This window comes from Nocardia sp. bgisy134 (assembly GCF_965341865.1).
Taxonomy (GTDB): Bacteria; Actinomycetota; Actinomycetes; order Mycobacteriales; family Mycobacteriaceae; genus Nocardia.
Map to the genome: position 1 here is coordinate 685,419 of NZ_CBDQZP010000001.1, position 115,343 is coordinate 800,761.

A 115,343-nucleotide genomic window follows, 5' to 3' on the forward strand; every position below is an offset into this window, starting at 1 on the left:
GATCGACGTGCGGTATCCGGTCAGCGGAAGGCCCTGCACGGGCCGGATGGCAACCCGGCCGTCGCGCACGCCCTCCCACAGGGCCGCGACGCCCGTTCCCTGTGCGGTCACCGCACCAACGGCCGTGATGACAACGCGTCGCGTCGCGGTGGTAACTTCGTTCATTTCGTCTGTCCTCCTGAGGTTTTCAGCCGTCTTCGCGTCAGTCGGCTTTACGCAGCGCGATGGCGACGGCCTGGCCGTGCAGCCCACGCGCGAGAGCGAGCGCGGTCTCGGGTCTCGATTCCCGTGCCGAGCCCGGTATCCAGTCCAAATCGCATCCGGCGGCGGGGGTTTCGAGATTCGGCGTCGCCGGAACTACGCCGGAATTCAGCGCCAAGGCGGCGACAGCGACGTTCAGCGCCCCGGCGCCGCCCACCAAGTGACCGGTCTGTGGTTTGACGCTGCTGATCTGCGCGCGGTATGCGGCGGCGCCGAGCGCGTCATGGAGCGCGCGGGTTTCGCTGATGTCGCCCTTCGGTGTGGCGCATCCGTGGGCGGCGATGTAGTCGGGCGCACCCTGGCCTGACGCGTCCGTGAGAGCGCGGCCGATCGCCCGAGTCAGACCCCTGCCGCGCGGGTGGGGCGCCGCGAGACGTGCGCCGTCGTTCCCGGAACCCATGCCGGTGACCTCGGCGTAGCACCGCGCCCCCCGCCGCAACGCATGCTCGCGTTCCTCGAGGACGAGCACCGCCCCGCCCTCGCCGAGCACCGAACCGCTGTGCTCGCGGTCGAAGGGCCGAAATGCGCGTTCGCGCAGGTCGTTCCGTGGGCTCAGCACCCCGAGCCCGTCCATCTTGGACATCGACCACCAGGTGACCGCGTCGTCGTAGCCGCCCGCAACCACCCGGTCGGCTTCACCACGACGTATCGCGCGCATCCCGCGGCCGATGCCGGTGATCCCGGACTCCGCCGTGCCCGCGAAGAATGCGTTGGGCCCGCGCATGCCGAACTTCTGCGAGATGTGAAAGACCGCGGCCGGTTGGAGCGCTTCGACATACACGAGCGGTGAGACGAATTCCGATACGCCCTCGCCGATGCGGCGCAGCGATACGTTGCCCTCCGTGTCGCGCAACCCGGCAATCTGGGTGAGCGGCTCCAGCCGCGCCATTTCCTTGTTTCCGCCCAGGAACAGGCCCGTGCGGTAGCCGAGTTCCGCGTCGTCGAGACCGGCGTCCTCGAGTGCGAGTGTCGCGGCGGCGATGGCGAATTGGTCGCCGCGGTTGGCCATGCGCAGCGATCGGCGCGAGACGAAACGGGCCGGGTCGAAGCCGATGATCTCGGCGCCGATCCTGGTCCGCAGCGGCGCGGGGTCGTAGCCGCGCAGCGGACCGATCGCCGTCCGTCCGTCGACGATCGCCTCCCACGTCCTGGCCCAGCCCTCGCCCAGCGCCGTGATCAACCCGATTCCGGTCACTACTACGCGGCGCTCGTTCACCGGTTCACCTCCAGTTCGCACCGGTCCATCTCCAGCGAGCGCGCCGCGGCGACCAGTCGCCCGTCGACCCGGGATTCCGCCTTCCATCGACTCGTGTCCCCCGTATGGGCGAGCAGGTCGACGGTGATGGTGACCTGGTCGCCGGGCACCACGAACTGCCGGAATCGCAGACCGCGGACCGAGCGCAGCCGCCACGAGCCGCCCGCGGTCACCGCCGCGAGCGCGGCCATGCTCTCGAGCATCAGCACGCCCGGCAGGATCGGATAGCGCGGAAAGTGTGTGCTGAACAGCGGCAGGGTCGCGGGGACGTTGCACAGCGCGACGCCGCGCCTTCCCGGCTGTAGTTCGAGGATGCGGTCGAGGTCGGCACTGAGATCCGACTCGGCGAATGTGGTGGTCATTGCTGCTCCTTTGGTCATCGGCCTCGGCTCGGCGCGCCGACGACGAGACTGGTGTTGGTTCCGCCGAAGGCGAAGGCGTTGACGAGAGCCGCGGCGACTTCGGTGTGCCTGGCTCGATGCGGGACGTAGTCGAGGTCGAGGCCGCGGTCGGGCCGGTCGAGGTTGACCGTCGGCGGTATCAGCGAATCGCGCATGGCGCCGATCGCGACGAGGACGTTGAGCGCCGCGGCCGCTCCGGTCAGATGGCCCGCCATGGACTTGGGCGAGCTGACCACGAGACGGTAGGCGTCATCGCCGAAGACCGTCTTGATCGCGGTGGTTTCCGACGCGTCGTTGCTCGCGGTTCCCGTGCCGTGGGCGACGATGTAGTCGATTCCGGCGATGCCGAGGCCGGACTCGGCGATCGCCGCCTCCATCGCCTGGATGGCGCCCGACCCGTCCGGCGGGGAATCGGTGATTCGCCACGCGTTCATCGTCGAGCCGTAACCGAGGACTTCGGCGTGTATCCGGGCGCCCCGGGCGCGCGCCGACTCCAACTCCTCCAGGACGAAGACGACCGCGCCCTCGCCGATGACGAAACCGGAGCGGTCCGCGTCGAACGGACGCGAGGCCGACCGGGGATCGTCGTTGTGCCGGTCGGTCATGGCCCCCAGCAGGCTGAAGCCGAGGATGTCGATCCAGCTGGTGAGCGAGTCGTAGCCGCCCGCGACCATCAACTCCGCGTCACCCTCTTGAATAAGGCGGAAGGCCTCGCCGATGGCGTGTCCCGAGCCGGCGCAGGCGGTGCTGATGCCGACCATCGGCCCCGTCGCGCCCGCCATTCGCGCCATGGCATCGAGCGGGGTGTTCTGATCGCTGGCGTAGACCGATTTCGGCGGTTGCACCAGGAACGCGTCCGGCTTGGTTTCCCGCAGGCGCCCGATGTCGATCAAGTACTGCAGATCGGGACGTCCCATGGTGGCGCCCATCGCGACACCCATCCGGTCCGAGTCGTAGGTGTCGCGGTCGGCACGGGCGTCGAGCAGGGCCTCGGCCACTGCCGCGAGACCGAAAGTCCCCGCGCGGGAATAGATCCGGTGGTCGACATCCCCGGGTAACGCGGCCTTCGGGTCGAAGTCGTCCGGAACCTGGCCTGCGATGCGGACCGGGAAGCCGTCGGTGTCGAAGGTCGTCAGCGGGCCGATTCCGCTGACGCCCGCCGCCAGATTTCGCCAGGTGGTTGCGGCGTCCGTGCCGAGCGGCGTCACCGCACCGACGCCGGTGATCACGACGCGCCTCATCCGATCGGACCTTCCCCCAGCAGCTGCCGCGCCATGCGCCCGGTGTCGGCCGGGTCGTCGAGGCGTTCGGCATCGATCAACGCGCACATGATGTTTCGTGCGTCGAGGACAGGCCGACCGGCCACCTCCACGCGGCCGTCGACGATCGCCGCATTGCCTTGGATGGAGACGACCTCGGCATGCAGCCGCAACGTGTCGCCCGGCGTGATGTCGCGATGCATGGTGACTTCACCGACCGTCAGCAAGGCCGCGCGCAGGCGGTGATCGGAGCTCAGCAGCACCAGCCACGCCCCCGCCTGGCACAGGGATTCCAATGCCATCCCGAACGGCATCGCCGGTCCGTGCTCACCGTGCTGCCAGAAGGACTCGCGCGCGGAGGTCACCTTCCTGGCCGTGATCCGCCGCATCGGCTCCCAGGATTCGATCCTGTCGATCAGGTGAAATCGCATGGCCTGCTCGACTCTCGGAGAAAGGACAGGGCGGTCGCACCGGCGAAGAACGCCACCTGCGCGCCCATCCCGCCGTCGACGTGGACGAGTTCGCCGGTCATATACTCGGCGTCCGGGCCCGCAAGGAATGCCGCGACGGAGGCGAGTTGTTCGGCCGTTCCGTACTGGCGCATCGGAATCTGTACCGCCGCCTTGCCGTTGTCGTGCGCCAGGAGGCCGCTGATCAGGTCGGTCGGGACAACCCCGCCGAGTACGGCATTGACACGGACGCCGAAGCGCGCCAGTTCGGTTGCCGACGCGCGGGTGAAGGAGTTCAACGCACCCTTCGAGGCCGAATACGCCGACAGGCCGGGGCGCGCCGAGACCCCCATGACCGAGGAGATGTTCACGATGGATCCGCTGCGCTGGGCCATGAGATGCGGTGCGGCGGCGCGCGTGCAGTTGACGGTACCGCCGAGGTTGACTCGCAACACCTCCCACCAGGCGTCGTCTGCCATCTTCCAGAGCAGGCCGTCGTTGGTGATTCCCGCGTTGTTGACCAGCACGTCCAGGCCGCCGAACGTGTTCATGGTGCCGGCGACCAGATCCTCCGCCGCCGCGGGATCGGAGACGTCCGCGCGGAGGGCGACGGCGCACCCGCCGAGCTCCTCGATCTCACGCACGACCTCCATGGCCTCCGCTTCGCGCGTGCGGTAGTTGACGGCCACTGCCGCGCCACGCCGCGCCAGGGTGGAGGCGATTGCTCGCCCGATCCCGCGGGAAGCGCCGGTGACCAGCGCGACCTTTCCTTCGAAGGGCTGCATCTGTTCTCCTTGCTCTCTCTGGGTGATCGACCGCCGTCAGGCGGCCGCCGCTCGGGCGCGGTCGAGGACCAGATCCACGAGGTTCTGGACCGTGAACAGCCCGACCACCTGATCGGCGGTGAGCGGGCCCGACAGTTGAGTGCGGTCGAATTGGGGTAGCGCCCGTTCCAATTGCGCGAGCCCGGCTTCGGTGACGACCTCGTCCTCGTCGAACAGGTCGGCGCCTTCGGGGCCTCGCATCAGCGCCTCGATATCCGATACGGCGACCTTGATTCCCGACTCGCGCTGGATGCGGAACAAGATGTCGAGCATGTCGATCGATTCCGCGCCGAGATCCCCGATCAGGCTCGCCTCTGGGACTACCTCCGCCTCGTCGACGCCCAGTGCATCCGCGACGGCGAACTGGACGATCGGGAGCAGGTCCTGGTGGGTGTGCTGTGTCATGTGAATTTCCTTTCTTTGGAGGGTTTTTGGATCAGCAAGCTTGCAAAAGAGCTGCCACTCGGCGTTTGTCGTTGGTGCTGCGCACCGAGGCGCCGCTGATCATTCGATTGGCAAAACCGCTGAGGACCCGTCCCGGCCCGATCTCGACGTAGTCGGTGATGCCGTGTCGCTGTGCGGCGGTGAGCACATCGACCCACCGCACCGGTCCGGCCAGCTGGCATCGCAACAGCCACTTGGCCTGGTCCGCGGTGGTCACCGGCGCACCGGTGACCGAGCTGAGAACCGGAAGCCGCGGGTGCGCGAAGTGATACCGGTCCAGCTCGGCCGCGAACTCGTCTTCGATCTCGTCCATCAGCGAGCAGTGGAACGGCGCGCTCACGTCGAGCAGGAGAACCCGTTCCGCGCCGTACCGGAGGGCGATCCGCGCTGCCTGGGCCACGGCGTCGCGGGTACCGGAGATGACCGTCTGCCCGGGCTCGTTGTGGTTGGCGACCTCGGCGACTCCGTCGGCGCGGAGGCCGGCGCAGATCACTTCGATCACTTCCACTGCCAACCCGAAGATCGCCATCATCGCTCCGGGGACCTGGTCGGACACCCGTGCCATCAGCTCACCGCGGCGGCGGACCAGGCGGAATGCGTCCCGCGGCGTCAGCGCCTGAGCCGCGACCAGCGCGGTGTATTCACCGAGGCTGTGTCCGGTCACCAGCGAGGGGCGAAAGCCCTTCTCGCTCAGTACTTCGAGAACCGCCAGACTCGTCGCGACGATCGCGGGCTGCGCGATCTCGGTGCAGGCGAGTCCGATGGCCGAACCCGAAACACACCATTCGGTGAGCGAGAATCCGAGCGTCCTGTCGGCGAGGGCGAATACTCGGCCAGCGGTTTCCGGATATTCGGAGAGCAGAAACTCCGCCATACCGACGCGTTGTGAGCCTTGGCCCGGAAACATCGCGAGCGCTTTCGGTGTGCTGTTCAACGCAGTTTCTCCTTCCCGCTTCGCCGTGCTGCGAACAACTTCAAGCTTGTTCTGCGGAAGCGTGGGAAACATCGACCGCGGGTACGGTGCGGACCGGCAGTGGGGGTGGCTCTCTTCCCCCCGAGGGGTGAGGCCGCGGCCCGGTCCCCTCCACAACACTCGATATGTCGTATTCCGCTGGACGATCCAAGGGGTTGATGTTGTGTCCGACCGCTTTCGAACGAACTCGAGCACCGCTCTATCGACACATGCCGGTGTCGAGTACAGATTCGGGCAAGTGTTGCCGCGGCATGCCCGGCTGACGCTGGCAGTCGTGTGCATGAGCATCTTCATGCTCTTGTTGGACGTCACGATCGTGGCGACCGCACTGGCGGAGCTTCAGGTGTCCTTCGATGCCTCGCTCGATGATCTGCAATGGGTGATCGACGGGTACACACTGCCGATCGCGGGGTTACTGCTGATCGCTGCCACGATTGGTGACCGGATCGGCAGGCGCCGACTCTTCCTGATCGGATCGGTTCTCTTCACGGCATCGTCCGCCGGTTGCGCGATGGCGCCGAACATTCTCGCGCTGAACGTGATTCGCGGTGCGCAAGGTGCCGGCGCCGCGGTGTTGTTCGGGGTGGCGCTACCGATCATCGGGGCGACATTCCCGGAAGGGCGGCGCCGGGCGGTGGCGGTCGCCGTCTACGGTGCTGTCGTCGCGGGGGCCGCCGCCATGGGGCCGCTCATCGGGGGCGCTTTGGTCACGAGCGCCGGATGGCGATCGATCTTCCTGGTCAATCTGCCCGTAGGTGTGCTCGCCATCGCGCTGACCTGCCGGTATATGGAGGAGTCGCGTGATCGTGAACCTCGCTCGACCGACTGGGTTGGCGCAGGCGCGATCAGCACCGCACTGTTGGCCGGCGTGTTCGGACTGATCGAAGGAAGCCGGTTCGGCTGGACATCCCCGATGATTCTCTGGTCCGGCGCGCTCTCGCTGGTCGCCCTCGGCGGTTTCGTCTGGTGGGAACGGCGCGTCGCCGAACCGATGCTGGACATGCGACTGCTCGCCAAGCCGGACTTCGCCGCCTTGGCGCTGGTCGGAGTCGCTGTCGGCGGTACCGTTTTCGCCGGTATCAACTACCTGGCGCTCTACTTCGTGAACACGCTGATGTTCAGCCCCTTCGAAGCGGGCGTGCGCGCCCTGCCCCTGACATTGGCGGCATTCGCGGCCGCGCCACCAACCGCGATGTTTCAGCATCGAATTCCGCTCCGATGGTCGCTGCCGATCGCGCTCGCCCTGGTCTCGTTGGGCTTGTTCCTCTGTACGGGCGTCGACGTGAACACCGAATGGACTCACTTCGCACCCGGCTCGGCTGTCGCGGGACTCGGGCTCGGCGCGGCAACGGTCATCGTCTCGCAGCGATCGCTCACGCATGCTCGCGGCGGTCGGTACGGCATGGCGACGGGAACTGTCTTCACCGCCAGGCAAGTCGGCACCGCCATCGGCGTAGCCGGGGCCGGTGCGGTCTTCTCGCATGTCGCGACAGAAAGTGTGGAGTCTTCGCTGTCCGGCCTGCGGACGTCAGGCGTGACAATTCCGGCCGGCCGAACCGCGGAGTTGACCGAGGCGCTGAGTTCCGGAATCGGGCAGAGGGTCGTCGACTATTTACCCGAGCAATTCGAATTCTTCGCGGGCACAATCGGAAAGATCGCCGTGGCGGCTTCGGCTTCCGGTATCGACAAGGTCATGTGGTCCGGTGGCTTCGCCGCCGCACTATTCGCGGCAGCGACCTTCGTCCTGTGCCGATTGCCTGCAACGGAGAGCGCGGCCGAAAAGGAGAGACAGCAGTAGCCTCTTCCGCGGACCCGGTCTCGAGCCTCCGGGCTGGCGAGCGGGGCCGGCGGCTGGTCGAGCAGCGCCGGCAGTGCCTGCGCCACTCGACCGGTCTCATCCGTGCCGGATCAGAAGCTGTGCTCCGGGCCGGGGAAGACACCGCGGCGCACCTCGTCGGCGTACGTCGCTGCCGCCGTGCGCAAGTGGTCGCCGACCTCGGCGAACCGCTTGACGAACTTGGCGGTCTTGCCGCTGGTGTAGCCCGCCATGTCCTGCCAGACCAGCACCTGGGCGTCGCAGTCGGCGCCCGCGCCGATGCCGACGGTCGGGATGGTCAGCTTGCGGGTGACCTGCCCGGCCAGCTCGGCGGGAACCATCTCCATCACCACCGAGAAGGCGCCGGCCTCCTGCACCGCGATGGCGTCGGCGATCAGCTGCTCGGCGCCGTCGCCGCGGCCCTGCACCCGGAAGCCGCCGAGGGTGTTGACACTCTGCGGGGTGAAGCCGATGTGCGCCATCACCGGGATACCGGCCGCGGTGATCACCGCGATCTGCTCGGCGACCCGCTCGCCGCCCTCCAGCTTCACCGCGTGCGCGCCGCCCTCCTTCATGAACCGCGTCGCCGTCGCCAGCGCCTGCTGCGGGGAGGACTCGTAGGTGCCGAACGGCAGGTCGGCCACCACCAGCGCGTGCGGCGCGCCGCGCACCACGCCGCGCACCAGCGGGATCAACTCGTCGACGGTGATCGGCACCGTGGTGTCGTACCCGTACACCACGTTGGCGGCCGAGTCGCCGACCAACAGCACCGGAATGCCCGCCTCTTCGAACAGGCGGGCGGAGGAATAGTCGTAGGCGGTGAGCATCGCCCAGCGCTCACCGTCGGCCTTCATCTGCTGAAGGTGGGGGACCCGCGTCTTGCGCCGTGCCTTCTTGGTCTCGGCCTGCGCCGCGCCGTAGGCAGGGGTTTCCGCATCGGATACGGACATCATCGTCCCTTTCGGAGTTGTCGCCTCGAGGCCCTGGCGGGTCCCCGGGTTGCCTGACGCCTCCAGTGTGCCACCCGTCTCGACGGTCGCTTAAGAGCGCTGGACGGTGCGATTGGTCACAGGTGCGGGCCGGATCGCGACATCCGGACATGCCGCCGCACCTGGGCCCGTCGCGGCGTCCGCCCGACGACCGTCTTCGCGTAGTGCCGGACCGAAGTTCGGGTAGTCGGACACGCTAGCCCGGTTACGCGGACCGCCGGACGATCGGTGCGTGGCGGATCCGGAGACGTCACGTCACGAGTAGCCCCCGAAGGAAGGCAGTGCAGTGACCGGATACTCCTTGCATATCGGATTGAATCAGGTCGATCCCGCCGAGTACGACGGCTGGGACGGCGCCCTCGCGGGCTGTGTGAACGATGCCAACTCCATGGCCGCGATCGCCGCGGCGGAGGGATTCGCGACGACGAAGAAACTGCTCGACAGCGACGCGACCTCGTACGCGATCATCGGGGAGATCGGCAGCCTGGCCAACGCCGCGCGGCCGGGTGATCTGGTTCTCATCACCTATTCGGGGCATGGGAGCCAGGTGTGGGATGTCGACAGCGAAGAGGACGACGACAGGGACGAGACCTGGGTGGCTTACGACCGCCAGATAGTCGACGACGAGCTCTATCGGATGTGGGCGCAATTCGCTCCCGGCGTCCGGATCGTCGTGTGCTCCGACAGCTGTCACAGCGGCACGGTGGTGCGCGAGATGCTGAGCCGCGGCACTCGCGATGCCATCGTTGAGAGAGCCGCCGCCCTGCACAGTTCCGGTGAACACGGCGCCGTGCGGATCGTCCAGGGCGCCGTGAAGGCGATGCCGCGTGAGGTCGAGCTCCAGGACAACAAGCGACGGCGCCAGCTGTACTCGTTCGTGCAGCGTCTGAGCGGGCCGCAGACCCGAGCGAACATCCAGGCGGGCGTGATCCTGCTGTCCGGCTGCCAGGATTCGCAGGAGTCCTACGACGGCGCTGTGAACGGGCAGTTCACCGCGGCGCTGCTCGACATCTGGGCGAACGGATCGTTCGCTGGTGGGTATTCGCAATTCCACCGCAAGATCGCGAACCTCATGCCGCCCGACCAGACTCCGAATCTGTTCACTCTCAATGCGGGCGCCGACTTCACGGCCCAGCGTCCGTTCACGCCGTAGGCGGACCGGGAGGGGCATCGCCTATCCGACGCCCCTCCCCGGCCATTCGGTCTCCAGAGCACTCCGTCAGGCGTGCCATTCGGCGGGCAACACGATCGTGCCGACGAAGACGTTGCGTTGGGTGAGCTCGGGGGGCAGTTGCGGATCGCTTGGGCCGGAGAGGTTTTCGGTCTCCCGCAGCCGCAGGCGCAGGCGTCCCGTAGCCGCGACGGGCAGCGGTAGCGGCGGTATGGATCCGTCTTGGGCCCGCAGGACCGCATGCCCCGGCACGGGCCGCCAGGCAGGCAGCGCCGGTTCCAGGTTCGGGTCGTCGATGACGATGTCGACCTGTTCCGGCACCGCCGTGGCCGGGCAGGTCTCCAGGACGACCTCCAGGCGATTGAGCGGGGTGGGCGCGGTACCTGTCACCGCGATCTGCAGGTGCGATCCGTTTCGGTCGACGGTCACCCGGCGGTCGGGCAGCAGCGGGACACTTTCGGTGACGACCACAGGGGACAGGTGGAGCCCCTCGATGCTGTCGCGCTGATACCGTGCCACGGCCAGCCGGACGAACGGGTTGTAGGACTGACGGTTGCCAGGGACCGCGAGTTCCACATCGGCGAACCAGTGGTCTCCGCTCGGGGTGACCTGATACGGCACGACGGTGACTTGCTCGCCCAGTTCGGGCAGGTCCGCGAGGGCAGGCGGCGACGCCGAACGGAAGAACGACGACGGTGGGAACGGTTCGGTGGCCGGTGTCCCGAATACCGGGTCACGGCCCATGCGGCTGACCACACCACGCAATGCGTCTGCCGGGCCTCCGGCGGGGGCGACGACGACAGCGAGCTGTTCACCCTCGCCCGTCTCGTACCACGGGCGGGCCAGCTCCACCCGCAGGCGCTGCCCCGACCTCGTCAGTTCGATCCGGTTCACGCCGACCTGTTCCTGACGCCACCGGAACGCCGGAACCACGCCGAGCACCGTCGGCGCGGTCGGCCGCGCGGTGGACGGGATGTCGACCGGCGCCTGAGCGCGAGCGACCTCGAACGCGGACTCGGGTTCGCCGGCCTTGAAATACTGGCGGTACCGGCTGATCGCTTCGACCGTGTAGGTGACCGTGCGGTGTTTGGTGTCGCCGAACTCGTGCCGGAACCGCAACTGCGGTGCCGCGCCTGGCGGGATTGTCTGGCCGTGCACCCGAGCTACGGTGACCGGACGGGCACCCGGACCGGCCTGCGGCCCGACATCGGCGAATTCGGTCCACTCGGCCGCGATGTCGATCCGGCCCGTGCTGTCGGCGTCGAGCCCGGCAACCGGACCGGCCGACGCGAAGCTCGGTTCGAGCAGCGCGGTGGTGTCGTGGTGGTTCCGGATCACGGCCTCCGCCGGGAGATTCCACCGTGGTTCGAGCAGTGGACGTTTGACCGCGTGCACGACGAGGACGCGCCGCGGCGGCGTGACCACAGGGTTGCGGCCGCGTTTCGTGCTGTCGGGTGAGATCGCCGGTTCGCCCCCGGCGCCGCCCGCGAGAAAGTCGCTGATCGCCAGGTGGTTCGACAGCTCGCCGTCGAGCGTGGAGGTCAGCTCGATCGTCGCCTGCTTGCCCTTGGCCAGTGTCACTTTCAGTGTGTTGCCCGACCAGACCATCGTGATCGGCTTGACGCCGGGTTCCTCGTCGAGCCGAATCGTCTTCGGCGCGTGGTCCGGCCAGGACGACGACCAGCCGCTGACGTCGCTGATCGAGGTGGCCAGCCCGAGCTCGGTCTTCGCCACGAACGCGTGCACGCCGTCGGCCACCGGATCCGGGAGCCCCGCGCCGCTGCCGTCGGACTGCATGGCGCGCCGAGCGAGCGCGAACGATTCCTCGTCCGTCAGGTCGGGGTTGTCGAGCATGCGGTGTTGTTCGATCAGCGGAAAGGGCACCGTCGGCGGGCGCAGGACGCGCGATTCGGTGGCCGGGTAATCGGGGTCCGCGTCATGGATCTGCGCCACCGTCCTGTTGTGGTCGCTGCGGATCACGAGACGATCGATGGCCGCGCCCACCGCGAAGCTCGCGGTGCCGTGCAGCGTTGGCGGTAGGACGGGGTCGTGGCGCAGGTAACTGACGCTCACACTCGCGACCGTGGGGTCCTGCAATTCTTCGCGCGTCAGCCCGCCGCCTGCCATGTCGGCGATGCGCACGCGCATCTGATAGAGGTCGGCGAACCGCAGGGCAGGCAGGCTGCCCTGCGGTGTCTTGAACTCCCATTCGAAGTGGAAGGGCATGGGCTGGGCGGGATTGCGGACCGGTCCGGGGCTGTCGCCGGCCAAGTTCGGATGAGAGACAGCCAGGCTCCAGCCGTCCCAGCGCAGCACGACCTCGTCGGCGCGGAGCTGTCCGTCTGCGCCCCGCACCGCCGCGAACGGTTTGACATGCCCTTCTTCCTGGCCGCTGACGATCGGGATGTCGTTGACGCTGTAGGCGGCATCGCGTCCGCACACCGAAAGCCACTCCGCGCCCTCGCGGCGGACATCCACCCGGTAGCCGAGGACGAGATCGTCGGCCGAGAACACCGCGTCGCCGATCGAGGCGGCGCCGCGGCGACCCGCCGCGCCGCGCCGCTCGGCGAATTCCGCGCTCCGGCCGGGCCGGATCAAGGCGATGCCCGACGACCGGAACGGCGGCACAGTGGCCTGTTTCGGCGGGTTCAGCGCGAAATCGTGTGCGGCTTGGCGTAATCCGTCGGCCGCGCCGTCGACGTCGAAGGTCGCGATCGCCCAGTGACCCGGATCGTCCGGGGCGGTGGGGTCGGTGAGCGACACGGAGCTCGACAGGTCGAGGACGCCCGCGCGGATCAACGAGGCGGAGCCCGGGTCCGGTGCGGGCCGGAAGACGGTCTCGGTGAGTTCGTACCGCGTCCACGGTGCGGTCACGAGGTTGCGCAGGAAGGGTGGGTCGACACAGCGGACCGACAGCAGCCCGCTGCCCGGTTCCAGGTCGGCGACGTCGATGTCCAGCTCGAACACCAAGCCGAGCTCGAGCAGCACGGCGGGGTGCTCGCGCAGAGTGGCGACCGTGCGGTGGAAGTCGGTGATCACCGGCGGCGGCGGTTCGGCGCCGTCCGAGGCAGGCGGCGCGGTGGCGTCCGCCCACGCGGCGACCTCGGTCTTGATCGCGGCCTGGGTTTCCTCGCGCGTCTTCTCGGCCCCGGTTCGGACGAGTGTCCGCGCGGTGGTCGCGGCATTCCTTCCGACCTGGAATGTCTCCGACATCTCGGGCGCCGGAACCGTCTTCTGCTGCCATTCGTTGGCGAAACCCGCCTCACCGCCGAAGAATTCGGCCCACAGCTCCGATCTCGCCCGCGGTACCAGACGAACGTCGTGTTGCGCGATCCGTTCACCCGCCGGCGTGCGGAGACGCAGCTGGAACTCGGCCACATCGTTGAGAGTCGACGGCCAATCCCCGAGTCCGAGATCGGTGAGGGGGCCCTCCGCCAGCCGCGGAACGACGAGCACGCGCAGCGACGCTCGTTCCCCGTGCCTGCCGTCGGGGACGGCCACCCACAGCAATTCGCTCATTCTTCCCTCATCTCGTAGACGCGGGCGACGTTGTCGGCGCAGGCCGTGGCGAGCACGCTGCGATCGATTCCGGATGCCAAGTGGCTCACGGCTTTCGGATGGATGAGCCGCTCGATTTCGCGACCGGTGCCAGGATCGACGATCGCGACGACCTGATGCTCGGTCGCGATGGCGAGTTGCCCGTCCGCCCCGAACGCGAGGTCGTTGACGACGGCGCGGGTGGCGAGGCGGTGCAGCAGCACCGGTTGTGCGCCGTCGATACGCCAGAGATGACAGTCGTTTCCGGTCCCTGCGGTGGCGAGCAGCGCGGCATCGGGCGACACTTCCGCGGCAGTGACCTTGCCGGGATGTTCGAGCCGGAACCGGCGTTGCCCGGAGACGGCGTCGATGACCAGCGCGCTGCCGTCGTCGCTGGCGGTGACCAGGGTTGTGCCCGCGACCGCAAGGGCGCGGATCTTCCCGTCGTGCTCGAACGGGCTGTGCAGTTCGTCGCCGGTCGAGCCGGAGAGGATGCGGACCTTGCGGTCGAGGCAGGCGGTCGCGAGCCAGGCCGCCGCGGGCCCGAGCACGACATGGCTGACGCCCTGAGGATGCTGATGCGACCACAACGCCGTCTGATCGTCGGGGTTGGCGCCCGGTGTCCGGTCGAACAGTCGAGCGGTGCGGTCGGCACTCGCGGTCGCCACCCGCTTGCTGTCGTCGCTGAAGGCCACGGCGTTGACCGGTGCATTGTGTTTTCCGGTCCACCGGTCGCCGGTCAGCGTGTCGAAGTGCCTGCAGCGGCCGTCGCTGCTCGCGGTGACGACGCTGTGCCCGTCCGGACTGACCGCGACGTCGCCGATGGTTCCGGGATGGTCGCGCTCCAGCATCGCCTCGCCGGTCGCCGCCCGGAAGACGATGAGGTTGTTGTCTGCCGCCGCGGCGACGATCCCCGCCGCCGCGGCGCTCGTCGCCACCGCGGAGACAGGCGCTCGACAGTCGTGTCGTGAGCGTGCCGGGAGGCCGAGTTCGTAGACGAGCAGGGAGGTTTCGCCGACAGCGGCGAGGCGGGCGCCGTCGGCGCTCAGTGCCAGGTCGACGCACTCCAGACCGGGATCGGACCAGAGGGTCGCACCCGTTCGAGTATCGACGACGCTGATGCCTGCGCCCGACATATCGGGCGGCGCAGGTGGAACCGGGATGTTGAGGACCAGCTGCTTGTCGTTCGCGCGGAATGCGGCCGCGATGTTGATGGCGGGCCTGGTTTTCGGGAACCGATGCAGGACGCTGCCGTCGATCACGGAGATCAGGACCAGCTCCTGCTGACTCAGCTGCAGAATCATGCCATGGCCGGGACTGAAGGAGATCGCGCCGATCCATTGGTCGGCGCTGAAGAGCTCCGGCGCGTCGACGACCGACCGAACGACGGCGGAGCCGTCGGGGCCGGGTTCGAGCTGGAAGACGAAGATCGTCGCCTCGGGAGCGGTGGCGAAGAGGACGGCATCGTCGTCGTCGGTGAAGACCGCGGCGGACGCAACGTTCTCGTGATCACCCTCCGTCCACCGCAGCGTGCCCGTCGATGCCTCGACGAGCGAGGGACATCCTGTGCACATCAGCCGTGAATCGGCGGTGAACCCGGGAACGGCCATCGAAGAGCCCTGTTTGTGCAGCAGAGTGCCGCTGTCTGCCGCGAGCACGAAACTGTGTGGTGCTTCACCAGGTTCGGACACGCCGTCGACGCCGAGCAGCGTCGCATCCGGGCTGAACGCGAGGAACCCGGCTCCTGGGACCTCCCAGAGTTTCTCGCCGTTCGAGACCCGTAACAGCTGTATTCGCATGCCGTTGTTCTGGTCGAGCACGCTCACCGCGAGCCGCTGCGCGTCCGGTGTGAACGTCAGGTCGAGGCAGTTTTTCAGATCCGCTGTGGTCCAGACGATCTCGCCGGAGTTGCCATCGACGATGCTGAGGCCGCCCTCGTTCGCGCCGAAGAGTCGCCACCCTGCGCCGACGGCGAGCCAACGACCGTCAGGGCTGAAGGCGACTCGTTCCGCAAGGTGCGGCAGGTCGACGTGCAGTGGGATGTGGAAGTACTCGGATTCGTTCATCGCTCGTGACTTTCGGTCGTGACGGCAGCGAGCGGCGGCTGCTCGCGCCGCACGCCCGCGAAGGCGGATCGGTATTCGCGCCATTGCGCGAGGGCGGTGTCGGTGTCGCGAGCCATGAGGCGGCGACCAGGCGCTCCGGCGAGCACCCACTCGCCGCTGTCGAGTTCCACGCTGTCGGACCAGAGCGTCAGATCGATCTCGATCACCAGTGTCGCCCGTCCGACCAGCGCGTTGCGTTCGGACTGATAACTCAGCGAAAGGCACAGCTCGATCGACACGCTGATCAGACCGAGCACGTCGACACAGCCGCCGATGCGCAGGTATCCCGTCAGTGCCACGGCGCCGCTGGGCTCCAGCGTGTATCGCACGCCGCCCAGCGCGTGCACCTCGCCCGACGCGACGACGAAGTCGACGGCCACGAAGGCGCCGAATTCGAGCGACGCCTCGAGGCGTTTCAATCCGTCCCGGTCGAGTTGGATCTCGAGATAGCCACCGCCGCCGAACATCAGCACGCTGAGCTGGAAGGGATTGGCGCGGCTCGCGAAACCGAGCGCGACGCCGACCGGGTCACCGTTGAAGGGGATGTCGATGCCCGCGGTGAGAGCGATGTTGCGCATGACGAACGCGCCCGCGGCCACCGGCGGCAGCGGTAGCGAGTACCGCACCGCGACACCACGCGGGGACACGTCGAGCAGTTTGCCCGCCGAGCCGAGGTCGATCACGTCGCGCAACTTGTCCAGCAACTTCAGCTCGCCGAGGAACTCGGCGTCGACGCCGTCGACGGCGACGTCGGGCGCACCGCCGTCGCGCTGCGCGAAGGTCAGAGTCGCAAACGTCAGGCGCAGCACACGTTTCGGTCCCGGCGGCAACTCGAGCGTGAAATCTTTGACACTGCATACGGTTTCGTTGCGCTCGGCGCTCGCCGTGACGGAAAGGTCGAGTCGCGTGCTCGGTCGGGCGACGAAGGAACCCGCCGAGCGCAGCGTGATACCGCGCCACTGCATCCGGACCTCCGGCGGCGAACCCGCCTTCGGGATCGCGGTGATCTCCGGCGGTACCCGTAACTGGGTCAACAGCGATTTCAAGGGGAACCCGAGCAGCGCGGCCTGGTCGGAGGGAAACAGCGCCGCCGGATCGATCAAGCCGGTCGCCGGATGCGGCATGGCCTGGAGGTTGACCGGTCCCAACGTCCGCGAGATCGCGTTGGTGACGTACTTGGGGGCGACCAGCCCGCCCGACCTGTCGGCGCTCTTGGCGAAATCGATCTCCCTGCCCTGGTCCGGCAACATCTCCAGCAGGACGTCCTCGGATCCGTTGCGCAGGTACTTCTCCGTGAATCGCACCGACGAGAGCTGTGCGTCACCGCGCAGTACCCGCAGCGCGGGCAGCGCGATCTCCAACTGGGTGAGCGCCGGTCGGTATCCGCCGGTGAGATCGGCCTGCTGCGCGATGCCCGCGATGGTCACGCCGTGTACCTCGTGGACATCGCCGGGTCCGCGGGCGCGGGCGCCGACCAGGTCGACCGGTGTGGGCGCGAACCGGACCTGCGCGGTGCCATAGTCGGCGGCAAGCCGCTGAGCGAGTCCGGGATCGGTGAGCGAGGTCGACGTCGGGTTCATCGCGATCCGTGCCACGAAAAGCAGCGGCATGGTGAAGGTCGCGTTCGCGCCGCCGGTGGCGCACCGGATCGGAAACAAGACGGGTGCACCGGCGCTGGTCGTCGGACGGAAATGCGTGGCCTGCGTGCCGATTCCGGGCAGTGCGGTCATGCGCCACGCCGCGCCGGGAACGGTTGAATGGGGAGAGGCGATATCGGTGAAGGTCGTCTGGGTGATCTCGACCTCGCCGAGCGGGAATCGGCGGCGCATCGCCTCGGCGGCGGGCTCGCGCCGTATCGGCTCGACGATGGTGAGGATGCCGATTCGCCGGAGCACCGCGGCGCCGCCTGCCGTGGGGTGCGCGTCGAACTCGCGCGTCACCACCTCCAGGTATTCGGCCTCGTGGCCCAGCGGATACACGACACCTTCGAATCGGGCGCGAACCTTCATGTCGCGGCCGAGCGCCGTCTGCTGCTCCCATTCGAAGCCGGGCCACGCGCCGGCCGCGTACAGCGTCCCGCCGAGGGAACTGAGCTCGAGGCGAGTGGCGGTCGCCGGCCGGCTGTTCGTCTCCAAGGCGAGCCGGGTGCGCGCCGATCGAGGTAGCGCGAGCGTGTTGTTCGGCGCTTGCGGACCGAAGGCGGGATCCGCCGTATCGGCGAGCGCGGGATCGGCGACCCGCAGTGCGAGCCGCGCATCCGGCGCCGCACTCGTCGGCGACAGCGTGGCGTCGACCAGCCGGGTGCGCCACAGTCCGCTGACCTCTCCGTCCGAGACGGGCGCGCTCGGATGGCGGCACACCACAGCGCTGCCCGGCGTGTGTGTCGCGGGCGCGAGCAGTACCCGCCACGGCAACTCGATCGCGGTGTCGTTCGCCCCGGGGACACCGGAGGACACCACCAGCGGAACATTGCCGACGGCATCCAGAATGCCGCTCGCCGTCAAGGCGATCCGTCTGCCCTGGGGGACCTCGATCACGATACGGCTGGATCCGGAAAGGACCGCGCGCCAGCCGGGGACCGTCGTCCCCGCGGTTCCGGCCGGAAGCGACAGCGGCGCCGCCGAGGCAGGCGGCGAGCACTCCTCGCCCACGTGCTGCGGCGGAAACAACAGGCTCAGCCGCGCCTGGTTGCCTGCCGTCAGGACAGGTACGCCTGCCGGGCCCGCGCCGTCCGTCGTGAATCCAGACCAGCGGACACCGATCAGTAGATGGTCCGCGGGGCGAATCAGCAGTACCGACCCCATGGCGACGAACTCCCTTCGCCGCGCCTTGCCGACAGTGGCGCACGGCACCGGATTTCGATTACAAGCCTTGCCATTCTCTCGGCGAACGCAGCCGTGGGGACGCGTAGTGGACTACTCGAATCGAGGCGGCGGCGTCTCGAACGCCTGTGGGTTGCTCGATGTCGGCCACCCTGCTCATGGCTCCCTGGCCCGAAGTCGCGGCGTCGGATGCGCCGGTGAACGGGATTGCGGGCCCGCCTGTGCGGCATGGTCGCGGGGGCCGCGGGCACTCCCTGGCAGGATCGAGGCATGGAATGGCGTGGGCGTGGTGTGCTGGTAGCGGCGGTGCTGGCCATGGTTGCGGCCGGGTGCACCGTCGAGCGGGCGGAGCCGAAGGCACCGATGCCTGCGCCGGAGCAGGGGTTGGAGCGGTTCTACGAGCAGACGCCGGCGTGGGGGGAGTGCGCGGGGTTCGGGGATCCGAACGACCGGTTCCCGCCGAACGCGCAGTGCGCGAAGATCACGGTGCCGATCGATTACGCGAACCCCGACGGGCCGACAGCGCAGATCGCGTTGAGCAGGATCCCCGCCTCGGGGGCGAAGATCGGGTCGCTGCTGTTGAACCCGGGCGGGCCGGGGGTGTCGGGGCTGTCGATGTCGGGGATCGCCAATCGCACGCCGCTGTCGGAGCGCTTCGATCGGGTCGGGTTCGATCCGCGCGGTGTCGGCGCGTCGACGCCGTCGATCGCGTGCCTGACCCCGCAGGAGAACGACGCGGAGCGCGCCGAGCGCCCGGAGGAGAACACTCCCGAGGGGATCGCGGCCGCACAGGCCGAGAACAAGGAGTACGCCGACAAGTGCGTCGAGCGCAGCGGTGACGAACTGCTCGCGCACGTCGGCACCCGCGAGGTGGTGCGGGACATGGACGTGATCAGGGCGGTGCTCGGCGACCCGAAACTGACCTACCTCGGCTACTCGTACGGCACCAAGCTCGGCTCGCTGTACGCGGAGCAGTACCCGGACCGGGTGCGGGCGCTCGTGCTGGACGGCGCGGTCGATTCCTCGAAGGATCCGGTGCAGGAGTCGCTGCGCCAGGCGGCGGGTTTCCAGACCGCGTTCGACGCCTACGCCCGGCAGTGTGCCGAGGAACCGGACTGCCCGCTCGGCACCGATCCGGCCAAGGCCGTCGCGCGTTTCCGCGACCTGGTGAACCCGCTGTGGGACACGCCTGCCGCGACCACCGACCCGCGCGGCCTCAGCTACAGCGACGCCATGACCGGCGTCACCCAGACGCTCTACTCCGACGACCTGTGGCAGGTGCTCACCCTCGGCCTGGACGAACTGCGCGACGGCCGCGGCGACACCCTCCTGCAATTGGCCGACATGTACGACGGCCGCCGCGACGACGGCACCTACAACAACACCCAGGACGCCTTCAACGCCATCCGCTGCGTCGACGACCCTCGGGTCACCGATCCCGCGGTGGCGGGACGCCAGGACGCCGAGTACCGCAAGGCCGCGCCGTTCCTGGACGACGGCCGCGGCACCGGCCAGGCCCCGCTGGAGGTGTGCGCGAGCTGGCCGGTGCCGAACAGCGGCAACCCGCACCGGATCTCCGTGAACGGTCTGACGAAGGTCGTGGTGGTGTCCACGACCGACGATCCGGCGACGCCGTATCAGGCGGGCGTCGACCTGGCCGCCCAGCTGGACGCCGCGCTGATCACTTTCAACGGCAACCGCCACACCGCCGCGCTGGTGGCGGGCGATCAGTGCCTGGACGACGCGGTGACCGCCTATCTGGTCGATCTGGAGGCCCCCGAGCCGGGATTGACCTGCTGACGGCTCGCCGAAAGTGCTCACCGTCACACCGCCGCGGCGGTGAGCTTCGTCCCGAATAGTCCCTCGCGCACCCGAAACGCAATCCCGAGCACGGATGTAACACGGATTTAACGCCGGATGCTTACGCTCGCGGACATGGATCGCCAGAAGGAATTCGTGCTGCGGACGCTCGAAGAGCGGGACATTCGCTTCGTGCGGCTCTGGTTCACCGACGTCTTGGGCTACCTGAAATCCGTCGCCATCGCCCCCGCCGAGCTCGAGGGCGCCTTCGAAGAGGGCATCGGCTTCGACGGCTCGGCCATCGAGGGCTTCGCCCGGGTGTCGGAGGCCGATATGGTCGCCCGTCCCGATCCTTCCACTTTCCAGGTGCTGCCCTGGGCCACCAGCAAGGGGCATCAGCACTCCGCGCGCATGTTCTGCGACATCACCATGCCCGACGGTTCGCCGTCCTGGGCCGACCCGCGCCACGTGCTGCGGCGGCAGCTGAACAAGGCGGGCGATGTCGGGTTCAGCTGCTACGTGCACCCGGAGATCGAGTTCTTCCTGCTGAAGAACGGCCCGCAGGACGGCACCCCGCCGCACCCGGCCGACACCGGCGGCTTCTTCGACCAGGCGGTACACGACTCGGCCCCGAACTTCCGGCGCCACGCGATCGACGCGCTCGAGTCGATGGGCATCTCGGTGGAGTTCAGCCACCACGAGGGCGCGCCCGGCCAGCAGGAGATCGACCTGCGCTACGCCGACGCGCTGTCCATGGCCGACAACGTGATGACCTTCCGCTACCTGATCAAGGAAGTGGCCATCGACGAGGGCGTGCGCGCCACCTTCATGCCCAAGCCGTTCGCCCAGTACCCCGGCTCGGCGATGCACACGCACATGAGCCTGTTCGAGGGCGAGAACAACGCGTTCGCCGACCCCGACGACCCGATCAACCTCTCCGAGACCGCCCGCGCGTTCATCGCGGGCATCCTGGAGCACGCGCCGGAGATCAGCGCGATCACCAACCAGTGGGTGAACTCCTACAAGCGGCTCATCCACGGCGGCGAGGCCCCGACCGCGGCGTCGTGGGGCCGGTCCAACCGCTCCGCGCTGGTGCGCGTGCCGATGTACACGCCGAACAAGGCGTCCTCGCGTCGCGTCGAGATCCGCAGCCCAGATTCCGCCTGCAACCCCTACCTGGCGTTCGCGGTGCTGCTCGCGGCCGGCATGCGCGGCATCGAGAAGGGCTACACGCTGCCGCCGGAGGCCGAGGACGACGTGTGGTCGCTGACCTCCGCCGAGCGGCGCGCGATGGGCTTCCGCGAGCTGCCAGGCACGCTCGACGAGGCGTTGCAGGCGATGGAGCGCTCGGAGCTGGTCGCCGAGACCCTCGGTGAGCACGTCTTCGACTTCTTCTTGCGCAACAAGCGCCGGGAGTGGGCCGACTACCGCAGCCAGGTGACTCCGTTCGAGCTCAAGGAGTACCTCGGACTGTGACCTGGGCGCGCGAGCCGGGCATGTAGTTTTAAGACTATGGTCCGGCCACCGTCTGCGCGCTCCGCTGTCCCCGGTGTCGGTCGGCTCGGATTGCTCGAGCCGACGGCCGCAGCTTCGCTGCGCGAATTGGGCTGGGACAACGTCGAAAGCATTCCGGTCCTCTGGGCGCTGTCCAGGGCGCCCGACGCCGACCTGGCGCTGAGCACCCTGATGCGCCTTCGCGAGGGACTCGGAAGCGACTGGGCCGCAGTGGATTCCGCGCTGCGCACCGACAAGTCCTTGCGCGGCAGGCTTTTCGCGCTGGTCGGCTCGTCGAGCGCCTTCGGCGACCACCTGGTGGCCGAGCCCGCTTCGTGGCAGCTGCTGCGCCGCGCCGAGCTGCCGACGCGCGAGGACGTGCTCGCCGACCTGCTCGACGTCGTCGACGCGGTGCCGGAAGAGGGGTCGCACACATCGAACGCAGCGACGCATCGCGACTCGATGGGCCGGGGGACAGGCGGGCTGCTGTTCCGCGCCGGCATCGCGGGGCCCGAAGCGGTGCCGCTGCTGCGCAGGCGCTATCGCGACCAGCTGATGGTGCTCGCCGCGCTGGATCTGGCGGCCACCGTCGAGAACGAGCCGGTGCTGCCGTACCAGGTGGTCGGCATGCATCTCACCGATCTGGCCGACGCCGCGCTCACCGCGGCGCTCGCGGTCGCGGTCGCGCGGGTCTGCAAGGACGGCCAGGTCCCCGTCCGGCTCGCGGTGATCGCGATGGGCAAAAGCGGTGCGTGCGAACTGAATTACGTCAGCGACGTGGACGTGGTGTTCGTCGCCGAACCCGCCGACGCGATCGCGACCCGGCTGGCGGCCGAGACGATGAGCGTCGGCAGCCTGGCCTTCTTCGAAGTCGACGCGGCGCTGCGCCCGGAGGGCAAACAGGGAGCCCTGGTGCGCACCCTGGAGTCGCACCTCGCCTACTACAAGCGGTGGGCGCGCACCTGGGAGTTCCAGGCGCTGCTGAAGAACCGTCCGATGACGGGCGATCTCGAACTCGGGCGCCAGTACCGCGACGCGGTGATGCCGATGGTCTGGACCGCCTCGGAGCGCCCCGATTTCGTCGCCGACGTGCAGGCGATGCGCCGTCGCGTGGAAGACCTGGTGCCCGCCGATCTGCGCGAACGCGAACTGAAACTCGGCCACGGCAGCCTGCGCGATGTCGAATTCGCCGTGCAGCTCCTGCAATTGGTGCACGGCAGGGTGGACGAGTCGCTGCACGTGCAGGGCACCGTCGAGGCGTTGACGGCGCTCGCCACGGGCGGTTACGTCGGCAGGGACGACGCCGCGAATCTCACCGCCTCCTACGAATTCCTGCGGCTGCTCGAACATCGGTTGCAGCTGCAACGGCTCAAGCGCACCCACACGCTGCCCGCCACCGACGACGAGGAGGGCATGCGCTGGCTGGCCCGCGCCGCCCACATTCGTCCCGACGGCAGGCAGGACGCGGTCGGCGTGCTCGGCTCCGAGATCCGCCGGAACGCGGTGCGGGTGCGGCGATTGCACGCGAAGCTGTTCTACCGGCCGCTGCTGGACGCGGTGGCCCGGATGGACTCCGACGCGCTGCGGCTGAGCCCGGACGCCGCCGTCCGGCAGCTGGCCGCCCTCGGCTACGCGGCGCCGGAGAACGCCCTCGGCCACCTCAAGGCGCTCACCGGCGGGGTCTCTCGCAAGGGTCGCATCCAGGCGCTGCTGCTGCCCACCTTGCTCGAATGGCTCGGTGACACACCGAATCCCGACGCGGGCCTGCTCGCCTACCGCCGGGTGTCGGAGGGACTGGACGACCAGATCTGGTTCCTGCGCGAGCTGCGCGACGAAGGCGCGATCGCGCAGCGGCTGATGATCGTGCTCGGCTCCTCGGAATACCTGCCCGATCTGCTGATCAACGCGCCGGAAACGATCCGCATGTACGCCGACGGTCCCGGCGGCTCGCTGCTGCTCGTCCCGCAACCCGAGGACGTCGCGCGCGGCATCCTCATGGCATCGGCCCGCTACGAGGACCCGAAACGGGCTGTGGCGGCGGCCCGTTCGCTACGCAGGCACGAACTCGCCAGGGTGGCCTCGGCCGACCTGCTCGGCATGCTCGAGGTGCCAGAGGTGTGCCGGGCGCTGTCGTCGGTGTGGGTGGCGGTGCTGGAGGCCGCGCTCTCGGCGGTGATCCGGGCGACCGAAGCGGAGACGGGAGCGTCCGCGCCCGCCGACTTCGCGGTGATCGGCATGGGCAGGCTCGGCGGGATGGAGCTCGGCTACGGCTCCGACGCCGATGTGCTGTTCGTCTGCGATCCGCGCCCCGGCGAGGACGAGACCAAGGCCGTGAAATGGGCCATCGGCGTCGCCGAGAAGGTGCAGCGGATGCTCGGCGCGCCGAGCACCGATCCGCCGCTGCACGTCGACGCGGGCTTGCGGCCGGAGGGACGCAACGGCGCGCTGGTGCGCACCCTCGCGGCCTACCGCGCCTACTACGAACAGTGGGCGCAGCCGTGGGAGGTGCAGGCACTGCTGCGCGCGCACCAGATCGCGGGCGATCAGGGGCTCGGGCTGCGCTTCCTGCACGTCATCGACAAGGTGCGCTACCCGGTGGGCGGTGTCTCGGCGGAGGCGGTGCGCGAGATCCGCCGCATCAAGGCCAGGGTGGACGCCGAACGCCTGCCCCGCGGCGCGAACCCCGCGACGCACACCAAGCTCGGCCGCGGCGGCCTGGCCGACGTCGAATGGACCGTGCAGCTCATGCAGCTGCGCCACGCTCACGAGGTGCCCGCGCTGCACAACACCTCCACCCTGGAATCGCTCGACGTCATCGAGGAGACGAAACTCCTGGACGCCGAGGACGTCGCGCTGCTGCGCGACGCCTGGCTCACCGCGACCAAGGCGCGCAACGCCTTGGTCCTGGTGCGCGGCAAGGCCACCGACCAGCTGCCCGGCCCCGGCCGCCTGCTCTCGGCGGTCGCGCGGGTGGCGGGGTGGCGCAACGACGACGGCAGCGAATTCCTCGACAACTACATGCGCATCACGCGGCGCGCGAAAGCGGTGGTGGAGCGCGTCTTCGGGGCGTGAAGCAGGCATGCCGCGCTGGAGAGCGGGCAGGGTCCCGCGAGCACGGCGCGGTGAGCGCGGCGGCCAGTGGGAGGCATTCCACGATGCGTGCGTCGACGCCGCGCCGGGAGATTCGTTCCGCGCGATGCGGCCTCAGCGGCGATGCAGTCTGTCGACGAACGCGCGCAACGCGAGCCGATCCTCCTCGGGTCCGCGACGGCCGCCTGTCACCGTCACCGTCACGGGGCTGCCCGCTGTCATCGGCAGCACGTCCCACGCCACCGGCAAGACCAGCGCGTGCACGTCGCGTCCGCCGCAGCTGACGGTGACGCGTGAGGTGTAGCGGCCCGCGAGCATCGCGAGTTCCTCAGCGTCGTCGGCCGATAGCGGTCCAGCGGCCGTGAACTCTTCGATATACATCGTGGATACCCTCGTGTCCGCGCGGCATCGGCGCCGCTCTCGCCAGTGTAGGAATTGTGCGGATCCTGTGGCGTTATGGATCGCACAAGTTTTCCGCAGGCGAAGCCGCCTAGGGTCGATCGCATGCGTGTATGGGTGAACCGGGTGCTGCTCGCTCTGGGGTGGTGCGCTCTGGCCGTCGGAATCGTGGGCGTCGTGCTGTATTTCAGCACGTGGCAGCGGCGGTTGCCGGTGCTCGTCGCCTCTGGGGCCTCGTATCTGATGCTCGGCGCGGTGGTGGGGCTGCTGCTGTTCGTCGTCGCCAGGGGATGGCGCAGCGCGGCGGCCGCGGGCGTCGTCGCGGTCGCGGTGCTGTGGACGCAGCTGCCGTTGTTCGTGCCGGACGGGCGGGCGGCGAGCGGCCCGGAGATCCGGGTGCTCCAGTCGAATCTGCTGTTCGGCGGCGCCGACCTGCCCGTGGTGGTGCGCGAGGTCCGCGAGCGTCGGGTGGACGTGCTCACGCTCGAGGAGCTGACACCCGAGTCGGCCGCGCGGCTGACCACCGAACTGGCCGGCGAGCTCCCGTACCACTACCTGGAACCGGGGAGCTGGGGATCGGGGAGCGGCATCTTCAGCCGATACCCGTTGCGCGACACCAGGAAATACGACGGCTTCGTGATGGCCAATCTCTCGGCCACGATGGAGCACCCGCAGCGCGGGCCGGTCGCGGTCTACGCCTTCCACCCGATGCCGCCGCCGCTGGATTTCGCGGCGTGGAGCGCGGAGATGCGGCATATCCGCGAAATCCTGGACGCGCAAACCGGTCCGGCGCTCGTCGGCGCGGATTTCAATGCGACACGCGATCATTCGGCCTTCCGTGATCTGGTGCGTGACCGATTCGACTCGGCCGCCGATCTGGCCGGAGCGGGCCCACTGCCCACCTATCCGACCGACCGGCCGTGGGGACCGGTGATCGGCATCGACCACATCCTGATCGCAGGCGGCACCGCCGAAGAGATGGAGAGCCTGTCCATCCCGGGCTCGGACCACCGCGCGGTGTTCGCCGTGCTGAGGTTCGACGCCTGACCGGCGCGCGGTGCGCTCGGCCCAGGAACCCAGGGCGCGCAACGCGATACGCGCGCACGGATGCCAGCGATTACCATGTGAACGCTCGACCGGCGGTGTGGGTAGACCACCGTCCGGCGGCGCGGGCGAGTGCCCGCAGGACCGGGGAGGAAGACCTGATGAGGACCAAACGGCTGCGGTTCGCCGCGATCGCGGTGCTGACGGCGGTCGGCGCGACGCTCGCCGGCTGCGGCAGTTCGCAGACCACGACGAGCTCGGAGGGCGTCACCGCCGTCGATCCGAACAACCCGTGGATGGCGGCGGGCGCGGCGACCAGCACCGGCCCGAGCGGCCCGCGCCCCGGCGTGCCGGACGCGCCGCTGACGGCGGAGAACGGCGACGGCGGACGGGTCGACCGGCTCGCCCTCAACGCCATCGGCGACATCGAAGAGTTCTGGAAGGCCGAGTACGCCAAGACTTTTCCCGGCGCCTTCAAGCCGGTGGACAAATACATCTCCTGGGACGCGCGCGCCCCCAAGGAGCAGTCGGTGAAGTTCTGCAAGGCTGACACCTACAAGCTGGTCAACGCGGCCTACTGCGGGCTCGACCACACCATCGGCTGGGACCGCAGGGTGCTGCTGCCGCTGCTGGAGGACAAGTACGGTCCGATGTCCGTGGTGATGGTGCTCGCGCACGAGTACGGGCACGCCATCCAGGGGCAGGCCAAGATCGCCGGGCTGTTCACCGGCGCGCTGGTCAAGGAGCAGCAGGCCGACTGCCTGGCGGGCGTGTTCCTGCGGCATGTCGCCGAGGGCGACGCGCCGCACTTCACCATGAACATGACCGACGGACTGGACGGCGTGCTCGGCGCCACCATCGCGGTGCGCGACACCGATCCCAGCGACCCCGACAACGTGCACGGCTCGGCCTTCGAGCGGGTGACCGCCGTGCAGCTCGGCTACACCGAGGGCGCCGAAGCCTGCAAGAGGATCGACAAGAAGGAGATCAAGCAGCGTCGCGGCGACCTGCCGGTGACCTTCGAGGTGGACGACGAGGAGAACCAGCAGCTTCCGGTGGACCAGGCCTCGCTGACCAGCGTGAGCCAGGCGCTGGCCAAGAACTTCCCGCTCACCGCCGCACCGAAGTTCGACTACTCCGGCGTGGTGCGCAACTGCTCGAAGGTCACCGCCACCGAACCGGTCTCGTACTGCCCGAGCACGAACACGATCGGCACCGACGTACCGAAACTGGCCCAGCGCGGTGGTCCGCTCGACGGCGACGCCGAGCCGCTGTCCGCGGTCGTGCAGGGTGACTACAACGCATTCGTCGTGTTCGTCTCCCGCTACATGCTCGCCGTCCAGCAGGAGCGCAAACTCTCGCTGACCGGTGCGGCGACCGCGGGCCTGCGCACCGCCTGCCTCAGCGGCGCCTTCACCACCAAGCTGAGCGAGCCGACAAGCGACCCGCGCCTGTCGGCGAACGACCTCGACGAGGCTGTCTCCGGACTGCTCGCCGACGGGCTTGCCGCCGCCGACGTGGACGGCAAGGTCGTGAAGAGCGGCTACCAGCGGCTCGAGGCGTTCCGCACCGGTGTGCTCGACGGCGAGCAGGCCTGCATGACCAAGTTCCGGTGAGCGGGTCCGCCGCGGCCGGAGTTATTCGGCCGCGGCGGGCAGCGCGCGCAGCGAGCTGAGCGTGGTCGCCAGCGCGCGGGCGGCCTCGGCGCCCTTGGTCACGAAATGCCCGGTGAAGTAGTCGACGTGCTCACTGTGCTCGTGGAAGTGGTGCGGGGTGAGCACGACGGAGAAGACTGGCACGTCGGTGTCCAGCTGCACGCGCATCAGCCCGTCGATCACGGCCGAGGCGACGAAATCGTGCCGGTAGATGCCGCCGTCGACCACCAGCGCGGCCGCCACGATCGCCGAGTACCTGCCGGTCTGGGCGAGCCGCTTGGCGTGCAGCGGAATCTCGAACGCGCCGGGCACTTCGAAGACGTCGATGGTGGCCGGGTCGAAGCCCAGGTCGGTGTATTCCGCGGTGAAGCCCTCCAGGGCCTTGCCGACGATCGAGCTGTGCCAGGTGGCGCGGACGAACGCGACGGATCTGGTCGGTGTGGTTCCCATGACCGGATCCTACGGCTCGGTGATGTGCGCCTCCAGCCATGTCACCACGTCGGTGAGCACCCGGTCCTGCTCCGGCTCGTTGAAGATCTCGTGGTAGAGGCCGTCGTAGCGGATGACGGTCAGGTCCTTCGAGGCCGCGCCGCGTTCGATCAGGTCGGTGCTGGACGGAGCCGCGAGGACGTCCGCGGTGCCGTGCAGCACCAGCAGCGGGACGGTGAGCTTGTCCAGCCGTCGCTTGACCGTGTCGGTGGCGTTGAGGATCTCGGTGCCGGTGCGGGCCGGGAGCTTGCCGCGGTAGACCAGCGGATCGGCGTCGTAGGCGGCGACCACCGCGGGGTCGCGGCTGATCATCGACGAATCCAGTGTCAGCACGCCGAGATTCGGCGTCAGCCGGGACAGCACCGGCGCAAGTAGTCGCTGTGCCGGATTGCCGACCGGAATGTCCAGCGGCGGGGCGGAGAGCACGATGCCCGCCACGTCGATCGGCCCGCGGGTGGCCAGATACAACGTGATCAGGCTGCCCATCGAGTGCGCGACCAGGAACTTCGGCACGCCGGGCTGCTCGCGGGCGGCGATGTCGAGCATGCCCTCGACGTTGTCGGCGGAGCCCGCCATGGAGCCGATGTTGGCCTTGCTGCCCGCCGACTTGCCGTGGCCGAGGTGATCGAGCGCGTAGACCGCGAACCCGGCGTCGGCCAGCCGCTTTCCGACGTGGCCGTACCGGCCGGAATGTTCGGCGATGCCGTGCACCAGCACCACCACCGCCTTGGCCGTGGTCTCGGGAAGCCATGCGCGCCAAGCGATCCGGCTGCCCGTGCCCTCGAAATCGCCGTCCTCGATGCGGGTCACCTGCGCTCCTCTCGGGTAGAACCATGCGCGAGTTCCTCGATCAGCCGCCGATTGAACTCGATGAGCCGAGCGTAGTTCACCCGGGAGATGCGCTCGTCGGTTCCGTGGATTGTCGCCAGGTCGGCCTCGGTCAGCACGATCGGCGCGAAGTTGCACCGAGTAGCGGCGAGATCGTCGTAGTGGCGCGAGTCGGTGGCGCCGGGCACCAGGCCGGTGGTGACGGCGATGCCGGGGACGATGGTCTCGGCCAGCCGGGCGACCAGCTCGAACGCGGGGCCGGGCGCAGTGGTCTGCGACGGTTCCGACGACATCCCGACCAGCTCCAGCTGCACGCCGGGATCGCGAATCACCTTGCGGCAGTGCGCGAGCACCCCGGCCACCGAATCGCCGGGCAGGATGCGGAAATTGACGAGCGCCTCGGCGCGCTGCGGCAGCACGTTCGCCTTCACGCCGCCGCTGATCACGGTGGGGGCGGTGGTGGTGCGCACCAGCGCCTCGGTCTGCGGGCGGGCGGCCATGATCCGGGTGATCATCGGCCCAGCGAGACCGGCGATCCCGAACAACCGCCTGCGGGTCTCCGGCATCACCGCGCGCAGCCGGGTGAGCATGTCGGCGATCACCGGCGTCAGCCGCAGCGGCATCGGATGATCCTGGATCCGCCCCACCGCCCTGGCGATCCGGCCGACGGCGGTCTGCCTGCCCGGCATCGAGGAATGCCCGCCGGTCTGCTGCACCTGGAGCCGCACGGTGGCATAGCCCTTCTCGCCCAGCATGATCGAGGCCACCGGCCGGTCGACGCCGTCGGCGACGCCCTCGGTGATCACGCCGCCCTCGTCCAGCAGCAGCTCCGCGCGCACGCCGTGGCGGCGCAGATGATCCGCCATCCGGACGGCTCCCTCGTCGCCGAAGATCTCCTCGTCGTGCCCGAAGGCGAGGTAGACGGTGTGCCGGGGTCGCACGCCTTCGGCCAGCGCGGACTCCACCGCTTCCAGAATGGCGATCAGCCTGCTCTTGTCGTCGATGGCGCCGCGACCCCAGACGAACTCGTCGTCCACGACGCCGTCGAAGGGGGGATGGGTCCAGCGTCGTGCGTCGTCGACCGGCACCACGTCCTGGTGGGCGAGCAGGATCGCGCACACAGGTCCCGGTTCGGCGCCGGGCCAGCGGTAGAGCCTGCTGTGGCCGAACAGCTCGAGCTCGAGCTCGGCGTGCACCAGCGGGAACGAGCGCTCCAGGTGCGCGGCGAGCTGCTCGAAGGCGGCGTCGGCGGCGTCGGCGGCGCCGGTCGAGTCCTCGGTGGACACCGTGGCGCAGCGCAGCGCCGCGGCGAGCCGCTCGGCGACGAGGTCGTCGACCCCGGCGGGGGTGGTCTCTGGCGTCATCGGGCACCGGTCGGGGGCGGCGTGTTCGTGAACATCACTGCATTCTTCAACACGGGCGGCGGCGACTGGGACAGGTCGGTCGGCTCGCCCCTTCGCGCGACCGGGACGGACGGCTCGCTTCGTCACCGCGCGGCGGGCAGGTCGACGGAGGTCGCCGGGTCGTTCAGGATGTCGGGACCGAGCTGGAAGCTCTTCTCGACGCGCCACCTGGCGTGCATGTCGGGCGTGCCGCCGGTGAGGTCGGGGCTGCGCGGGGCGGTGAGCACGGGCAGTTCCACGTAGGCGGCGTGCACGGTGACCGCGGCATTGCTCGGCGCGTGCGACCAGACGTCGTCGACCACGTCGGTGATCTTCGCGCCGAGCCGATGGCCCGCGGCCAGCGGCCAGTCCTGGGCCAGCAGCCGGAGATCGACCTCGGGGCGCACCGGGGCGATGCCACGGGTGACGATGGTGGCGCGTCCGTCCGGCGCGATGTCGTAGAGCTCGACGGCGACCGTGGCCGACTCGGGACCGGTGAGCCGCAGCGCGGCCGTCGCCATGCCGGACAGGTGCGTCGGTTCCGCCGACGGCTGTGACACCGACCAGATCTCGCGATCGCGGCCGGGCAGCAGACCGCGATCGATATAGGAACCGGTCCGCAGTGGCAGGACGATGCGCGCCGAATCCGCAGGCGGCCACGCCGTTTCGGAACGCCAGCCGCCGTCGAACTGGCCCACCCTGACCCGGGGGCCCGGCACCTCGACGTCCTTGCCCGCCACGTGCCGGTCGAAGAACGCCATCAGCTCGGCGTCGAAGAAGGATGTGCCGCATTTGGCGTGGCAATCGGTGTGGCCCCACTGGCCGAACCAGGCGCGGTGTTCGCCGGGGCCCAGGCCCTGCCACATCTCGAAAACGCGGTCCGGCCGGGTGTTGGCGTCGAGGAAGCCCTGGCTGACGAACAGCGGAATGGTGGTGCCGCGCAGGTCGTCCACGAGGTCGCGCTCGCGCCACCCGGGGTTGGCCGCGTCGTGGTCGGTGGTGAGGTCGACGTAGCGCTCGGCGCAGCCCGGCGGCATACTCACCGCGTTCGCCTGATACTCGGGCGAGTCGTCCCAGTGCGCCGGGGTGGAGGCGATGGCGAGATGCTCCAGCCCGACCTGGTCGGCGGGCCGGATGCCGTTGTCCGTCACCGGTTTTCCGGAGAACTTCCACGAGACGCCGCGCATGTACAGATACGAGTACGGGTCCACCACCGGCGCGAACGCGGCCACCGCGGCCAGGCCCTTGGGTTTCGCCGCGAGCGCGAGCATGCCCGTCCACGCCTCGTAGGAGGTGCCTGTCATACCGACCCGCCCGGTCGACCATGGCTGCGAAGCGGCCCATTCCACCGCGGTGACCACATCCGACCGTTCGCCCGGCCCGCCGTAGTCCGGGCAGCCGTTCGAGCCGCCGAACCCGCGCAGATCCACCAGCACGTAGGTGTAGCCCGCGCGCAGCGCCTCATCGGCCGGCAGGTTCTCGACGGACGGGCCGCCTTCCGGGAGCGGGTGGGTCAGGTAGGCCAGGTGCGAGCGGTACGGGCTCACGGTGAGCAGCACCGGCGTCTTGGCGTCGTCGGCGAGGCCGGGCGGGCGCAGCACGTCCGCGTGCAGGCGGGTGCCGTCCGGTGCGGTCAAGTAGGTCTGCCACCACGTGAACGGCACGCTGGGCGGTTCAGCCGCCACGGGCGTCGCCACCCCCAGCATCAACGCCACCCCGGCCGCCACCCGCGCCACCACAGAACCCACTCGCACCAGAGGACTATGGTGCGTCACCTGGGCTGCCGTCCAGCCCCGGAATCTGGGGTGCGATCGGCCGGTCGTCGCGAACACTCCCCAGGCTCTGCCCGCCACGAGGATTCGCCTGGTGTCTCAGGCAGGTCGGCGTATGATCGGGCCCTAGTGCGATCGACCGGGGGAAATATGACCGAGCCGGTGACCACGGATTGGGACCGATTCGTGCAGGCGCTGGCCCGCTGCCTGGCCCAACTACCCTCGCGCGCCACGCTGATCATCGCCGCACCCGGCAATCGCTACGTCCAGTTCGTGCAATTCGACATCAAGTTGTCGGCCGAACTCGCGGGCAATCGCTATCTGGCCCAGCCGATGTCCGCCGACGCCGAGCGGATGCTGCGCGAACTCGGCTGGCAGGCACCGGTTTCCCGGCTCGAGATCGACAACTGGCAACGCAGCCTGTTCTGGCCACTGGCCGAGCACGTCCTGGTCGAATTCTCTCGATCCGTCGCTCTCGGCTTGCAACACGCGCTCGGCGTGCGCGCGCCGAGCGAACTGCGCGCCATGGGCTGGACCGAGGCGTCCGGCGATCTGGATCTCACCGTCCTCGGGCTCGTCCCGAAACCGAGCACCGACAACTGAGACCTCGGAACAGCGCCGAGCCCCCGCCACCTCGGGTGGCGAGGGCTCGGATCAGAGGTTTCAGCTGACCAGGTTCTTGCGCAATTTCAGGATCGTGCCCGGATCCAGCCCGAGGCCCTGGGTGAGGAACTTTCCGAAATCGCCGTAGCTCTGTTCCATCTGCTGGATGGCGGCGTCCAGGTAGGCGTCCCGCACCTCCTGCAACGGGATCAGCAAGTCCGGATTCTGCATCAGCCCGGCGCGTTTCACGTCCTCGCGCAGCTTGGCGTCCGCGGCGGCGCGGTACTGGTTGGACAGCAGATAGTCCTGCCGCGCGGTGCCTTCCGGCACGCCGACGGCGCGCAGCACCACATAGGTGAGCCAGCCGGTGCGGTCCTTGCCCGCCGTGCAGTGGTAGAGCGTGGCGCGGTCGGAGTTCGCCAGGTCGCGGATCGTCTGCCCGAAAGCGTTGCGCGAGGCCTCGTTCAGGAAGCTGCGATACACCCCGGCCATGATCTGCTCGGCCCGCCCGTTGCCCAGCAGCTCCTCCTGCTTCTGCGGATCCCGCGACTGGATCGCTTGCAGCATCTGCTGGAACAGCCCGGTGTCGTCGATCGGTCGTGCGACCGCCGAAACACCCGCGGGCAGCTTGTCCTTCCCCGCGAACTGCACCTCGGCCGGTGTCCGGAGATCCACCGCCGCCCGCAGATTCAGCGTACCGAGCTTCTGCACGTCCGCATCGGTCAGCTTCTCCAGCGAATCGGCCCGAAACGCCTTGCCGGACTTGACCCGAGCCCCGTCATACGTCCGATACCCGCCGATATCCCGGACATTGACGGCCCCCTGTAACTCGATGCGAGCCGCCGCCTCCACGGTCGGCTCGGCCATCGCACTGGGCGCAGCAGGGGTCGACACCAAGGCCAGCGCACTGAGCGCCGCACCGATGAGAGCAATGAATGAAATCTTCATGCCGGGCGACACTAGAACGTGTTCTAAGGGAGTTCTCAGGTTCGTCTCGGTCCACCCGGTGAGCGGGATTTCCAATCCGCCCAACGGGATCCAGGGTTTCCGGCCGCAGCTCCCGCGAATTGCTTCGGCGCAGCTGTCGGCAACCTCTTGCTGCACAAGGCGATTGTGTGGTGAGCGGCCCGTAGTCGTAGTTGCCACCTCGTTGCCGGAGCGTTCGAAGTCGAGCGCGCACTTGGTCGAAATCGTTGCTGCTGAAGTCGATCACGTACTTTTCCGGCTCGACGCTGCGGGCATCTTCGGCGCGTTCGGTCCGTCTGCCGAGCGCTCGGGCTGCGATGCGACAGCAGTACGCAGTAACTGCCGGTTACGGCGTCAACAGCACAAGCGGGATCTCCCTGGAAGTCCTTCGCTGGAAACGGTCGTACCCCTTCCATGTCTTACACACGCGTGGCCACAGCGCCGCGCGTTCGTCGGCGGTGGCTACGCGCGCGGTCATCGACTGTTCGGGACCGTGCTGCACGGACACCCTGACCGCCGGCGTCTCACGCAGATTCAGAAACCACTCCGGATGCGCGGCATCACCCGCCCGCGACCCGACGATCACGATCGTGTCGCCCTCGACGATCGGAGTCATCAGGACCACGGTGTGCTCCCGCCCGGACTTGCGCCCGATCGTTGTGAGCTCGAGCGTCGGCATCCCCGCCACTTTTGTTCCCGCCCGTCCGTGGCTGAGCGCGAGCAGGCGGCGGTGCGCCCAGTTCTGGACCTTCAGTCGAATTGTGTTCGCCATGGCAATCGGGGATTCCGGCAGACGGAGGCTCCCCCTCCTCACTACGCTCTAACACGTCCGTCCCTTCACGGTACCGAAACGGGCCAAGCCCCGGCGTCGAAGCATTGCCGAGGCGCGCTCTCCCGTTCTCGCCGGGCTTTCGGCATGGCATGTGCCCCCGATTGGCGGCCCTAGCGGTTCTCGAGGATGGAGAGATACAGGCGGGTCGCGACGGCCTCCGCGTCCTCGGTGCGCGGGTCGGCGTAGGTCTGCGCGCCCGGCAGATTCGCGGCATAGGTACGGGCAGCGGCGGCGAGAACGGACATGAGGCCGGAGGACCGCTGAATGGGCGACTTCGCAGCCCAAGCGAGAGACTTGACCTCGGCGGGCAGCTGTCGATCGGCAGCGATCCGCAATGCGAGCTTGTCCACCTGCCGGCCATCATGCGCGCCGAAAAGCACTGGCGGCGCGAACTGTTCGGCGGCATGCCACCAGCGCACGGTCTGGAAGACGTGGACGAGCCGATCGGCACGGTCATCGAGAAGCGCCGAATAGAAGTGCGGAACCAGACGCGCTTCCCGGAAGTTCGCCGCCGACTCGGCGCGGATGAGCTGATCGAGCTCCACGCGCGCCTCATCGGATCCCACCGCGTACGACAGCTTCCGTCCTCCACCGAAGATCGCGTCCGCGCCACTACCTGTGAGGATCGCCCCGAGATCGTCGATGATGTCGAGGCGGCGGCGGGCAGCGAGAATCGGTATCCCAGCGGTGACTTCCCACAGTTCCGACGTCCCGAGTCGCGCCATCACATCCCGCGCGAGATCGACGACCTCAGCCGCCGAAAGCCGGACGATATCATGGCGAAGCCCCAGCGCCTTCGCCGCGGCGGCCGCATTGCCTTCGTCGGACTGCCCTTCGGTCACGATCGTGATCGCGATCGGTCGCATCCCGAGTGAAACCGCCACGGCCGCAACGTATATCGAATCAACACCACCGCTCAGCAGCACCATCGGTGTGCCGACGAACCTGTCCAAAACCGCCGCGATGCGTGAGCGAGTCTCAGCGGCAACGATCTTCGCGGCTTCCTCTGGATCGGTGACGACTCGCGCCCCTGGATTCGGCTGCGCGATCACGTCACCGAGCAGATCGGTGACGAACTGAAGCGGTTCGGAGGTCTGCGGCGCCCAGCTGGCTACATCGGTCATGCCACCGTTCTAGCTGCGCCGACCCAGAAGTGCTTAAGCTGTCGTCGAGTGGTTCCGAACTGAGCTCTCATCATCACTACGCTGGAGTTATCTCGCGGTTCCGGCGTGTCGGCGTGGTGGTCCAGGGTGTGTCTCAACATTCGCTCCCAGTTCTGCGACTACTAGGTATGACGCTAAAGCGGGTTACCGGAAGGCGGCGTGCAACGGCGCGCCAGCCAGTGTGGTGTTCTACGTGCGTTCCACTGCCGACCGTGGCCGGTGCCCAGTTAGCACGCTGGTTCCAGCGTCTAACGCCACATGACCGATCCTGGAGCGTCGACGTCCGGTATCACTACCCCCAACGCTTGGGCGCTAACCACACATCTCTCCTTGAAGGCTGGGAGACGACAGGTGTCGGTTGGGGGATGTCTGCAAGATGACCGATTCTTCAGTCAATCGAGGATCCGCCGAAGCGCAGCAGAGATTCGAGGAGATCTTTCGTCGCCATTCGCCCGCCGTGTTCCGGTATGCCCTCAAATCGCTGAGCGGGGACGCAGATCGTGCCAACGAGATAGTTCAAGAGGTTTTCACCGCAGTTTGGATTCAGCTCGACCGCGATTTTTTGAAAATGTCCGACTACTCGACGCTACCAATGATAATGAAGATTGCCACGCGCCGAGTCGCAGATTGTGTGCGCCGGCGCCGAAAGAACGTCATTCTTGTACCGGATTATGTAGACGATCAAGTCTCACTGCTCGCGCCACATGGAAGAATAAATCCGCTCGACCTGATGCTTAGTGAGCTGGATCTCGAACACTTCCGAGACATGCTGCTAAATGAGCTTACCGATAACGAGTATCAGGTAGCGCTCATGTCGTGGGAGCTCGGGTTCAGCGACTCCGAGATTGGGGAGGTCATGGGAATTCTTACCGTGACCGTGCGATCGCATAAAAGCAGGGCGCGCGCCAAAGTCCACGCCATCGTTGAACGAGGTGACCATCGTACAGACAATTCAAAAGAAAATTTAGGAAGAAATTCCTCAAATTTGAGGAAGAGTAGCGGAGGTGAAGTAATAGCATGAATATTGGAATGGAAAGGAACTGTAACGGTTCGGTTGACGATTACGAAACAAGCCAAGCGTGCGTCGATGATGCACAACACAATACGGAAGTGCAGTACGACGTTGAGGCCGGCCTTAAGCAGCTACGGCGACGGCTCGGCTTTCATTACCAGCCAGAGAATTTGTGGGCAGGCCCCGCGCGGAATGCAAACGGGAGAACTGTCGAATCGGTGCCGACGGTTGCAGCTGACACTCCGAGAGAATCAGCGGACAGTCGACGCCGCGAGGTCGTTGAACGCATCGAGGGCCTGATTATCACTCCTCTCAAGATATCGAGCGTGATCTCGCCGGAAGTGGCCGTCCGTCTGGGCGATGGGAACAATGGAGAGCGGTGGGCTCTCAGTTGGTTACCTAAGACAGTTCTCACTCGGCGGCAGGCGATAAGCGCGATGGTTATCGATGAAATTCTTGCCGATCCGAAGGAACTTGACAGTGCCGCGATCATTTCTATTCTTCGTGAGCTTTCAGAAGACCTGGGGATGTCGCTGGAGAATATGCTCTTGAAACTCTCATCAATAAAGACTGATTGCTATCCTCGTATGCCTCGCAATGGTGTTTCGAGGCAGTCGCTGTCGTTGACGGTGGATGCGGAATCGGAGATTGCGCAATAAGGCCATTGGTAATTTCACTAACGCGGTACTGTGAATAGTGGCGGGGAGCCGATAAAAAGGGTCATGCTCACGAGAGAATCTTGCATTTTGTCGCGCGCAGCAACGAAATCGTCAACGTAACCTGCCACGTTTGCGCAAGAATATCGGATATTCTCAACCTTTCATTTGCAACCAATAGAAATGAGCGCCAAGCGATGCCGCACTCTTCTAATAATTTCTTGCCCACTTTGCCGGCTGCCGGTAGTTGCTGTCCGGAAATGCGCGGCAATAGTCCGGTTCTTGATCTCATCGTCTTGGTTTTGACTATCTCTGCGTCGGTTACGATCGTCGTGGTGGGTGATGCCGATGCGACGGTCGTAGCGGCAGTCGGTGGGCTCATTGGCATTGTTTTCGGCGTGTGGCGGAAGCGCGATGCAAAGGAGTCTGCACCGGTCCGCCCGCCGAGCAATCGCGGTCGAGTTGACGCGCCTTGAAACTCAAATGCACTCGGTTTGATAGAAATTCGATTACATTCGCTGCTTTATGTAATTGTCGAACGCTGGGTGCGCTGACCGGGGGGGTCGGCTTCCCGCCAGGTGCGCTTGGGGTCGGTGCGGCCCTCGTCGGTGATAGCGTGGGTGGCCAAGTTGAAGAAGGCGCGCCCCCGACGCCGATCTCGATCCCGCGTGCGCTGACGTTGCTGTTGTCGGCGGCGCACAAGAGGTGGCCGAATGATCACATGGTGAGCAACCGGGGAAGGCAAGCCGTTGCCGCCGTGGATCATCGAACGGCGGTCCGCGAATTGTGACAGGCGGGGCGGTGCCGGGTCTGCCCGATGAGTTCAGCTTCCACGATCTGCGGCACCTCTCCGCGTCGCTGCTCATCTCCAAGGGGCCGACCTCAAGACGGTTAAGGCACGGGTTCTCCACGCCAGCGCCAAGACGACCCTCGACACCTGCGGGCACTTGTGGCCGGACGCAGACGAGTCCACGCGCTTCGCAATCGGTGAAGTGATCGCGAAGCGGGCGGACTCGTTGAAACCGACTGCGGACGAGCTGCGGACGGACTGCGGACGGCGAGCCGGAGCTCGATTCTCTGTCCCAAAACGGGACGAGCCCTCCCGCACCGAAGTGCGGGAGGGCTCGAAACGCCTTGCCGTACGACGACTTACACGTCGAAGTAGAGCTCGAACTACTCACTAGGCGTTTGCCGTTGCTGGCAAGGTTGGCCTGACGCCACCGACCAGCGGGTTTGCCGCTGGTTGCGTTGGCTGGCGAATACTGTTCGCGGAGCTACTGCGTACCTACTGCGTACCAGACGGGGCTACTCGACAGGCGGCGCTGTCGGCAGGAGCTCGTGCGGGGACCGTGCGCGACGTCTGGGTCCAGGATGCCGCACTCAAGAAGCCAGGGCACGGCGACGTCTACGCGATTGGTTGACATGCGCAATCAAGTGCTTCATCGAGTTCGACAAGCAAGCTCATCAAGTTGTCGATGACCAACCACTCTTCCTGAGGCTCGACTAGTTGTCTGGCGCGATTCACTCTGGTGTGGGCCGCCGGATTTCGATTGTCGGCCACGGAGTCCAGACGGTCGAACAGTTGAGCATGCTTGTCGAGGTCGCCATTTCGGAAGCCTAGCGGTATCAGGAGCCCTTTGAGCTTACTGCCATTGATGCCGTGGTTCTTACTCACAAGGTTTCGATACCGTTCAATCGCTTTGTCGATACTGTCAGAGCTCATATATTCCGAATTTTCGACGGGAATAGGAGATTGGCTACTAACTGCATTCCAGACCAGCAAGCACTTTGAGGCGCGGGTGGGCCGACGCTTTCTGTGTTCGGTTGCAGCGATAGCAGCAGTCTCTGCGCATCGGCTTTCGAGGAAGTGTTCCAAATGAGCGCTGGCAAGCAGTCGAAAACCTAACGCGCGCTGATGATCAGCCGCGGTGTATCGAAAGTCGTCCCTTCGTTCAGCGATAAGGCTTGTTTTCAAGACTGAAATCTGCTGCTTGAAAGATATAAAGAGCGGTGATGGCACTATTTCACCGATCCCGCATTAATGCTTCGGAGCATGGGCGATAAGGGTCTCGGCCCTCCTTACTACACTTAGACTGAGCCCTGTTTCCTCTTCCACGGCGCGGCCAAAAGAAATGATCCGTCGCGCAGTAGCCCGAGGGGTCTTCGTCGTCGACTTCAGTGCATCGGAGAATTCGGTGTCCCGGAGGCAGAGTTCTTCGAACCGGTGCTTAAAGGTGTCGCGATGATCTTCTACGATGCTATCGGTTACCTCGGGCGACGAAAGGACCATGCACATCAGGTCGAACACTGCGACATTAAACCGACGAACATATTCAGGATGTTCGCCGTCGATGTAGCGGAGGAAGGTGTTTCCTGCGCCGAAAATCATCTCAGTTCGTTCAATCGACTTTTCGGTAGCCGCGGCATGCTTCTGATACTCTTCTCTCCGGCTCGCCCAATTAGCGTTTCCGTTTTCGCACATTCGATCAAGAAATTCGCGCAGGTTTCCGTCGTAGCTCTCGATTGCTTCCTGGAAAGCGATGCTACGGAGCAGTAGTTCGGCATCTCGCATGCGGAAATCTTCTCGCTTCAGTCGCCGCGCTCGTTGAATCGCCGAACTGTTAGCGGACGTCTCATTAATCCAAGTTGAGAATTCGCCAGGGAAGAGAGCTTGGCGCAGTTCTTGCGGCGACAATGGCAAGCTTCCCTGGTTCAGTCGGCGGAAAACTTCATACAGGACTTCAGTTTTACCCCAATTTCTAACGACGATAGTGCGCACTGGTTGATTCAAGAAGCTCTCAGCCCATTCGGCGGTTTCACTCGATTTTTGGATCTGGTCAAACTTCTTGCCGTTAAGCTGCTCCAGGAAATTCAGTTTGCGGAGCCTGAACGCCCGAAATTGGCCATCAGGTGCCCCAAACTGTTTCATTGTAACGAGGCGCTGTTTTCCATCCAAGACGATGAATCGTTTAGAGTGCTTGTCTTCCGCCAATACCACTTGAGGAACTGGGAGGCCAAGCATCAATGATTCGATGTACCGACTCTTCCGCTCCGCGTTCCAGGCATCACGTCTCTGGAAAGCGGGGTTGATGTCGAAAGTGCGTCCGATTCGATCTAAAAGACTTTGAACGCTCCAGTCCAGTGTGTACAACAGGACATCCTGAACGTCCTCTGCGGTAAGTTTGCCATCACCCTCGGACTCGTCGACGAGCTCGTCAGGGAGTTCGTCCACGGCATCGCTCTGTACGTCGTCGCCGTCGAGGTCCAGTTCGGTCACAGCCCCACCTTCCTATTATGTTGCGCTCTGTCGCAACGACAATAACTCTGATCTCCGGTCAGCTGTAGCGGTTTCTTTGCGCGCACCAGCAGCCTGATCGGCCCCCTACGTCATGAACGGCGGTCCCTACTCTGAGCCGGCGCATGCGAGACTGGCGATCGGTCGAGGCGGCGGGAACACGGGTCTTCAGCTCGTTCGCCCTGGACGGCTTCGCCTCGGCGGCAACTCGTTACGGGGCACTCGACCCGAGGGGGCCTTCCCCACGGCTGTCGGTGGCAGGGGTGTACAGTCTCGAAACATGTTGGGGGATGGTCTCGATGAGGTGCTAAAGCTCCAAGCCCACCGCACCGCTGCGCTCGCTGATCTCTCCATGCAACGGCGAACCGCGATCGTTGAGCGGGAGATTCCACAGCTGCTCGAACCGTGGGTCGCGGCGGTTTTTCCGACATGGAGCGCAGAGGGCAGCGGCGGCAAGGGTAGCGCCTCGGAGGTTCCATGGAGTCGTTACTTCGATCCGGAACTTAGTCCGAGTGCAACCGTCGGCTGGTATGTCGTCTATTTGTTCAGCGCGACGGGCGACGCTGTATATCTGTCATTGAATCAGGGCACCACCACATGGAGCACCGCGATCAAAGACTTTGTGCACCGCCGGCCTGCCGATCTGCTACGGCGGGTGGAATGGGCCCGTTCGGTACTTGCCGCAGATAAGGCTGAGCTCGGTGAATTCGAAGATGTCACCGACTTGGGTCGCAATCGGCTGGCACGTGGCTACGAATTTGGTAACGTTCATGCGATCCGATACGCAGTTGGAGAGATCCCGCCCGATGAGAAGTTGCGTGCAGACTTCGTCGAGATTGGCAAACTGCTTGGGAAGTTGTACGCAGCGGATGCGGCGACCGCATATCTTCCGGGTGACGAGCCTCCGGAAATTGCAGATGCTGATCATGCTGTCGAGGAAGCTGCCGGCAATGCTCGTCATCGCCCAAAGTCCGGCCAGGGTTACCGTCTGAATACTGCTGAAAAATTGGTGATTGAGAAGCATGCAGTCGCCGTTGTCCGAGAGCACTTCGAAGATTCGGGATACAAGGTGCGCGACACTGGCGCAACTAAGCCTTACGACCTGCTAGCTACGAAGGAAGGTGAGACGGTCTACGTCGAGGTGAAGGGCACTACCTCGCCTGGTGACGAGGTAATCCTTACTCGTGGCGAGGTGGAACACCACCGAGAACACTATCCGAACAATGCTCTGGCGGTTCTGCATTCGATCCACCTTGACCGCAATGGTCTCTCCCCAATCGCTTCGGGTGGTATTCTCGCCGTCACGCACGAATGGAAGATCGAAGACGATGCCTTGACTCCGATCTCCTTCCGGTATGAAGTCCCGAAATCGTCACTGCCTACCGATACGGAGTAGGGCTCAGTTCTCTCGGTTCTTATAGATAGACGGCAAGGACTGAATGGTAAACCATACTCTGAGCGGTCGCGACTGACGAATACCGGTTGACCAGGGGCGCGTGCTCGCTACGGTCTGCTCCGGAGGCAGGTCAGTAGTTGTTGGGCTGGTCTTGGCCGGTCAGTTGGCTTCGGTGTTCTCGCGTTTCAGTTCGCGTTGATCCAATGGTGTCTGGAGTGGTTATATCACTAGTGTTTCCTCGACCTCATGGCTGAAAGTAGCTCGCTTCACTCGACCTACGTGAGCTGGCTGGCAAGGCTCACCAGCATTCCAACGACAGTGATCGCGCCGCCCCAAATTGCTACCTTGAAGTCCTTTCCAGCGCTGACGTTCAGATCCGATTTGAAGGTCTCCAGCGCGTCAGCGACAGCAGCGTCCACGTCGGATGCACTAATGCGCGGTGCTCGTTCGACTCTGGCGACGTATTCGTGCAGCTCTGTGATGGCTTCTCGCATGTTACGGGTCTCCGCTGCGAGGCCTTCGATCTGCTGGTCGACTCTCCTCTTGGCCCTGGCGTGGGTGTGCGCGGGACTCTGCCGGGACAACGCCGGGACTGTGCCGGGACTCGCCAACTCCCGGCGCAGTCCCGGCGGCATTCGCACGAAACCCTAGATGAGCTGCGGTGTTTGGCGCTACCCCTCCCCGCTCGGCTTCCCAACTCTCTATGGCTTCGCTGTTCATAGAGAGTTGGGAAGCCGAGCGGGGAGGAACAACACCAAACAAGGGGGAAGTGAGGAAGAAGTGAGAAGTGAAGGGGAGAGAACCACAAAGAAGTAACCACAATGAGGGGCTGGGCTGGCAGAGTGGTTGCGCTGGGGGAGCGCCGGTTGCGTTCTCGACGCGCTTGGGTGTGTGGTTGCGGTAAGTGGGGCGGCTGCGGTTGGGCACGCGACTAATCGAGCGGGGCAATTCGGATACCGCAGTCCGTCCTGTACGCGACCGAGCGCCCGGGGCCGGAAGGTGGTGCAGTGCGGTCAGCGGGCGTGTCGATGGGGACCACAACGAGGAAGTGGTGCCCGTCAGCGTCGACTCGCGGCCTACCCCTGACGGCGCAAACCGACGCCAGTCGGCGAAGCGCCGACCTCCGCTGTTCCAGCAACCCCTGTGGGCCGCAATCGGCACAATCGACCGTGTGACGGGATTCCTACTGACGCCAGAGCGTCGAGACGAGCTAGCCGAGCTGCTCGACGACCAAGAACGTTTCCGCACCGAGCATCCGAGGGTCGCCGACTACCTCGAGACCTCCCCGAGGTTGCCGGGGACTGGCGACGATGACGCCGATCGGGCGTTCGATCTGCGAATGCTCCACTACATGACCGGCGGCGAGAGCGAAAACCCGTACTGGGACATCGTCGCGCCGGCCGTCGTCGCGCCAGCCGGAGGTCGGCAGCGCCGAGAAGTCAACGGGGGGAGGCCAAGCGGGAGTGCCCGTCTCGCGTTCGCACAGACGGTGCTCCAGGAGGCATATGCGTATGCGATCCCATCTCCTGAAACGCTCGCGTGGATAGGCAGGGTCCGCAATGGCCGCAGCCTGCTCGAGGTTGGTGCGGGGCGCGGGTACTGGGCAGGCCAGCTACGGCGACTCGATATCGAGGTGCTTGCGTACGATTCGGAGCCGCCCGACCAAGTGGATAACGTTTCGTTCCGGGGCGGCGCCGTGTGGGGCCATGTCGGCGATCTCGACGAACTCGCGGCGGCACGCACGGAGGGTGCCGAGTCCGACTGCGTGCTGTTCCTCTGCTGGCCGCCCGGTTGGGGCGATCCGATGGCGCTCGAAGCGCTTGAGTCGTATGAGCGTGCTGGCGGGGATCGGCTGATCTACATCGGCGAGGCGCGCGGCGGAAAGACGGGCACCGACGGCTTTTTCGACAAACTCGCGACGGAATGGAATCTCGAAGACGAAGACACTCAGTTCGTCACATGGTGGAACTTGCAGGACCATGCTCAATGCTGGTCGCGCCGAGGGTAAAGGAGGGTAACTCGGCAAATAGCCCGGAATAGTTGTCTGTATACGCAGTTGCGTATACAAAGAGTGGGCGGTTTTTCGAGTTCTCAACTATTGAAGGGGTTTCATATGTCAGAGCCAGCATATGTACGGATTGCGGGGGAGTACGCCCGGCAGATCCGATCCGGTGAGCTCCCTCCTGGGACGCAGCTGCGTAGCTACTCCGAGCTGGGGGAGCGCCACGGCGTTTCGCAGATCGTGATCCGCAAGGCGGTCGAGCTGCTGCTCGGTCAGGGGCTTGTCCGGAGTGTGGCGCGCCGCGGTGTGTTCGTCGCGGACCGGCCGAACCTCACCCGGGTGTCGCCTGAACGGCAGTTCGAGAGCCCCGAGACGACGTTCGAGAACGAGTCCGTCGAACCCGTGGAGGTCGAGCGGGATACCGCGACGATCGCGGCGACGGACGCGCTGGCCGAAGCGCTTGGCATCGAGGCTGGCGCCGACGTGACGCACGTGATCACGCGCGCGAGTGAGGGAGGGCGCCCGATCTCAGTCTCGGACAGCTATCAGCCGTTGGGTGCGGCAGATGTCGAGACCGCCGCATTCCTCGAGGAAACGATCGCTGACGCTCTGCCGGAGGAGCGTCATGCCGAGTGGCTCCGCACCCCATCTGGTGAGCTGGTCAAGTCCGTGTATCAGCGCTACCTCGACCGTGACAACCGTGTGCTGATGATCTCCAAGGTCTCGTACCCGCGCGATCGCTACGACTCCTTCCTCTTCCGGATGGCGCTCGACCCCGAGGGCGCCGCCTCCTAGCTCAGGGATTCCCTGCCAAAGGGCCCGATCGGGTAACTGATCGGGCCCTTTGTCATGTCCGACGGGCGCTGTGTATACGCAATCATTGTGCGTATACACAACTGCGTATACAGTGATGCGTATACACAATGACAAGTCGCCAAAGGAGTGACACATGAGCAGGCGAAACCTCTCCAACAGCAAGACACTGATCAGCCTCCGAGACGCCGCCCAGCTCGCCGGTGGGGTCCACCCCAGGACCGTGCGGCGCTGGGTCGACGGTGGTCTCCTGGAGGGCTTCCAGGTCGGCCCGCGCCTCATCAAGGTCGACCGCGACCAGGTCCTCGCGTTGGTCCGGCCGCTGCACCAGGGCGGGGCAGCGTAATGAGCCTCCGAATGGTCCTTTTAGCCGTGTCGGCTATGGCCGTTGGCTACCTCCTGCTGACCGCGCCGGAGCTGATCGGGTTCACGTTGATGCTGTTCGGCGCGGTCGCGCTGTGGCGGTCCTCGCGTCGGTGGGGGGTGCGGCGATGAACCAGGACCAGCAGCCGACGCACGGGTACCTCGTTGCCCCGCACGAGCGGGACAGCATCGGTCGGCACACCCTGAACTCGCTGTCGGGCCCGGAGTTCACTGGCGCGGGTGCTGTTTTCGCGCCGCTGCGTGCTCTTCCGCCGGGTGGGCAGTTGCTCGTGTTGGCAGTGATGCTTGCGGTCGGTATGGCCGGGTGCACCGCCGCATGGGTCGACTACCAGGACTACACGCCTTCTCCGAACGTGTGCCGCGCCGCGGACGCCGGAGTTCCGGCGGAGCGGCCGGGGTCGTGCATCCCGCGTGAGCGGTTGACGGGGGTGCCGCGATGAGCGCGCCGGACCGCCGCCGGGAGCACGCCGAGTTGGAGGCGGAGTACCAGCGGTTGGACACCGCCCAGGGCGTGCTGTTCGACATGGTGTACGCCGCTGGGGACACGTCCGCAGCGAAGGGATTCCGCGACAACGACTTCGAGTCATCGAGGACCCAGTACGCCGGGTGCAAGCACACAGAGGTGTATGCCGAGAAGTCGGCGGTATGGGACCTGCTGCTCGATTACCGCCATGGCTCGGAGATGGCCGCGAAGATCCGCGCCAAGATCGCCGCTGGCCGGGCCGACCGTGAGCAGCGGGAACGTTCCCGCGGGATCGAGCGGTCGCGATGAGCAGAAGCCGTTTTCACGATCCGGAGGGCCGCGAGTTCGGTGTGCCGACGTGGCCGTGGGGTTTGGCGCCGCAGCATCTGCGGACCCGCCGCCAGCTGGCCCGCGAAGGGTTGCGGCCCGCCGGTGAGCACGAGGCGCAGGTACTGCGCGCGCGGAGCGGGTCGCGTGGCCCGTTGACAGCGCATCTGTTCGACGCGGAATCGGCTGTGCCGAAGCGGGTTCCGAGCCGAGCGCAGCTGGAGGCGCTGGAGTTGGCGCGGTGGATGCGGTCGGCGGACGCGTGCGAGCGGCGCGGGATCGACGCGACGGATATGCGCGAGGTGATCGAGCAGGCCCGCGCCGATATCGCCGCCCGCCGCCGCAGCGCCGGTCGCAGCCGCGAGCAGCGGCAAGGAAGGGAGCGAAGCCGATGAACCACAACACGAAGGCCCGCTACGCCGAGCTGGAGTTGCAGCACCGGCCGCAGGTGGTGGAGGGGCTGCGCTGTGCAGGGATGTCCTACAGGGAGATTGCACGCACGCTGGAGATCTCGGCCCGCAAGGTCGAAGCCGTCCTCGGCGAGGCCGCCGCGCTGCGCGCCAGCGGGCACAGCCACGCCGAGATCGGCCGAGTCATCGGCCTGCCCCGCACCACCGTGCAGGACATGCTGCGTGAGCCGAAAAGGGCGCAGCTGACCGAGCGGAAGACGGCCGCAGCGGTGGCGCTGGTGGAGATGCACGCCATGCAGATCGACGTGCTCGCCCACTTCCTCGGCATGGGTCGCAACCACACCTACATGCTGGTCGCCGAACTGGAGCGAGTGAAGTTGGTGCGGCCGTTGCAGCAGGTGCAGCCGGGCGCGAAATGGGTTGTGCCGACGCGGGATACCGCAGCGCGGTATCTGGGGTGGCGGCCGAAGGACTGGACGCCGCCGCTGATGTACGCCAACCACTACCGGGCGGTCGCGCAGGCGCGGATCATGCTCGTCGGCTCCGATCCGGCCCGCTGGGTCTCCGAGCGTCGTTTGCGGCACGAGGCCGAACAGATGGGCCGCGATGGTGTGGTCAGCACCGGCCGGGCCCCGCGGTCGGACCGCCCGCACGTGCACGACGGCCGGTTCCTGCGACAGACACGCGCTGGGCGTGAGTGGTGGGCGGTGGAGGTCGAACTCACCCGCAAGACCCGCGAGGCGATGGATGTCGCGTTGCGGGGCGCGATCCGCGCGGCGCGCGATGCCGAGCCGGAGCCGTGTGTCGGCGTGTTGTACCTGTGCCGATCGGCGCAGGTGATCGATGGCGTCAACGCCGCAGCGAACCGTCTGCCCGTCGAGTTCCTCTCGCTGGCAATGGATTTGGTGGTTCAGGACTTCGACGACCGATGGGTCGAGTTCCTGGCCGAGCAGCAGAAGAAGCGGGCCGCCGAGTCGGTCACCGCGCGGGCCCGTCACGGGCTGCACGTCACCAGGGAAGCATCATGAGCTGCACTCCTATCCTCACCCCAACCGACTGCGGGCCCACCGCCACACCGGAACCCGCGCCGCCCGCGATAACGATCTCACCGGAGCCGCCGCCGGGCTTGCCGGAGCTGCCTGCCCCGCCGCCGGTCACCGAATGGAATCTGCCGGACGCATCAGGGCTGGTCGACGTTGCGGGGACGTCGGCGGTGATCGCGGTCGCGATCATCGCGATCCTGATCATGACCGTAGCGGTCGCCGCCGCGTGGCCGCTGGACCCGGGCCGGTTGCGCAACTTCGCGACCGCCGCTCTGGCGCTGCCCGCGTGCTCGGTGGCCGCGGGCGGGTCCTGGACCACCCCGCTGGCCCTGTTGTGGTCCGGCGCGGAAACCCTCGCCGAGGGCGATTGGTCGGGGCTGGCACCGATGCTCGCGGTGACGCTGCCCGCCGGGATGCTGCTGGCGACATGGTGGTGGGCGAACTTCCTGATCAAGAACGCCTCGGTAGGTCAGAAGTCCCTCGCCCGCACCGAACAGGTCCGCGCGGCGATGGCCGAGCGCCGTACCCGTGCGGCGGCGCGCACCGCGAAGGCCGGCGCCCCCTACACCGAGGGCGATTCCATCGTTCTCGGGGTGCTCGCCGAGCAGGTCTCCGCGGCGCCGCTGGGCATGTGGCGGTCGCTGACCGCGCGGCACATGCAGTGGCTGACCGTTCCGCACTCCGATGTTCGCCGCCACCGCGCAATGATCGCCACGACCGGCGCGGGCAAGACCACCATGTTGGAGCGTGACGCGCTGGCGGTGCTGACCACCGAGTGGCGGGCCTGGCACCGCTGGCGCGACGTGCCCGGTATGCGCGCCAGGCACCCGCGCCCGCAGCTGGTGATGATCTCCTGCAAGGGCGGCAAAGACGACCTGGCCTTCGGCGAGACGATCCGCGATGACGCGCTCGCGCTGGGCTTCGACCGGAACCGGATCGGCATGGTCGTGCCCGGCGGGGACCGGCTCGACGTGTGGGACATGCCCGCCCGCGACCTGCGCGCGGTCCTGAGCGATCTGATGGTGGCAGGGGAAGCGAGCACGTCGGAGGGGCAGCACTTCGACGAAATGCGCAAACGCATCGTCTCCCTGGTGGTCGACGCCCCGGCCGGGCCGCCGCGCAGCTCGACGGAGTTCCTGGCCCGGCTGACCGAGCAGACCCTGATCGACGCCTGGGGCGGGGCACCCGATGTGATCCGGCAGGTCGCGGCCTTGCAGGCGGAGAAGGTGCCCCAGCTCGACGACGCGCTGATCAAGATGTCGAACCTGTTCGACCAGCTCAAGGACCACAACGGGCAGATGGTATTCGACGGCGGCCGCGACCTCGACGAGCTGGACGTGCTGTTCGTGACCGTGCCCGGCATGGACCCCGACGCCGGGCGAGCCCAAGTCGCAGCGATCATCCGCATGGTCATGCAGCGCGCGGGCCGCACCGCCGCCGCCGACCGCCGGTCGGTATCGCTCTACATCGACGAAGCCTCCGCCGTCGCGACCGCGCAAGGCTCACTCGGGTTGGAGCAGGTCGCCGAACGTGGCCGCTCCCAAGGGGTTTCGGTCACCTTCGCAGCCCAATCCCCGGAAGGGCTGGCGCGGGATCAGTGGTCGCTGAACCGGCTGTTGAAGGCGTGCGCGGGCGGGGTGATCCTCGGCTACTGCGAGAACGCAGGAGATCTGTGCAAGCACTTCGGGTCCATACGCAGGGCGCTGCCGTCCCGGCATCTGATCAAGGGCCAGCGCCACGGCGACGAAGGCCAGATCAGCTACGGCGAGGAATGGCTGGTCGACCCCGACCGCGTCCGCCAGCTCGCCACCGGCGAAGTCGTCTACGCCAAGGCCGGACACGCCTACTACGGGCGCGTCGTGCCCGTCGACCGCACCCAGCTGCGCCCGCTGCCCGGCACCCACCCGACCCGCACCACCTCGACCGACGCGCCGAGCGCCACCGGCGAAACCGCCGCCGCCTGAACCACTCTCACGAAACGGAGACCCCCTGATGCGTATCGCCCGCAACTTCGACAACGACCCCGACGATAGCCGCAACGAGAAGGACCAGGTCGAGCAGGCCGTCGAACAACTCCTCGACGAGGCCGAGGACTTCCTCGCCGAACACGCCGCGGCCAACCCGTACCACCCCGACACCGGATCGACTGCCGCGGTGGAGCCGCAGCCGCAGCGTCCGGCACCGCGGTTGCGGCTGGTCAAGAACCCCGACCCGACAGTGCCCGTCGAGGACGAGCACCTGCCGACCGTCCTGCGCCCCACCGTCACCGCCCCGCCCCGCCGACGGGTCCCGCGCTGGATGCCCACCGCGCTGCCCGGCTCCCTGATTGTGGTCCTCGCCGCCGCCGTGCTGGCCAACGGGCAGCCGGGTGCAGTGATCGCCCCGATCGCCGTCTACGCCGCCGGGTGGGTCGCGTTCCTGGCCTGGAACGCCGCCTACCGGCCCCCAATCGCCCAGGTCGCCGTCACCACGATCTCGCTGCTCGCCCGCACGATCGCCGCCGTCATCGGCGGCACCGTCCGCACCGCCCGCGCGGTCGTCGACCGGATCGACACCGCCCGCCAGCGCACCGAAACCACCCGCACCGCCCGCTGAGAAAGGAACTGAAACCTGATGCACGACAACGAATATGGCCGAACCAGCACGGACAGGAGTGACTCCGATGGCTGACCAGAACAGGAGGATCCTGCCGATCCCCAGCGATCTGGACGAGCAGCTGTGGGAGTTCGAGGAGCGCATCGAAGAGGTGCGCCGCGACCTGCGGGCGATGCAGCAGCGTTACACCGAGCTGTCCCAGGCGCCCGAGGCGATGCGGGTCGATTCGCTCGGCGAACTGATCACCCCGGAGCAGGCGACCGAGCAGGTACTGATCGCGCTGGTCGGTGCTGACGCGCGCCTCGCCGAGACCGCGGGCACGCTCTCGCGCTCTCGCCGCTACTCCAGCCGACTCAGCCTCACCGACGCGGCCGCCGAGCGGCGTGAGCAGCTGCTCAATGAAGCCGACCGCCGCCAGCGTCCGCACCGTTCCCGATAACCCACTCCTGGAAAGGAATTCACCATCATGACCGACCGTAGCGTCGAAGACGAACTCGCCGCCGAGGCCCGCAAATTCGGCCACGCCATGGCCCAGCTGCTGCGCCTGCACGCCCAGGCCGGAACCTGGCTGGAACGGCGCAAGCTCCGGAAGGAAATCAGCCGCACGCTGCGCGAGCAGCGCCACACCGAGCAGGTCGACCGTGATCACCAGTTGTCGTGGACCGAGCAGATGATCGACCGCTACCGCGCCCACTCCCTGGCGGTCACCGACCGCGCTGCCGACCCGACCGTCGATCACGACCGCCGCTACCGCGACGCCCAAGCGCTGGCACGTCACGGCGACGAATTGCGAGCCCGGATCGTCACCAACACCAGGTTGACCCCGATCGAGCAGGGCATCGCCCTCGACGGTGTCGATGCCGCGACCACCTTCCCGCACTTCGAAACCGGTGGCGGACGACTGTTCTCGAACGCCCACAAGGTCCGCGGGGTCGAGGCCCTGCGCTACCGGGCCCAGGTGGCCCGCGAGACGGTCGTTGTCAACGAGCGTGCCGCCGCCGAGCGGACGCAGTGGCGGCAGGAGGGATTGGACGACGCGCGCCGCGCCAACGCCGAGGAGGCGTTGCTGGCTCGCATCAACGCCGCCCAAACGCCTCGCCACCGGTACCGCGCCGAAATGACGTGGAGCAACCCGGACGGTGGGGCGCTCATCGAATCCCGCGAGTTCGCGACCGAGCACACCGCTACCGACTGGATGAAGGCCAACATCAGCCGCGCGGCGTGGAACGACGGCACCGCCCTCCACGTCCAGACCATCGACGGCCACAGCGGTGCAGTGCAATACAGCGACTGGGGCCCTCCCGAGGCCGTCGCCGACCAGCTCGCGGTACGGAAGAGCGTGTTGCGTGAGCGGACGCTGAACATGTTGCGTGAGCGGACGCTGACCGGGCGGGTGCACCGCGAGTACCCCGCGGAGCGGACCGGTGAGACGGTCGCCGACCGCGAGCACGAGATGCCGCAGCGCGGCGGCATCGAGCGCCCGCCGGACCAGCCGACGACCAGACGCACCGAGCAGGACGCGGGAACCGCGGCCGCGGTCGGGCAGCAGCGGTTGGCCGAGATCGAACGCCGCTTGCGGGAGATCTCCGAGGACCGTGACCGCCTCACCTCGCGTGTGGGGATGTTGCAGCGCGGGATGGACGCGGTCACCGCCGACCGTGACCAGATCCGCAAGTCCCTGGCCAGCGCCGAGGGCCGCATCGAGGAGCTGAAGAACCGAAACATCCGCCTGGCCAACGAGATCGGCGAACTGCGGGACCGGCCCGACGCCGCCCAGGTCGCCGAGGAGCGTGACCGCTACAAGCGCGAACGCGACGAAGCCGTGGCCAAGCTGCACGCCCGCACCCCGGCCAAGGACCGCTACGGCAGCGCCGAAAAGGTCGCCCACGAACGGCTCGGCGACACCCAGGCATGGCCCGCACCCGAACGCCCCACCGGCGCCCAGCGCAACGGGCACGGCCGCAACGGCATCGACAGGAGCCGCTGACATGCAGCGCGAACACGAAGAAGCCATGCGCGTCGACTACGCCGAGCACGACCGCCTGTCTCGGGCGATGTTCGCCGACGGGGTCACCGACACCGACATCGACCGAATCGACCAGCAGCGCATCACGATTGAGCAGCGGTGGCGCTCGGGCCCGCATGTCGAGCACTGGGACTACCTGTCCGACGCGCATGAGGATTGGCGGGGCTCGCCGAAGGTGATGCACCGGCTGCTCGCCGACGTCGACCACAACGGCGGAGCGGGGATGACCGATGTCGAACACCGCAGCCAGCAGCAGGCCCGGCAGCTGACTGGCAACGACCGGCCCGCCCGGTCGCAGGTAACGCGGGAGCGCTGATCATGGATCCGCACTCGCACCACCAGGCCGGCCGGAGCTGGGAGACGATCATCACCGCGTTGGAACGCGGCGGATACGGTCCCGGCAAAGGCAACGGAGCCCCGGAGTCCTGGCAGCGGTACCTGTGCCCGGTCCACGAGGGCGACGGCCGACACCACACCCCGAGCCTGGGTGTCCGCTACGACCCGCGCCAGGCCAAGACCATCGTCCGCTGCTTCTCCGGCACACGCTGCGACGACGAGCAGGTGCTGTCCCGGATCGGTCTGCGAGTGCGGGACATGTTCGACCGACTACCCGAACGCACTCAGGGATCAGCCCGCCAGCCCACCGCTGGCGGGCGCCCCGCCCGCCCGGCCGGGCAGGTCGCGTCGCCGGTCGAGCGAGCGATCCTCGGTGCCCGTTTCCCGATCCCCGCGAAACGGGACCTCGGCGCTCACACCGGCCGCCCGGAGGTCGTCGACTCCTACATCTACCGGTGGCCGAACGGGCGCGTCGAGGGGGCGGTGCACCGCGTGCACACCCCGCGCGAGAACGGGCACGCCAAGTCCTTCTGGCAGGCCCGATGGACCGGAACCGAGTGGGAGAAGGGCGGATTCGCCCCGCTCCCGTGGAAGCTCGCGGACATCCGCGAGGCCCTCGACACCGGCCGCGAAATCTTCGTCGTCGAGGGCGAGAAGGACGCCCAACGCGCGCGGCAGGCCGGACTGATCGCCACCTGCAACGCCATGGGCGCCGGGAAGTGGAGCCCCGAGCACGCCAAATGGTTGCGCGGCGCGGCGCGGGTGGTCGTGGTCGCCGATCGCGATCAGCCCGGCTACCGGCACGCCGACAAGGTCGCCGCCTCGCTGGCCGGTCGCGTCGGCGAGGTCCGGGTGCTCCAGGCCCGCGGCGGCAAGGACCTGGCCGATCACTTCGACGCCGGATACGACCTGTCCGACCTCGACCCCGTCCCGTTTCTCGATCGCCACTACCGCCAGATCACCCCACACCCGCCGCAGGAGCGGTCCTTTCGCCGCCCCGACCGAACCCGAACCCGTTGAACCACAACACGAAGGAGACACCCCCATGACCAACACGCTCACCAACCGGTTCCGTCGCGCCGCCCGACCCCCGGCCGCGTTCGGCAAGAACACCCAGCCCGGCACCACCGTCACCGGCTACATCACCGCCATCGCTGAAGAACCCAAGCTCAAATTCGGCGGCGCCCCCGACGAGGTCGAACTCGACGAGAACGGCCAGCCCATTACTCAACTGGTCATCACCGTCCACACCCCGGCCGGGCCGCGGCTGCTGTTCGTGTCCTGGCGTATGGAACAGGCCATCGGCCAAGCCCTCGAAGCCGCCGGGGACGCCGAGTTCGAGACCGGCGCGACCCTGTCGGTCACCTTCACCGGACCCGACCCGGACTACCCGAAGGCCCGAATGTTCACCGCCAGCTACACCCCCGCACACCACACCAACCGCGGCCAGTAGCACCGTCACCCACCCGAAACGGCCGGGGACACCGCCAGCCAACGCGGTCCCCGGCCCCAGGGGCACCCGTTTCGACCGGCCCGATTGGAGAGGACCACCCGATGCCCGCGACACCCGCGTCGCCCACGACGACAGCAGGCGACAACCGTGCGACACATCCCGCTCGACCGGCGACACCCCGCGACAGCGGGGCGACGGCGGTGTTGCCTCGCCGGTTCGACCCCGCCGAAATCACCGCGCTGCTGATGACGATCGTCATCGGCGCCGGAGCGTTCGCCTGGTCGTTCGCAGCGCTGTCCGATCTATCGGACATGGCCGGAATCACCCCGAAACTCGCCTGGATCGGCCCCGTGTTCGTCGACGGCGCGATCATCCAATCCACCGTCGCCTTGGTCTCGCTGCAACGCCGCCGCAAGACCGGCGTCACCGTCCCCACCACGACCACCGGGTTCTTCTGGACGCAACTGCTGTTCGCCGAACTGGTCTCCATCATCGGAAACGGCCTGCACGCAGCCGAATCCGGCGAACGCATCCTGCCCGCCACCATCGCCGCCTGCGTCGCCGGCGCCGCCCCCGTCGCCGGACTCGCCGCCACCCACGGCCTCACCGCCCTGCTCGAAGTCCCACGCCACACCGAACCCGCATCGACCACCCGGGTCGAACAAGTCGACACCGTTCCGGAGACGAACGCCGATAGCTCGGCAACGCCAGGCGACACCCAGGCGACGGGAAGTGACAGCCCAGCGACACCAGGCGACACCCAGGCGACAGGCCCCTCCGACACGGCGACAGCGGGCGACACCTCGACACCGGTCGACCGCGACACCCACATCCTCGCCCTCGCCGATGCTGGGCACTCGACCCGCGAAATCGGCGCCGCTGTCGGCCTGCACCACGCCACCGTCGCCAAGATCATCGCCCGCCACCGTGCCAACGACGCCGACTCCAGCGCCGACGCCGGACTGCGCCTTATCACCGGCAGCCACTGACCAACTACGAGATAGCCAAGGAATAACGATGGTCGCTACGACCCCGCCCGCTGATCGCGCCCTGATCACCGTCGTCGCCGAAGCCTCGGCCACGACGCCGATGCCGCCGCATAACCACAAGGAGAGGAAGACGACCCCGATGACAAACAACAGCCGACCCGCACCTGAGCGTTACCTCCAAGCGATCGACTGCGAGGTGCTTACTGGAATTCCCGCTGCTACATGGCGTTACTGGGCGCACATCGGCGCCGGGCCCGCCAGCTTCAAACTGGGACGCCGCCGAGTGTGGCGCCTCAGCGTCGTCGAGGCGTGGATCGCAGAACAGGAAGCGAACACCCAGACCGGCGGTGCTGCCTAACAATGGCCATTCGACGGAACCGTCGGGCCGGAGTCGAAGACCTCTGGACGAAGGAGATTCGGGACGAGGGCGGCACGGTCCGGCGCGTACCGTCGAAGCTCCACGGTAAGGGCAAGCGCTGGCGTGCACGCTATGTCGACGACGCAGGCAACGAATACACCAAACGCTTCGCTCGTAAGACAGACGCACAACGCTGGCTCGACAACCAGGTGGCATCGCTCGTCCAAGGGACCCACGTCGCGCCGCGGGATGCCGCGATGACAGTGGGGGAGTGGTGCGACGAATGGCTCAAAGGCTATGCGGTGAATCGCGACGGCACCGTTCGGCAAGCGCGGGTCCATATCGCACAGATCAGGGCCGAGTTCGGTCATATCCGGATGTCAGCTGTACGTCCGTCGGCAGTAAAGACGTGGACCGCGAAGTTGAAAGACCGTGGCCACGAGGCAAGTTACATCTACGCCCTGCACGGTCGGTTGTCCCAGATCTTGGAGGACGCCGTTCTGGACGGGATTCTCGCCCGGAATCCATGCTCCAAGCGCACGTCGCCCCCGATGGGTAAGCAGAAGGTCTATTGTGCTACTACTCAACAACTTTGGGCACTGTATGACGCGATGCCGGAGCACATACGCATTGCAATTCTTCTTGGTGCCTTCGCCGGACTTCGTGTTTCTGAAGTCAGCGGGCTTCGCGTGGCCGAGGATGTCGACTTTGTCCAGTGCGTTGTGCACCCGAAGCAGCAATGGCCAGCGCGACCGTTGAAGACAGACGGCTCGGAGGCGCCCATCCCGATCCCCGAGGAGTTCGCGCTCATGCTCGAGGAGGCGGTGACGGCTCGTTCTGGCGAGCGCGTTGTGACTGACGATTTCGGGAAGCCGGTCCCGCCGTGGCAGATCGAGCGGGCGCTCCGGGCGGTGCGGCCGAGCATTCCCGGTCTGCCGGAGGAGTTCACGTTTCAGGATCTGCGCCACTACCTCGCGTCACTTCTGATCGCGAACGGAGCGAACATCAAGGTCGTCCAGGCGAGGATGCGTCACGCGACCGCCAAGACCACGCTGGACGTATACGGCCACCTTTGGCCGGATACGGACGAGTCCACCCGCCTGGTGATCGCTTCTGTGATCACCGAACGGGTGGACTCGTTGTCCGCCTAGTGCGTACCGACTGCGTACCGAATGCGGTTTTCAGCCGCATTCGCGCAGGTCAGGCTTACACGTCGAAGTAGAGCTCGAACTCGTACGGGTGCGGACGCAGGTTCACCGGGGCGATCTCCTGGGTGCGCTTGATGTCGATCCAGGTCTCGATCAGGTCCGGGGTGAAGACGTTGCCTTCGGTGAGGTAGTCGTGGTCCTGCTCGAGGCGGTCGATGACCGACGCCAGGCTGGTGGGGGCCTGCGGGATGTTCTTGGCCTCCTCCGGCGGGAGCTCGTAGAGGTCCTTGTCGACCGGGGCCAGCGGCTCGATCTTCTTCTTGATGCCGTCCAGGCCGGCCATCAGCATGGCGGCGAAGGCCAGGTACGGGTTACCCGAGGAGTCCGGCGCGCGGAACTCGATGCGCTTGGCCTTCGGGTTGTTGCCGGTGACCGGGATGCGGACCGCGGCGGAGCGGTTGCGCTGCGAGTACACCAGGTTGATCGGGGCCTCGTAGCCCGGAACCAGACGGTGGTAGGAGTTCACGGTCGGGTTGGTGAACGCCAGCAGCGACGGCGCGTGGTGCAGGATGCCGCCGATGTAGTGGCGCGCGATGTCCGACAGACCGCCGTAGCCGGCCTCGTCGTGGAACAGCGGCTTGCCGTCCTTCCACAGCGACTGGTGCACGTGCATGCCCGAGCCGTTGTCACCGAAGAGCGGCTTCGGCATGAAGGTGACGGTCTTGCCTTCCTGCCACGCGGTGTTCTTCACGATGTACTTGAACAGCTGCAGGTCGTCGGCAGCGTGCAGCAGGGTGTTGAAGCGGTAGTTGATCTCCGCCTGGCCCGCGGTGCCGACCTCGTGGTGGCCGCGCTCGAGCTCGAAGCCCGCGTTCTGCAGGTTGGTCGAGATCTTGTCGCGCAGGTCGACGTAGTGGTCGTACGGCGCGACCGGGAAGTAACCACCCTTGTTGCGGACCTTGTAGCCGCGGTTCAGGGTGCCGTCCGGGTTGAACTCCGCGCCGGTGTTCCAGGAGCCGGAGATCGACTCGATCTCGTAGAACGCGCCGTTCATGTTCGACTCGTAACGGATCGAGTCGAAGACGTAGAACTCGGCCTCGGGGCCGAAGTAGGCGGTGTCGGCGATGCCGGTCGACCGCAGGTACTCCTCCGCCTTGCGCGCGATGTTGCGCGGGTCACGCGAGTAGGCCTCGCGGGTGAACGGGTCGTGGACGAAGAAGTTCAGGTTCAGCGTCTTGGCAGCGCGGAAGGGGTCGATACGCGCGGTGCTGTAGTCGGGGAGCAGGAGCATGTCCGACTCGTCGATCGACTGGAAGCCGCGGACGGACGAACCGTCGAACGCTAGACCCTCTTCGGCGAGGTCAGCCGTGAAGGCCTTGGCCGGGATCGAGAAGTGCTGCTGCACACCGGGAAGATCGCTGAAGCGGATATCGACGTACTCGATGTCCTCTTCCTTGATGTACTGGATGACCTCATCGGCCGTGCTGAACGTCACTTGTTCTCCTTACGGATCGGTTCCCAGCCAGTGTCGATTGCATGGGTTCGTCGCGACCAGACGCTATGGATGCGGTGTTTCCCTACAGTCAAGGCTGTGTTTCGCCAGTGTTACACGTGCGGCTGGTCGGGTGGCGATGGCCACCCTGTCTCGCCAAGCATGGTAATCCTCCCATCCGCCGCGCGCCCCGTGACGTTGAGCTCCCCCTTTGCGGTGCTGGGCGCACCAGGGTAGCCGCTGATCAGGCGCTGTCGGGCGTGGTCCGCCGTCGAACCCGCGCCGGGCCGAGTGGAGGCGAGACAGCCGCCTATTCTGGAGGCCATGGCGCGTATCACCGGATCCTGGCTTTCCGGACCTTCTGCGGACCCCGGGGACTCGGCTACGTCCGAGTTTCCTGGCGAACTCCTCGGGCTGCCCCGCGACGGAGCGGGCTCGCTGGCCGGGATGGGCCGCCGGATCGCGGCGCTGTTCGTGGACTGGATGATCGCGGTCGGCATCTCGGCGCTGATCGTGCGCGGTGTGAACGCGAACCTTCCGCTGCTCATCTGGTTCGTCATCGGCGTCGCCGCGGTCTCGCTGTTCGGCTTCACGCCGGGGCAGTACTTCCTCCGGTTGCGGGTCATCCGGGTCGACGCGGCGGCCCCGGTCGGCTTCGTCCGGGCATTGGCGCGCCAGGTACTGCTGATATTCGTGGTGCCCGCGCTGTTCACCGACGGCGACGGCCGCGGCATGCACGACCGGGCGACGGGCACCGCGCTGGTCAAGTCGCGGTAGGACCGCCATTCGAACCCTGCCCGCGGGTTGGGGCGATCGAGCGGAGAGAAATGGTGGTTCGACGCGGCGCCATTTCTCTCCGCTCGATGTGCTGTAGCCGCGTGAGAGGGGCCCGCTACCGGACCGTGCGCCCCAGGAAGTCGCGAATCAGTGCGGCGATCTCGTCGCCGTGGGTTTCCAGGGCGAAGTGCCCGGCGTCGAGGAGGTGCAGTTCCGCGTCCGGCAGGTCGCGGAGGTAGGCGCGGGCGCCGTCGGCTCCGAAGATCTCGTCGTGCTCGCCCCAGGTGATCAGCACCGGCGGCCGGTGGTCGGCGAAGTACTTCTGGAAGTCGGGGTAGGAGTCCAGGTTGAACTGGTAGTCCCAGAAGAGCTGGAGCTGGATCTCCTTGTTGCCGGGACGGTCGAGGTAGGCCTGGTCCAGGGTCCAGGTGTCGGGGCTGACGCGGTCGCGACGGTCCTCGGGGACGCCGTGCAGGTACTGCCATTCGGTGGCCTCGAGTTCGAGCAGCTTGCGGACCTCGGCTTCGTTGGCGGCGCGGTCCTTCGCGTGCGCGAAGAGAATCTCCCAGAACGGCGTGAAGCCCTCGAGGTAGGCGTTGCCGCTCTGCGTGACGATCGCGGTGACCCGCTCCGGGTGGCGGCTCGCGATGCGCAGTCCGATCGGCGCGCCGTAGTCCTGGATGTAGAGGGCGAATCGGTCGACGCCGAGGGTGTCCAGGAGTTCGGCGGTGATCTCGGTGAGTTTGTCGAAGCTGTAGTCGAATTCGTCGACTCGCGGCATGGAGGACCGGCCGAAGCCGATGTGGTCGGGGGCGATCAGGTGGTAGTCGTCGCCGAGGTCGCGCAGGAGATTGCGGAACATCGCCGAGCTGGTGGGGAATCCGTGGAGCAGGACGAGAGTGGGGTTCGCGGGGTCGCCCGCCTCGCGATAGAAGACGGTGAGGTCCTGGATCTGGGCGGTCCGGTGGTGCACGACGGTCATGACTCTCTCCTTGGGTCGGTGTCGAACGGGCTTTAACCACTCAAATCAATTTGAACAGTTAGATACGGGCCGACTGTTCCCGCCTCGGAGAGGTTTTTTCGACTTTTCGGCGGCCGATCGCCTGACCAGGCCTGTCCCGGAAAAGACGAAGGCCCGCGTCCCGGAATGTGGGACGCGGGCCTCGTGAAAGCCGTACTCAGCGCCTGCGGATCGTGCGCTGCACGCCGCGCATCTTGGCGCCCGCGGGCATCGGGCCCTTCGGCAGCGCGGGACCGCTGCGCGAGCTCAGGGCGGCGAGCCTGCCCTCGATGTTGTCGATGCGCTTGGTGTCGATGTTGCGCGGCAGCTTGGTCAGGTAGCGCTGGAGTTCCTTCAGCGGGACCTGACCCTCCTCGTTGCCGACGATGACGTCGTAGATCGGGGTGTCGCCGATGAGCCGCGCGGTCCGCTTCTTCTCCTGGGCGAGCAGCCCCTTGAGCCGCTGCGGCGAACCCTCACCGACGAAGACCACGCCGGGCAGGCCGATCACCCGGTGCACCGCGTCCAGCTGGGTGGTCGCCGCGACGCCGTTGCTGACCCGCCACTTGCCCTGCAGGTTGTCCAGCACCCACGCGGCCGCGCCCGCCTGACCCTCGGCCTTCGCGTAGACGTTCTTCTGCACGCGACGCCCGAAGAGGATGAACGCCACCAGCACGCCGAGCAGGATGCCGATCGGAAGCAGGAACCACTGCAGATCGAAGATCAGCCCGATCACCAGGAACAGCACGGTGATGCCGAGCACCGCGCCGATCATCAGGGGCAGCAGGAGCTTGTCTTCCTTGCGCTGCATCTGGAACGCCTGCCAGAGCTGCTGGCGCCGCTCCTTCGACGCCTGCTTGCGCGCCGCCTTCGCTTCGGCCTTCGCTTCCTTCGACGGGTTACCGCCCTTGCCTGCTGCCATGTGTTTCAGAATAGTGGCCGCCGAGCTCATCATTTGCGCCGGGACGGTGGACAGTTTCGAAGGGTTGATCAGCCCTTGCCGTTTTCCCGGAGCGCACCGGCGAGCTGCGACGGCATCGGCTCGTGACGCGCGTAGGTCCTGCTGAAATCCCCGGTCCCGTGCGAGAGCGAACGCAGGTCGATCGCGTAGCGGCTGAGTTCCAACTCGGGCACCTCGGCGCGGATCCGCGTGCGCCCGGTCCCGTGCGGTTCCGTGCCCAGCACCCGTCCGCGACGACTCGACAGATCGCTCAGCACCGGCCCGAGGTAGTCGTCGGAAACCACGACCCAGACCTCGGCGAACGGCTCCAGCAGATCGATGCCCGCCGTGGCCGCCGCCTCGCGCAGCGCCAGGGCGCCCGCGGTCTGGAACGCGGCATCGGACGAGTCGACCGAATGCGCCTTCCCGTCGAACAGCGTGACCCGCACATCCACCAGCGGATACCCCGCGGCGACTCCGCGCGCCGCCTGCGCGCGCACGCCCTTCTCCACCGAAGGAATGAACTGGCGCGGCACCACACCGCCGACGACCTTGTCCACGAACTCGAGCCCCGAACCGCCCGGCAGCGGTTCCACCTCGATCTCGCACACCGCGTACTGCCCGTGCCCACCCGACTGCTTCACGTGCCTACCGCGCGCTTTCGCCGTGCCCGCGAACGTCTCTCGCAGCGCGACCTTGTGATCGACGGTGTCCACCTGCACCCCGAACCGGGTGCGCAGCCGCTCCAGCGCGACATCGCGGTGCGCCTCGCCGAGGCACCACAGCACCAACTGGTGTGTCTGGCTGTTGTTTTCCACGCGCAGGGCGGGATCCTCCGCCGCAAGCCGGGCCAGACCCTGTGAGAGCTTGTCCTCGTCGGACTTGCTGTGCGCGCGAATCGCGATGGGCAGCAAGGGATCCGGCATCGGCCATGGCTCGATCACCAACGGCTTTCCTGTGCCCGACAGTGTGTCGCCGGTCTCGGCGTGGCCGAGCTTGGTGACGTACGCGATGTCGCCCGCGATGGCCTCGCCCAGCGGGCGCTGCTGCTTGCCGAACGGCGCCGTCACCGAACCGACGCGCTCGTCCACGTCGTGGTCAGGGTGCCCGCGGTCGGCCAAGCCGTGCCCGCAGACGTGCACGGTGTCGTCGGCGTGCAGGGTGCCGGAGAAGACGCGCACCAGCGACACTCGGCCCACGTACGGGTCCGAGGCGGTGCGGATGACCTCCGCGGCCAGCGCGCCGTTCGGGTCGCAGGCCAGCGGGGTCGGCGCGGCGCCGTTGGTCGCGGGCGCCGCCGAGACGACGTGTTCGGTCGGGGCGGGGAAACCGCCCGTGATCAAGTCGAGCAACTCCATCGTGCCCAGCCCCTGCCGCGCTTCCTCCGGCGCGGGTGCGCCGAACAGCACCGGGTGGAAACTGCCGCGCGCCACCGCGCGCTCCAGATCGCCGACCAACGTGTCCAGTTCTATGTCCTCGCCGCCGAGATAGCGCTCCATGAGCGACTCGTCCTCGCTCTCGGCGATGATGCCCTCGATGAGCCGATTCCGCGCCTCGTCCAGCTCCGCGGCCTGCTCCGCCGACGGCTCGCCGCGAACTCCTTCACCAGAGGCGTAGTCGACCACGCAGTGTGGCAGCAACTCGATCAGCCCCGTGACCGGGCGGTGCCCATCGACGCCACGCGGCCCGTACACCGGCAGATGCAGCGGCAGGATGTTCTCCGACGCCCCGCCACCGAGCACTTCCCGGCACGTCTGCACCATCTCCTCGAAGTCCGCGCGCGCGGTGTCCAGGTGCGTGATGACGATCGCGCGCGGCATGCCGACGGCCGCGCACTCCTCCCACAGCGCACGAGTCGCCCCGCTCACCCCCTCTGCGCCCTCGGCCGCCGAGATGACGAACAGCGCCGCGTCCGCCGCGCGCAACCCCGCCCGCAGCTCGCCGACGAAGTCCGCGTATCCCGGCGTGTCGACCAGGTTGACCTTCATCTCCTGCCACGCCAGCGGCACCACCGACACCTGCACCGACCGGTGCTGCCGATGTTCGATCTCGTCGTAGTCCGACAGCGAGGTGCCGTCCTCCACCCGCCCCGCGCGATTCACCGCGCCCGTCGTCAGCGCCATCGCCTCGACCAGGGTCGTCTTCCCCGCTCCGCTGTGACCGACCAGGACCACGTTCCGAATGCGTTCCGGCCGATCCACCGTCACTGCTCTGCCGTTGCCCCCGGCAGGTCCACTCGATTTGTCCACCATGTGTCACGCTTCCTCGCCTCGACACCGCGGTCATATCGAGCTTCCCACCATCGGTAGCCGTGCGTCCACGAATCGGGGGAGAAGGGCGAGGAGCTGGGCCGACGGTCCGTGGGCGCGCAATGGCCGAACAAGATCGTCTCGGCAGATCTCGATGGAACCGATTCGACGGCGCTCGCGTCAGAGGAAGAAGGCGACACCCACAACGTCGTGAGAGCTGCACGTCGCCCGCAGGGATGTAGGAGTTCGAGTAGGAGGGGTTGATGACCGTATTCGATCCGAGCCGTATCGCGGAGGACATCGCGCACATGGCAGCGGATTTCGAGCGTCAGGCCGAGCGATTCGAGCAGTTGCGCGAGCGCATGGCGGCGCTCACCGCCACGGAGTCCAGCAGCGACGGGCGCATCGCTGTCTCGGTGAACAACAACGGCGTCCCCACCGACATCGTGCTTGCTGTCGGCACCCGGGGCATGGATCCCGCGGCGGTCTCGGCCGAGATCATGTCGTGCATGCGCAGAGCTCAGGCGACACTGCGCGCGCAGGTCGCGGAGACCGTGCAGAACACCGTGGGCGACGATCCGGCAGGCGCGGCCATCGCTGATCAGTACGCGAAGAGTTTTCCGGATGTCCCGGCTGGCGACGTTCCGAACTACGCGCTGCCGGAGCCACCGGCTTCCGCGCCACCGCAGCTGTCGGCGTCCCCACAGTCGGCCGTGAGCGTCACGCCCGCCCCGTGGGAATCGGCCCCACAGCCGCGTAACCGCAAACCCGATCGCGATCAGGTCGTGCGGCCGGACGAGCCGGACGAAGACGACGCGTACTACAACCGCAAATCCTGGCTGGTGTGATCATGGGAAATCCTGATGCGATCTCGGTGGATCCGGATGAAGTTCGCAATCATGCGGGCAAAGTGAAGCAGCTCATCGAAAGTCTGACGCTGTCGCTGGAAGCCGCCTCCTACCTCGGTGCCGCGGACGACGGATTCGGCGCTATTCCACGGCCTTTCGTGCAAATGGTGCTGGACGACAATCATCAGAACACCATCGAGGTGCTCCGCAAACTCGGTGAGGACGTCGCACAACTGCCGGACAAACTGAAGGTCGTCGCGGAGACGTTCGATGACAAGGACACCGCTTTCAGCAAGTCGTTGGGAGAGCTGCGCGAGGAGATCGCCGCGGCGAACGGGGAGGCGAAGTGAGCACTCAGATTGGCAACTGGTTCAACGAGCACACCGCGGGTTTCGATGACGAGAAGAAACCCACCGACAACCGATTGATCGCGAACGGAACCGACTACCGCGAGGAGTACTTCCAGGAGACGGTCTTCTTCCTGTCGGACGTCGGGCTGAAGCAGGACGAGGAGACCAAGCGCCCGGGATTTCTGAACGGCACCATCGCCGGTGACGCCTGGGAGGCATACGCCAACCTCAGGAACGGCAAGACGCTCGAGGCGATCACCGGTGGTGTGGCAGCCGGCGTAACGGCCTTCGACGCGATCAAGGACCCGTTCGGTTTCGCCGGCGAACAGATCGCAGGCTGGATGCTCACCCACGCCGAGCCGTACCGGAAAGTGCTGGACGCGCTCGCAGGCAACGACAAGATGGTGAAGGCGTATTCCGAGAGCTGGACGAACATCGCCAACGAACTCACCGGCATGAGCGAAACCTGGAAGAAGAGCCTGGGCGAGGACATCGCGACATGGACCGGTAGCGCCGGTGACGCCTACCGGAACCGTGCCACCGACATGATCGATCAGATTCTCGGAGCAGGCGGTGTCGCGGCCAGCCTCGGGGAGGCGATGCAAATCGTGGCGGACATCGTCAAGGTTTTCCGGAAGATGGTGCAGGACATCCTGGCCAGTCTGCTGGGCGCTCTGATCGGATACACGATCGAACTCGCGCTGACGCTGGGTGGCGGGGCCGCGCACGTCATCGCGTCGGTGTATGGCCGATTCGCGCGCGACGGTTTCAAGATCTCGATGCTGCTTGTCGAGATGGCGAAGGCCTTCGGAGACCTGAACACCCTCATGCAGGCTGTCATGGGTGTCATCAACGCCCTGCTCGGCAAGCAGAACCAGCCGCAGACGGCATAGCGGAGAACTTCGGCTGTTCGCGGGTGTGTGCCTCGAACAGCCTGCGCATACGGAGAGACGAAACCTCATGAGCTACGAACCACAGCCCGGCGCGCGCTTCGGAACACCCGACACTGGCTCTTCCTCAGGTGTCCCGCCGACCAGACCCGCGGGTCACAACGGACTCGCCGCGTATCCGGGTCGCAATATGCCGCCGCACAACGGGATTCAGCCGCAGCACGGTTTTGCGCCGCCCGGCGGCGCCTATATGACTCCGCCGCCCGGCACTATCGGTCCACACGGGTTCCTGCTGAAGCACGGGACCGCTGTGGATCCGGTCGACGCCTATCGCCCGGAGCCCGGAGAGACAGGAATCCTGGTGGATGCCAGCTACTTTCGATGGTGGATCGCCGCCGGTGCCTATGCGTCGGCCCGACCGAGGATCTTCGTGGACGGCGTCGAGGTACCGGATGTGAACTGGGGGAGGACGCATATCCCGACGACTCCCGGACTGCACCACGTCGAGGTCTCGACCAGTAAGCCGAAATGGTGGTACGAGTGGATTTTCCAGTCTTGGGTGCGCGATATGGGGTTCGCCGATACGGTGGTCCCGGTCGCCGCAGCTCACTGCACACTGGTCCACTATCGCTCCCCAGGGCTGTACGTGCTGCGCGGTGCGATCGGCCCCGAGCCCATGCGATGGCCGGGGTTGAACTGGATCCGGTTCAGTTGGGTGATCACCGCAGTATTGGCAGCATTCGTGGGGTTGATGCTTGTCGGGGTCGTCCTCAACATCCTCGATTGACTCTGGCGGTGTAGGGGTTCGGTGCACGTGGCCGCCGGGCTAGCCGCACAGCGGCGGCCCGGCGGCGTGAGTCGGTGGCGGCGTGAGTCGGTGGCGGCGTGAGTCGGTGGCGGCGTGAGTCGGTGGCGGCGTGAGTCGGTGGCGGCGTGAGTCGGTGGCGGCGTGAGTCGGTGGCGGCGTGAGTCGGTGGCGGCGTGAATCGCAACTTGACGCGCCCGGTCTTCACAGCAAGAGTGCGCGGGTGGCTGTCACGACCGATGTGTCCCGAACTACGTTGCGCAAGGTCACCCTTCGGCTGGTGCCCTTCCTAGGCCTGCTGTATTTCGTCAACTACCTGGACCGCGTCAATATCGGATTCGCGGGCCCGAGCGGCATGAAGGCCGATCTAGGGCTGACCGAGACGGCGTTCGGATTAGCTTCCGGCATCTTCTTCCTCGGCTACCTGCTGCTGGAGGTGCCGAGCAACCTCGCCCTGCACCGGTTCGGGGCGCGGCGCTGGATCGCCCGTATCCTCCTCAGCTGGGGTGCGGTCGCCACCGCGATGGCGTTCGTGCCCAACGAAACCGTGCTCTACGTCTTGCGTTTCGCGCTCGGCATCGCCGAGGCCGGATTCTTTCCCGGCATTCTGCTGTACCTCACGTATTGGTTCCCGCAGTCGCAGCGGGCGAAGATCGTGGCGTTGTTCATGGTCGCCGTCCCGGTGTCCACGGCACTGGGCTCGACGGTTTCCAGCCTGATAATCCAATACGGTGAGGGCATTCTCGGCCTCAGCGGGTGGCGGTTCATGTTCCTCGTGGAGGGCATTCCCGCGATCCTGCTCGCGGTCGTGACGTGGTTCTATCTCACCGACAGTCCCGCGTTGGCACGATGGCTCACACCCGACGAACGCCGCTGGCTCAGTACTGAGCTCGCCTCCGAACACGAAGCGGTAGAACAAGCCGAGCACTGGACGGTGCGCAAAGCGCTCACCCATCCCCGCGTCTTCGGCCTGGCGCTGATCTACGGCGGCGTCGTCTACGGGTTGTACGCGCTCGGCTTCTTCCTGCCGACCATCATCAAAGGATTCGAGGAGCAGTACGGAGTCAGCTATTCGATTGTGCAGCGCGGGCTGATCAACGCGGTGCCCTACCTCATCGGGGCCGTCGTGATGGTCTGGTGGAGCAGGCACGGAGATCGCACCGGCGAACGTGCTTGGCACGTGGCGCTACCCGCACTCGTCGGCGGCCTCGCCATTCCTGTCGCGCTGTATCTCGGCAACCCGTTCGCGGCCATGACGGCGGTAACCATCTGCGCTATAGGGGTACTCGCCGCACTACCGACCTTTTGGGCGCTGCCCAGCGAGTTCCTCTCCGGTGCTGCGGCGGCAGGCGGGATCGCGTTGATCAATTCCATCGGAAACGTCAGCGGGTTCGCCGCGCCGTATGTGACTGGCTGGCTGAAAGATTGGACGGGAACGCAGCGTGCCGGATTGTGGGTGGTCGGCGGGTGCATGGTGGCATCGGCCTTGGGCGTGCTGGCGCTGCGCGGTCGGGGCGGTCGACGAGGTGAGGTGCAGCCGGTGTAGGGCCAGACACGGATGGGTGCCGAGACACTCCGTGATTCAAAGAACCCGCCCGTCCTTGATCTTCACCGCCTGTGAGTGGGACGACTTCACTGCCAGTGTCTCCCACGGCGCATTCGACGGCCCCTACATGTGGTCATCGCGCGGCCATGCTCCAGCTCCACTCCATGTCGGAGCATGGCCACTGTCGCGTCCGGGTCTGTGCCGAGGCGGGCTTCGTGCCGTTCTCGGCTTCGGGTTACTCTGTCGCTTCCTGCTCGACGCAGGACGTTGCGTGAGATCACCGCCGGTCGTATCGGCGAGTGCGGTTTTCCGTCCAGGCTCGAATGTTGTTGGCTTCTGCCAGAATTGATCCGTTCTTGTCAGGAGGGGGAAGACATCGTGGTGTTGACCGCGCGATTTCAGCCGGGGGCGGCGAGCCGCCCGTTCGTCGACCGTGAGCACGTGCTGACTCGGTTCGACGAACTGCTGGTCGAAGCCGCCGAACGTCCGCTGGTCATGCTGCTCAGCGGTGTCGGCGGAATCGGCAAGTCACGTCTGGTCACCGAGTTGCGGGCGCGCGTCGAGAAGAAGCATCCGGCGGCGGTGCTCGATCTGCAGGTGCCGAGTCACCGTCAGGCCGCGGACGGGCTGGCCGTGCTGCGCGTTCAGTTCGGTGCCCGGAAGATCAAATTCCACCGCTTCGACATCGCCTGCGCGGTGCTGTGGCAGCGCATGCATCCGCATCTGCGCCTCACCTCCGAATCGCTGACGCTTGCCGAGCACAGCGAGATCCTGACCGAAATCCTCAACGACGCCACCGGGATTCCGGTGTTCGGTACCGCGACCCGTCTGCTCGATCTGGGTGCGCGACGAGCGGTGCGCACCCGCCGGATACGCCACGACCCGATCCTCCAAGAGCTCGACCAGTTGAGCCTCGCGAGCCTGGAGACAGCTGTTTCCTACCTGTTCGCGCAGGACTTGAAGAACGGCACGGAGGGTAAGGGGCCCTACGTGGTATTTCTCGACGCCTATGAGGCCCTGATGGGTGGTACGGACCGCGAGGGCCGCGCCGCGGCTTCCGATGCTTGGTTGCGGGATGTGGTCGCGCAGCTGGACACCGGGCTGGTCGTGATCGCCAGCCGTGAGCCGCTGGGTTGGGAGCGGCATGATCCCGAATGGGGCTCGCGATTGCGGACCGTGCGGGTCGACGACCTTCCAGAGGACGCCCGATTCGAACTGCTCGATTCGTCGGGGATCGAGGACGCCGCCGAACGCGCGGCGATCTCGAGGTCGAGTGCGGGCGTGCCGTTCTACCTACATCTGGCGATCGACGCCCGCACTCGCGCGGGCTGGGTTGCGCCCGCGGAACTGGTCTCCCCGGAAACGATTCTCGAACGCTTCCTCCAGCACGTACGCCCCGACGAAGTTCGGATGCTGGAACTGCTCGGGCTGCCACGCACCTTCGATCGAGACATCTTCACCGCGGTGACTCGGCAATTCGAGCTGCCCGGTCATATTGCGGCATGGAAGTCCTTGATCGCGTACTCGTTCGTCTACTCCGCGGACGAGAGTGACGGTGCCGAGTACTACCAGCTGCACCAACTGATGGTCGCCGCATTGCAGCGCCGCCTGGACCCTGATGTCCGGCGAACGTTGCACGAGCTGCTGCATGACGTATGGTTCGCGCGCGCAGAGGGGCCGGCCGGTCGAGTCTCGGCGTTGCGCGAAGCCGGATACCACGGCGTACGGGCGGGGATTCTGTCCGCCGTGGCACTGCTTGCCTATGTCGATCGGATCGAAGCAGCTGGCGGGAGCCAGGGAATCGGCGGAGTGATCAGCGATCTCGACCGCTACCTGACCGAATCGCATGAGAATCTGGCAGGTATGGCGGAACTCTCGGAACTGAAGAAGTGCCTGGAAGCGGAAGCCGCCCTGCTACTCGGCGACGCCAAGCAGGCCGATCGGCTCACCCGTGATACGCCGCTGGAAAGGACCGGGCCGATCGCCGAGCGCCTTGCAGTCGCCGCGGCGAATGCGCGCCGCATACTCGGTGATACCGACGATGCCTTGGCGATCTATCAGGACGTGTGGTCACGGGGGTCGGGGCGGGCTCGGCTCGAAGCCGGGCTATGGGCGGCGGACCTGCACATGTGCCAAGGCCGATTCGGTCAGGCGCTGGCACTGTGCGAGGAACTCGTCACCATGGCCGATGACGACGATCATGCGTTTCTCGGGGATGTGGCGCGCTTGCGTCATCTCGCCTATCGGCTGGCGTTCGATACCGAGCGCGCCGCACAGTATCTGGCCGAGGCCGACACCCACTATCGAGCGGCGGGCAGCGTCGTCGGTCAGGCCAATATCGCGACGAACGTGGCCGAACTCCAGGCTCTCACCGACCCGGTCCAGGCGATCGAGGCCGCCGGAACCGCTATCACACGGCAGCGCGAACTCGGTGCCATGCACGAGCTCGGAAAGGCTTACACCGCCTTAGGTTTGGCTCGACTGTCGCTCGGTGAACTCGACGCCGCGGAGCGTGCGCTTGCCGAAGCGTGCGAGATTCTCGACAGTGTCGGGTATCGGTCGGGTCGTGCCAGGGCCGAACTGTTCCGCGCTGGGGTCTTCGCACGCCGCGGGCAGCGCGACGATGCGGTACGTAGTGTGCGCTGGGCGATATCCGAATTCGAAGGCGCGAACGTCTATCCGGGGCTGGTTCTCGTCGCACGGGCTGTGCTGGCGCTGTTCGGCTGGATCGAACCCGACGTCTCACGAGCAGCCGCAGCCGCCCGATTGCGTATCCAACCGCCGACGCCCGGACCGAGCATGGACCGTGACGCGGCGCGACTGATCTCGCGGGCACTCGGTGTGAACGCGAATGCGGTGTACGCCCAAGCTCTTTCACTTTCGCAAGCCGCCGCCGGGTACTACAACCACAATGTCCGAGTCGACGGCCCGATGGGTGCGGTGAATGTGCGGATCGCCGTCGAAGGTGCTGACGTGATGGACCTGCGCCAGTGGCCTGAGCCGGCGGTACTGATGGCGATCGAGCCGTTCGTCGCTTCGGCGCCGAGATTGCGCTGGGAATCGGCGCAGCCCGCCTATCAGATCCATGACCATATCGACGGCGATCTGTTGGACGATATTGCGCCGCGAGGGATTTCGGTCCCAACTCACGTGCCGGGGAATGTGGCGCAGCTTTTCGCAAACCTGCGGAATATCCCGCGCGAGTTGCTGCCACCGGTCGAAGACGGGTGGAGCGAGGAGCCCGCAGCCTTCGCTCGGCGACTGTCGGCAGTCACCGAACGTGTGCATGGTGAAAGCAGCGTCGTGTTCGGCGAGTTGTACCGCAGGCTTGGCGTCCCCGATCACCCCCTCGACCGTGTCCTCAATTCGTGGAATGCGCTCGAACCGAGGCCGTTTCGGATGGTGCACGCCGACGTACACCGCAAGAACATGATCGTGCGGAACGGGCAGGTCGTATTCATCGACTGGGAGCTCGCGCTGTATGGCGACCCGCTGTACGACGTGGCGACACATCTGCACAAGATGGGCTACTTCCCGCGGGAAAGGGAGTCGTTTCTCGCCGCGTGGGTTGCTGCCGAGCCCTACGCCACGAGTGGAGAGTGGCGGCGTGACCTGCAGGTCTACCTCGACCATGAACGGGTGAAGTCCGCCATTGTCGACTCGATTCGTTACCACAAGGTTCTCGCGCAGGGGCACGCGAGCGCGGAGCGGGAGTCGGCGCTGGTCGCCAGCTTGATCGGGAAGCTCCGGTTGGCGCGAGAGGTGTGGAGGCAGAGCGAGCCGGTCGACGGCACCGTCGTAGAAGCGGCTTTGCGCGACCGGTATTGAGGTGGGCAAGGCTGAGGAGGTCGCTCATATCGCGGCGGAGTGCGTGGTAGCGCTCAGTTGTAAGCCGCAGGGCTTGTTGGTTGGTGAGGTGTCGGGCCAGCGAGTGACAGGCTCGGGTGGGGATCGCTAGTGCGTTGACCACGAATGTCCGCCGGGTCGGGTGGCACGCCGCTGGGAATCCGGCACATCCGGTACTTCCATGGCTGCTACTCCCTCGGCGACGACCAGTTGTGGGGCGTCACCCGCCACCGCAAAGGCGGCGACCACAGCCTGGCCGTGCTGAAGTCGATCCTCGGCGCACGACCCGACGGTGCCGATCTATGTAATCCTGGACAACCTCTCGGCGAACAAGACACCTCGAATCCGTTCCCGGGCAACGGAAAATAGTGTCGAACTATGCTTCACCCCGACCAGCGCCTCGTGGGCGAACCCGATCGAGGCGCAGTTCGGGCCCGCGGCTCACCTTCGTCATGGGCGACTCCAACCACCCCAACCATCCGGTGCTCGTCGGCCGCCTGTAGGAATACCTGCGCTGGCGCAACGTCAACGTCCGACACCCCGATGTGCTGGCCGCCCAACGTCGAGAACCCGCATCCGCGGCGAACGCCAGCGGCGCTGGGGCCGGCCCCGAACCCACGCCACCGCAGCCTGACCGGTGAAGGTCGTGGTCGACGCGCGGGTCGGGCCGATGTCCTGATGCAGGGTGTCGGATCAGCTCGTCTTGATGGTCCCGCCGTCGATGACGAGGTCGGCTCCGACGATGTTGGCAGCCTTGCCCGAGACCAGGAACGTCACGAGGGCCGCGACCTCTTCGGGTTCGGAGATTCGGCGCGAGGCGATGCCGAACTGCTCTGGCAGCGCCGCCAGCAACTGTTCGTGCGAGATGCCCTGTGCGGCGGCGAGCTTCGCACCCACCCATTCGGAACCGCGCCAGATCCGGGTACCGACCACGCCCGGTGAGACCGTGTTGACGCGGACTCCCTGCGGACCGAACTCCTCGCTCAGGCGCTTGCCGAAGGCAGTGAGCGCGGCCTTGGCCTCGCTGTAGCCGACCGGCCCGGCGGATGGCATTCGCGCGTTGATCGAGGAGACGTTCACGATCGCGCCGCGACGGTCCAGCAGGCTGGGCAGGGCGGCGCGGGTCGCCCAGACGGCGCTGAACAGGTTGACATCCAGGAAGTGCCGCCACTGATCGTCGGTACTGTCGAGGAACCCGCCCAGCGTCAGTCGGTCGGGGTCGCCGCCACCGACGTTGTTGATCAGGATATCGATGCCGCCGAGCTCTTTCAGCGCGGTATCCACGAGCGCGGTGGCACCGTCTTGCGAGCTCGAGTCCGCCGAAACAGTAGCCACGGTGGCCTTTTCGAGTTCGGGTGTGATGGTGCGGGCAGCGCCGACCACGCGTGCGCCCGCGGCGGACAAGGTCTCGGCAACGGCCAGGCCGATGCCGCGGCTCGCTCCGGTGACGACGGCGGTCTTGCCGGTCAATTCGAGATCCATGGAGATTTCCTTTCTTGAACTACAGGTCAAAAATTGGGGCATACGAGAGCCATTGCAACGTGGCGTATGGGTCAGAGGGAGGTCAGGGCGACGTCGATGATGCGATACAGCGCTTCGGCGTCGCGGGTCTTGGCCATGATGCGCAGGCCGACGCTGGTGTTGAGCAGGAACTCGGCCGTGGCCTGCGCATCGACGTCGGGACCGATATCGCCGTCGCGTCGGCCCTGTTCGATCCGGGCGGCCAGCACCGCGACGATGCGCTCCTCGATGCCACGCAGGGCTCGGGTGATCTCCTCGTCGTGGCCACCGAGCTCGGCGGCCGTGTTCACGACCATACAGCCACGCCGAACCGGCTGTGCGACATCGGAATCCACGGTCTCACGCAGGTACGCGCCGATGCGTTCACGGGTGGTTCCCGGTTGGAACAGCACCTCCTCGGCGTGCTCCACGCCCATCCGTCCGTAGTGGGCCAATGCCCGGTCGAACAGTTGCCGTTTGCTGCCGAATGTGTGGTACAGGCTGCCCTTGCCGACGCCGGTGGCCTCGGCGAGTTGTGCGGGAGAGGTGCCGCCGTACCCGCGGGTCCAGAACTCCTCCATCGCGCGCTCGACCACGGTATCGGTTTCGAAGTTCCGCGGCCTGCCCATGCGAAGAACTCTAAATGTTCTTGACCCACAGGTCAAGAAAACTGGCGGTTGCGTCCGTTCGACCGTCCGCGTCGCTCAGCCGACAGGCTCGAACCGGTTCCGGCACACACCACCCCACACTCTCGACAGCAACTGCCGTCGTCGAAAGTGTCCGGACTCCCGGCCCGCCGCCTGGACCCGGCGGCGCATCACCCAACCCGGCGGTAGTTCGTTGTCAACGCACTAGGAAAGGCCGGCGACGGGTTGTGCGTCGCTGGAGAGGGCGCGCGGACACGACGGCTAAGAGACGCAACAACGGAGCGGGATCGTGGTATCTCACTCCGCTGTTGCGGTCCAACACTTTCGGTCAGGCCGAGATCGTCCCGCTCCAGGACGTGAACGACCGCCCCTTCGACCGACAGCTGAAGCTGCCGTGGAAGCCGGACTCGCAGCGCGCCCCCGCGTGCTCGATGTAGGAGCCCCACTGCCCGTCCCCGGTCTTCACATCCCTGAGCAGCGGGTTGCCGCTGGGCCGTGTGTACGGCGTTCCTGGATCGAAGGTCGGGTGCGCGGGCAGGAACGGCTGATCGATGACGATCTCGTTCACCGTCAGCAGGAAGGGCAGGAAGCTGTACTGCAAGCGCGTCGGTGATCCGAGATCACAACCGACGGTGCCGTCGTCGTAGATCGCGCAGTTGGTGCTGCCCGCGCTGAAGAACACCGGCCCCGATTCGGCCTGCGCGGTCGCGGCCAGCATCACCGGCGCCAGCGCGGCCGCCGCCACCCCGGCGATCTTCCCCACGATGCGTTTCATACGTACTCCTCGGACTCGATGTGGCCGAACAGGTCATTGGGTCTGTCGAACTCGGGAAGGTATTCGTTTCGGTTCGGTAGCTTCGGATCGGGCCGCCGTGCCTGCCGCCACGCCGGACACGCCAGCCCTTGTGTGGCCAATCCCCTGTTCTTACAGTGCCTTTCGATTCGCGAGGTGCCCCGGCGGCGAATAACGTTGAGCCGTCGATTGGCGTGGACGCGATGGAGGTGGCCGTCGATGCTGGTCATCAACGAACGAACGGCGATACCGAGATCCGAGCAGCGAGTGCTCGAGTGGATGCGGACATGGACGGGCCAGTACGTCATTGTGGGCCTGGCCATTTCAGGCTGCTACATCTCCGAGCGCGATCACAGAGGTCGAGCGCAGGAAGCGGATCTGGTGGTGATCACACCCCGAGCGGTCGTGGTCCTCGAGGTCAAGGGCATGGCTCCGGACGCGAGCGCAGGAACCCTCACCGTCCAGGCCAACGGCCGCTGGCGGCTGTCGGGGTTCGAGGGCGATCCGATCCACGTCCGAGAGCAAGACACGAGCCCGTTCGACCAAGTCACGAACAACGTCTTCAATCTGAAGGCGCTGGTGGGCAAACGCCATCCCGAAGCGTTCGTCGACGGCTTGGTCGTCGTCGTGCCGCCACGGGAATCGACCGTGACGTTGAACGTCGAATCGCGCAGGCACGGATGCGGCGTCGTGCTCGGCTCCACGCCGGGCGAACTGCGTGCTTGGTTCCACCGCACCGCGGGCCGGCGGTTCGTGTGGACCGCCGAGGACGTCCACGCGCTGCTGGAGGATCTGAACTTCGGCGAGCGGGTGACGATCGAAGAGCTTGTGGCGGAGGGGTTTCCGCGAGAGCGCAAGCCACTTCTCGACAAGGTGCCCGACCGACGGCCACGTGAACAGCCGCCGCCCTGGATCGAACCCGACCCCGACGTCGAACCGATCCCGACACCACGCAGGTCCGAGGGCGGCGGACACGCACCCTTGATCGAACCGGAGGATGCGGTGACGACGGAATCCGCTTTCCCGCTATCGGCAGAAGCGCCCGCTCCTACTCCGGAGGACGGCGCGGAAACCTCACACTCCGCGGTGGCCCTGGAAACCCAGCGGTCCTCGCACTCGGACGAGGCCGCCACACAGACATCGCCGGAAGGCTCGGTTCTGGTCGAGGACGACACCGATCCGCCGCACTCCGAGCGGGTCGAAACACAGTCGTCGGGACACGTGGTGCTGGTCAAGGGCGACCCCGAGCCCGCACGTACCGAGCATCCGTTGGCCACACTCCCCGACAGCGCCACGGAATCGCAGTTCACCGACCGTTGGTCCTCCTGGATACTGCCGGAGACCGAAACTCCCAGCCCGCGTGCCACTTCGGCCGCAATTCGCGAACCAGTTTGGCTCACGCCGGAGGTCGAGCCGCAACCGCTGCGTCGCCTCCGACCGGCACCCGTCCCGGAAACTCGGCACAGCGTCGCGATCCTCGGGCGGACGATTTCTCTTCCGCAAACATTGGAGGGCACCGGGGTTTCGGTGTTGCGCGACAACCATCGCGTCCAGCAACTGGCTGCCTGCGCCGTCGTCGCCATCACCCTCTGCGCGATCTGGCTCATGGCGTCCACCTGCTCGGCGAGGCCCGAGAGCGCGAACGAACCGCCCCGACCCGTTTCGCAATCCGAAGTCGTCCCGCCGCCGGCGCAGGTCGCTGAACAGTCCGACGCAGGGCCGATGGCCGTGCCGCCCGTGTGCTTCCCACTTCCCCCAGAATGCTGACGGGCGGTCGAGTCGAGACTTGCCGGTAGGGAACGCCGCGAAAGGTGCATGCCATCACATCGGCTCTTTTCTAGGGTTGACTCGCACGCGACAACCGTCGCACCGATGGTTCTCGCGTCTGACACGACGCTGCGGGTCGCTGGTACCTGGTTCTTTGCTCTTCTTTCCGTTGACGTTTCCCATAGCAAGGTTGGACGTGCCGACCTGCGATCGGGTTCCCTTCGGTTCGAGATCGGTTCGCACCGTCCACCGATCATGTCGAGTCTGCTCTCGCTCTCCGAGGTCTAGTATCTGAACGCTGTCTGCTGGTGACTCACGGACGCGGCTCGGCCGTCCTCAGAAGTTGCAGGAGGCCGTTGACGACGGCGTACTTCTCCGCCGACAGGGGATCGGTGGCGAGGTGCATGAGGTAGTTGCGGACATTGCGGACCTGTTCGAGAAAGTCGACAACCTGCTCGCGGTCGAGTCGTCACCCAAGTTTTGTTCCAGCGGACGGGGTCTCGCAGGAGAAGGCGTAGCTGCCGAAGGTGAGGTCGGAGCGTTCGAGGCGGGATTCCTGGTGTTTCGGGACAGCGTCTTTCAGTGAGCGGTCCCCGACGACGAGACCACCCAGGAATAGAGCCAGGTGATTTCGTATCGTGTTCAGTCGGTCCCGCAGGCCATCGGATGATGGGTGTGGGTGCAGGCCGCAGCGTACTCGGCCGGGGTCAGATAGCCCAGCGCCGAATGCCGGTGCCGCCGATTGTGGTCGACCTTGAAATCGCCGATCACCACCCGGGCCTCGAGCAATGTGGTCCAGTGGTTGCGGTTCAGGCACTCGGTCCGCAGCCGCCGGTTGAACGATTCGACGAAGCCGTTGTTCCAGGGCGTGCCCGGAGGAATGTAGGAGATCCCGACCCTGTCGGCGCAAAAGCGTTGCAGGGCACGGGAAATCATCTCCGGACCGTTATCCATCCGCAGCACCCTCGGCGGGCCGCCCGCCTCGGCGAACACCTTCTCCAGCTCGGCGACGAGCCGGTCGGCGGTGATCGACCGTTCCACGAGGTGCAGCAAGGATTCTCGGGTGTGTTCGTCGATCATCGACGCGATCTTCACCGCCCGACCGTCGACCGTCGAGTCGAACTGGAAATCCAACGCCCACACCACCTTCGGCGCATCGGCCTCGACCGGCGGGGCCGAGGAGACCCCGGCTCGTTTGCGGGGATGGTGTTCGCGGACCTGCAGGCCCTCCTCGCGCCAGAGACGGTGGACCTTCTTGATGTTGACGCCTACACCCTCGTCGAACCGCAGGACGGCCCAGGCACGGCGGAACCCGTGCCCCTGATGTTTGACCGCGTACGAGCGCAGCCACGCACGCAAACCGGCATCCGGATCGGTCGGAGTGTCCTTGATCGGCAGCCGCCGATAGGTCGACCGATTCAGCCCAACGACCTTGCACGCGAACCGTTCCGACACGCTCTTCATAGTGCGAAGCATGTCCACGGCGCGGCGCTTGGCTGCTGGGCTCAGAATTTTCCCCGTGCGATCTCCCGCAGAGCGTCCTTCTCCAGCTCGGCATCCGCGAGCAGCCGCTTCAGGCGGGCGTTCTGCTCCCGCAGCTCCTTGAGCTCTTTCGCCGCGTCGGTGTCCACCCCGCCGTACTGGCGGCGCCAGTTGTACAACGTCGCCGTCGACACCCCGATCTCCGCGGCAACCTCCTCGCCGGTCTTACCGGCGGCGGTCAACTCGTCGGCACGGCGCAGCTTCCGCACGATGTCCTCCGCGGAGTGCCGCTTGCGTCCTGCCATGTCCCTCAGTGTCCCTTCTCGGCCCTCACCAGGCCAAACAAGGACTCTAATACCGAACGGTCTCATCTATGGGGGACGGCCCATCAGGTCGTCGATATTGATGCTTGCCTCTCGACGCAGACCAGGCGGGGGTCCTCATAACGGCGGTCGTCCTGGACGCGGATCACGCGGCTGAGGACAGTTCAGCGGACCGGCTCGGGCATCCGAGGTGTGCTAGGCTCCGCCCACCAATGGGTTTAGGGGGATGCCATGGTCGTTGATCTCAGATTCGCGGGCCGAATTAGTCTGTGCGGCAGCGGAGTCCAGCGATGACCAACCCTGGTACGTCTTTCGTGACGGACATCCTCGGCAATCCGGTGGCGGCCCTTCAGCAGAAGGCCACGACCTCTCAGCAGAACGCGCTGAAGCAGGACCAGGAAATCGGGGTCGGCCAGGTCGACGCACCTTATGTGACGAATCAGGAAAATCCTCCTGAGACGATGACACACCAGGAGATCTGGGATGCGGTGAACAGCATCGACAAAGAGGCGATGTGGAAACTGGTGACCGCCTGGTCGAATGCGTCCACTACCGCGACGATGCTATTCCAGATGCACCGCATGGCACTGACGCGTGCGATGCAGGACAAGTGGGAAAGCGCGGGCGCGGATGCCGCACGCCAGGCATCGGAACGCTTCGCGAAGGCTGGTGAACAGGCCGGGGAGATCGCGCAATCGGTCGGCCTGCGTTTGGACTCGATGTACAACGCCGCCGTCGCGCTGGCTGCCGCAGTGCCTCCGGTACCGACCAGCGCGGCGCCGAACCCTGACAATCCGAACGAGTCGGTGCTGCCTGGCCTTACCGGCGGGGAGAAGGACCGTTCGGACACCGAGGCGGCGACCAACGCCCGAAATGAGGCGATCTCGGCGGTCAACCGGATCTACCTGCCGATCTTCCCACCTGCTGGTGAGAACGTCCCGACCTTGATCGCCCCGCCGTCGATCGGAAACGACGACCCAGGGACACCGAACTCCGGCGTCCCGAACAACCAGCCGTCGGCGAATACCCCGAACCCGAATAACGGCAACCCGACTGCTCCGTCTCGAGAGCAGCCTGTGCAGAACCCGAGCGAGCCTGGCAGCACGAAGCCCGCCAACGCCACCGACCAGGCGAGCACGAACCCGGCGGGCACCACCCAGCCTCAATCGACCTCGCCGGCGTCGGTGAACCAGGGCAACCCTTCCTCGCCGACATCGAATCAGCCGGGCGCTCTATCGAATCCAGGAACCACACCCGGGACTCCCAATCAGAGTCCAATCGGCAGCACCCCCGGTCGCCCAGGCTCGAGCACCACCGCTCCGGCACCCCGGCCGGGCATGCCAGGAACGTCAGTGCCGGGGAACCCGAACTCGAGCACACCTGGATCCGGTGCCGCGGGCAATTCCGCAGCCTCGCGTGCCGCTTCAGGTAGGCCAGGGACGATGGGACCGATGGCGCCAGGAGCAGCGGCACGGCGTAAGGATGATGACGCTCAGACTCGCGGCGTTCCCGACTATCTGAAGGGCGTCCAGTCGGAGCTGGCTGATCTGCCGCCAGCGCCATCGGGTGCGATCGGTAGCGACTACGACGCCTGGACCAGCCCCGGTGGTGCGGCCACCCCGAGTGCGTCCGTAACCACATCCGCCGCGCCCTATCACCCGGCCTCCGCGAGCGCCGCACCGACGACGCCGAGCGCCGCGAGCGAGGGTGAATCGCCGAGCGCGCAGCGCCGTGCACCGGCACTTCCAGTCCGATACTCCGACGGTGACGAGCTCCCAGCCGCACCCTTGTCGACCCCCGCGTCGTCCGCTACCGCGCCGGTAGCACCACGGGCAGCGGCACCACCACCGCCGCCCAGCATGGCCGCTCCGTTGCCCACACCGCTTGCCGCCACTGCCCCCATCGCCGAAGATGCCGGGGCGGGGGCCGGGACGGACGGCCAGCCAAGCGATGGTGTGGAGGCCACGCCCGAACCGGAGGACTTCAGCTTCTCCGGGGAAGGTCCGATCATGGACGACGACGAGCCCACCGACCTCCCGGGTGCTGGTCGGTGAAGACTCGTACCGTATGGGATTTCACTCCCGATGAGTTCGTATGGATCTGGGCCGAGACCGGGCACGACTATCCGTACCCCATCAGCATCATCGAAAGCCCCACCACTCCAGACGAATACGCGAATCGCCGCGCCGAGATCAGCGCCCGGTTCCCGCATCGCGCCGACCCGGACCTCACCGGCCCGCTACGCGCTCTGGCCGACCCAGACCTGCGTCTGATTTGTACTGGCAAGTCGCACGGCTCCCATAAGCGGGTTCGTACCCTCGCCGCTGCCAGCGCCAACCTCGGCGTGATCCTGTTCCAAAAATCGGGCAGCACCGCCGAGTTCGGCGGCACCATCAAACTAGTTGTCACGCAACGGCACCTGCTCGGCCGCCATCTTGCCGCGACCATGCCCCCCGCCCAGCCCGGTGCGATCGCTCCGATGCTCGGCTACACACCACGTGTCCGTGGCGAGCAACCACCGGCCTCGTGGGGAATCACGGTCGATGGCCAACAGCCCGTCGAGGAACGTATTCGAGCTCTCCTTCGTGCGCCACGCACGGCCGATGGACATCTATGTATCGAACAGCACCTCCAGGCTCGGCACCCGCATCCTCGGATCTACCTGAACTGGATCGACGTTCGAGACGACCACCCGGCCGCTGGCCGCTATCTGATCTCGGTAGACGACAACGACACCTCGGTTATCCCTGCCAGCGAGGACGTTATCGCTGACCAGCTGTACCGCAAGGCTCAGCTCGACCACCTGTAGGTCAGGCATGCACTTCTACTATCGTTCGCCACAGAGGTTTTGGCCTATTTGCCGGTGCCGTCTCGCGCAGCCGGGCCGTTTGTTGAAGGGGGCAGCACGCCGTGCTCGAAGCCGACATCCAGGAACTGAAGAACCTGGCGACCACGCTCGATGGTGTCGCAGCCGAGGTCGACAAGATCGATGTCCGAACGACCGGCGACCAGATCGCTGCCGCCCTGCCCGGATGCTCGGTCGGCGGCGTGTGTGCGCAAGCGGGTGAGTTGACCGAGGGCGCGTGGCTGCGCGTGGCGCAGCGTATCCAGAAGCTGTCCGGAATTGTCCGGCAGAGCGCGGAGACGTTGACGACCACCGATGACGAGTTCAAGAAGAAGCTCGACACTATGGACTTCACTGTGCGGGGGGATCGCTGATGCCGACACGACCACAAGTCACCGACTGGAAACCCTTCAAGCTCTCCGAATGGGCCGCCGAGATGGAGACCGATACCCAGGGGTACGAGACTCAGCTGGCTCGGATGATCACCCACTTCACCGGCACCACCTGGTCCGGCAAAGCACACGATGCTGCCGCAGACCGATTCACCGAAGAACGCACTCAAGGCTTGCGGCTCGTCCAGGAGATCAAAGACATCGCCAACGCCCTGCGCGCGGCCGATACACGGCTGTCCGATGAACGCGCCACTCTCCTCGGCCGCGTCACCGACGCCGAAAACGATGCAGAATGTCCGCTGCCCCTTGTCGTCACGGAGAAGTGGGTGGTTTCCGCCAACGCCAGCGGGTTCCACCTCTCCGGTGAGGACCAGCAGAAGGTCAAAGACCGGGTGCTACACCACCAGGGCTTGATCAACGCCGCCTACTACGCCATGCAGAACGCGGCGAGCGAAGCCTCCGCAGCCATTTCCGCTGCCGCCCAGGAGGTCCGCGTCCGCGGCGACCTCATCGGCAGCGGTCTCGACGCCGAAGTCGCTCCCTCCGACGCTGGCAAACTCGGCAACCAGGACGGATCGAAGCTGGCGGAGTGGGCCAACACCCCTGAGCACCAGCGCAACCCGGCATTGCTCGCCGAGGTCGCCAACCAGCTCCCCACGCACGCGCTGACAGATGAACAGCTGAAGATCCTGTCCGAAGGCGGCGAGGTCGACACACTCCCGGCGTCGGTGCAGGAGTACTACAAGGAGCTCTACAAGACTGGCGGCAAGGAGGGCATCCTCGGCCTCAGCGAATACCTCCAAGAGCAGGAAAAGGTCGGAAACCCCGAGGCCGCAACACAACTCGATTCCCTCGCCAACGGCCTCATGGTCATCAGCAACGAAGACATCGGCACCGGACGCGGCGACGACGGGAAACTCACCGGCACAGGCAACTACGAGAACGTGCCCAAAGAGTTCCGCGAACTCCTCGAAGCCAAACGCACTGATATCAACCCCATCGGCACCGACCCCAGCAAGGCCCAGTCGCCGACCGTGCTGCTCCAGCAACAACATGAGGACACCAGTGCGCTCGCTGCACTACTCAGTGAGTCCAATCCCGGATACGAGCCAGGTACCCAGCTCGGCACCAAGATGTATGAAAAAGCCGCCGACATGGTGCAGGACCAGTACACCTGGAACGACCGCGACGAAGCAGCCGCAGCGTTCGCGAACCTCGGTGGACGCAACGACGACTCCGCACACCAGATCTGGACTGGTGAGGGAATGGGCGACAAGTACGACCGGGACGAGACCGTACGCACTCTGCTCGGCTACGAGAAGTGGCCCGACGAGGGCAAAGGCGCCTCGACTCTGATCGACCGAATCACCGAAGAATCCCAGCTCCCGGCCGACGACCCTAGATACAAGCGGGCCCAAAACGATCTGGCCGAGATGAACGCCGTCCTCAACCCCGACAACGAGACTTTCGAGAAGATGAAGAAGAGCTTCTCCGAGAACGATGAGCTCTCGAACGCGATGAGCCGGGCCGTCGCCAACAACCTCGAGGCCGTCAGCTCGCCCGGGAACCAGCAGGGGTACTCCTTCAAGACCGATGTTTACGACGGGAAAGCGCTCTGGCATGCCGAGACAGCCGACAGATTCCTCCAGCTGAGCAGTTTCACAGAGGAATCACGGCTCAACCTGACCACTGCGGTCGAGCAGTACCACCAGTCCCAGCTCACCCAGGCGTTGAACGGGGATCCGAACGACCTCGCTGGAGTTCTTTCAGCCAGCGATGTGGGATCTTTGACCGGCCGAATCGACTCAGCCATGATCGAATCGCTCGTCTACCAAGACAAAGAAAAAGGCGATGCCATAACCAATCCCGAGGATGCCGTGTACAAGGCCAAGATGATGGGCATCGGCCTTGCCGGCGGTCTCCTGGATGAAGGGATTGGCAAGATCCCTGGTGCGACCACTCTCGGCGGCATGATCGGGCTGGAACCTGGCGAGCTGCTGAGCGAGGGGTTGGAAGAGTGGATCAAGCCTGATTACGAATACATGGAACGACCGCCCAACTCGACCCTGTACGCCGACGCGCACAAGAACGCGCAAATTGCGATCTTGAATGCGGCATTCGACGCCAATCAGCTGCCACCTACGCTTCACAATGGCGGTCAACCATTCAGTATTGAGGCAATACAGGCGGACAGAACAATGTGGTCCGATTTTACTAGATTCCTAAACTCGCACGGACTCAATCAGTATCTAACCGACTACGGCCAGTCGTATTCGATGCATAATGATCAGGCAAATGCGCCTGGTGACGATAAGGAAGGCAAGTGATGCGAGCCGAACTCAAGGCCGCCATTTCTGGCTTACTTGCGGTGATGCTGACTGCGTGCGGCGGATCGGATGGCGACAAGCAATCTAATCCGACGACTTCAACGACGATCCCGTTTCCGTATCCCCCTGAGCAATCTTTCACAGACGTGGCGGTCCCGCTGGATGAGAATTTGAGGGCTGCGGCCGAGTTCGCCCTTGAGATGAGAGCTGACCTTTTCTCCTTGCAGGACGAGCATGAATGGGATAACCGCCATTCCAAGTACAGGAGTCGAGTCGACCCTGAAGTATTCGTACCTGAGAAAGAGGCCACCCCGCCCGGCTGGGTCGACACCACCGGTGGGAATACCCTGCGGGTAATTAGCGCCAAAGACGTAGGCAATGACACCATCGAAGTTGTAATCTGCTCATACAACGTTCCAGGAAGGTACATTTTAAAGTGGAATGGGAAGATCGATCCGCCAGATCCAACCATTGGCCTGTACGGACTGACTCGCCCCCGCATTCAATGGACCGATCGCCCAGCCGCTGATGGCTCGGTTTCCGCTGGGCAAAGGTGGCTATTGGTGGACGATGGCATAGACCTGAGCCCGAACGCGCCACGCAATCTCGCTCAACAGGTATGCGAGCCGTTCAAACCGGAACCGTTCGTGCAGAAGATGCCTGACCCGACAACGACCATCGCGACACCTACGCGCTAGGCGGATCGCTACGACGCTGGGCCAACTCCCGAAACCGGCGAGCCCTCACCTCGGTAGGTCACTCTGAAGCTTCTCGGCTACTACGCGCACACGAACGCACGGGTCACCGGGATCGCGATCGACGTATCCAAATAATGACAGGTTCAGCACGCCAACCGAGGAATCCATCGCTAAGAAGCAGCCGCCCTGATAATCCGACTCTGACAGCCTGTAGGTCATGGCGGGCTGACCGCCGATCGTGTATTCCTTCATTGTCTGCCGATACCGGTCACCAAACTCCGTCATGCTGATATTGGTCGCGTACATGTCCAACGACCACGTTCGACGTCCCTCGGCGTTCTTCTGCTTGAAGTTGCAGCCGAGGAATGTGTAGGTATCCCCGGCCAGCTCGGATTCGGACCTGGCCCGGGACTTCGGGTCGAAGCCCATCTGCTGGATCACATCATCGCCGACATCGACGCAGGGGTCGAAGGTCACGGCTGGGCGACCATTCATGTTACGTTGCGCCGGAGCTGGTGAAACGGGAACTGCGACGCTAGGTCGAGTTGAGGATGGGCTACTACTGGCTGATGCCGAGCCGCCGTCCCCTGATCCGCCGCCGCACCCGGTCACCAGTGCGGCGGCAGCGCCGATCGCCAACATGGCCTGCGCAAGCTCGACCGATTTCACTTTTCCGCTCCGAGATACTGAGTGGCAATCTCTTGCGCTCTGGCATACTTCGAATCTGCCTCGTCAAGGCGATTCCCAGCAATTAGGTATGCCTCTTGGAGACGAATCGCTCCCTCGATCGACTGGACGAGAACCTCGATGTACTGCTCGGCTTTGCCAGCAAAGCCTGCTGCCAGCTGCTGTGTAGACGGGAAGCCTCCAAAGCCGGATATGTTAGCCGCCGTCCGAACACGTTCGAGCTGCTCCTCCAACCCGCGGATAAGGGTGTCGTAAACCTGCACAACATCAGTGACTGCCTGGGGATCGAACTTGATGGAGCCGCTCTGAGCGCCTTGTTTGAAGGCTGCGATGTCGGCCTGCCCGTAATCGAACGCAGTCTTTGCCACGTTTCCCCCTTCGGAGTGCTTATGCGAGAGGCTACCAGCCCGAACACGGCAGGACGTCTCGCCACTGCTGGCCGCGACTCCAAATCCACACTCGCACCCTCGCAGAAGGCTCCGAGTCCGAGTGCATACCGCTCCACGGGCAGTGTGGGCCAATCGGCCAAGGGGAACGTCTCGACGACAACTTTGCGTTTGTCGGCAGCGGCGGCGACCTGGGTGGCGATAGTGGAACGATCGCACTCGCCGATAGCGGTTAGGAGATCGGTGGTCGTGTGGCCTCGCTGAGAAGACATGGGCGTCAGACGTTTGCCGAGACGCGATGGTGGGACAGGTGGGTGAGAATGGCCTGGTTGGCTTCCCAGCCGTCCGGAAACTTCACGGGAACGCCCAAGTGCACGGGTTCGGCGGAGGGGTGGGCGTCGAGGAGTTCTGGAATGCCGGCGCGGCCGACGAGGATGCAGGCGTGACGGTGACGGGAGGCGAGGACACAGAGACGTCCCGCTTCGAGGTGGAATGCACTGGCGTCCCGGCGGCCGGACAGTGGGTGCAGGACCACGGTGACATCGTATTCGCGGCCTTGCAGGCGGTTGGCGGTGTCCACGGTGACCGATTCGGCCGGGGTGCCGCGCAGCGCGGTGCGCACGGCATCGGCCTGGTCGCGGTGGGCGGTGCCGACGGCGACTCGTTCGGCCGTCACGGGGCGGGAGCCTTGTTCGGAATGGGCTGTCGCGCTGCGTTCGAGTACGCGGCAGGTGATCTCGGCGATCGCGCGGACGGCTTCGCTGTCGGTGCGCAGGGTGTGGCGGGCGGGCAGTTCGTACCAGCCCCAACCGTGTTCGGCCGCTTCGTCGAGCACGTCGTCGATCGGGCTGCGCAGCCCGGAAGCGGCGAATTCCATTCGGCGATCGTGGATTCCGGTACCTGCTCGAAATTCGTTGAAGGGGTAGAACGCTTTCGAGATCACCGGCGCCGCGGTCGCGGACAGCCGCCAGGACACGGGCAGGCTGTGCACGGGGATGTCGTCGTTGTTCGCGAGCATCACGCTGACCGCGCTCATCGTGGGATCCCAGTCCAGGCCTGCCCACCGACCGACCTCGACGGTCGCGAACGGATCGAGCTGACCGGGGTCACCGACGAACAGCCCGTGGTCGAAGCGATTCGCGATGCGCAGCAACATATCCGATCGCATCTGATACGCCTCGTCGACGATCGCGTGCGGCCAGCGCCCGTCGTCGATCGTCGCCCATTTGGCGGCGGTGCCGATGAGAATGGTGCTCTCGGTGAGGTCCGCGATCTTCTGGCCGACGGTCACGTTCGGCCGGTCGATGCGATCCGGCTTGAGGTACCCGGTGCGGGAGAGCCTTCCGATACGCAGCGCGGGATCGGCGGTGGCGAGGCGGTCGATGAGATCGTCGACCTGCTCGTTGGTCTGGGCGACGACGATGTGTTGCCCACCGGATTCGGCGAGCTGTCGCGCCGCACGCACCACGAGCGTGGATTTGCCCGCCCCGGGCGGTGAATCGACCACGACCGCGCGGTGCGAGGTGTCGGCGAGGTCGGTGAGGATGCCGTCGACGGCCGCGTCCGCTGTTCGCATCACAGTTCCTCGATGGGTTCGGATTCCGGTGTCCACTCCGGCGGCGGGCCGCCGTGTGTCCACGGAGTGTCTTCGCGGGCAGGAAGCTTCGCGGGCGGCCCGCCACTCCCGATCTTGAAACCGGCGAAGCAGACGATGGCGCCGAGATCGGGGACAGACCCTGGACGGGCGACCTTCCCGGTGCCCATCCCACCGGACAGTTCCAGCACGATGTAGTCGTGATCGCCCTCCACCGGCAACACCGTTCCCGTCTGGGTGGGATTGCCGACGTTGCAGAACTCGTCGCCCTCGGCCGTGACGATCGGATCGGCGGTGCGCACCTGCAGAATCGGTCGCAGCAGGGGACGATTCTTCTCACTCATCACCACACGGGCCGGATCGACACCGATCACGGTACCGACGAAAGCCGTTCCGGCCAGCCGATGTTCGAGCATGGCCCGAGGATCATCGAAAGCCTTTTCCGCCTCGTACTTTTCGAGCGCCCGCTCGCGATCGAGCAGTTTCCGCACGGCCGACACCGCCGAATCCCGCCGCGCTTGCGGCACACCTTCGGCCACCGATCCGGCGAAGTAGGAGAACGACCCGACGTCCTCGTTCCACCGCCGGGCGACTCGAGAACCGGCCGAGAGTTCACGTAGCAGCGCGAGCCCCTGCCACATGAGCTGCCAGGTCGGCTCGACCTGGGCGTGCAGAGCGCGCTCGATACGTCGTGCGGCAAGGGATTTCGCCTCGTCGTCCTCGGCGGTGTCGTAGGTGGCGATGAGCGGGGCGAGCTCTTCGTTGTCGAAACCGGGGTCGGTGGCGGGACCGGCGGGCGGCACCGAGAGCGGGTCTTCGGCCCGCGCGGCGGCCTCGGCGCCGGTGCTGCCGGGCGTGGGAGCGATCCACCCGAGCAGCGCGGCGAGGTTGGCATCCTCGAGGGCGGATTGGCCGGTAGCCCAGTGCGCTGAGAGCACCGAGGTGAGGGGGACCAGCGTGCTGGAGCCGGGATGCTCGGCGCGATCGCAGAACCAGGTGAGCCAACGGCCGAGCAGCGGGATCGATTCGGGGACAGGGTTGTCGCCCTCGGTTCGGTGAAATCGCACCGAGCGGCCGAGTAGCTTCAGGAACCCCACCCCGCCCGAGTTCGGCACCCACAGCTGAGGTGCGTCGAGGCACCGTTGGTAGGTTTCGCCCGACTTGGTGGTCAGCTCCTCGGTGTTCTCGGCGTAGGCCGCGAGGTAGGGGAGCACGAGTTCGGCGAGTTCGGCGAGGAAACGTAGGCGCAGCACCCGGTCTCGTGGCTGCGGCACGGTCAGCAGTGTCGGTGCGGCGGGGTCGGTTCCCACCATGACCGCCAGCGGTGCGGCGGCCTCGCCTGCCAGCTTCAGTGGCACCAGTACCAGCGGATTGTCCGACAGGTGCGTGTGGCGCACGTCGGCGATCGGTTGGGCGCGGCCCGCGCGCATGGCGTGCAGGCGGGCGAGGGCGGTCAGAGCACTCATGTTCGAGGCTCGCCGTCGCTCAGCGTCAGCACGCGTTTCACACACCAGCGAGCGATGCACTTGCTCCGCTTCTTGATTGGTTCGCTCACGCCTGCTCCTCGCTGACGCTCGGCTCGGGCATGTGCGATGCGCGCGGGCACATGATTCGCTCACTTCTTTCGCTCATGCCTGCACCTCGCCGACGCTCGGCTCCGGCATGTGCGAAGCGCTGATACACAATTCGCTCACTCGGTGCACTCATCCCGCGATCTCCAGCCGAAGCCGGTCGGCTTCCCGCAGCATTCGGGTGATGTCAGCGAACTCGGGCCCGAGATCGCGCGAACCGTCAGCGACGGCGAGCACGGTATCGATGTCGTCGAGACCGCCGAGGTCGTCGCAGACACCGCGGCCGAGTGCATCCACCGAGCCGTTCGCCCGCGCGGCGTCGCGGCAGGCGAAAGCCAGCTCGCACGACGACATGCATTCGGGGGCATAGCGGGCAGGGATATCGGCGATCGTCTTCGCCAGGTGCTCGCCGGGCGCGAACGACGCACTCTCCGGCAGGGTTTCGATCAGCTCGCTGATGGCCGTCAGCCGCGACAACTGACGCGAGATGACCGCGATCTGCTTGCGCAGGTCGACAAGCTCGGCGGTAGGCCGGTTGGTGAAATTACTGGTGCAGACCAGGATCACATTGTGCGACACAAGATCCGGTGATTCGCCGATCTCGGTCATGAGTTCGCGCAGCGCGATGACGTAGACGGCGGACTGCCGCGCCGCGGCGGCGACCTGCACCGGATCGGCCTGCCCGTCAACCACGGGGAACGACTTGATCTCCACCACATGGAAGCGACCGCCGATCTGCAACGCGACTACGTCCGGCTCCAGATAGGCAGGGGCGCCCGCGATGTCGAGCCGCAGCATCGGATGGTCGAACAGGGTGCCCTCGCCGGAGCTGATCGCGTGCGCGAGCAGCTGACGGGTCCGCTTGTAGCGCACGGCATTACCCGCGTTGTCACCGACCGAATTCAGGTCGTGATAGCCGGCCTCGGGAAGGGGGAGGTTCAGCTTGTCGCGCAACAAAGCGAGCAGCTCGGCACAGCCGTTCTCCTTCACCATCGCCTCGAACGCGTTACCGCGCGTGATCGCGAACTGCGACTGACCGAATCGGGGTGGAAAACCCAGCTCCCTGGCGATGGCGGCCTTGTCGGCCGCCGCTGCGTCCAGCAGCGCGCGCCGCGCGCAGCCAGGGTTCGCCGTCAACGCCGCGATGGTGCGGGCATTGTGGCGGCACGCCGGCGCTGCACCTCGCAGCTCATCCAGCCGTGCCGAAAGTGTGTTCATCCCACCTCGTTTCGTCTGCCAGCCACACCGAGCCGGACACCGAATAACCGGGAGGCCTCGTCGAGCTGCTGATCCGCGCGTCGCGCGGCCTCGGCGCGGCGGCGGGCGTCCTCCTCGCGGTGGACCGCGAGCTCCCTGGTGGCGGCGTCGATCACTGCGCCAGGGTCGATGGTGTCAGGCGAACCCTGCACGCCGGGAACGGAAACCGAGAGCTTCCACAACACTCGTCGTGCACCCGGTCCGCTGTCGGGCTGAGCGGCGATGTGTTCGGCGAGCCGGATGGTCGCCGTGAGCAGATCCACGCGCGGACTGAGCGGCCCGATCATCCGCTGCGCCAACGGCCAGGAACTCACCGCCATCAGCCCGCGCGCCGGGGCGAGGTGATCGGCGGTGAGGGCCGCGCAGATGTAGTACGGGCGCGTGAACGGCGAAGCGCGGAACGACCGCTCCTCGTCGCGGCGCAGGCTGGTCAGACGCATGGGAGCGATCCCGCCGGAAAAGAACGATTCATGGACCGCCAGAACCAGTTTCGGCGACGCAGGCGCACCGATCAGCGTAAGTGCGCGATGGACGTGCTCGCGGATCGGCATTGCGTCCGATTCCGTTCGCTCCGCGGGCGCCTCCGCCTGCGGCGCTTCAGCGCCGAGGACGGCCGAATCCCAAGCGTCCTCGGTGCGCCGCAACTCGGCCCGAAGTTGCCGGGCGCTCACGCGATCCCCGGCGGTCACCGCACGCCGAACCTCGGCGCGCAGCTCGGCGATACGCGCTTCGAGTTGCTCCGCGGTGTCGGTCACGGCGCGAGCGTATCCATACATTCCAGTGAAGTCCAGTATTTTCCAGTATTTGCCCGCAGGTGGCGGGCGGTGTCGGCGGCAGTGCCGCCCGCACCGTATCCGCCGGGGCCGACAACTTGATTCCTCCGGTGTGCGAGGAGATCGCCGTATCGGGTGTGCGGGGTGCCCGCGCCGGGGCGGGCACCTCTTTCGTTCACTCGCAGCCGATGCCGTTGCCGTCGCGATCGAGTCCGTACTCGTCGGGTCCGATGACCTGGACGCGCCCGGTGTAGACGGGGCCGTTCCCGCTACCGCCCTCGCAGTCCACGTCGCTGACGATGGGTAGGCACGGGATGTAGGAGGCGTGGCAGTTGGAGGGGGCGGCGGTGGCCGTCTGTGGGGTTGCGAGAGCGAAGCCGAAGGCGGCGATCGCGGCGGAGGTGAGGGTGACGATGTACTTCATTGTGCTCCATCCAGTTGTATTGCGGACGACAGTCTGCCACGGACCTGAACGCGAATTGCGCAGTACCAGACGGCAATTCACTTGCGATCACCGAGGAAATCGGTGTGCTTGCTTTCGTATCGAGGGCTCGTCGGCGACGGAGGCGTATGGGTTGTCTGAAATTTGTCTGTAGCGGGGGCTACCGCGGCGGTTAGTGGTTATGGAGTGTGAGAGCTGCCTCGCTCTGTCGGCGGGCCTATGTACGGCCCTTCGAAGAGGCAGTCGACCTAGCTTGTCGTAAGTGATAGTCGGAGATGGATGGGAAATTGTGTGGCCATAGAGAGGGCGGATCATGAGCGCATTCCATGAGATATTCTTGCGAGCTGAAAAGAGTGACGCAGAAGCAATTCGGGATATCGGACTAGCAGCTGGCGCCAAGCTGAATCTCGATGCTTCTTCGGACGATGCAATGATTCGCCGGGCTATTGTCGAATACTGGGTTGTCGAGGTAGAAACTTCGCATGGTTACGAGGATGACTTCGGAATCCCATTCTCGGAATATCCGATCGCTATAACGATTCGCGACCTCGAGGGAGATAAGCAGCGAGAAGAATCAGCTGCCCGCTCGATCTTCGATAATCTGGCGAGCGTCGGCGGATACAGTCAGTTGCTGGTATTCGACCTGCAGAAGCTCCTGGCCGCGTCGGGCAACCATTATCCTTTTTCGGCTGTATCTACCTTTAAGCAACTGCGGACCTGACCGAGGTGCCGTTGGTCGATGAGATCGTCGATACCGAACTCGCTGTGGACGATACCGAACTCGCGGCGGACGGTGCCAACGACGGTTCGAACCGCCTCGGAGAATTCGGCAACTCAGGCTCTCGATCACCGATGAGCTAGGCGTGGTCGGGTGGCCGGGCTCGCTGTGGCAGATGATCCACCGGCGCCCAGGTCGGAATGAGGCGAACTTTCTTTGATCCGCAAATTGTCCCGGACGTGCGACAAGGAGTTCGCCGGTCGCGAGTTGAGACTGCGAACCTTCAAGTGCTGCAACGCACGGCGGAAGCAGCGAACGGGCCCGCCGGTATGCTCTGTCATCGAAATTGACATAGCAGGGGGGATCTCGACATGAGCGGCGGCTGGGCAACTCGGCGGACGGTGACAGCGCTGGTACTGGGTATGGCGGCGCTGGCGGCGTGTGCGCCGCCTCCTCCGGACGAACCGCTGCGTAAGCCGGCGCCGCCGAACAGGCCACAGGCCGCCTATGGCGTGATGGTCCCTTCCGGCGACTTCCAGAAACTGCAGGTCGCCGATCAAGTTCGTGCCGTGGATCCCTGTGGGCTGATCGACCGTGAACGCCTCGCCGCCCGTGGTCAGATCGCCACGGTGGGGCCGGATTTCGCGTTCGGTGACTGTGCGGTGGGTGTGGCGCTGCCCGAGCGGGCGCGGCTGCTGGCCCGTGTGAGCATCGACTTGTCGGTCGGCGAACCGGGCTCGAAAGACACCGAAACCCGCCAGATCGCCGGGGAGACAGTGCTTGTCGACGGCATCCGCAACGACCACCTCCAGTGCGTGTATCTGGTGCCGTTGTACTTTCCCGCCTCACCACCGGCGGCCGGGGCCGCCGTACCCGATGTCATCGAGGTGCCTGCGGTGCAGTATGCGCGGGTCACAGCGTTCATGTTCAGCCCCGACCGCAATTGCGGGATCGCCGACGAGGTGACAGCCTCGCTGCTGGGCGCGGTCAAGGAGAACCGGCTGCCACGCCGTGACCAGGCGACGGTGCGGCTGCCGCTGGCCGAGCGAAGCCCCTGTGAATTGATGTCCGAGCTGCCGACCGGATTTTCGGTGTCGAAGTTCGACGCCGAGATCGAACCCTACGAATGCTATTTCACGGTTAAGGGTGCTGAAGCGGGGCCGAGCGGCAAAACTGTCAGCGTCAGCTTCCAGTTGGACGATGCCGACAACGCGCTGCTTCCGATCCGCGATCAACGACTCATCGATGTCGGCGGTCACCCCGCGCTGCGGGAACAAGACGTCATGACGAACTCCTGCAGCCTCGAGTTCCCCGTCGGTCCGGTCGTGGATTCCTACCTTCCCGGCACGCGCGCCAGCCAGTCCGAGATCGACGGCTCCCGCAAACAGGTCATCGCGCGAGTGTCCGCCGCCTGCCCAGTTCTTGACCGGCTGGCGCCCATCGCCGCCACGGCCTTCGGAGCCAACCGATGACCCGCTCGGCGGCAATCATGACTGCACTGAATGTCGTACTGGCTGCGCTGCTGGCCTCTGGATGCGCGAGCACCGTCGACGGCGCCGCTGTGCCCGTCGACCGCGGATATCGCGCCAACATCACCACCGAGGTCGCGCGGGAGAGGTTGAGCGAGCACGACCGCATGCGACGAGTGGACCCGTGCGGGTTCATCGACGAGGCATCGGCTACCTCGATCGGGCGTGTCGCCTACTTCGGGCCTGGGCTCGACCAGGACGGTTGCGAAGTGCGGTTCGACCGCTTGACCACGCCCAAACGGATATGGGCACTGAGGATGACCATCACGGTGATCCAGGACGGGTCCGGACAGGCCACGAGCTTCGCCGGGCGCAGCGCGTCCGAAACCAGCCTCGACGGGATGTGCAGCATCGCACTGGACTATCAGGGAGAACGGGCCTTCCACTACACCCTCGACAGCGAGGACGGCTCACCGTGCGAGGAACTACGGGCGATCGTCACCGCCTCGGCCCCGCTGCTCGACATCAACCCCCCGCGCGCCGAATCTGCGAAAATGCCGAAAACCAAAGCCTGGACATTGGACCCGTGCGCGGCCCTGTCCACGACCTTTCCGGCCGAGCAACGCTTCTACATGACCGGCCTGCCCAGTAATCCATTCGAGTGCGATTTCTGGCTCGGTAACCGAGCTGAACCCGGAGATGTCAACAGGCACAAGATCACCTACTCCCACATCCACCAGTCCCAGGTCACCTTCATGGCGCCCGCGGATCGCCGCCTGCGGATCGTTGGCGTCGATGCCAGGGAACACAGAGGGGAAAAGGACTACTGCAAGATCACCGCCTTCGTCGGCGCGAACAACCCATTTCCCACCACCGACTACTACGGCAAGCCCGAACCACTGGTCGAGGCGGTGGAGGTCACCGGCACAGGCTGCGACAATGTCCGCCGCCTCGCCGCCGAAGTCGTCAAGAACTATCAGAAGGGCTGAGGCAGCGCCGGCCTGACGCCCAGACGGCGAGCGACGTTGCTCGATTGACTCCGCTGCGCTTCGCCGCTCAGCATGGTTCGCCGCAGTCGTCTGCCGCCTCCTCACGGGCAGCCGAGTGAACGCCTTTACCGAGAAGGGATGCCGCCGATCCAAATGGGTGACCACCGCCGCAGCGGCGACTGGATCGAACCTGCCCGCATCCTTGCGGGACATCGTCACCATCACTGACTGGCGAATCCGCGCGGGCTCGGCTTCGATCCCGAGCCCCACACATCGAGCACCGCTTACGGCTGCGCCGACGGCAGCGCCGTGCTCACGCTGGCAGTAGCTCGTCCCCATTCCACGTGAACCTCGCCGTAGTCACTGCGTCCTGCCCATCCCCGGTGATGATCTGGTGGATTCCGATACCGCTCAGCTCCGAGTATGTGCACCATTCGTGGTCCGACGTCAGCACCAAGTCCAGGTCCAAAGCCGAAAGCAGCGCGAAGATCTGGCCGCGGTTAGCGGTGTCCACGCCCACGAAGACTTCATCGAGCATGATCACGCGGGGTGCGCTGGGTGTGGATTGGTAGTGGGCGGCGACCGCGGCGAACAGGGGGAGGTGCAAGGCTATCGCCTTCTCGCCGCCGGACAGGGCGCCGTGGAGTTTCTTGGTCAGCTCTTGGAAGCCGTCACCGGAGCCGCGGTCGACCTTGACGATGAATTGGTGCCATTTGGTGTAGTCGAAGACCTGGGTGAGCTGTTGCTCCCAGCTGGTGGCGGTGTCGGCGGCCTTGGCGGCTTCGATGCGCTCACGCAGGAATCGGTGCAGGGATTCTCGGTCGGTCTCGGTCAGTCGCGCGGGGTCTTTGAGCAATAGGTCGCGCGCGGCCTTGGTGCCGGGCGGCAGGTCCTTGCCGACTTGCCATACGAGTTCGACCGCGACGTTGGACGCGGTGCGCACCATACTGAGCCGGGCGTTCATGCCGTCCACGAGCTCGTTGGCCTGCCGGATGCGGGCGGCCAGGTGGCGGCGGGTGTCGCCGGTGAGGGTGTGGTCGAACAGGCGGCGTTCGTGTTCGGTGATCTCGTTCTCGGCCTGTTTGGCTTCGTCTTCGATGATGCGCAGTAGTTCGGCGCAGCCCACGCGCACGCCGTCGATGATCGCGGCGAATACCTGGACCTCGCCATCGGATTCGAGATCGAGGTCGGCGCGGGTGCTCAGGGCGGTGCGGCATTCGTGGACCGAGTCGGCGAGTCTGCGCATCGCCTCGCTGATGTTCGTCGGTGAATGGGGGATGGTCGGCCAGGCCGCCGAGATCATCCGGGCGGCGTCGAGCGTGGCCCGCACGCCCTCGGATGCGGCGAGGGTCGCGCGGAATTTTGGCAGATCGGAGAATCGGCCGTCCTCGGGGAAGGTGCCGCTGGCCAGGTGCCGAAACCGCAGCGCGAATTCGTCACGGGTCGCGGTCGCGGTGTCGCGGGCCGCCAGGTCGGTGGTGCGCTGGGAATCGAGCTTGCCCAGCCGGTGCGCGAGATCGGTCAGGGTGGCGCGGTCGGTTTTGATCGAATCGTTGAGTGCGCGGACTCGTACGCGCACTTGATCGATCCGGGTCAGCGTCTCCTGGTAGTCCTGCCCGGCGGATTCCTCGATCGCCGCGAGTTCGGCTGCGGCGCGGCGGTATTCGTCCGCGGCTGCGGCGGCGGTCTCGGCGGCGGTGGTGGCGTCGGCCGCGGACTGTTCGGCGGTGGCGGTGGCCGTGTCCGCGGTGCCGCGGGCAGCGCGCAGGTCGGCGTGGGAGTCCAGCCACGCACCGGCCTGACCGGCGAAATTCTCGATGGCCTCGACGACGAGTCCCAGCGCGGGACGGTCGGTGGGCAGCCCGGTCTCGGCGGCGGCGACTGCCAAGGCGTGTTGGGTTTTGCGCACCTCGCCCTCGCGGGTGGTGAGTGTGGTCGCGCGGTCGCGTACCTGCGCGTCGGCGGTCGACAGCGCCGATTCCGTTCTGGTGAGCTGTTTCTCGGCCGCGTCCACTGCGGTGAACCCCGGCAGGTTCGCTCGCTCGGACTCGATGAGTGCGCGGTGGGCGGCGCAGTGGTCGAGTTGTTCGCGCAGTTCGTCGAGGCGGCGGTCGTGTGCGGCGATCTCGGTGAGCAAGCGCTGGATGCGGGCCTCGCGGGCCTTGGCTCGGGTCGATGCTCCGATGAAGGCGGGGTGGTCCTTCGACCACGAGCCGGTCACGGTGGCCAAGCGCCAGGCGCCGTCGGCGGCGACGGCGTCGCCGGGCAGACGTTCACCGAACGCGATGCTCGACAGCAACCGGTGCACTTGCTCGGGCGCGACGTCCGCGCAGGGCACCGGGACCAGCACCTCGGCGAGCGAGCGGCCGGGAACCGGTTCGACCGCTGCAGGATCGGCGAACAGATCGTGGCCCGTCACCTCGCCGCGTGCACCGACCCACGCGTCGAGCAGCCCGCAGGACTCCAGCGCGCTTCCACGCCCGCCGCGGTGCGGGGCGCGAGACCGTCGGCGAAATCGATCAACTGCCACAGCGGTGCGCCGGGACGTCCCGTGCGGTCCGCGGTGCGCCAGTGCGGTGGCTCGGGTGGGATGTCGTGTTCGCGGGCCAACCGATCGCGTTCGTCCGCGCAGGTGTCGCGCAGCACGGTCACGGCGTCGATCTGGTTCTGGTGCACAGTCTCTCGCCGGGTCAGCTCCTGCAGCCGCAGGGTCGCGGCGCGATTGGCCGCTTCGACCAGCGCGGGCCGGTCCTCCGCCAGCTCGGCTATCGCGTCCGGGTCGTCGAACGACAGTGCCTCGCACGAGGCCGCCCAGGAACGCACGGCCTCGCGCAGTGTTTCGAGCTCGGTTTCGAAGGCGCGCTCGGACTCCGCGTGTTCGTGTTCGGCCGCGAGCAGTGCGGCGCGAGCCTTGTCGAGGTCGGTTTCGGCGTCGGTGCGGCGTGTGATGGCGTTGTCGTGGCGCGTGAGTACCGTGAGCATGTCGTCGACCTGGCCGCGCTTGGCGCGGACGGCGGCGCTGAGCAGTATCCGGCTCTGCCGGGAACCCGGGTCGGCGGCGAGCTCGTCGTGGATACCGGTCATGCCCGCGCGGCGAGCCGACTGCCCGGCCTCGATTCCGGCGGTGGCCACCGTGCGTTCCCATTGCTCGACGGCCTGGAGTGCTGTGGCGTGCTTCGCCCCATCCCGCTCGGCCCGGCTGAGCAGCTCGGCCGACTTTGCCTCGGCGTCGGCGGCCCATCGCCGCGCTTTCGCGGTCTCGCGGCGGCGGTCGTCCAGTACGAGGCCCTTCTGGTAGGCGGGCGACTTGATCAATCCCTCGCGCTCGCCTTCGGCGACCGACAGATCGGCTTCCGAGTTCCCCACGCGCTCAAGGGTTTCCAATTCGAGCGCCGCGATCCGCTCGTACTCGGCCGCGGACGACTTCGCGGCCTCGGCGAGTTTGTCCATCTCGGTGGTCGCGGCGCTGAGGGTCGCGGCCGCGGAACGCAATACCCGCTGCGCGTAGGTTTGTTGCTGGCGGGCCAGCTTTCGGGTGGCCGCCACCTCCTCGCCCAGGCGGGCGAGTCGTTCGCGCTGGGCGTCGAGACGCTCGAATCCCTCGGCCAGGTCGGCGATCTCGTCTCGATCGAGCGGGGGCAGCGCGCTGGACAGCAGCGACGACAGCAGGGCCGGGTCCAGCCGCTGCGACAGTTTGGGTGTGCGCAGTTGCAGCAACGCGGTGATCAGCGCGTCGTAGCGGTCGGCTCCCATGGACGGGAACAGGGTCGAGCGCACCGCCGCCCGGTAGTCCGCGGCGTTCTCGTGCACCGTCCCCTGCTCACCGAGCCGCTCGGCGAGGGCCGCCTTGGTCAGCGGGCGGTTCGCGTCGGTCAGTGCGAGGGAATCAGGTGCGTCCGGGTCCGAGACGCGCAGCGCGGTGGTGAAGTAGTCGGCGTGCACGGTCGTCGTCCGTGAGGTCGCTTGCAGGCGCGCCCCGCAGGTGAACCACCGGCCCGGTTCGCCGGGGAACCGGAACTCCAGCCACACGTACCCGACTCGGGTGGCTCCGGAAGCGCCTTCCCCCATGAGATTCCAGTGCATGGTTCGCTCATTGGTGCCGAAGGTGGACAGCCGGTTCGCCCGCAAGTTCGCATCGAACAGGAAGGGCAACAGCAACTCGAGCGCCTTGGACTTGCCGCTGCCGTTCGGTCCGCGCAGCAGCAGACGGCCGTCGTGGAATTCGAAGATCTCGTCGTAGTAACGCCAGACGTTCACGATGCCCGCCCTGGTGGGTGCCCATCGCGGTTCCCGTTCGGTGGTGGGAACGAGGTTCGGCAATGCGGTGACGGTCATGAGGGGTCCTCGGAAGCTGTGGACGTGCGAATACCGGTGACGCGGTAACGGGCGGCGGCAGGGAGAGGCACGACGAGGCCCGATGCGTGGGTGCGGACGAGTCCGAACGATCTCAGTACCACCAGTGCGTCGGCCACCAGTTGCCGAGCGCCTTCCTCTCCCTGATAGGTCCGCGCCCAACGTGGGAATTTCGTCAGCAGGTCGGCGGCGGCGCGACGCAACTGCTCGTCAGTGGCAGGACCGGACATCGTATCCAGCAGGAGCAGGGCGGCGACCTTCGCCGTCGCGGCATCGTCGGGGAAACGGGAGTCGGTGGCGATGCCTTCCGGATCGACGAACAGCACACCCTCCGCACGTTCTTCGAGCACGAAACCACCCTGGTCGGCGGCTCTGCGCAGGAGTTGCCTGCCGGTCGGGGACGCCAGATAGGCGCGTTCGTCGGCGGTGAGATCGTCGAAATACACGACCGGGTCGTCGACCAATCGGCGGAACACACTGTGCCGCAACCACAGATTGCGCTGAGTTTCGGAGATGCCGGAGGTGTCGGTGTGTTTGCCGGGGTCGCTCGCGGGCCCGTACCGGCGCTCCCGGACCAGTTCGGCCAGTAGTTCGTCCACGCGCAGAGGTACTTCCGACGCCGGGATGCCGAGCTGGGATGGTCCGGTTGGCGCGGCGAGCAGCCGCAACAACAGTGTCGTGTCGACACGGAAGAGGACTTTCGCGGAATCGGAATCCACATAGGAGTCGGTGACGCCGTCGATCACCTGGAGACGCCGAACGACTCCAGCAGCCGCAGGACATCCACGAACGCCATGCGGTGGGTGCGTGCGGCGGAGTCGAAGCCGGCGAGCAGCGGGTCCTCGGCGGTGGCGGCCCGCACGCGGCCTGCCAGCAAGCCGATCGTCGTCACCGGCGCGGCGAAGAGCTCGGCGGCGGTGACACACAGCAGGACGTAACGCAGTCTGTCGAATTCGGCTCTGCCGGATCGCATCCTGCGAGCCGGTCGGGTCGGGTCGAGTGCCGCGCGCACCTTCACCAGCCGGGCGTATCCCAGGCGCGGCTCCACAATGAGCGTCCATCCGCAGTAGTAGTCGAACCACTTCGCGATCGGATCGCGCCGCCGACGGACGATGTCGAACAGCTCCGGCGCGTCGCGCTCCACGATCAGCGGAGCGGCGAGCAGTTGCCGCACGCCGCGGGCGACCTCCGTGCGTTCGGCGATGACCATCTGATTGGTGAGGTCACTCATCCGCGGCCCTCCGGCGTCGTTCGCCTGGTCCGGCGTTCACGCGGACACCTCGGAGTGCCTGCCGCCGCCGCGGACGATCTCGACGACGTAGTCGGGTCCGCGGAAGACGCCGCGCGGGGTCGTCAACTCCGCGATCGCGCCATCCGACGGTGGGCGGAGCGCGATCTCGACACGACCGTCGGATGTACTGCCGCGCCGCACGCCGCCCGAACCGGGTGCGCAGGCCAAAGCCCGGCCGAGGAGCTCGAGCAGCCGCTCGAACACGCCGTGCTCGAGCTTCCCGAACGACGAAAGCCGCACGGCACCACCGGTGTCCAGCATGTCCCACGCCGCCTCCAGTTCCGCGCGTTCGATCGCGGCGCGGGCCTTACGCTCGGCTCTGATCGCGGCGACGTCGGGAATCCCTCCCGTACGGCCGTAGCGTTCGGTGCGGCCGGAGGCGCGGAGCAATGGGGAGACTTCGACGGCAGGCGCCGACGTCCACGATTCCGTGTAGCCGACCAGCTCGGGGTCTTCGTGCGCCAGGTGCGCGTGTCGCGCCGATCCGAGGCCGAACACCGTCGACCACAGGCGGTGCAGATCGTCCTGGTCGGGCAGTATCGAGAACCAGCGCGCCAGCTCGCGGAAGTCCGATACGGCGCTGCTGGAACGACGACGCGACTCGGTGATCCGGTCGAGCACCTGCAACAGGGAGACGATGGCCTTGCGTCCGACGACGCGGAGCTGGTCGATGCGCGGCGCCGCCCCGTCCGTCGGGAGGAACCACGCGCGCAGTCCGTCCCAGCGTGCGCGACGCTGCTCGAGCCACGCCGCCGCCGGATCGGCTCCCGTGAGCCGGGGCAGATCGGCGCCGAGCAGAGCACACTGATGGACGCGGGTGACTCCGTGGTCGTCCACCGCCTGGATTCGCGAGGCGATGGTCTGCGTGCGGTGCTCGATATCGGTCAGGAATTCGCGCAGGTAGGCCACGGTGGCGGCCTTGACCTCGTGGAAGACCGTGAGGTCGACGCCCTCGTCGCGGAGCAGGCGCTGCAGTTCGCCGTTGAACTGTTTGGTGTTGCCGCGCAACGCCTCGAGGTGGGCCTCTAGTTCGGTGAGTGTGGTGAACACGCGGCGATCCGAACCCGATTCCAGCTCTCGCAGCAGATCGGCCAAGCGGTCGGCAATCGCGTCGAGGACCGCGGTCTGCAACGCGCCGGTCGAAGCCAGGACGGTCATGGCATGCGCGACTCCGGCGAAGGCCGCCTCACCCTGTTTGGTCAGTGAATACTGCAAGTTGCGGCGTTCGTATTCGGCTGCGGTGCGGTAGTTCTCGGTGTGGTTCTGGACGATGTCCACTAGGTTCCAGTCACGCAGTTGCCCCAGGGCGTGGGTCAGGTCGTCGTCCTCGATGGCTTCGAGCCAGCCGACCGTGCGCAGCCGGGATCGGACGTCGTCGATTCCGAGGGTGGTTTCCATCCGCTCGTTGGCCTCGCCGAATGCATGGAGGATGGACACGTACAGGCCCGCGCGATCTCCGGTGGTGAACCGGAACATCTCGGGTGGCACCCGAATCGGATCCATGGAACCTCCCCTCGACTGACGGTCAGCAGCAACCATAAGCGCGGGGACGGACATCTCACGGTGCTATGTCGGCCAGAAGTCGATCGATGATGCGCTCCTGGGGCAACGCTATCCCGGATCGGCTGATGTGGTCGGACAGCTCGGCATCCCACGGCACAGGCGTCATCCGGCCCGCCGGCGGGCCTTCGCTGCCGACCGCGGACAGGTAGTCTTCGCTGGTCATACGCCATGGGATGGCATCGAATCTCGCGACGAGGTTGGCTGCGATGCGCAAGCCTTCACCATCGAAATCGCCATGGTAGTGCAGTTTCGCGCCCGCGTTCGACAACAGTTCCAGCATGACGACGGCGGCGCTGCTCGGCCAGCCGGATGTACACACCATCGGCGGGCAGTGCGGACCGAATCGGGTAAGGGCCGTCGCGAGAATGCTGGGATTCTCTACGACCCAGACGGTCTCGGCGACCTCGGGTACTCGGCAGATGGCGCGGAGTTGCTGCAGACTCAGTACTGCGGCGAGGCCGGAGTCGGCGCAAGTCCGCAGGATGCGGCCGACGACGGAGTCACCATCGGTGATCGGCAGTCCTGCGGTCAGCACCGTCGAGGACAGTTCGTCGTCGGAGATACCCGCCTGCGCCCACAGTTGCCGCAGGCCGATCGCGTCGGCGGGAGGTTGCGCGTCGTAGAGGGCGGTCAGCGCGCGAACCACGATGGTGTGCAGGCGGGAGCCGTCATCGAGCGCGTGCGGGTTTCCGAGCACATTCGCCGCGAACACGGGTAGCTGTACTCCGGTGCCGGGCAGCTCGTGTAGGACTCGCAACGCACGGTCGAGCTCGGTCTTCGTGCGCGACACCGATCCCGCGATCAGACCGTTGCGCCGCATCGCCTCTGCCCATGTCGCCAGGGCGGGCTGGGCGCGTACCACATCATGATCCGTGAGCCACTCCCACAACAGATTTCGCTCCGCCATCGCGGCTGCCCGCTCCGCGGACCGGTCCGGGATCGGGCCGCTTCGATACTCGAGCGCGGTTCTGGTGTCACAGCCGGCGATCTCGCGCAATGCGCTGTCGATGGTCGCGAGATGCACGGTCGCGTACTCACCGGGCAGGCGAGCGAGCCCGAGCAGGTCGGCCACCGCCGCCTGCTGCATGGCGGTCAGGGGGCCCACGCGCACTCGCTGAACCGCACGACCCGATGAGAAGCGTTGGTACAGCGCCTCCCACAGCGGCGCCAAGTCCGGAGATAGGCGAGCTATCGCACGCTCGGCGCTCATCGCGTGGGCCCGGTGCAATCGGCTCCGGTTGTATGGGTCATGGTGAGCAATTGTGGTCCGCCGGTCGCGATCCCGTCGGCACCTGGCCCTTTCCGGAAGAGGGCCGCGAACCCGCCCGGATCGCGCGGCGTAGTCAGCAGCCGGTGCGGATGCGGCGTGCGATCGTGGTGATGGCCTCGGCTCAGCATCAGCCGGTGCCGATGATCGCGAAGCTGATGCAGGTGTCGGAATCGTATGTGCGGCAGGTGATCCACGACTTCAACGAGAGGGGTTTCGCTGCGCTGGACCCAAAATGGAGCGCGGGCAGGCCGGCGAAGACCGATCAGGCGACGCGTGATCGGATCTGTTCCATCGCCCGGTGCTGCCCGCGTGATCTGGGCTGGCAGTTCTCCACATGGAGCTTGTCGAAACTGGTCGAGGTATTGCGGCACAACGATATCGCCGACATCAGCAGGGAACACTGCGGCAGATCCTGCGCGCCGTGGGGGTGTCGTGGCAGGCCACCAAGACCTGGAAAGCCAGCAACGAACCCGAGTTCAGCGAGAAGCTGGAGCGGGTGCTCGACTTGTACGACAATCCGCCTGCCGACGGGCGCGTGGTCTGCGTGGACGAGTTCGGGCCGCTGAACCTGCAACCCCGCGCCGGGCGCGGCTGGTTTGGTCGGCGAACACCGAAACGGCTGTGTGCGACCTACAACCGCATCCAGGGCGTGCGGCACATGCTCGGTGCGCTGGATCTTCGTACCGGGCAGCTTTACTACCGCATCCGCGACCGCAAACGCTGGACAGAGTTCCTGGCCTTCCTCGAGTCCCTGCGCCGACGGTGGCCAGGTCAGAGGTTGTATCCGGTCGCAGACAACTATTCGGTCCACAAACGCCGCGAGGTGCGGGAATGGTGCGTCGGCAACGACGTGGAATTGGTGTTCTTGCCGACCTACTCGTCCTGGTTGAACCGCATCGAGTGCGAGTTCTCCGCGTTGCGGTACTTCGCACTCGGCGGCACCGACCACCGCAGCCACGGCGAGCAGGACGACGCGATCGGCGCCTACATCCGCTGGCGTAACCAACACGCCGAACCCATCCGCGACTTCGCCGTCGGATCCAAGATCCGACACCCCGATTACCTACGAAGGCTGCCTGACACGGCACTAGCCACAGTTCCGTCCGTTACATCCCGCGGTCCTCGACCAAGGCAACCAAGAATTTTCGATTCAATACGTTGTGTCCCAACGCCTCCTGTCGGGTGCAAGCTCAGTGTGGTCTGTTCGTCAATTGCGAATACGCTCTCTGGCGTGCATCCGGACCGGGGTCGGCGGCGAAGTATCCACTCGATTCGATGTGCGACAAGAAGTCATCCTCCGGCGCAATGCCGTACTTCTCCAGGTAGTAGCGGGTGGCTGCAGTCCATATCCATTCGCCATCGGTCTTGTATATGCGCGGAACCACTTTTCCCTTGGTCGGGTCGATCATATCGATGGATTTTCCGTTCGCAGCCCGAATGACGGCTCCGCCGTGGAGGAAGCCGAGTATTCTCTCCTTGGTCGCCGGGTCTGTTATTTTCCGCCGGGAGGAGATCACGGGTGTGCCTGATGAATCCACATCATCGAATAGGCGTGCAATTCTGGCCACGATATTCTCCTTCTCTACTTGCCCTTGGGTTCGAACAGTACCCAGTTGCCGTCCGGTGGGTCCTTCGCCTGGTTCTCGCCGAGAACCGGATCCCATACTTCGGTCGCGACCACGATATGTCCGTCCTCGCCTGTCCATGCGATCTCGTTGGGGGCCCATACTTGTACGCCCAGCTCGTTGGCAAGGTGCTGGGCGAAGGGGTCCGCACCCTGTCCGGTTTCGCAGGACAGCAAACGGATGGGCTGGCCTTTCCATTGCGGGTCGGCTCGGATCAGTGCGGCAAGGTCGGCGGGTGAGAGCTCGTCGTCACCGATCCCTACAGCGCTCGGATCTCCGTGCATGTCCACCGTATAGAATCCTTTGGCGGGTATCACCCAATGGGCATACTCCCGCATTTCCGTGTCTGATTCCTCATAATAGGATCGCCCGGCCGGTGTGTTTTGTCCAAGATCGAAATATTCTTGCAGCCGTGGACTCAATGGCGCGGCTGGGGTCACCGGTAGCGGCTGAGTCGGATAATCGTGGACGGGTTGGCCTGAACCTGTCTGGTTGGTTCCATCAGGAGGCAGGCCGTGCGGGCCCGGTTGCGTCCTTCCGACCCGACCCGCTGGACTCCCTGACGGATTGCCCTGGCCGGTTGGAGGTTCGGAAGTCCGGCCGGTGCGTGGATCTGGGGAGGCCGGGTGCTGGTCCGGTTTTCCGATGTCGAAGTTTCCCGGCGAGTTTTTACTCGGTGTCGTGGGTATGTCGGTGTGGGTGAAGTTGTTCGGTTGTTGTAGTTGCGCAGGGTTCTTCGTGTCGGCGGTCGAGGGCTGAGTTGGAGACTCGGGGCGCGAGCTGGTTGGGGTGGTCTCGGTGTTCCAAGGGTTGGAATTGGGGTTGTACTCGGCTTGTTTGAAGCGGTCCTGCCATTCCTGGTAGGTGCGCTGGTAGGGGTTCTTCTTGGTGGGTTCGCCTGAATGGGGTTCAGGCGCTGAGTGATTCGGGTTGATGTGGTTGGGGTGAGAGGGGGCGTTCGAGAGGGGTGCGCGGTTGTCGGGGAGATTGGCGAAAGGTGAGCGGTTCGGTGTCGGGGTGGACTCTGGTGTGCGGTTGCCCGGCAAGCTGGTGAGAAAGGTTTGCTGGTGTTGGGGTGCGGGGTGGGCGGCTTTACCAGGGTGGTTCGAGTTGTCGGTCGGATTCGAGGGGAAACCCGGTTTCGTAGGAAGGCCGGGTTGTACAGGAGAGCCGGGATTCGGGCGCGTCGGGGTGTCCGGGCCGATGGCGGTGTTCTGGGGGTTGGCCGTACCCGGGAAGGTGGGTTTGGCGGGAATGTTGGCGGGTGAGGCGTTGTCCGGGCGAGACGGAGGTGTGTCGGAGCGGTGGGTTTGGGGAATGTTCTGGGGGCTGGGTTGGGTGCGTTGGGGTGCGTTGGTGGTGGGGGATCCCGCGGATGCGCCCGGGTCGCCGGTGATGGGAAATTGCTGCGGGGTGCGGGTGGCGGCGTCTGTAGGGGTGTTGGTCGGGAAGGACGTTGGCGGGCTGGTTGTGGCGGGGGTGGAGGTAGCGGTGGAGGCGGTGGTGGTGTCGATGAACGCCGGGTTGGTTGTCGAGTTCTGGGTGCCTGCCGTCGGAGTGGTGCCGGTTGGTTGGCTGAGGCTTGACGGTGTCGACAAGGAGCCGGGTGTCGACAAGGAGCCGGGTGTCGACGGAGACGATGGCGTGTTCGGCGTCGACGGAGTGCTCGACGTGGGTGTGCTGCTGGACGGTTGGCTGATGCCGTCCTGATTGGACGGCATCGCGGGCGAGGCGGGGTTTGCCGGGGTGACCGGCATTGATGGAGACGCCGGGGCGGACGGAGTTGTGGGCGTGCCGGGGGAAGATGTGGTCCCGGAGGGCGGGTTGGTGGTATCGGTGCTCGTCGGGTTCGACGGGGTATCCGGGCGGGCTTGGTTCTGATTCTGATCGGTGGGGGTGTTCTGCTGGGGGGAGGGCTGCGAGTCTTGCTGATGGGTCGGCTGTTGGGGCGGCTGGTTGGAGGGGTGCGAATCTTGCTGATTCGACGGCTGCTCTGGCTGCTGGCTGGACGGCTGCGAATCCTGTTGCTGGGATTGCTGGGACGGTTGCGTGTCCTGGCGGTTGGAGGGATCGTCGGTGTGGTCGGGCCGACTCGAGGAGGTGTCGGTGGCCTGGTCGGGGTTCTGGTTCGACCCGGTCGACCCGGTATCCGGAGGTTGTTGCGACTGCGGCATCTGTGACGACTGTTGGGGCTGAGACTGCTGCGGGGTGTCCTGGTGCTGGGACTGCTGAGACGGCGACTGCTGGGATTGTTGATTGGTGCCGGAGGGCTGGGTTTGCGAGTCGTCGTCGGTACCGGCAGGGTTGGTCTGGTTGCCCTGACTCTGATTCGGCTGACTCGACTGGTTCTGCTGCTGGCTTTGCTGGTTCTGGTTCTCCGAATCCTGCTGGTTCTGGTTCTGCTGGCTGCTCTGGTTCTGGCTGCTGTTGTTCTGCTCGTTGCCGTTGCCGTCGTTCTGGTTGTCGTTGCCGCCGGTGTCGTTGCCGCCGCCGCGGTTACCGGCGTTCTCCAACCCGCTCTGACCGGCACCGGCCAGCGACGAGGTCAACGTCTCGGTGGTCAACACCTCGGAAAGATCGAACGGTTTGTCGTTGAGTGCGGCATCGGTCGCCGCGCTGGCGACTTCGCCGACCAGGCTGGCCCCGACCTCTTTCGCACCATCTTTCAGGGCGTTGGTGATCGGGTTGCCGCCGTTGCCGTCACCGCTCCCGCCGCCGAGCAGGCCTTCGGTGGCGCCGCCGACTCCGGCGGTGATCAGGTTCTTACCGGAGTCGATCCACTCCTGCTTCGACAACGGATCCCGCCGATCCGCCGCGACCTGCGCCAGTTTCAACCCGATGTCGAGGACGGCTTCCTCGAGGACCGCTTCCCACGCTCCACGCAACGCCGCACGCCCGGCGGCTTTCAACGCTGCCTTGGAGATGATCTTCTGCAGCAGCTTCTTCATCAGGATCCGCAACGTGATCCGAGTCGCCGTCTGTGCGGCGGCCGCGGTCGCCGCACCCGCGGGCGCGCCCACCCCGGTGGCCATCTCGGCCAAGGCCGCAGCCATTTCGATCGCGAAGATCACCAGTGAGGCGATGATCACCAGCTTGGTGTGCTCGATATCGGCAGCGCCGTCACCGATCTGATCGGCCAGGGTCTCGATGTGTTCGATCAGGCCTTCGAAGGCGCCCTGCCCGCCCCCGAGCTTGTCCCAATGTTGTGTCAGGGCTTTGCCGGTCTCACCGTCGAGGGATTGGATGGCCTGCTGAACCACCCCGGTGGCTTCGTCGTCGAGATCGCGCAGCGTGGTCGCCAGCCCCGTCCACGCCGTCTCCACCCGACGCATCGCCGTCTCATCACCCTCGGGCCAATCACCCGCGCCCACAACGTATTTCGCTGCCCACTGCAACGGTTCCGGAATCTCGATACCCACCCGAAAACCCCTCCCGCAACCGCTCGAACCGTGCTGGGCCAAAAATTACCGACAACCCACTAGACGCGCCGAAACCGGATACGGTTCCACCGTACGGTGAGCTCGGTGAGAAACGGTCGAGTCCGATCCCCGCCGAACTGCCCCGCAGAGCCGTGTCCAGATCGGCAGGCAGCGATCGCGGGCCACGCTTGATCAGGCGCCCGAAGCTTGTCCGCCGCCACGGAATCCGATTCGATCGTCGTCGCCCGGGAACACAGATGTAAGGATCGGTGGCGATGTCGGCGACTGGACGACCTCTGTCCACCCGACCTGGTTGCAGCAAGCCGCTGACTGTTCGCGGTCAGTCCGGGCCGGGATTGCGGTCCGCACACTTCGTCACCAGCCCTGCTTCGCGGGCCGCGGTGAGGACCGCGAGGGAGCGCTCGTAGCGGAACGCCGGGCGGATGCGCTTGAAGATGCGGGGGACCGTTTCGAGGTTGTGCGCCAGGACCTCCGGGCGCGAGGAGAAGACTTCGGCGAGTTGGTCGGGGTCGGCGTTGAAGTCGGGGATGAGGAGTTCGACGCCGGTGTTGGGGTTCGAAGCTTTGATGGCGCGGACGGTTTCGGCGTAGAGCCAGGCGCCGCCGTCTTCGAGGTCGTCGCGGGCGACGCCGGTGATGGTGGAGTAGCGCAGGCCCATGGCCTGGACGCGGAGGTCGTTTTCGCCAGACTCGACACCGGGATCCCCGCGGTGCCCAGCTGCTCGCGGATTCGGTCGGCAAAGTTGTTGAAGCGGGTGGCGACGCCGATGTCGCCGGGTTCGACTCCGCGGGCGATCGATTCCTCGGCGGTGGCGACGATCCGCGTGTGTTCGTCGCTCTGCGTGGTGCATTCGTGCAGGACGGGTGAGGGACCATCGACCTCGGACCGGCAGCCTGCGATCGAATCGAGGCTCTCGTCCATGGCATCGATGGTTTCGCCGAGCATCAGACCGAGGTACCAGCTCCGGATATCCGCGGTGGTCCGATAGTTGACATCGAGCTTGGTCGATCTGCTCGCAACCGACGAGGGTACTGCGAGGGAAGCTCGATCGTTGCCCGAAACGGCTGGGCCGTTGGTGGAAGCGCGGGCCGACCTGCCACCGGAGACGGTGGCAGGCCGATGGCGCTCAGCGGGCTGCTTTCTTCACCAGCTCGCCGATCATCGCTTCGTCGTCGGCGGTCAATGCCGCCAGCGCGAACGACGTCGCCCACAGGGTGCCGTCGTCGAGGTTCGCCTTGTCCTCGAAACCGAGTGTGGCGTAGCGCGACTTGAATTTTTCCGCGCTGCGGAAGAAGCAGACGACCTTGCCGTTCTTGGCGTAGGAGGGCATGCCGTACCAGAGTTTCGGCGTCAGCTCCGGTGCGCTCGCGGTGATGACGGCGTGGATTCGTTCGGCGAGGACGCGATCGGATTCGGTCATTTCGGCGATCTTCGCGAGCACGTCCTGCTCACCGTCGGCCTTGGTGGCGCGGGAACCGCGGCGGGCGGCTGTCTTCAGCTCTTGGGCGTGCTCTTTCATCGCGGTGCGTTCTTCGTCGGTGAACGCGACCGCGGACTTGGTCTTCGTGGTGGTCATCAGCCGGAATCCTTCTGTGTCAGTGGTTGATAGCGATGGTCTCGATGGGGGGACCGGTGTAGTCGGGGCCGTCGACCCGGGACGTCAGACGGTCTCCCAGGCGAACCCGTCGGGGTCGGTGAACGTCTCGGCCTTGGTGCCGATGACGATTCGGTGCGATCCGGTGCCGTCCGGTGAGACGCCGGCGTCCTTGGCAGCGGCACGGCGTCCGTAGAGGGCCAGCTTGACCGGCGACCCCGGGGCGGTGAACTCGACGTACTTGCTGCCGAAACTCTTCCCGACGGTCAGGCCGTGGTCGATGTAGAACTGCTTGCTTGCCTTGACGTCGTCGACGCCGAGCAGCAGCACGACGTCGTCGACCGCGCGGGTGGCGGGGAGGGTGTTCTTCTTCTGCGAGGTGGCGATCTTCCAGATCGCCCCGTCGGGGGCCTGGACGACGCCGCCGTATCCCCAGAAGCTCTTCTTCGCCGGCTTCACCGTCGTGAAGCCGGCGTCGAGCGCGGTGCCGACGAGGCTGTCGACGGTGCTGGGTTCGGACACCACCAGCGACACGATGAATCCACGGAATCCGGTCGTCGGCGCCGTCGCGGCGCGGACTCGCACCTTGTCGCCCAAACCGAAGGCGGCGTCGTAGATCTCGGCGGCCCCGGGCTCCGGTGTTTCGAGGGTGATGTAATCGATGGAGGTCATGGCAGTTCCCTTAGGTTTGTAGGTGTCTGGGGTGGGTGCCCTGGATGCCCGGGGCGGTGAGGTGTTGCTGATGGTGGTTCGGTGGTCCGTGCTCATCGGTCCTGAATGAGGCCGAGGACGTTGCCGTCGGCGTCGGTGACGGTGGCGACCCGACGGCCGCCGCCGACCTCGCGCGCGGCCTCTTTCACGGTGGCGCCCGCGGCGGTCAGGTCGGCCAGCTTGGCGTCGATGTCCGGTACATGCCAGTAGGCCACCGAGATGGTCATGCTCTGCGGTCCGCCGCCCGGGACCAGTCCGATGTGCTGGCCCCCGGCCTCGAAGCCGACGTAGTAGGGCGAGTCGGTCTGCGGCGCGACGCCGAGCAGTGCGGTGTACACCGTCTTTGCCGCCGCCAGGTCGGACACCGGATGCAGCACGGTCTTGATTCCCTGGGTGGAAGAGCTGGTCATGATCACTCCTGAATGCGTGGGTCCCGATTGGTGAACCGGACGTATTCACAGCTTCTCTTCCGGCGGCCCCTGCCCACATCCGTGGCGACCACGGAACCGTCCACGGATTGCCCACGGATCACGGACAGCCACCACGGACCGACCGCGGACCAGGCCCTGTCTCGAAGTCCTATCCGGCGCCTCCGCGGCCCAGATCGCGTTGCCATCTCGCCGACGCAACCCCGGTCTCGGGCGCCCAGCCGCGATGTGAGCCACGGATGCATCCGGCCGAATTTCTAGGCAGGGCCTAGGATCACGACGCAGCGATGGAAGATTGAGGGTCATGACGGTAACGGTGGAGATCTCGGCGCGGGAAGCCGAGGTGCTGGCGCTGGTGGGGGAGCATCTGAGCAACGCCGAGATCGGTGCTCGGCTGTTCATCTCGGTGCGCACCGTGGAGAGCCATGTGTCCTCGCTGTTGCGCAAGCTGGAGGTTCCGGATCGGCGGGCGCTCGCCCAGCACGCCTCGAAGTCGGCCGGTGCCGGACGGTCGCGGACGGCTCCGGTGCTGCCGACGCCGCTGACGTCGTTCATCGGACGGACGCGCGAGCGCGCCGAGTTGCTGGCGATGCTCGAGCAGCATCGCCAGGTGACCGCGGTCGGCCCAGGCGGAGTGGGCAAGACCCGGCTCGCGTTGGCGGTTGTCGCGGAGGCGGCTGGTGCGTATCCCGATGGGGTGTGGTTCGTCGATCTGGTACCGGTCACCAACCAGGACATGTGCGTGGTCGCCGGTACGGTTGCGCTGGCGCTCGGACTCGGGGAGCAGCCGGGTCGTGGCATGGACGAGTCGGTGCTTGCGGCACTGGCCGACCGGCGCGCCTTGCTGGTGCTGGACAACTGCGAGCATGTGCGCGATGGGGTCGCGCTGTTCGTCGAACGGCTGCTCGCGGCCTGTCCCGGGGTGACGGTGCTGGCGACCAGCCGGGCCCGGCTGATGGTGCCGTTCGAAAGGGTGTACCCGGTCGCGCCGATGTCGCTGGCGGGCGCGGGCGATTCGGATGCGGTCGCGTTGTTCATGGACCGCGCCGCGGCGAGCGGCTGGCCGCCGAATCACGCACTGCGCGAACAGGTCGCGGTGTTCTGCGAGCGGCTGGATGGGGTGGCGCTGGCGATCGAGCTGGCCGCCGCCCGCTGGACCACATTGGGGCTGGACGGCCTCGAAGCCGGGCTGTCCGACCAACTGCGGATGCTCGCGGGCGGCTCCCGCGCCGAAGACCGGCACCGCTCGGTGCGGGCGGCGCTGGACTGGAGTCATGCTTTGCTGGATCCGGACGATCGAATGCTGCTGCGCCGAGTGTCGGTGTTCATGAAGTCGTTCGGCATCGGGGCGGCGGCGCAGGTGGTCGAGTCCGAGAAAGGCGTGGTGGCCGACGGATTGGCTCGGCTCGCCGAGCAGAGCCTGCTGGTGGTGACGGCCTCGGCGAGCGGGACCGAGTACCGGGCGCTGGAAACCATCCGGCAGTACGGGATGGAGCAACTCGCCGAGGCCGGTGAGCTGGTCGACACCCGGTCTCGGCACGTGCGCTGGTGCGTGGTCGAGGCCGCGAACCTGGCGGAGGTGGGAGAGGGAAGGCGCGCACGGTTCGACGCGGTGGCCGACGACTTCCGTGCCGCGATGAGCTGGGTGGCCGAGCGGCCGGAGCAGCGCACGGACGCGCACCGGCTCGCCCGGCACCTGGCAGATCTGCTTTTCAGCCGTAACCTGATCGGCGAATCCCAGATGCGCTACGAGCAGGCAGCGGCCCTCGCGGACGATACGGCCGCCGCCTTGATGCTGCGTCACGCCGCCGCCGCGGCCGGATGCCAGATGCGCGGCGACGATATGTATCGCCTGAATCGTGCGGCCGCCGACGCCGCCCACCGGTCCGGCGACACCGCCGGGGCCGCCCGCGACCTGGCGACCGCCGCCGCCAACGCGTACCGGTTCTCCAGCAAGTTCGTCCGCACCCTGCCACCGGAGGAGGCGAGCGCACTCATCACGGAGGCGAGGCAGCTGGCGGGCGACGACCCCGCCGCGCTGGCGGCGGTGGCGCTGGCCGAGGCGGGGCGGGTGCTTACCGAGGCTCTCACCGCCCAGCTTCCCGCCGCCGATGCCGTACCGGCGATCGCGTGCGCCGAACGCGCGGTCGAGCTGGCGCGCCGCACCGGCGACACACTCGCCGAGTCCGCCGCACTCGACACGCTCGCCGGCGCCCAGAGCTGGGCCGGTGACACCTTCGCTGCCGCGGCCACGGCGCGGCAGCGAATCACGCTGCTGGAGTCAGCATCTCCCACTCCGGCCGCCACTCACGAGCTGATCGAAGCGCTCGGCGAAGCTGCCGAGGCCAGCCTCGGTGCGGGGGACCTGCCGGGCGCCCGCCGGTGGGCGCGGCAACTTGCGGAGCACCCGTTGCTGGCCGAGGTCGGCCATCGTGCCACCAGTTGGCTGCTGGTAGTCGAGGCATTGGTGGGCAATGTCGGCGAGATACTCACCCACGGTGTCCGGTTCCTCGAAGCGTGGCAGCGGGCAGGCAGCCCCGCCAAGGAGATTCTCGGTCCGGCGGTGGCCGGTGTGGTGATGATCCACGACCTGCGTGACGACCACGACGCACGCAACGAATGGGAAGCGGTCCTGCGTCGAATCGGCGCCTCACCGTGGCACACCCATGGCTACGGCGCGGTCTTCGACACGCTGGCCATGCTCCATCGCGGGCAGGCGCAGGAGGCGCTGCACCGGATGTCGCCGGAGCCAGGGGAGGTGTGGAGATGGGTCACGTGGATCTGGCTGCACTGGTATGTGGCACTGCGGGCCGAAGCCGCCGTACTCGCTGGGAGTCCTGACGCAGGCGACCGCGTGATCGAGGCCAGGACCATCGTGGCCGGGAACCCCGTCGCCGTCGCCATCGTGGACCGAGCCGACGCGCTGCTCGCTCGCGACCGGCGGCGACTCCTCGCCACAGCGGATGCGTTCGACGCCGCCGGTTGCCGCTACCAGTCGGCGCGGACCCGGTTGCTCGCCGGCGGTGACCACGCCGCATCCGGCGCGGAAGCGCTCGCCGATCTCGGCCTCGCCCCGATGGCGCCGCTCGCGTGGTAGGCCCTTGTCGCCCGGTTCCTTTCACGGTCGAGCAATTAGTTGGGCCGGTCCCGGACGCGGGCTCGGACCGCCATGTGTGAGCTGAACCAATCCCGATGAATGTCGGGATGGTGCTCCCTCCGGCGGACGACCACCCCGTTCGATGTCCGTCGAGTGGACAACGCAGATTCTGATCCTGTGGAGATGCTGATCGCGCTGAACCCGGATCCGGGTCTTCCACATCATCACTCGCTCCGGCCTACCGGTCGCCGAACTGACGGGGGCAGAACGCGACAGAGCCGAACTGGCTGCCCGACAGACGATGGTCGCGCTGACCAGAGCACGCGACTACATCTGGGTCGGTGTTGTCGACAACCAAGTTCGGCCACTCTGACCATCCGCCGGTCGAGAGCTCCCACGGCGCCGACGCCTTCCGCGGCTAACGAGGAACTGTGTGATGTTCTGGCCGACTCGCTGTCTGCGCGTCCGGGCTATGCGTCACCGCGACGGTCGGGAATACCCCGCGGTACGCGTACGCTGCGGACGACCAGATCAACTCCCGAAGCGGGCGAGGACGGAGGAGGCTTCCTGGGAAGCCGTGCCTTCCTCGGCGAGATGGGCCATGGTGGGGGCGATTTCGCGACCGTGGTGGGTCATGGCCTGGGCGTAGAGGCGTCCCGCTCGGTAGGACGAGCGGACCAGCGGACCCGCCATGACTCCGGCGAAGCCGATTTCTTCGGCGACCTTGGAGTGCTCGACGAATTCCGCCGGCTTGACCCAGCGGTCCACGGGATGGTGCCGCGGGGAGGGACGGAGGTACTGGGTGATGGTGAGGATGTCGCAACCCGCCTCGTGCAGATCGCGCATGGCTTGGGTGACTTCCTCTGGCGTTTCGCCCATACCGAGGATGAGGTTGGACTTGGTGACCAACCCTGCTTCGCGGGCGGCGGTGAGCACCGCAAGGGAGCGCTCGTAGCGGAAGGCCGGGCGGATGCGCTTGAAGATGCGGGGGACGGTCTCGAGGTTGTGCGCCAGGACTTCCGGGCGCGAGGAGAAGACTTCGGCGAGTTGGTCGGGGTCGGCGTTGAAGTCGGGGATGAGGAGTTCGACGCCGGTGTTGGGGTTCGAAGCTTTGATGGCGCGGACGGTTTCGGCGTAGAGCCAGGCGCCGCCGTCTTCGAGGTCGTCGCGGGCGACGCCGGTGATGGTGGAGTAGCGCAGGCCCATGGCCTGGACGCTTTCGGCGACGCGGCGGGGTTCGTCGCGGTCGAGGGCGGCGGGTTTGCCGGTGTCGATCTGGCAGAAGTCGCAGCGGCGGGTGCACTGTTCGCCGCCGATGAGGAAGGTGGCCTCGCGGTCTTCCCAGCATTCGAAGATGTTGGGGCAGCCCGCTTCTTCGCACACGGTGTGCAGACCCTCGCGCTTCACCAGGCCCTTGAGTTCGGTGTACTCGGGGCCCATGGTGGCGCGGGTGCGGATCCACTTGGGTTTGCGCTCGATGGGGGTTTCCGCGTTGCGGGCTTCGATGCGCAGGAGTTTGCGGCCGTTGGGTGCGGACGCGCTGTGCGGTGTCGGGGTGTCGACTGAGGTCACTGCATCGACCTTACGCCTCGGGTGTCGCCCGCTTCCGGGGTGGCGGTGGCCGTGCTGCCGACCGCCTCGACGCCCGCGGCTTTGGTATCGCCTGCGCCGGTGGTTCCGTCGGCGGCTTTGGCGTCGGCGGGGCTCAGCGCGGCGCGGGGGAGGTTGTGATCGCTGACGGAAAGCTCGCCGTCGAGTGCGCGGACGATCGCGTCGGCGACCAGCGGCTTGATCTCCGCGACGGTGACTTCGCGCCCGAGTTCGCGGGTGAGGGTGGTGACGCCCGCGTCGCGGATGCCGCACGGGACGATGGCCCCGAAGCCGTCCATGGAGTTGCAGTTCAACGAGATACCGTGCAGGGCAACGCCGCGCTGCACGCGCACGCCGATGGCGGCGATCTTGCGTTCGGGGTTCCAGTCGTCGGCGGGCAGCCAGACACCGGAGCGACCCTCGACCCGGCCGCACACGAGGCCGAGGTC

At 66.5% G+C, this 115,343-nt stretch carries 96 protein-coding genes and 6 pseudogenes (2 of these 102 cut by a window edge); 51 read left to right on the forward strand and 51 right to left on the reverse strand.

What is annotated here, in order from left to right; genetic code table 11:
• The 8 genes in view from ACRWNM_RS03060 to fabD are tightly spaced (at most 37 nt apart) and all read right to left on the reverse strand, a layout consistent with a single transcriptional unit that may run on beyond the window.
• Nucleotides 1–165: the beginning of a beta-ketoacyl synthase N-terminal-like domain-containing protein gene (locus ACRWNM_RS03060; RefSeq protein ID WP_431963192.1), read on the reverse strand. It extends 2,184 nt beyond the left edge of the window; the window shows 165 of its 2,349 coding nt (coding positions 1–165); the start codon lies at nt 163–165; its stop codon lies beyond the left edge, outside the window.
• Nucleotides 166–202: 37 nt separating this feature from the next.
• A complete protein-coding gene (locus tag ACRWNM_RS03065; protein ID WP_431963194.1) occupies nt 203–1,477 on the reverse strand; it encodes a beta-ketoacyl-[acyl-carrier-protein] synthase family protein in 1,275 nt (424 codons plus the stop codon).
• Nucleotides 1,474–1,878, reverse strand: a complete 405-nt coding sequence (locus ACRWNM_RS03070; RefSeq protein WP_431963196.1) for a 3-hydroxyacyl-ACP dehydratase FabZ family protein — start codon at nt 1,876–1,878, stop codon at nt 1,474–1,476. Before ACRWNM_RS03070 ends, ACRWNM_RS03065 begins: the two co-directional genes overlap by 4 nt.
• A 14-nt stretch (nt 1,879–1,892) precedes the next feature.
• Entirely contained in the window at nt 1,893–3,158 is a 1,266-nt protein-coding gene (locus tag ACRWNM_RS03075; RefSeq protein ID WP_431963198.1) for a beta-ketoacyl-[acyl-carrier-protein] synthase family protein, read from the reverse strand.
• Nucleotides 3,155–3,607, reverse strand: a complete 453-nt coding sequence (locus tag ACRWNM_RS03080) for a hypothetical protein (RefSeq protein ID WP_431963200.1) — start codon at nt 3,605–3,607, stop codon at nt 3,155–3,157. Before ACRWNM_RS03080 ends, ACRWNM_RS03075 begins: the two co-directional genes overlap by 4 nt.
• Nucleotides 3,592–4,410 carry an SDR family NAD(P)-dependent oxidoreductase gene (locus tag ACRWNM_RS03085; protein WP_431963202.1) on the reverse strand — a complete coding sequence of 273 codons (819 nt, stop codon included), beginning with the start codon at nt 4,408–4,410 and terminating at the stop codon, nt 3,592–3,594. The genes ACRWNM_RS03080 and ACRWNM_RS03085 overlap by 16 nt, the downstream gene beginning before the upstream one ends.
• A gap of 36 nt (nt 4,411–4,446) precedes the next feature.
• The gene (locus ACRWNM_RS03090) at nt 4,447–4,854 is read right to left on the reverse strand and encodes a phosphopantetheine-binding protein (RefSeq protein WP_431963204.1); all 408 of its coding nucleotides are present in this window, start codon (nt 4,852–4,854) and stop codon (nt 4,447–4,449) included.
• A gap of 31 nt (nt 4,855–4,885) precedes the next feature.
• The gene (fabD, locus tag ACRWNM_RS03095) at nt 4,886–5,827 is read right to left on the reverse strand and encodes an ACP S-malonyltransferase (RefSeq protein WP_431963206.1); all 942 of its coding nucleotides are present in this window, start codon (nt 5,825–5,827) and stop codon (nt 4,886–4,888) included.
• Between fabD and ACRWNM_RS03100 the strand changes: the two genes are divergently transcribed.
• Nucleotides 5,817–7,664, forward strand: coding sequence for an MFS transporter (locus tag ACRWNM_RS03100; RefSeq protein WP_431963208.1), 1,848 nt, complete (start codon nt 5,817–5,819; stop codon nt 7,662–7,664). The two genes, fabD and ACRWNM_RS03100, sit on opposite strands and share 11 nt — an antisense overlap.
• Nucleotides 7,665–7,774: 110 nt before the next feature.
• Here the strand turns inward: ACRWNM_RS03100 and panB are convergent, their stop codons facing one another.
• The gene (panB, locus tag ACRWNM_RS03105; protein WP_431963210.1) at nt 7,775–8,632 is read right to left on the reverse strand and encodes a 3-methyl-2-oxobutanoate hydroxymethyltransferase; all 858 of its coding nucleotides are present in this window, start codon (nt 8,630–8,632) and stop codon (nt 7,775–7,777) included.
• Nucleotides 8,633–8,957: 325 nt separating this feature from the next.
• Between panB and ACRWNM_RS03110 the strand changes: the two genes are divergently transcribed.
• Complete coding sequence (locus ACRWNM_RS03110) at nt 8,958–9,824, forward strand: caspase family protein (RefSeq protein ID WP_431963212.1); 867 nt, start codon at nt 8,958–8,960, stop codon at nt 9,822–9,824.
• A 66-nt stretch (nt 9,825–9,890) separates the two neighbouring features.
• Here ACRWNM_RS03110 and ACRWNM_RS03115 read toward each other — a convergent pair whose 3' ends face one another.
• Genes ACRWNM_RS03115 through ACRWNM_RS03125 form a run of 3 tightly spaced genes read right to left on the reverse strand, consistent with a single transcriptional unit; the run spans nt 9,891 to nt 18,288 of the window.
• Nucleotides 9,891–13,361, reverse strand: coding sequence for a hypothetical protein (locus tag ACRWNM_RS03115; protein ID WP_431963214.1), 3,471 nt, complete (start codon nt 13,359–13,361; stop codon nt 9,891–9,893).
• Entirely contained in the window at nt 13,358–15,445 is a 2,088-nt protein-coding gene (locus ACRWNM_RS03120; RefSeq protein WP_431963216.1) for a PQQ-binding-like beta-propeller repeat protein, read from the reverse strand. Before ACRWNM_RS03120 ends, ACRWNM_RS03115 begins: the two co-directional genes overlap by 4 nt.
• The gene (locus ACRWNM_RS03125) at nt 15,442–18,288 is read right to left on the reverse strand and encodes a hypothetical protein (protein WP_431963218.1); all 2,847 of its coding nucleotides are present in this window, start codon (nt 18,286–18,288) and stop codon (nt 15,442–15,444) included. Before ACRWNM_RS03125 ends, ACRWNM_RS03120 begins: the two co-directional genes overlap by 4 nt.
• A gap of 288 nt (nt 18,289–18,576) precedes the next feature.
• Here ACRWNM_RS03125 and ACRWNM_RS03130 point away from each other — a divergent pair, with 288 nt between their 5' ends.
• From ACRWNM_RS03130 to ACRWNM_RS03140, 3 genes are all read left to right on the forward strand, one after another.
• A complete protein-coding gene (locus tag ACRWNM_RS03130; protein WP_431963220.1) occupies nt 18,577–20,106 on the forward strand; it encodes an alpha/beta hydrolase in 1,530 nt (509 codons plus the stop codon).
• Between the two features lie 135 nt (nt 20,107–20,241).
• Nucleotides 20,242–21,582, forward strand: coding sequence for a glutamine synthetase family protein (locus tag ACRWNM_RS03135; RefSeq protein WP_431963222.1), 1,341 nt, complete (start codon nt 20,242–20,244; stop codon nt 21,580–21,582).
• 36 nt (nt 21,583–21,618) lie between these two features.
• A complete protein-coding gene (locus ACRWNM_RS03140) occupies nt 21,619–24,672 on the forward strand; it encodes a bifunctional [glutamine synthetase] adenylyltransferase/[glutamine synthetase]-adenylyl-L-tyrosine phosphorylase (RefSeq protein WP_431963224.1) in 3,054 nt (1,017 codons plus the stop codon).
• Nucleotides 24,673–24,804: 132 nt separating this feature from the next.
• Here the strand turns inward: ACRWNM_RS03140 and ACRWNM_RS03145 are convergent, their stop codons facing one another.
• Entirely contained in the window at nt 24,805–25,071 is a 267-nt protein-coding gene (locus ACRWNM_RS03145) for a hypothetical protein (RefSeq protein WP_431963226.1), read from the reverse strand.
• 123 nt (nt 25,072–25,194) lie between these two features.
• Between ACRWNM_RS03145 and ACRWNM_RS03150 the strand changes: the two genes are divergently transcribed.
• Complete coding sequence (locus tag ACRWNM_RS03150) at nt 25,195–26,136, forward strand: endonuclease/exonuclease/phosphatase family protein (RefSeq protein ID WP_431963228.1); 942 nt, start codon at nt 25,195–25,197, stop codon at nt 26,134–26,136.
• A 158-nt stretch (nt 26,137–26,294) separates the two neighbouring features.
• Nucleotides 26,295–27,749, forward strand: a complete 1,455-nt coding sequence (locus ACRWNM_RS03155) for a metallopeptidase (RefSeq protein WP_431963230.1) — start codon at nt 26,295–26,297, stop codon at nt 27,747–27,749.
• A gap of 21 nt (nt 27,750–27,770) precedes the next feature.
• Here the strand turns inward: ACRWNM_RS03155 and ACRWNM_RS03160 are convergent, their stop codons facing one another.
• The 4 genes from ACRWNM_RS03160 to ACRWNM_RS03175 all read right to left on the reverse strand — a co-directional run bounded on the left by ACRWNM_RS03160 (nt 27,771) and on the right by ACRWNM_RS03175 (nt 32,241).
• The gene (locus ACRWNM_RS03160) at nt 27,771–28,238 is read right to left on the reverse strand and encodes a 6,7-dimethyl-8-ribityllumazine synthase (RefSeq protein WP_431963232.1); all 468 of its coding nucleotides are present in this window, start codon (nt 28,236–28,238) and stop codon (nt 27,771–27,773) included.
• A 9-nt stretch (nt 28,239–28,247) separates the two neighbouring features.
• On the reverse strand, nt 28,248–29,087 hold the full coding sequence (locus tag ACRWNM_RS03165) for a lysophospholipase (protein ID WP_431963234.1): 840 nt from the start codon (nt 29,085–29,087) through the stop codon (nt 28,248–28,250).
• Nucleotides 29,084–30,469, reverse strand: coding sequence for a M20 family peptidase (locus ACRWNM_RS03170; RefSeq protein ID WP_431963236.1), 1,386 nt, complete (start codon nt 30,467–30,469; stop codon nt 29,084–29,086). The genes ACRWNM_RS03165 and ACRWNM_RS03170 overlap by 4 nt, the downstream gene beginning before the upstream one ends.
• A gap of 122 nt (nt 30,470–30,591) precedes the next feature.
• Nucleotides 30,592–32,241: a CocE/NonD family hydrolase gene (locus ACRWNM_RS03175; RefSeq protein WP_431963238.1), complete on the reverse strand. Its 1,650-nt coding sequence runs from the start codon at nt 32,239–32,241 to the stop codon at nt 30,592–30,594.
• A gap of 168 nt (nt 32,242–32,409) precedes the next feature.
• Here ACRWNM_RS03175 and ACRWNM_RS03180 point away from each other — a divergent pair, with 168 nt between their 5' ends.
• Nucleotides 32,410–32,862: a TY-Chap domain-containing protein gene (locus ACRWNM_RS03180; RefSeq protein ID WP_431963240.1), complete on the forward strand. Its 453-nt coding sequence runs from the start codon at nt 32,410–32,412 to the stop codon at nt 32,860–32,862.
• Between the two features lie 60 nt (nt 32,863–32,922).
• Here ACRWNM_RS03180 and ACRWNM_RS03185 read toward each other — a convergent pair whose 3' ends face one another.
• The 3 genes from ACRWNM_RS03185 to ACRWNM_RS03195 all read right to left on the reverse strand — a co-directional run bounded on the left by ACRWNM_RS03185 (nt 32,923) and on the right by ACRWNM_RS03195 (nt 35,589).
• Nucleotides 32,923–33,966, reverse strand: coding sequence for a tyrosine-protein phosphatase (locus tag ACRWNM_RS03185; RefSeq protein ID WP_431963242.1), 1,044 nt, complete (start codon nt 33,964–33,966; stop codon nt 32,923–32,925).
• A gap of 208 nt (nt 33,967–34,174) precedes the next feature.
• Nucleotides 34,175–34,600, reverse strand: a complete 426-nt coding sequence (locus ACRWNM_RS03190) for a nitroreductase/quinone reductase family protein (RefSeq protein WP_431963244.1) — start codon at nt 34,598–34,600, stop codon at nt 34,175–34,177.
• Between the two features lie 170 nt (nt 34,601–34,770).
• On the reverse strand, nt 34,771–35,589 hold the full coding sequence (locus ACRWNM_RS03195; RefSeq protein WP_431963246.1) for an asparagine synthase C-terminal domain-containing protein: 819 nt from the start codon (nt 35,587–35,589) through the stop codon (nt 34,771–34,773).
• 610 nt (nt 35,590–36,199) lie between these two features.
• Between ACRWNM_RS03195 and ACRWNM_RS03200 the strand changes: the two genes are divergently transcribed.
• From ACRWNM_RS03200 to ACRWNM_RS03210, 3 genes are all read left to right on the forward strand, one after another.
• On the forward strand, nt 36,200–36,844 hold the full coding sequence (locus tag ACRWNM_RS03200) for an RNA polymerase sigma factor (RefSeq protein WP_431963248.1): 645 nt from the start codon (nt 36,200–36,202) through the stop codon (nt 36,842–36,844).
• Nucleotides 36,841–37,494, forward strand: a complete 654-nt coding sequence (locus ACRWNM_RS03205) for a hypothetical protein (protein ID WP_431963250.1) — start codon at nt 36,841–36,843, stop codon at nt 37,492–37,494. The genes ACRWNM_RS03200 and ACRWNM_RS03205 overlap by 4 nt, the downstream gene beginning before the upstream one ends.
• An 80-nt stretch (nt 37,495–37,574) precedes the next feature.
• Complete coding sequence (locus ACRWNM_RS03210; protein ID WP_431963252.1) at nt 37,575–37,967, forward strand: hypothetical protein; 393 nt, start codon at nt 37,575–37,577, stop codon at nt 37,965–37,967.
• A 929-nt stretch (nt 37,968–38,896) separates the two neighbouring features.
• On the opposite strand, the gene ACRWNM_RS03215 is transcribed toward ACRWNM_RS03210, so the two are convergent.
• Together ACRWNM_RS03215 and ACRWNM_RS03220 are read right to left on the reverse strand one after the other, a co-directional pair.
• Entirely contained in the window at nt 38,897–39,511 is a 615-nt protein-coding gene (locus ACRWNM_RS03215) for a hypothetical protein (protein WP_431963254.1), read from the reverse strand.
• A gap of 18 nt (nt 39,512–39,529) precedes the next feature.
• On the reverse strand, nt 39,530–40,768 hold the full coding sequence (locus ACRWNM_RS03220) for a DUF262 domain-containing protein (protein WP_431963256.1): 1,239 nt from the start codon (nt 40,766–40,768) through the stop codon (nt 39,530–39,532).
• Between the two features lie 298 nt (nt 40,769–41,066).
• On the opposite strand from ACRWNM_RS03220, the gene ACRWNM_RS03225 reads away from it, so the two are divergent.
• Nucleotides 41,067–42,182: an MrcB family domain-containing protein gene (locus tag ACRWNM_RS03225; protein WP_431963258.1), complete on the forward strand. Its 1,116-nt coding sequence runs from the start codon at nt 41,067–41,069 to the stop codon at nt 42,180–42,182.
• A 275-nt stretch (nt 42,183–42,457) separates the two neighbouring features.
• Here ACRWNM_RS03225 and ACRWNM_RS03230 read toward each other — a convergent pair whose 3' ends face one another.
• Nucleotides 42,458–42,676, reverse strand: coding sequence for a hypothetical protein (locus tag ACRWNM_RS03230; protein WP_431963260.1), 219 nt, complete (start codon nt 42,674–42,676; stop codon nt 42,458–42,460).
• A gap of 677 nt (nt 42,677–43,353) precedes the next feature.
• Between ACRWNM_RS03230 and ACRWNM_RS03235 the strand changes: the two genes are divergently transcribed.
• From ACRWNM_RS03235 to ACRWNM_RS03320, 18 genes are all read left to right on the forward strand, one after another.
• Complete coding sequence (locus ACRWNM_RS03235) at nt 43,354–44,190, forward strand: hypothetical protein (protein ID WP_431963261.1); 837 nt, start codon at nt 43,354–43,356, stop codon at nt 44,188–44,190.
• Nucleotides 44,191–44,295: 105 nt separating this feature from the next.
• Nucleotides 44,296–44,979: a GntR family transcriptional regulator gene (locus tag ACRWNM_RS03240; protein ID WP_431963590.1), complete on the forward strand. Its 684-nt coding sequence runs from the start codon at nt 44,296–44,298 to the stop codon at nt 44,977–44,979.
• 154 nt (nt 44,980–45,133) lie between these two features.
• Nucleotides 45,134–45,343, forward strand: a complete 210-nt coding sequence (locus ACRWNM_RS03245; RefSeq protein WP_431963263.1) for a helix-turn-helix domain-containing protein — start codon at nt 45,134–45,136, stop codon at nt 45,341–45,343.
• An 11-nt stretch (nt 45,344–45,354) separates the two neighbouring features.
• A complete protein-coding gene (locus ACRWNM_RS03250) occupies nt 45,355–45,492 on the forward strand; it encodes a hypothetical protein (RefSeq protein WP_431963265.1) in 138 nt (45 codons plus the stop codon).
• A complete protein-coding gene (locus ACRWNM_RS03255; protein WP_431963267.1) occupies nt 45,489–45,821 on the forward strand; it encodes a hypothetical protein in 333 nt (110 codons plus the stop codon). The genes ACRWNM_RS03250 and ACRWNM_RS03255 overlap by 4 nt, the downstream gene beginning before the upstream one ends.
• Entirely contained in the window at nt 45,818–46,153 is a 336-nt protein-coding gene (locus ACRWNM_RS03260; protein WP_431963269.1) for a hypothetical protein, read from the forward strand. The genes ACRWNM_RS03255 and ACRWNM_RS03260 overlap by 4 nt, the downstream gene beginning before the upstream one ends.
• Complete coding sequence (locus tag ACRWNM_RS03265) at nt 46,150–46,566, forward strand: RRQRL motif-containing zinc-binding protein (RefSeq protein ID WP_431963271.1); 417 nt, start codon at nt 46,150–46,152, stop codon at nt 46,564–46,566. Before ACRWNM_RS03260 ends, ACRWNM_RS03265 begins: the two co-directional genes overlap by 4 nt.
• On the forward strand, nt 46,563–47,609 hold the full coding sequence (locus ACRWNM_RS03270; protein WP_431963273.1) for a hypothetical protein: 1,047 nt from the start codon (nt 46,563–46,565) through the stop codon (nt 47,607–47,609). Before ACRWNM_RS03265 ends, ACRWNM_RS03270 begins: the two co-directional genes overlap by 4 nt.
• Nucleotides 47,606–49,588 carry a hypothetical protein gene (locus ACRWNM_RS03275; protein ID WP_431963275.1) on the forward strand — a complete coding sequence of 661 codons (1,983 nt, stop codon included), beginning with the start codon at nt 47,606–47,608 and terminating at the stop codon, nt 49,586–49,588. Before ACRWNM_RS03270 ends, ACRWNM_RS03275 begins: the two co-directional genes overlap by 4 nt.
• Nucleotides 49,589–49,616: 28 nt before the next feature.
• Nucleotides 49,617–50,219, forward strand: coding sequence for a hypothetical protein (locus ACRWNM_RS03280; protein WP_431963277.1), 603 nt, complete (start codon nt 49,617–49,619; stop codon nt 50,217–50,219).
• A 67-nt stretch (nt 50,220–50,286) separates the two neighbouring features.
• A complete protein-coding gene (locus ACRWNM_RS03285; protein WP_431963279.1) occupies nt 50,287–50,658 on the forward strand; it encodes a hypothetical protein in 372 nt (123 codons plus the stop codon).
• A gap of 27 nt (nt 50,659–50,685) precedes the next feature.
• A complete protein-coding gene (locus ACRWNM_RS03290; RefSeq protein ID WP_431963281.1) occupies nt 50,686–52,206 on the forward strand; it encodes a hypothetical protein in 1,521 nt (506 codons plus the stop codon).
• Between the two features lies 1 nt (nt 52,207).
• Nucleotides 52,208–52,561: a hypothetical protein gene (locus tag ACRWNM_RS03295; protein WP_431963283.1), complete on the forward strand. Its 354-nt coding sequence runs from the start codon at nt 52,208–52,210 to the stop codon at nt 52,559–52,561.
• Nucleotides 52,562–52,563: 2 nt separating this feature from the next.
• Nucleotides 52,564–53,601 (forward strand): toprim domain-containing protein, encoded by a 1,038-nt coding sequence (locus ACRWNM_RS03300; protein WP_431963285.1) that lies wholly within the window; start codon nt 52,564–52,566, stop codon nt 53,599–53,601.
• Between the two features lie 25 nt (nt 53,602–53,626).
• Nucleotides 53,627–54,034: a hypothetical protein gene (locus tag ACRWNM_RS03305; protein ID WP_431963287.1), complete on the forward strand. Its 408-nt coding sequence runs from the start codon at nt 53,627–53,629 to the stop codon at nt 54,032–54,034.
• A 101-nt stretch (nt 54,035–54,135) separates the two neighbouring features.
• A complete protein-coding gene (locus tag ACRWNM_RS03310) occupies nt 54,136–55,023 on the forward strand; it encodes a DUF2637 domain-containing protein (RefSeq protein WP_431963289.1) in 888 nt (295 codons plus the stop codon).
• A 28-nt stretch (nt 55,024–55,051) separates the two neighbouring features.
• Entirely contained in the window at nt 55,052–55,381 is a 330-nt protein-coding gene (locus tag ACRWNM_RS03315; RefSeq protein WP_431963291.1) for a helix-turn-helix transcriptional regulator, read from the forward strand.
• Nucleotides 55,382–55,383: 2 nt separating this feature from the next.
• Entirely contained in the window at nt 55,384–56,532 is a 1,149-nt protein-coding gene (locus ACRWNM_RS03320; RefSeq protein WP_431963293.1) for a tyrosine-type recombinase/integrase, read from the forward strand.
• A gap of 55 nt (nt 56,533–56,587) precedes the next feature.
• Here the strand turns inward: ACRWNM_RS03320 and glnA are convergent, their stop codons facing one another.
• Nucleotides 56,588–58,024, reverse strand: coding sequence for a type I glutamate--ammonia ligase (gene glnA, locus ACRWNM_RS03325; protein ID WP_431963295.1), 1,437 nt, complete (start codon nt 58,022–58,024; stop codon nt 56,588–56,590).
• 321 nt (nt 58,025–58,345) lie between these two features.
• On the opposite strand from glnA, the gene ACRWNM_RS03330 reads away from it, so the two are divergent.
• The gene (locus tag ACRWNM_RS03330; RefSeq protein ID WP_431963297.1) at nt 58,346–58,798 is read left to right on the forward strand and encodes an RDD family protein; all 453 of its coding nucleotides are present in this window, start codon (nt 58,346–58,348) and stop codon (nt 58,796–58,798) included.
• A gap of 115 nt (nt 58,799–58,913) precedes the next feature.
• Here ACRWNM_RS03330 and ACRWNM_RS03335 read toward each other — a convergent pair whose 3' ends face one another.
• The 3 genes from ACRWNM_RS03335 to ACRWNM_RS03345 form a co-directional block, all read right to left on the reverse strand.
• Nucleotides 58,914–59,780, reverse strand: coding sequence for an alpha/beta fold hydrolase (locus tag ACRWNM_RS03335; RefSeq protein WP_431963299.1), 867 nt, complete (start codon nt 59,778–59,780; stop codon nt 58,914–58,916).
• 196 nt (nt 59,781–59,976) lie between these two features.
• Nucleotides 59,977–60,720 carry a DUF4191 domain-containing protein gene (locus tag ACRWNM_RS03340; RefSeq protein ID WP_431963301.1) on the reverse strand — a complete coding sequence of 248 codons (744 nt, stop codon included), beginning with the start codon at nt 60,718–60,720 and terminating at the stop codon, nt 59,977–59,979.
• Between the two features lie 68 nt (nt 60,721–60,788).
• A complete protein-coding gene (locus ACRWNM_RS03345) occupies nt 60,789–62,990 on the reverse strand; it encodes an elongation factor G-like protein EF-G2 (RefSeq protein WP_431963303.1) in 2,202 nt (733 codons plus the stop codon).
• 260 nt (nt 62,991–63,250) lie between these two features.
• On the opposite strand from ACRWNM_RS03345, the gene ACRWNM_RS03350 reads away from it, so the two are divergent.
• The 8 genes from ACRWNM_RS03350 (at nt 63,251) to ACRWNM_RS03385 (ending at nt 71,906) form a co-directional block, all read left to right on the forward strand.
• Nucleotides 63,251–63,835, forward strand: coding sequence for a YbaB/EbfC family nucleoid-associated protein (locus tag ACRWNM_RS03350; protein ID WP_431963305.1), 585 nt, complete (start codon nt 63,251–63,253; stop codon nt 63,833–63,835).
• Complete coding sequence (locus ACRWNM_RS03355) at nt 63,832–64,185, forward strand: type VII secretion target (RefSeq protein ID WP_431963307.1); 354 nt, start codon at nt 63,832–63,834, stop codon at nt 64,183–64,185. The genes ACRWNM_RS03350 and ACRWNM_RS03355 overlap by 4 nt, the downstream gene beginning before the upstream one ends.
• On the forward strand, nt 64,182–65,078 hold the full coding sequence (locus ACRWNM_RS03360; protein ID WP_431963309.1) for a hypothetical protein: 897 nt from the start codon (nt 64,182–64,184) through the stop codon (nt 65,076–65,078). The genes ACRWNM_RS03355 and ACRWNM_RS03360 overlap by 4 nt, the downstream gene beginning before the upstream one ends.
• Nucleotides 65,079–65,265: 187 nt before the next feature.
• On the forward strand, nt 65,266–65,862 hold the full coding sequence (locus tag ACRWNM_RS03365; protein ID WP_431963311.1) for a hypothetical protein: 597 nt from the start codon (nt 65,266–65,268) through the stop codon (nt 65,860–65,862).
• Between the two features lie 241 nt (nt 65,863–66,103).
• A complete protein-coding gene (locus ACRWNM_RS03370) occupies nt 66,104–67,426 on the forward strand; it encodes an MFS transporter (protein WP_431963313.1) in 1,323 nt (440 codons plus the stop codon).
• A gap of 378 nt (nt 67,427–67,804) precedes the next feature.
• Entirely contained in the window at nt 67,805–71,254 is a 3,450-nt protein-coding gene (locus ACRWNM_RS03375; RefSeq protein WP_431963315.1) for a phosphotransferase, read from the forward strand.
• A 144-nt stretch (nt 71,255–71,398) separates the two neighbouring features.
• The gene (locus ACRWNM_RS03380; protein ID WP_431963614.1) at nt 71,399–71,641 is read left to right on the forward strand and encodes a hypothetical protein; all 243 of its coding nucleotides are present in this window, start codon (nt 71,399–71,401) and stop codon (nt 71,639–71,641) included.
• Nucleotides 71,565–71,906 carry a hypothetical protein gene (locus tag ACRWNM_RS03385; protein WP_431963317.1) on the forward strand — a complete coding sequence of 114 codons (342 nt, stop codon included), beginning with the start codon at nt 71,565–71,567 and terminating at the stop codon, nt 71,904–71,906. Before ACRWNM_RS03380 ends, ACRWNM_RS03385 begins: the two co-directional genes overlap by 77 nt.
• 59 nt (nt 71,907–71,965) lie before the next feature.
• On the opposite strand, the gene ACRWNM_RS03390 is transcribed toward ACRWNM_RS03385, so the two are convergent.
• The 4 genes from ACRWNM_RS03390 to ACRWNM_RS03405 form a co-directional block, all read right to left on the reverse strand.
• Entirely contained in the window at nt 71,966–72,754 is a 789-nt protein-coding gene (locus tag ACRWNM_RS03390) for an oxidoreductase (RefSeq protein ID WP_431963319.1), read from the reverse strand.
• Between the two features lie 71 nt (nt 72,755–72,825).
• The gene (locus tag ACRWNM_RS03395) at nt 72,826–73,401 is read right to left on the reverse strand and encodes a TetR/AcrR family transcriptional regulator (protein ID WP_431963321.1); all 576 of its coding nucleotides are present in this window, start codon (nt 73,399–73,401) and stop codon (nt 72,826–72,828) included.
• 346 nt (nt 73,402–73,747) lie between these two features.
• Nucleotides 73,748–74,194: a hypothetical protein gene (locus ACRWNM_RS03400; RefSeq protein ID WP_431963323.1), complete on the reverse strand. Its 447-nt coding sequence runs from the start codon at nt 74,192–74,194 to the stop codon at nt 73,748–73,750.
• Entirely contained in the window at nt 74,191–74,442 is a 252-nt protein-coding gene (locus tag ACRWNM_RS03405) for a hypothetical protein (protein WP_431963325.1), read from the reverse strand. The genes ACRWNM_RS03400 and ACRWNM_RS03405 overlap by 4 nt, the downstream gene beginning before the upstream one ends.
• Here ACRWNM_RS03405 and ACRWNM_RS03410 point away from each other — a divergent pair.
• Nucleotides 74,432–75,979, forward strand: a complete 1,548-nt coding sequence (locus ACRWNM_RS03410; protein ID WP_431963327.1) for an NERD domain-containing protein — start codon at nt 74,432–74,434, stop codon at nt 75,977–75,979. The genes ACRWNM_RS03405 and ACRWNM_RS03410 overlap by 11 nt on opposite strands.
• 642 nt (nt 75,980–76,621) lie before the next feature.
• Here the strand turns inward: ACRWNM_RS03410 and ACRWNM_RS03415 are convergent.
• Nucleotides 76,622–77,766 (reverse strand): IS3 family transposase gene (locus ACRWNM_RS03415; protein WP_431963592.1). Its coding sequence is split into 2 segments (ribosomal slippage): nt 76,622–77,490 and nt 77,490–77,766, totalling 1,146 coding nucleotides; the frame shifts between segments, so codons are not numbered across the junction.
• A 308-nt stretch (nt 77,767–78,074) separates the two neighbouring features.
• Here ACRWNM_RS03415 and ACRWNM_RS03420 point away from each other — a divergent pair.
• The 5 genes from ACRWNM_RS03420 to ACRWNM_RS03440 all read left to right on the forward strand — a co-directional run bounded on the left by ACRWNM_RS03420 (nt 78,075) and on the right by ACRWNM_RS03440 (nt 84,046).
• On the forward strand, nt 78,075–79,838 hold the full coding sequence (locus ACRWNM_RS03420) for a hypothetical protein (protein WP_431963329.1): 1,764 nt from the start codon (nt 78,075–78,077) through the stop codon (nt 79,836–79,838).
• Nucleotides 79,835–80,593, forward strand: coding sequence for an ESX secretion-associated protein EspG (locus ACRWNM_RS03425; RefSeq protein WP_431963331.1), 759 nt, complete (start codon nt 79,835–79,837; stop codon nt 80,591–80,593). Before ACRWNM_RS03420 ends, ACRWNM_RS03425 begins: the two co-directional genes overlap by 4 nt.
• Before the next feature lie 101 nt (nt 80,594–80,694).
• A complete protein-coding gene (locus ACRWNM_RS03430) occupies nt 80,695–81,003 on the forward strand; it encodes a hypothetical protein (RefSeq protein ID WP_431963333.1) in 309 nt (102 codons plus the stop codon).
• Complete coding sequence (locus ACRWNM_RS03435; protein WP_431963335.1) at nt 81,003–83,348, forward strand: hypothetical protein; 2,346 nt, start codon at nt 81,003–81,005, stop codon at nt 83,346–83,348. The genes ACRWNM_RS03430 and ACRWNM_RS03435 overlap by 1 nt, the downstream gene beginning before the upstream one ends.
• Entirely contained in the window at nt 83,348–84,046 is a 699-nt protein-coding gene (locus tag ACRWNM_RS03440; protein ID WP_431963337.1) for a hypothetical protein, read from the forward strand. Before ACRWNM_RS03435 ends, ACRWNM_RS03440 begins: the two co-directional genes overlap by 1 nt.
• Before the next feature lie 45 nt (nt 84,047–84,091).
• Here the strand turns inward: ACRWNM_RS03440 and ACRWNM_RS03445 are convergent, their stop codons facing one another.
• The 7 genes from ACRWNM_RS03445 to ACRWNM_RS03475 all read right to left on the reverse strand — a co-directional run bounded on the left by ACRWNM_RS03445 (nt 84,092) and on the right by ACRWNM_RS03475 (nt 90,738).
• On the reverse strand, nt 84,092–84,715 hold the full coding sequence (locus tag ACRWNM_RS03445) for a DUF3558 family protein (protein WP_431963339.1): 624 nt from the start codon (nt 84,713–84,715) through the stop codon (nt 84,092–84,094).
• Entirely contained in the window at nt 84,712–85,101 is a 390-nt protein-coding gene (locus ACRWNM_RS03450) for a hypothetical protein (RefSeq protein ID WP_431963341.1), read from the reverse strand. The genes ACRWNM_RS03445 and ACRWNM_RS03450 overlap by 4 nt, the downstream gene beginning before the upstream one ends.
• Nucleotides 85,102–85,396: 295 nt before the next feature.
• A complete protein-coding gene (locus ACRWNM_RS03455; protein ID WP_431963343.1) occupies nt 85,397–86,695 on the reverse strand; it encodes an AAA domain-containing protein in 1,299 nt (432 codons plus the stop codon).
• The gene (locus ACRWNM_RS03460) at nt 86,695–88,179 is read right to left on the reverse strand and encodes a hypothetical protein (protein ID WP_431963345.1); all 1,485 of its coding nucleotides are present in this window, start codon (nt 88,177–88,179) and stop codon (nt 86,695–86,697) included. Before ACRWNM_RS03460 ends, ACRWNM_RS03455 begins: the two co-directional genes overlap by 1 nt.
• A 237-nt stretch (nt 88,180–88,416) precedes the next feature.
• Nucleotides 88,417–89,502 (reverse strand): hypothetical protein, encoded by a 1,086-nt coding sequence (locus ACRWNM_RS03465; RefSeq protein ID WP_431963347.1) that lies wholly within the window; start codon nt 89,500–89,502, stop codon nt 88,417–88,419.
• Nucleotides 89,499–90,296, reverse strand: coding sequence for a hypothetical protein (locus ACRWNM_RS03470; protein WP_431963349.1), 798 nt, complete (start codon nt 90,294–90,296; stop codon nt 89,499–89,501). Before ACRWNM_RS03470 ends, ACRWNM_RS03465 begins: the two co-directional genes overlap by 4 nt.
• A 193-nt stretch (nt 90,297–90,489) precedes the next feature.
• A complete protein-coding gene (locus ACRWNM_RS03475) occupies nt 90,490–90,738 on the reverse strand; it encodes a hypothetical protein (RefSeq protein ID WP_431963351.1) in 249 nt (82 codons plus the stop codon).
• A 331-nt stretch (nt 90,739–91,069) separates the two neighbouring features.
• Here ACRWNM_RS03475 and ACRWNM_RS03480 point away from each other — a divergent pair, with 331 nt between their 5' ends.
• From ACRWNM_RS03480 to ACRWNM_RS03490, 3 genes are all read left to right on the forward strand, one after another.
• Nucleotides 91,070–91,477 carry a hypothetical protein gene (locus ACRWNM_RS03480; protein ID WP_431963353.1) on the forward strand — a complete coding sequence of 136 codons (408 nt, stop codon included), beginning with the start codon at nt 91,070–91,072 and terminating at the stop codon, nt 91,475–91,477.
• A 368-nt stretch (nt 91,478–91,845) separates the two neighbouring features.
• Complete coding sequence (locus tag ACRWNM_RS03485; RefSeq protein ID WP_431963355.1) at nt 91,846–92,946, forward strand: hypothetical protein; 1,101 nt, start codon at nt 91,846–91,848, stop codon at nt 92,944–92,946.
• Nucleotides 92,947–92,963: 17 nt separating this feature from the next.
• Nucleotides 92,964–93,932, forward strand: a complete 969-nt coding sequence (locus ACRWNM_RS03490; RefSeq protein WP_431963357.1) for a hypothetical protein — start codon at nt 92,964–92,966, stop codon at nt 93,930–93,932.
• Nucleotides 93,933–94,245: 313 nt separating this feature from the next.
• Here the strand turns inward: ACRWNM_RS03490 and ACRWNM_RS03495 are convergent.
• From ACRWNM_RS03495 to ACRWNM_RS03510, 4 genes and pseudogenes are all read right to left on the reverse strand, one after another.
• A pseudogene (locus ACRWNM_RS03495) lies at nt 94,246–98,267 on the reverse strand (TIGR02680 family protein).
• Nucleotides 98,264–99,516 (reverse strand): annotated as a pseudogene (locus ACRWNM_RS03500) (TIGR02678 family protein). Before ACRWNM_RS03500 ends, ACRWNM_RS03495 begins: the two co-directional pseudogenes overlap by 4 nt.
• A 36-nt stretch (nt 99,517–99,552) precedes the next feature.
• Nucleotides 99,553–101,079: a TIGR02677 family protein gene (locus tag ACRWNM_RS03505; protein WP_431963359.1), complete on the reverse strand. Its 1,527-nt coding sequence runs from the start codon at nt 101,077–101,079 to the stop codon at nt 99,553–99,555.
• 55 nt (nt 101,080–101,134) lie between these two features.
• Complete coding sequence (locus ACRWNM_RS03510; RefSeq protein ID WP_431963361.1) at nt 101,135–102,349, reverse strand: TIGR02679 family protein; 1,215 nt, start codon at nt 102,347–102,349, stop codon at nt 101,135–101,137.
• 200 nt (nt 102,350–102,549) lie between these two features.
• On the opposite strand from ACRWNM_RS03510, the pseudogene ACRWNM_RS03515 reads away from it, so the two are divergent.
• Nucleotides 102,550–102,759: pseudogene (locus tag ACRWNM_RS03515) on the forward strand (helix-turn-helix domain-containing protein); the annotation flags it as partial.
• A pseudogene (locus ACRWNM_RS03520) lies at nt 102,744–103,349 on the forward strand (IS630 family transposase); the annotation flags it as partial. The pseudogenes ACRWNM_RS03515 and ACRWNM_RS03520, both read left to right, overlap by 16 nt.
• 250 nt (nt 103,350–103,599) lie before the next feature.
• Here ACRWNM_RS03520 and ACRWNM_RS03525 read toward each other — a convergent pair.
• The 6 genes and pseudogenes from ACRWNM_RS03525 to ACRWNM_RS03550 form a co-directional block, all read right to left on the reverse strand.
• Nucleotides 103,600–103,977, reverse strand: a complete 378-nt coding sequence (locus ACRWNM_RS03525; protein WP_431963616.1) for a hypothetical protein — start codon at nt 103,975–103,977, stop codon at nt 103,600–103,602.
• A gap of 14 nt (nt 103,978–103,991) precedes the next feature.
• On the reverse strand, nt 103,992–107,453 hold the full coding sequence (locus ACRWNM_RS03530; protein WP_431963363.1) for a hypothetical protein: 3,462 nt from the start codon (nt 107,451–107,453) through the stop codon (nt 103,992–103,994).
• Nucleotides 107,454–107,823: 370 nt separating this feature from the next.
• A pseudogene (locus ACRWNM_RS03535) lies at nt 107,824–108,141 on the reverse strand (radical SAM protein); the annotation flags it as partial.
• A gap of 459 nt (nt 108,142–108,600) precedes the next feature.
• A complete protein-coding gene (locus tag ACRWNM_RS03540; protein ID WP_431963365.1) occupies nt 108,601–109,050 on the reverse strand; it encodes an iron chaperone in 450 nt (149 codons plus the stop codon).
• A gap of 84 nt (nt 109,051–109,134) precedes the next feature.
• Nucleotides 109,135–109,740, reverse strand: coding sequence for a glyoxalase (locus ACRWNM_RS03545; RefSeq protein WP_431963367.1), 606 nt, complete (start codon nt 109,738–109,740; stop codon nt 109,135–109,137).
• A 92-nt stretch (nt 109,741–109,832) separates the two neighbouring features.
• Nucleotides 109,833–110,189, reverse strand: coding sequence for a VOC family protein (locus tag ACRWNM_RS03550; protein WP_431963369.1), 357 nt, complete (start codon nt 110,187–110,189; stop codon nt 109,833–109,835).
• Nucleotides 110,190–110,511: 322 nt separating this feature from the next.
• Between ACRWNM_RS03550 and ACRWNM_RS03555 the strand changes: the two genes are divergently transcribed.
• Nucleotides 110,512–113,304: an ATP-binding protein gene (locus tag ACRWNM_RS03555; protein ID WP_431963371.1), complete on the forward strand. Its 2,793-nt coding sequence runs from the start codon at nt 110,512–110,514 to the stop codon at nt 113,302–113,304.
• A gap of 531 nt (nt 113,305–113,835) precedes the next feature.
• On the opposite strand, the gene lipA is transcribed toward ACRWNM_RS03555, so the two are convergent.
• Nucleotides 113,836–114,876: a lipoyl synthase gene (gene lipA / locus ACRWNM_RS03560; protein ID WP_431963373.1), complete on the reverse strand. Its 1,041-nt coding sequence runs from the start codon at nt 114,874–114,876 to the stop codon at nt 113,836–113,838.
• An 83-nt stretch (nt 114,877–114,959) separates the two neighbouring features.
• Nucleotides 114,960–115,343: pseudogene (gene lipB / locus ACRWNM_RS03565) on the reverse strand (lipoyl(octanoyl) transferase LipB) (its annotated part continues 372 nt past the right edge of the window); the annotation flags it as partial.

Excerpts from the sequence above, each read along its gene's own strand:
- ACRWNM_RS03070 (WP_431963196.1), bottom strand. The coding sequence starts at position 1,878 with ATGACCACCACATTCGCCGAGTCGGATCTCAGTGCCGACCTCGACCGC.
- ACRWNM_RS03075 (WP_431963198.1), bottom strand. The coding sequence starts at position 3,158 with ATGAGGCGCGTCGTGATCACCGGCGTCGGTGCGGTGACGCCGCTCGGC.
- ACRWNM_RS03080 (WP_431963200.1), bottom strand. The coding sequence starts at position 3,607 with ATGCGATTTCACCTGATCGACAGGATCGAATCCTGGGAGCCGATGCGG.
- ACRWNM_RS03085 (WP_431963202.1), bottom strand. The coding sequence starts at position 4,410 with ATGCAGCCCTTCGAAGGAAAGGTCGCGCTGGTCACCGGCGCTTCCCGC.
- ACRWNM_RS03090 (WP_431963204.1), bottom strand. The coding sequence starts at position 4,854 with ATGACACAGCACACCCACCAGGACCTGCTCCCGATCGTCCAGTTCGCC.
- panB (WP_431963210.1), bottom strand. The coding sequence starts at position 8,632 with ATGTCCGTATCCGATGCGGAAACCCCTGCCTACGGCGCGGCGCAGGCC.
- ACRWNM_RS03115 (WP_431963214.1), bottom strand. The coding sequence starts at position 13,361 with ATGAGCGAATTGCTGTGGGTGGCCGTCCCCGACGGCAGGCACGGGGAA.
- ACRWNM_RS03120 (WP_431963216.1), bottom strand. The coding sequence starts at position 15,445 with ATGAACGAATCCGAGTACTTCCACATCCCACTGCACGTCGACCTGCCG.
- ACRWNM_RS03125 (WP_431963218.1), bottom strand. The coding sequence starts at position 18,288 with ATGGGGTCGGTACTGCTGATTCGCCCCGCGGACCATCTACTGATCGGT.
- ACRWNM_RS03130 (WP_431963220.1), top strand. The coding sequence starts at position 18,577 with ATGGAATGGCGTGGGCGTGGTGTGCTGGTAGCGGCGGTGCTGGCCATG.
- ACRWNM_RS03135 (WP_431963222.1), top strand. The coding sequence starts at position 20,242 with ATGGATCGCCAGAAGGAATTCGTGCTGCGGACGCTCGAAGAGCGGGAC.
- ACRWNM_RS03140 (WP_431963224.1), top strand. The coding sequence starts at position 21,619 with ATGGTCCGGCCACCGTCTGCGCGCTCCGCTGTCCCCGGTGTCGGTCGG.
- ACRWNM_RS03145 (WP_431963226.1), bottom strand. The coding sequence starts at position 25,071 with ATGTATATCGAAGAGTTCACGGCCGCTGGACCGCTATCGGCCGACGAC.
- ACRWNM_RS03150 (WP_431963228.1), top strand. The coding sequence starts at position 25,195 with ATGCGTGTATGGGTGAACCGGGTGCTGCTCGCTCTGGGGTGGTGCGCT.
- ACRWNM_RS03155 (WP_431963230.1), top strand. The coding sequence starts at position 26,295 with ATGAGGACCAAACGGCTGCGGTTCGCCGCGATCGCGGTGCTGACGGCG.
- ACRWNM_RS03160 (WP_431963232.1), bottom strand. The coding sequence starts at position 28,238 with ATGGGAACCACACCGACCAGATCCGTCGCGTTCGTCCGCGCCACCTGG.
- ACRWNM_RS03170 (WP_431963236.1), bottom strand. The coding sequence starts at position 30,469 with ATGACGCCAGAGACCACCCCCGCCGGGGTCGACGACCTCGTCGCCGAG.
- ACRWNM_RS03180 (WP_431963240.1), top strand. The coding sequence starts at position 32,410 with ATGACCGAGCCGGTGACCACGGATTGGGACCGATTCGTGCAGGCGCTG.
- ACRWNM_RS03190 (WP_431963244.1), bottom strand. The coding sequence starts at position 34,600 with ATGGCGAACACAATTCGACTGAAGGTCCAGAACTGGGCGCACCGCCGC.
- ACRWNM_RS03195 (WP_431963246.1), bottom strand. The coding sequence starts at position 35,589 with ATGGTGCTGCTGAGCGGTGGTGTTGATTCGATATACGTTGCGGCCGTG.
- ACRWNM_RS03200 (WP_431963248.1), top strand. The coding sequence starts at position 36,200 with ATGACCGATTCTTCAGTCAATCGAGGATCCGCCGAAGCGCAGCAGAGA.
- ACRWNM_RS03205 (WP_431963250.1), top strand. The coding sequence starts at position 36,841 with ATGAATATTGGAATGGAAAGGAACTGTAACGGTTCGGTTGACGATTAC.
- ACRWNM_RS03225 (WP_431963258.1), top strand. The coding sequence starts at position 41,067 with ATGTTGGGGGATGGTCTCGATGAGGTGCTAAAGCTCCAAGCCCACCGC.
- ACRWNM_RS03230 (WP_431963260.1), bottom strand. The coding sequence starts at position 42,676 with ATGCGAGAAGCCATCACAGAGCTGCACGAATACGTCGCCAGAGTCGAA.
- ACRWNM_RS03240 (WP_431963590.1), top strand. The coding sequence starts at position 44,296 with ATGTCAGAGCCAGCATATGTACGGATTGCGGGGGAGTACGCCCGGCAG.
- ACRWNM_RS03245 (WP_431963263.1), top strand. The coding sequence starts at position 45,134 with ATGAGCAGGCGAAACCTCTCCAACAGCAAGACACTGATCAGCCTCCGA.
- ACRWNM_RS03250 (WP_431963265.1), top strand. The coding sequence starts at position 45,355 with ATGGTCCTTTTAGCCGTGTCGGCTATGGCCGTTGGCTACCTCCTGCTG.
- ACRWNM_RS03255 (WP_431963267.1), top strand. The coding sequence starts at position 45,489 with ATGAACCAGGACCAGCAGCCGACGCACGGGTACCTCGTTGCCCCGCAC.
- ACRWNM_RS03260 (WP_431963269.1), top strand. The coding sequence starts at position 45,818 with ATGAGCGCGCCGGACCGCCGCCGGGAGCACGCCGAGTTGGAGGCGGAG.
- ACRWNM_RS03265 (WP_431963271.1), top strand. The coding sequence starts at position 46,150 with ATGAGCAGAAGCCGTTTTCACGATCCGGAGGGCCGCGAGTTCGGTGTG.
- ACRWNM_RS03270 (WP_431963273.1), top strand. The coding sequence starts at position 46,563 with ATGAACCACAACACGAAGGCCCGCTACGCCGAGCTGGAGTTGCAGCAC.
- ACRWNM_RS03275 (WP_431963275.1), top strand. The coding sequence starts at position 47,606 with ATGAGCTGCACTCCTATCCTCACCCCAACCGACTGCGGGCCCACCGCC.
- ACRWNM_RS03280 (WP_431963277.1), top strand. The coding sequence starts at position 49,617 with ATGCGTATCGCCCGCAACTTCGACAACGACCCCGACGATAGCCGCAAC.
- ACRWNM_RS03285 (WP_431963279.1), top strand. The coding sequence starts at position 50,287 with ATGGCTGACCAGAACAGGAGGATCCTGCCGATCCCCAGCGATCTGGAC.
- ACRWNM_RS03290 (WP_431963281.1), top strand. The coding sequence starts at position 50,686 with ATGACCGACCGTAGCGTCGAAGACGAACTCGCCGCCGAGGCCCGCAAA.
- ACRWNM_RS03295 (WP_431963283.1), top strand. The coding sequence starts at position 52,208 with ATGCAGCGCGAACACGAAGAAGCCATGCGCGTCGACTACGCCGAGCAC.
- ACRWNM_RS03300 (WP_431963285.1), top strand. The coding sequence starts at position 52,564 with ATGGATCCGCACTCGCACCACCAGGCCGGCCGGAGCTGGGAGACGATC.
- ACRWNM_RS03305 (WP_431963287.1), top strand. The coding sequence starts at position 53,627 with ATGACCAACACGCTCACCAACCGGTTCCGTCGCGCCGCCCGACCCCCG.
- ACRWNM_RS03310 (WP_431963289.1), top strand. The coding sequence starts at position 54,136 with ATGCCCGCGACACCCGCGTCGCCCACGACGACAGCAGGCGACAACCGT.
- ACRWNM_RS03315 (WP_431963291.1), top strand. The coding sequence starts at position 55,052 with ATGGTCGCTACGACCCCGCCCGCTGATCGCGCCCTGATCACCGTCGTC.
- ACRWNM_RS03320 (WP_431963293.1), top strand. The coding sequence starts at position 55,384 with ATGGCCATTCGACGGAACCGTCGGGCCGGAGTCGAAGACCTCTGGACG.
- ACRWNM_RS03330 (WP_431963297.1), top strand. The coding sequence starts at position 58,346 with ATGGCGCGTATCACCGGATCCTGGCTTTCCGGACCTTCTGCGGACCCC.
- ACRWNM_RS03335 (WP_431963299.1), bottom strand. The coding sequence starts at position 59,780 with ATGACCGTCGTGCACCACCGGACCGCCCAGATCCAGGACCTCACCGTC.
- ACRWNM_RS03340 (WP_431963301.1), bottom strand. The coding sequence starts at position 60,720 with ATGGCAGCAGGCAAGGGCGGTAACCCGTCGAAGGAAGCGAAGGCCGAA.
- ACRWNM_RS03345 (WP_431963303.1), bottom strand. The coding sequence starts at position 62,990 with ATGGTGGACAAATCGAGTGGACCTGCCGGGGGCAACGGCAGAGCAGTG.
- ACRWNM_RS03350 (WP_431963305.1), top strand. The coding sequence starts at position 63,251 with ATGACCGTATTCGATCCGAGCCGTATCGCGGAGGACATCGCGCACATG.
- ACRWNM_RS03365 (WP_431963311.1), top strand. The coding sequence starts at position 65,266 with ATGCCGCCGCACAACGGGATTCAGCCGCAGCACGGTTTTGCGCCGCCC.
- ACRWNM_RS03380 (WP_431963614.1), top strand. The coding sequence starts at position 71,399 with ATGTCCGCCGGGTCGGGTGGCACGCCGCTGGGAATCCGGCACATCCGG.
- ACRWNM_RS03390 (WP_431963319.1), bottom strand. The coding sequence starts at position 72,754 with ATGGATCTCGAATTGACCGGCAAGACCGCCGTCGTCACCGGAGCGAGC.
- ACRWNM_RS03395 (WP_431963321.1), bottom strand. The coding sequence starts at position 73,401 with ATGGGCAGGCCGCGGAACTTCGAAACCGATACCGTGGTCGAGCGCGCG.
- ACRWNM_RS03400 (WP_431963323.1), bottom strand. The coding sequence starts at position 74,194 with ATGAAACGCATCGTGGGGAAGATCGCCGGGGTGGCGGCGGCCGCGCTG.
- ACRWNM_RS03410 (WP_431963327.1), top strand. The coding sequence starts at position 74,432 with ATGCTGGTCATCAACGAACGAACGGCGATACCGAGATCCGAGCAGCGA.
- ACRWNM_RS03405 (WP_431963325.1), bottom strand. The coding sequence starts at position 74,442 with ATGACCAGCATCGACGGCCACCTCCATCGCGTCCACGCCAATCGACGG.
- ACRWNM_RS03420 (WP_431963329.1), top strand. The coding sequence starts at position 78,075 with ATGACCAACCCTGGTACGTCTTTCGTGACGGACATCCTCGGCAATCCG.
- ACRWNM_RS03435 (WP_431963335.1), top strand. The coding sequence starts at position 81,003 with ATGCCGACACGACCACAAGTCACCGACTGGAAACCCTTCAAGCTCTCC.
- ACRWNM_RS03440 (WP_431963337.1), top strand. The coding sequence starts at position 83,348 with ATGCGAGCCGAACTCAAGGCCGCCATTTCTGGCTTACTTGCGGTGATG.
- ACRWNM_RS03455 (WP_431963343.1), bottom strand. The coding sequence starts at position 86,695 with ATGCGAACAGCGGACGCGGCCGTCGACGGCATCCTCACCGACCTCGCC.
- ACRWNM_RS03460 (WP_431963345.1), bottom strand. The coding sequence starts at position 88,179 with ATGAGTGCTCTGACCGCCCTCGCCCGCCTGCACGCCATGCGCGCGGGC.
- ACRWNM_RS03465 (WP_431963347.1), bottom strand. The coding sequence starts at position 89,502 with ATGAACACACTTTCGGCACGGCTGGATGAGCTGCGAGGTGCAGCGCCG.
- ACRWNM_RS03475 (WP_431963351.1), bottom strand. The coding sequence starts at position 90,738 with ATGAAGTACATCGTCACCCTCACCTCCGCCGCGATCGCCGCCTTCGGC.
- ACRWNM_RS03480 (WP_431963353.1), top strand. The coding sequence starts at position 91,070 with ATGAGCGCATTCCATGAGATATTCTTGCGAGCTGAAAAGAGTGACGCA.
- ACRWNM_RS03485 (WP_431963355.1), top strand. The coding sequence starts at position 91,846 with ATGAGCGGCGGCTGGGCAACTCGGCGGACGGTGACAGCGCTGGTACTG.
- ACRWNM_RS03490 (WP_431963357.1), top strand. The coding sequence starts at position 92,964 with ATGACTGCACTGAATGTCGTACTGGCTGCGCTGCTGGCCTCTGGATGC.
- ACRWNM_RS03505 (WP_431963359.1), bottom strand. The coding sequence starts at position 101,079 with ATGGATCCGATTCGGGTGCCACCCGAGATGTTCCGGTTCACCACCGGA.
- ACRWNM_RS03510 (WP_431963361.1), bottom strand. The coding sequence starts at position 102,349 with ATGAGCGCCGAGCGTGCGATAGCTCGCCTATCTCCGGACTTGGCGCCG.
- ACRWNM_RS03540 (WP_431963365.1), bottom strand. The coding sequence starts at position 109,050 with ATGACCACCACGAAGACCAAGTCCGCGGTCGCGTTCACCGACGAAGAA.
- ACRWNM_RS03545 (WP_431963367.1), bottom strand. The coding sequence starts at position 109,740 with ATGACCTCCATCGATTACATCACCCTCGAAACACCGGAGCCCGGGGCC.
- ACRWNM_RS03550 (WP_431963369.1), bottom strand. The coding sequence starts at position 110,189 with ATGACCAGCTCTTCCACCCAGGGAATCAAGACCGTGCTGCATCCGGTG.
- ACRWNM_RS03555 (WP_431963371.1), top strand. The coding sequence starts at position 110,512 with ATGACGGTAACGGTGGAGATCTCGGCGCGGGAAGCCGAGGTGCTGGCG.